Raw genomic sequence first — 87,648 nt, forward strand, 5'->3', positions numbered from 1 at the left:
TCTAGCGAAAGCTGTCAAGTGCGGTCTTTCACTTGACTGGTTTCGCTGGATACAGGACACTCCATGAATGGATGTTGTTCTGAAACAGACTTAACTTTTTTGTGTCCAATATATTGACGTAGATCCAATTGTTGAATTTGGCTAATAGTTCACTTGAGGATCTCTTATTCAACCATCGGGTGATATCTTCCGAGAAATAAGCATGTTTTTAGAAGAGTGTATCGGATAAAAAGTATAAAAAGAAGTAAGCTTGTCTTTCTTTTACCTGGTCTTTTGGCAAAAGATGAATCAGTCATCGGAGAAATTTGGAGAGATTAGTTTTTGATTTAAGGCAATAACTTTTTAGTTTATGTAAGTTTCCTTAAATCCTTAATCCTTAACTCTTCTATGTAGCCCAGCAATAATCCCTTTTACTTTATAATAAACTCGAAACATCTTGTCCCAGCCGTTTAAAACAAAGTCCTGTACCCAAAATCCCTGAAACCCTTGTCACTACTCTCTTTCTTCAATCTCGAACGTAAAGAACTTCTTTTTAAACAGAGAAAAACGTGAACAAAAAGCGTGGGAAAAGGCGTGAAAAGTGATCAAAACGTGGCCAAAAATGTGTGAAAATGAGGGAAAGATGAAAGACTTTATTTTAAACGGCAACGAAGGAATGCGGGTTTGGATGGGGTGAAGGTGAAGGAGTATTTTTTAAATGGACAAAAATGTAGCTCAGCAATAAACCCTTGCACTTTACAATAAACTCGCAACATCTTGTCCCAGCCGTTTAAAACAAAGTTCTGTACCCAAAATCCTTGAAACCCTTGTCACTACTCTATTTCTTCTTTCTCGAACGTAAAAATCTTTATTTTAAATCGAGAAAAACGTGACCAAAAAGCGTGAGAAAAGCAGTGAAAAGTGGTCAAAACGTGACCAAAAAAGTGTGAAAATGAGGGAAAGATGAAAGACTTTATTTTAAACGGCAACGGTGGAATGCGGGTTTGGGTGGGGTGAAGGTGCAGGAGATTATTTTAAATGGACAATGATTTGTAACTTTGCAATAAACCTTTGAACCTCCCGCCACTTAAAATGTTCCGTTTTGAAGCGGGGGGGTTCTGCCACATGGACAAAAGCGTTCCCATAAGAAAAGTGGGATACACCAATATTTTGCAATTTGTTGCAAGAATCACTTTTGTCAAATTTGGTAGGCGAAAAATTGTCTTAATTGTGTGAATGACTGTCACCAATTATACATAAGAAGTATGTAGTGAAAAAGAAGAAAGATTGCTATAATTGCCCCTAGAGTAACCACTTGAGCGGTTACTCCTTCAAGCTTCGTAGCAGAAATCAGGCATTCAAGCCTTCATATAATTAGGCTGCGTAGTTAAACCAAAACATCACTTACTCAAAAAAGAAGTCTGTGTCTAGTGAGAATTGGAATTCATCTAAGAGGGGAATAAGATCATGAGCGACTATAACGCAGTATTAGCAAGAAATACGGAAAATGCACCAATAAGTTCTCTATATTCACAAACTGTAGCTTTCTCTCATTACAATAACCTTTCAGCTCAATTACCTATCGAACCCGAAACTGGTAAATTGGTAGCTGGTGGTATAAAAGAACAGGCTGAACAGTGCTTTAAAAATATCAAGGCAATTGTAGACAGTATTGATCATGTGATGAGCGATGTTGTTAGAATTACTGTATTCGTTAAGGATATCAAAGATATTGACGCTGTAGATGAAGTTTATAAAACATTCTTCACAACTTATGTTCCTACACGGACGGTAGTCGCAGTGGCAGATTTACCTATGGATGCTTTGGTGCAAGTCGAAGCACTTGTTTCACACGGTGAAGGTACAATTCCAAACGCCCCACAAGCAGGCGATCTCATAAAACTTACAAATAACACGGCAAATGCACCAATATGTGCGCTATCTACACAAACTGTGTCATTCTCTCATTACAATAACCTTTCAGCTCAATTACCGATCGATCCTAAAACGGGTAGATTAGTAGTTGGCGGTGTAAAAGAGCAGGCTGGACAGTGCTTAAAAAATATCAAGGCAATTTTAGAAAGTATCGACGTTCCTTTTGACGATATTGTGAAGATTAATATCTTCCTTAAAAACCTTTCAGATCTTGAAGCCGTAGACGAAATTTATACAACATTTTTCCCAGACTCGGCAATCGCAAGAGCCGTAGCCTATGTCCCTGCACGTACAGTAGTTGCAGCTTCAGCTTTACCGATGGATGCTTTGGTACAAATTGAGGCAGTGGTGTCACATGGAGATGGTACACCTCCACAAGCTATTGAAGACAGACATGGCATCGTTATCTGGGCAAACAACACTGAAAATGCACCAAAGAGTTCTCTATCTACACAAACTGTAGCGTTTTCTCATTACAATCACCTTTCAGCACAATTACCTTTGGATCCCCAAACTGGTGAATTGGTAGCTGGTGGTGTAAAAGAGCAAGCTGAACAGTGCTTGAAAAATATGAAGGCAATTGTAGAAAGTATCGACCACGATCTGGACGATGTAGTTAAAGTAAACATCTTCCTTGAAAATATCGAGGATATGGATGCGGTAGACGAAGTTTACACAACATTTTTCCCAGGCGGTGTTCCTGCACGAAGAACAGTTGGCGTATCAGCTTTGCCTCATGATGCTTTAATCCAAATCGATGCAGTTGTATCAAATGCTGAAGGAACACCTCCACAAGCATAATAGGCGCCATCCCTAAAATAAGAGCCTTTCACCCATAAAAGTGGTGAGAGGCTTTTGGATTTTGTCTAGGAAGTTGTGTAAGTGACTATCACCAATTAAATTCAAAAGAACAAATTCCTTGTTGAAGTTTGTTCTTTTTTATATGTTAAAATGCTAAGAGGTGATCATATTGAATGTAGTGATTATTGGATGTGGAAATATAGCAACTTATGTTGTCAATTCAATTGTAAATGGAGAGACTAAAGGGATAAAGTTACATACAATTGTCGGCACACCTCGTCGAACAGACTATCTACAGGAACTGTCAGCCCATGCTAACTGTCATTGGACAACGGATATTGACAGTTTGGAATGGGATGAAATTGATGTAATGATCGAGGCTGCGGGACAACAAGTGGTCAAAGATCATTTGCTGACCTTTGTTAAAAAAGGGAAACATGTTTTAGTGATTAGTATTGGCGCCTTAGTGGATCAAGACTTTTTTCAAACTGTCTATACAGAGGCTAAAAAGTCTGGAAGCCAAATTCTACTTCCTTCTGGAGCGATCGGGGGACTTGACGCCATCCGAAATGCTGCGATGGGCGAATTACGTTCAGTTGAACTCACAACGAAGAAACATCCCGACTCTTTAACAGGCGCGCCTTATATTATAGAAAATGGAATTGACATGGACCATCTAACAGAGGATCTTGTACTTTTTCGGGGAAGTGCGCTTGAGGCGGCAAGTGCTTTTCCGGAGAATTTAAACGTAGCGGCCGCCTTAAGTCTTGCGGGGCTCGGACCTGAACGAACGATGGTAAACATCATTGCAAGCCCTCATATTGAAATGAATACGCATGAAATTCAGGCAACGGGAAACTTCGGTAATCTTTATTTTAGATTCGAAAACAAACCATCGCCTGAGAATAGGAAATCTAGTTATCTTGTAAATTTAAGTGTCGTCAGAACGTTGGAGGATTTTTGTAGGAACGGCGGTTTGTTTTATAATTAAGTCAGTTGGAATGTGAAACAAGCAATTCCGGGAAATCCTTAATTATACAATTGGTTATAATAGCATGAATAGGGGAACTTTATTTTATCAAGTGTCCCATGAATGAAAGGATTCGAATTTGAAGATGAAAGATAATTTTTGGCATGAGTTACCACGGCCGTTTTTTGTACTGGCACCTATGGAAGATGTGACGGATGTTGTTTTTCGTCATGTTGTAAGTGAAGCAGCGAGACCGGATGTATTTTTTACGGAGTTTGCGAACACGGAAAGTTATTGTCATCCAGAAGGGAACGAAAGCGTGCGTGGCCGTTTGACTTTTACAGAAGACGAACAGCCAATTGTCGCTCATATATGGGGAGACAAGCCCGAATACTTTAGGCAAATGAGCATTGGGATGGCAGAACAAGGATTTCGGGGGATCGATATTAATATGGGGTGCCCCGTGCCGAATGTAGCAGTAAAAGGAAAGGGAAGCGGTTTGATCCTTCGTCCGGAAGTTGCAGCGGAGATCATCCAGGCAGCAAAAGCAGGAGGATTGCCCGTCAGTGTGAAAACGAGGCTTGGTTATAGTCATGTAGACGAATGGCGTGATTGGTTAACACACATATTGCAACAAGACATCGCCAATCTTTCCATTCATTTGCGTACACGAAAAGAAATGAGCCAAGTCGCTGCGCATTGGGAACTGATACCGGAAATTAAAAAACTTCGCGATGAAATCGCACCGGATACCCTTTTGACCATTAATGGAGACATTCCAGATCGCCAAACCGGTCTGGAACTCGTAGAGAAATATGGTGTGGACGGGGTTATGATCGGGCGCGGTATTTTTAAAAATCCATTTGCCTTTGAAAAAGAGCCAAGGGAACATAGCAGTGAGGAATTGCTCGATCTGTTAAGGTTGCAGCTCGACCTTCACGATCGCTATTCAAAAGAAAGCGAGCCCCGTCCATTCAAACCACTTCATCGCTTTTTTAAGATCTATGTGAAAGGTTTCCGTGGAGCGAGTGAATTAAGGCATCAATTGATGAGCACATCATCAACAGATGAAGTGCGTGCGATGCTTGATCAGTTTGGGGAAAAGTGAATAACATGAAATAATTTGAAAGGTGCCTGTGTTCGTTTATTATTGCGTAGGCACCTTTCATTTTTTTTGCATCTACGACTGCTAATTTAACAATTACAACTGCCAGCTACTTATTAACTAAAGTGCTGGCAGTTTTTTGTTTAACGTATATAGACTCTTGAAAAGGGGAAATTAAAACAAATAAAGATCCCTCATTCAAGAAGGATCAGCAAGCTCCATCTTCAAAGCGCTTAATAGGCATGAAGTTTGTTTTTAAGATTCAGAAAATTATTTTATCGTAAAATTTAAAACGTGTAAAGAGAATTTACAAAACCTTTACAAAAACCCTTATTTAAATTTACAATTCGACATTATTATTTACAAAGGTTAATAAATCATGTTGGAGGTACAACTATGAAATTTATTAGGAATATAACGAAAGGGCTATTGGTTATTTCCTTAGCAGTCATACTCACTGCATGCGGTAATAATAATAAAGAAGACACCGGATCGTCAAAAGAAGGTTTAGCTACAATCGCTATTTCTGGGTCTACTTCCGTAGGGCCTTTGGCTGAAAAATTAGCCTTTAAATATGAAGAAAACAACGATGTCAAAATAGAGATTAACCAGATTGGATCATCGGCTGGTATCACAAATGCAATCAATGGCGTATCTGAAATCGGTATGGCTTCCCGTGATTTAAAACAGGAAGAGATCGACAGTGGGTTAAAAGAAATAGTCATTGCTTATGATGGAATTGTCGTCGTAACTCATCCAACAAATAAGGTGAAAGATCTTACACTGGAACAAGTGAAGACAATATTCACTGGTGAGGTGACAAACTGGAAAGAGCTTGGCGGTGATGACATGGAGATTGTGGTTGTTTCTCGAGAGGACGGCTCAGGTTCCCGTGATGCATTCCAGGAAATTGTTGACTTCTCATCAGGGGAGCTTGTGAGAAGCGCTATTATTGCAAGTGGAAACGGAAATATTAAAACGACTGTTGCAACAAATAAGCATGCCGTAGGTTTCATCTCCTTCGAATATATCGATGAGTCCATTTCAACGATTGACATTAATGGAGTGGAGGCAACAGCTGATAATGTTCTACAGCAAAAATATAAACTAGCGCGTCCATTCTTATTCGTCAACAAAGAAGAGAATCTAACGGATGCAGGACAACAATTCATCGATTACATTTTAAGTCCGGATGGACAAGCCATTGTTTCTGAAACCGGTGCGATACCGATTAACTAAATGGTGAATCGAATTTACGTCTGTCTTGTAAAAGGAATCTTGGAGGAATGCAGCCATGACAAGCCCACCTATTGAAAAAACGAACATAGGTAACGGTAAATCAAATAAAAGAAAATATCTGTTGGAAAGTTTATCATCAAAACTTTTCTTAATCTGTGCACTTCTATCAGTGTTGAGTTTGTTGTTAATCGTCGGATTTGTATTTTACAGAGGTGCTCATCCGTTTATAGCAGGAGGTTATAGCTTTTTCGACTTCATTTTCGGGGTAGATTGGGTGCCAAGTGAAGATAAATTTGGGATATTCCCAATGATTGTCGCTTCTATTTATGCAACAATTGGCGCATTAATCATCGGGGTACCCATCGGATTATTTACAGCAATCTTCTTATCAGAAATCGCACCTAAACGAGTTGCAAAAATGATTTCACCGGCCGTCCAGTTGCTTGCCGGGATTCCATCTGTTCTATATGGTGTTTTTGGACTTGCTATTATCGTGCCATTTTTGCAAGACAATTTTGGCTTAGCGAAAGGGCAAAGCTTATTGGCTGTCATTTTGGTATTAGCGATCATGATGCTTCCAACAATTGTTACGGTGGCTGAAACGGCAATCCGTGCGGTTCCAAAAACGTATCGAGAGGGCTCTTTGGCACTTGGGGCTTCTGAAATCGGCACCATTTTTAAAGTGGTCGTACCGGCAGCCAAGTCCGGTATTATGGCAGCCATTGTTTTAGGTTTAGGTAGAGCGATTGGGGAAACGATGGCGGTTATTTTGGTAGCAGGAAACAGTTTAATCACGCCTACAAGCCTGACAGACAGTGTCCGCCCGTTGACAACTAATATTGCTTTGGAAATGGGGTATGCTGCTGGCGTACACCAAGAAATGTTATTTGCAACAGGTATTGTATTGTTCTCCTTTATTTTGATTTTAAATTTTGTTTTAGCAAAAATTAGCGCAAGGGGTGCCAAATAAGATGAGAAATTTTAAGGATAACTTATTGCGCGGGCTTTTATGGTTTTCAGCATTCATAACGGTCGCTATTCTTGTGCTTATTGTAGGATATATTTTTTATAAAGGGTTCCCTCTCATTAATTTCGAATTCATCTTCGGCGATTATTCACCAACAGGCGGCGGTGGCATTTGGCCAATGATTGTTACAACCGTGTATACAATTGTGATTTCACTGGTGATTGCAACGCCTATTGGAATTTTGGCAGCAGTGTATCTTCAAGAGTACGCAAAGCAAGGGCGGCTTGTCAGAACAATCCGTTTTGCGACAGAAAGTTTAACAGGGATCCCGTCAATCATCTATGGATTGTTCGGAGCGGTATTCTTTGTGACGACTTTAAAGCTCGGTATGTCAATCATCGCTGCATCATTAACGTTGACCATTATCGTATTGCCAGTGGTCATCCGAACAACAGAAGAAGCATTGAAAACAGTGCCCAAGGCGTATCGTGAAGGTTCTTTAGCTTTAGGAACAACGAAACTTCAAACACTGATCAAAGTCATCTTGCCAAGTTCGATGCCTGGAATACTATCAGGAATCATTCTTTCAATGGGAAGGATTATCGGTGAGTCGGCTGCGATATTTTTAACTGCTGGAACAGTAGCAGCGATGCCCGCAAGCATATTCTCCTCTGCAAGGACATTAACGGTTCACTCCTATTTAGTGACACAGGAGGCAGGAGATATTCAGCTTGCAGCTGCAATTGGAATTGTGTTAATCATTATTATCTTGATTTTGAACTTCTCGGCTACGTTTATATCTAAGAAATTAAATAAAGCAGATTATTAATTTTGCACGACTAGGGTAGAGAGTTACTTGAGCGCACTTAGAAGCGAAGGAGGAAAATGGATCACTTATGAAGCAGTCAGAAGGAACAACGAAGATTAGCGTGAAAGACTTGGATCTATTTTATGGAGATAAACAAGCATTATTTAATGTATCATTAGATATTCAAGAAAAGAAAGTGACGGCATTAATTGGACCATCCGGTTGTGGAAAATCGACTTTTCTACGAACGCTAAACCGGATGAATGACCTAATCGACGGGGTGAAAATCAACGGAGATATTGTCATCGAAAACGAAGATATTTATAAATCGAATGATGTCATTAAACTGCGTACAAAAGTCGGAATGGTATTCCAAAAGCCGAATTTATTCCCGATGAGTATCTATGACAATGTTGCGTATGGACCTCGGGCGCAAGGGATTAAAAGTAGGAAAGAATTGAACAAAATTGTTGAGGAAAGCTTGCGTGGTGCTGCGATTTGGGATGAGGTAAAAGACCGTCTTAAGTCATCGGCGCTCGGTCTATCAGGCGGTCAGCAACAAAGAGTATGTATTGCCCGTGCTATTGCGATGAAACCGGAAGTTATTCTTATGGATGAGCCCACTTCGGCACTAGACCCAATCTCAACCTTAAAGGTTGAAGAATTGATTGCACAATTGAAAAAAGACTATACAATTGTAATAGTGACACACAATATGCAGCAGGCTGCAAGGGTATCGGACAAAACAGCTTTCTTCCTAAGTGGCGAGATTATTGAATATGATGTCACAAATTCCGTCTTTTCAAATCCGAAAGACCAAAGAACGGAAGATTATGTAACGGGTCGTTTCGGTTAAGTAAATGAAAGGGTGACTTTAATGAACGTAAGGAGAAATTTTGACAAGAACTTGCAAGAATTGCAAAACAAAATGAATGAGATGAACGCACTGACTGTATCTGCATTTGAGAAAGCTTTCAATGCATTTAAAACACAAGATGTTGAATTAGCTTTACGAGTCATTGATGAAGACACAGCCATTGATAATCTAGACCAAGAAATCAACCAATTTGCGGTATGGCTTATTGCAAAAGAGCAACCATTTGCAACGGATCTACGAAGAATTATTGCGTCATTAAAAATCACTTCTGACATCGAACGGATCGCCGATTTTGCAGTAAACATCGCGAAATCTACAGCTAAAATCGGAATAACAGAATCACTCATTTCAATTACAAATCTTGAGCAAATGAATGAGATTTCCATGAATATGCTGAAAAAGGCGGTTTCTGCGTTTATCGACGGAAACATGACACTTGCAAAGGAAGTCGGGGCATTAGACGATCAAGTCGACAACCACTATATGGAAACATATAAAAAAATCACTGAATATTTACGTATACATCCAGAAGAAACAACACAGCTGGTCCAATTGTTATTTATCAATCGTTACCTTGAACGTACTGCTGATCACATTACAAACATCGCCGAAAGTGCAGCCTATTTGATCAAAGGCCAGATCTATGATTTGAATCAATAACCATTTAATTGAGGTGGAATCCATTCATATTCGAAGGATTTCACCTCAATTTTTTATATAGGTAAGGTGACAAAGATCACAAAATAAATCCCCATGACAAATTATACTTAGTAGATAGGAAAGTTTAAAAGCAGATTTCTGATGAGGTGAAAAAATGTGGAATGTACAATTTGATATAAAAAGAATTCACATGTTGAAGGAACTATTCATTCGTTTGCGGCAGGGAGAATCGCCGGATTTGATCCAAGCGGATTTTGATCACTATTTTAAAAATGTGCGTGTTATTGACGTTTTGCTCATACAACTCGAATTACTAAATGGTGACTATGGGATTATGATGGAAGACGTTGAGAAGTTTTCTAGTCTCTATCCTCATTTACATCGTAATGAAAAGGAAATTTATCATCCAGGTCATCCAGTTCAAATTTTTAAAGAAGAGAATACTGCATTTCAAGTCGTTTTGAATCAAATTCAGTATCTTTTGAAATTGCTTGAAGAGGGGCAGCTAGATAAGATCAATGAATTAAAGCACCATATTTTTCGATTAGGTGAATTTCATAACCACTATAATCGTAAAGAAAAGCTCTTTTTCCCGCTGATGGAACGTTATGGTCACTATACGCCCATACGGACGATGTGGCTGGTGGATGATCAAGTTCGTGTCCTATATCAAGCTGTAAAAAAACAATTCGATTCACTTTCAGAGATGGATTTTACACGTTTTCGGAAAAGATATGATACATTTGAAAAAAAGTTTAAAGCAATGATATTCCAAGAAGAAGCAATACTTTTGCCAATTGTTCAGTCGATTTTTAGTGAAGAGGATTGGTTGGCGATCGCAAATGAAAGTGCTGCATTTGGCTATGCGATCATCGAAACTCCTAAGGAAAAATGGATAGCTGCATCTAATAAGACAGTTAGTGAAACACCAGCAACTCAAAACCTCGTTTTGGGCGGCGGTGGTTACTTAACAACAGAAGAAGCTAGGCTCGTTTTAAACCATTTGCCACTGGAAATCACATTTGTAGATAAAAATGATCTTTTTAAATACTTCAATGATATAACAGAAGCATCGGAAATGATGCTCGTGCGAACCCCGATTTCGATTGGGCGCAATGTGGCGAATTGTCATCCTCCTAAAAGCTTGAAGAAGGTGATGACATTAATCCGTGATTTTAAAACAGGCAAACGAACTGCTGAAAGTATGTGGTTCAAAAAGAAAGATCAATACATCCACATAACTTATAAAGCGATTTTTAATGAGGAAGGTGAATTTTTAGGCGTATTAGAATATGTCCAAGATATTCAGCCTTTCTTTGATTTGCCTCGTGTAGTCAAAACGGGACTTACTAAAATTGATGAATAAATAAAATTTGTAATGAAACTTAAATTGGCTTCGTATCTTATTGGTATGGAGTCATTTTTTTGTTGTGGCAGTTGAAGGAATAGTTAGCGTAATAGGAGGGGGAATATTTGAAAACTAGATGGTATGCAGGCTGGAAAAATGGAGTAAAAGATGGCCTACTATAAGGAGCAATTTGTATTCGATGATGGTAAACCGATTCCAATTATAATTCGCAACTATATGGCTTCCGATCTCGAAGGGATGATCGAATTACAGGCAAAATGTTTTCCACCGCCTTTTCCTACCGATCTTTGGTGGAATGAAAAGCAGCTTCAAAACCATGTTTCTCTTTTTCCAGAAGGGGCAATCTGTGTAGAAGTTGAAGGGGAAATAGTTGGTTCGATGACAGGGCTTCAGGTACAGTTCGACCCGAAAAACCCGATGCATACATGGGAAGAGATAACGGACAATGGGTATATCTGGAACCATGATCCGAACGGCAATACGTTGTACGTTGTTGACATTTGTACTAGCCCCCTGTATCGAAAATTAAAGCTTGGCCAACAGATGATGCAAGCGATGTATCAAACGGTCGTAGCGCTAAAGCTTGAACGATTAGTGGGCGGGGGACGTATGCCGGGGTATCATCGGTTTGCAGATGAGATGACTGTAGAACAATATGTGCAGGCAGTTGTAAAAGGCGACATTCACGATCCGGTTGTTACATTTTTACTGCGTTGTGGGAGGATGCCGCTTGCGCTTATTGAAAATTATCTTGAAGACGAAGAATCACACAACTATGCATTATTAATGGAGTGGAAAAATCCGTTTCATAGATAAGGAGGGAAAATGGACTATATTCATATTGATCATTAGGGCTGGCTAGAAAGTCTGTAAAACGGACCTTCTATGACAGTCTTTTTTTATTTTTAAATTACTCTTTACCACATATAAACAGGAATTTGTGCGGATATCGACAAATTGATATTCGATTAATATGATAAAATATTCTTATAGTAAGCTTTCAAAATGATAACAGACAAGGAGCAGTGGACTCATTGAGGAAGAAGGGTTTATTCGCAGTACTAGGCTTATCGCTACTATTACTGTTAGCGGCTTGTAACAACAGTGCATCTAATGAACAAGATGCACAAGACGAGCAAGATACACAAGATATAAAAGAAATGGTTCATGAATACAGTACGGGCAGTTTTGACGATGTAACCGCGTCTATTACATCACACGAACTGATCGTGACGGATAATGGTAAAGAAACGTCAATTCAACTGCCAGAGGAAGAATTTTTTATTTCAATCGCACCATTTGTCGAGACGACACATCCTTGCGCAATTCACAGTTTAACAGGCTGCCAAGGAGAATTAGTTGGACAAGAATTCAATGTTTTTATTCAAGATGAAGAAGGCAATGTCGTTGTCGATGAAATCATGACGACCCCGGCAAATGGATTTATCGATCTTTGGTTGCCGCGCGATCAAACATTTCAAGTGAAAATCGAGCATGATGGAAAAACAACAGAATCCGAAATTTCCACATATGAAGGCGATGACACTTGTGTCACAACGATGCAGCTAACGTAATATTTTTTAAATATACACGTGTACCTTCCCAAGTCTACTTTTTAAAGATCCTAGTAGATTTGGGGAGTTTTTGTTTTTCACTTAAATCCCCCAGTAACAATCGTTCGACTAACTGTCACTCTGCGATATGAAAATTCATCTTGACAATCTAAATTCAGTAGAATACACTTTTGGAGTAATAGGTTACACTATTACTTTAGAAAATCATTATTAGTGTAACTCTTTGAAATTTAGAAACCGGTAAGCCATATTTTTTTATCATATGTAGGTAACCGGTTACACATTGAGGGAGGACTTTGACACGCGAAAAAGGGCTTAAATATAAAGAAAATGTACAAGTAAACAATGCGATTGCAATATTTTTTGTCGATAATGTGTAACCGGTTACCTATTTTCTGAAAAATGAGGAGGATTTATTGTGAGTATACTTTGGGGAATATTCGGATGTGCAGTGATTATATTTTTAGCATATCTTATGTCTGAAAACAAAAAGCTGATAAATGTTCAAACAGCGTTAATTGGGTTCTTTGCGCAGGTCCTTTTAGGATTTATCGTCCTTAAATGGGGAGTTGGAATGGCAGTTGTTGAGTTTGTTTCTGATGGCGTAACGAAAATTATGGCGTATGGGGGAGAAGGTCTATCCTTCGTATTTGGATCTTTAGCAGATAAAAACGGTCCGGTTGGATCTGTATTTGCGATTAATGTATTAACGATTATGATTTTCTTATCAGCTCTTATCTCACTTTTATATTATTTTGGCATCATGCAATTATTTGTCAAAGTGCTAGGTGGACTAATTTCCAAGTTTATGAAGACGGGCTATGTAGAATCGACGAATGCAGCGATGAATATCTTTTTAGGGATGACACAATCCGCGATTTCCGTTAAACCGTATATTAGTCGAATGTCAAGATCACAAATCTTTGCCATTATGGTTGGTGGATTAGCTTCCGTTTCAGGAGCCGTATTAATCGGTTTAGCTGCGATGGGTATTCCAATCAAATATTTGCTGTCCGCGGCGATTATGTCCGCGCCTGCAGGTTTAATGATGGCAAAGCTAGTCATTCCCGAAACAGATCCACTCAATCCAAACGAATGGAAAGAGATGGACGGTTACATGGGTGAATCTAAAAAAGACACGAACATTATGGATGTCATTATTACTGGTTCCCGAGAAGGGTTGAGCCTTGCTATCAATGCAGGTATCATCTTAATTTCCATTATTGGACTTGTTGCATTGTTAAATGGAATTTTAGGCGGAGTAGGATCGTTAGTTGGATTCCCTGACCTTTCTTTTGAGACGATTATGGGATACATCTTTGCACCAATTGCTCTCATCATCGGTATTCCTTGGAGTGAAGCGCTAGCCGCTGGAAACTTACTTGGACAAAAAATGATTTTAAATGAATTTGTTGCTTTTACATCACTTTCGACAATGATTGATCAATTCTCCGAAAAATCAATTGCAATTTTAACATTCGCACTATCTGGTTTTGCGAATATTGGATCAATCGGAATCATTTTAGGGATTATGATCGGCGTAGCACCGAACCGTAAAAAAGATATTCAAGATATGGCTTTTAAATCACTGATTGCCGCAACTTTAGCCAACTTGCTAAATGGAGCGATTGTGGGATTGTTCTTCGTCTAAACAACTGAACAGTGGATCATCTTGACTTACGACCTTTTGTCATGCAAACTATGTGTAACCGGTTACTGAAAAGATGGAGTGAATTGAAATGGTTTCGATTAGAGATGTTGCGAAACATGCAAGTGTATCCGTTGCAACCGTGTCCCGAGTGTTGAATGACAAAGGGTATGTGAGTGTAGAAACACGGAAAAAAGTAGAGGCCGCCATCGCGGAACTAAACTATAGACCAAATGAAGTGGCAAGAAGCCTTTTTAAAAAACAATCGAAAACGCTTGGGTTAATTTTGCCGGATATTATGAATCCATTTTTCCCGGAATTAGCCCGAGCGATTGAAGATACAGCAGCCAAACTAGGGTATACTGTCATTTTATGCAATTCTGATGAAGATGAGGAAAAAGCACAGCGGTACTTGGACATTTTGCTTCAGAAATATGTTGACGGTATCATTCTTGCCTCCAACACTATACGGGAAAAAACGATTCGAGAGTTGAATATACCTGTCGTTTGTATAGATAGGGAGATTAGTAAAGATATCCCAACGATCGTCGTTGATAATAAAAAAGGTGCGCGAACGGCCACTCAATTTTTAAAAGACAAAGGGCGTAAAAGAATTGCGCATATTCGAGGACCTTTCGATGTATCAAATGCCAATGAGCGTTGCGAAGGTTACTTAGGCATAGTGTCAAGTGAAGATTGGTTTACAGAAAGTTATATTATCAATGGAAACTACCATATGGAAACAGCAACAAAGGTAGCGCTTGCGCTTTTACAATCACACCCCGAAGTTGATGGAATCTTTGCTGCGAACGATACGATGGCGATTGGTGCGATGAAAGCGGCCTATCAGCACGGATTAAAGGTGCCCGAAGATATTTCGATCATTGGATTTGACGGCATTGCATTAGCGAAAGCATCGATCCCAGAATTGACAACGATCGAACAGCCTTTATATGCGTTAGGTCAGAAGGCCGCAAAGGTGCTCATTCAGTTAATTGAAGGGCAAGAAATAGAAAAATCATTTCATCAGTTTGATGTTCAATTAGTAGAAAGAGAATCAACGTAAGGAAGGTGGAATCATCATGGGACAAGCCCCTAAAATAACGGTCGTAGGCAGCATTAATATGGATCTCGTTACGATTACCGATCAATTGCCCAAAATGGGTGAGACGATTCTTGGACAACAGTTTCAAATGAATCCCGGCGGAAAAGGTGCCAACCAAGCGGTCGCATCCGCAAGACTTGGCGCGGCAGTTCAAATGGTTGGTTGCGTTGGAGAGGATCTCTTTGGAGAAGAGTTGCTCCAACATCTTCAAAACGAAGGTATTGATGTAAGCAATGTGGAACGGGTTCCAGATCAGACGGGAACTGCTTCCATTGTTGTTTCAAATAAAGATAACAATATTATTGTTGTACCGGGTGCGAATAACTATGTGACGGCTTCCTTTGTGGAAGCGAAGAGAGAGACAATCGCAAATAGCGATATTCTCATCCTTCAGCTTGAAATTCCATTGGAAGGTGTACAAAAAGCAGTTGAAATTGCAAAGGAAAATGACGTAACTGTCATTTTAAATCCGGCGCCTATTTGTGAGCTTTCGGCTGATTTACTTGAAAAAGTTGATTATTTAACACCGAACGAACATGAATTTCAGCATTTAAACATTGAGGGAAATCGTGCAGCACTCATTGGAAAAGTGATCCTCACAAAGGGAAGTGAAGGTGTTTCCTATTTTCAGGAAGGCAAGGAAATAAATATTCCGGCTTATCAAATTGATGTTGTAGATACGACTGGTGCTGGTGATTCGTTTAATGCTGGATTTGCCGTTGCACTAGGTAAAGGTTTAACTGTAGAAGCTGCTTGTCAATATGGAAATGCAGTAGCAGCCCTTTCGACAACAAAGCTTGGCGCGCAAACTGGAATGCCTACTAAAGGTGAAGTTTCAGCATTTATTAACCATACGAACGTAAAGTAAGAGGAGTGAGTGATTTGAAAAAGGTCATTATAGACGTTGACACGGGTGTGGATGACGCACTCGCCATTCTATATGCAGTTAATAGTAAGCAGCTAGACATTCTAGGGATTACGGCTGTTTCTGGGAACGTTCCGCTAGAACAAGTGAATATTAATACAAACAAAGTTTTAAAGTTATTAGCAGTAGAAGACCAGATTAAAGTGTATAAAGGCGCAGACCGTCCACTTCTAAAAGAGCCTTATCATGAGTTCAGAGTACATGGAAATGACGGTATCGGCGGGGCACTTGACCATATTGACATAGATATACCTGAAAATGAAGTGTTTGCTCCGGACTTTATCATTGAGCAAGCAAAAAAATATAAAGGTGAACTTACACTTATTGCGGTTGGCCCGCTAACAAACGTTGCGCTAGCAGTTCGTAAAGAGCCAAGATTAGCGGAGTGGCTAAAAGAAGTTATCGTTATGGGCGGCCTAGTCCAATCAGCGGGAAGAGGAAATACAATCCCAACATCTGAATTTAATATTTTTGCGGATGCAGAAGCGGCAAAAATTGTTTTCCATTCAGGGATGAATATTACGTTAGTGAGTTTAGACGTAACGAGACAAGTGTTATTGACAGAAGAGCATATTGAGGAATTACAGGGTTCCAAGTATTATGATTTTGTTAAGAACAGTACTGTCGACTACAGAAATTTTTCTATTAACCTCTACGGCATAAATGGTTGTGCGTTGCACGATCCATTATCAGTTGGTGTTGCTTTAGATCCGGACATCGTTCAAAGAGAAAAATATTATGTTGATGTAGAGACACAAAGCGAATTAAGCTATGGCCAAACGATCTGTGATTTTAGAAATCTCCTGAAAAAAGAACCGAATGTCAATATTTGCGTCGGTGTGGATCATGAAAAGTTCCTTCAAACATTCCTAGATCATTTAAAAGGATAATATGAAAAAAGCTGGATTCCAATCGAATCCAGCTTTTTTCATATTAGTTATTTTCTTTTCCGCATCATATCAAAAGGCTTAACAGGCGCATCTACTTTCATTTTAACAGTCATCATCGCATTTGGTGCACGGTCAATTGGGTTTCCATCTTCATCCCAAAGAGCTTCAACCGTTTGATGCAGATGGGTGAAACCGGGACCGTAAAATTCGATTTCGTCTCCGATGCTAAACAGATTGCGTTGTTGGATCGTTGCGATCCCTGTTTCTTCATCATATGCTAACACTTGGCCAATGAAGGCATAAGCAGGGATTTTTCGGCGTTTGCCGAATAATTGCTCGTCTTCAGTCGGTGTGCCGTAATAAAACCCTACAGAGAGTTCACGCTGTGCCACTTTCCAGAGCTCGTCTTCCCACTCTTGCTTGAACTCGTAGTTATCCGGGTCATTGCAATAAGCATCGATCGCTTGCCGATAAACATTGGAAACTGTTGATACATAATGGATCGATTTCATACGTCCTTCAATTTTCAAGCTATCGATGCCATTTTCCACCAAGTCTGGAATGTGGCGAATCATCGACATGTCGACCGCACTCATGGAAAAGTCTTCTTCAGGATCGCCGCCTAAGACCGAATTTCGTTCATCTGGAAAAGGCATTTCGAATAATCCATATTTCCAGCGGCAAGATTGTGAGCAGCCCCCGCGGTTCGCATCACGATCGGCCATATGGTTCGATAATGTACAGCGTCCTGAATAGGAAATACACATGGCCCCGTGAATAAATGCCTCGATTTCCACATCCGTTTTTTGGCGTATTTCTTTAATTTCTTCCATGCTTACTTCTCTTGCTAATACAACACGCTCTAATCCCTCGGTATGCCAAAAGTTAAGCGTTTCGTAGTTCGTCGCAGAAGCTTGTGTGGATAAGTGAATTGGCAATCCTGGGGCTTCTGTTGCACAAATCTCAATTAATGCTGGGTCAGATACGATGACTGCGGAAATGCCGATATCACGCAATGTTTGGAAGAATTCGCCTGCACCCTCCGTATCTCCTTCATGCGTCACCATATTCGCCGCCACATATACTTTTGCATTGTACTTTTTGGCAAATTCTACGCCTTCGCGCATTTCATCATAAGTAAAATTTCCTGCACGGCTTCTAAGTCCATACTGATTCCCGCCAATAAAAACAGCATCCGCGCCGTAGATGATGGCAGTTTTCAACTTTTCAAGTGTTCCCGCTGGTGCCAACACTTCTGGTTTTTGTGTTATTTTTCTCATCTCGTTACCCCTAACTATTTAACATTGTTTGGATCTTTTAAGAAAAATCCTGTATCCAATGTTCTTTCTTTCGGATGAAGAGCAATCACTCGCTCATTTAAGCTTTCTTGTAATGCCGTTGTCCAGCCGTCTCCTGCTAATGCCCGTTTTGCTTCGATGAAAAGACGCACAATTTCAACAAAGTTATTGCCGCGTGTAAAGATGCCGTCTAATTTCCATTGTGTGATTCCCGCTTCCACTAATGATGCTAAATGAGGGAGAAGATTGAGATCATTCGTTGCGAAAACATGCGTTCCATGACTGTCTTCGAAAATCGAATAATGCGTATCAGGCTTTTTAGGTTCGGAAATGTAAAGGTCTTCCGAAGGCACTGTTTCTTTTGTGAAGTTAAAGTAATTTTCAAGGAGCGGACGCTTGGAATGGTGTATGCATGTTGCCCCATAGACCAATACCTCAACTGGAACCGTTACTTGGGACCCGATTGCTTTTAACTCTTCAAATGGTATTTCCCTTGCAAGAACGGCACCCACTGCACCACGTTTTGCCCAAAAATTAACTTGTCTAGCACTTGTGACCAATGTCTGGGCATCGTAAACATAAGGGATTGTTATGTCATGTTTTTTCATTAAATGAATCACACCAGGATCACCAACCGTAATGGAGTCAACGCCGACAGTTTGTAAAAACGCCAAATACGGAACAACCTTTTCAATCATGTCATTATGCATTAACGCATTTACCGCTACACAAACGCGTTTCTGATGCGCATGTGCAAATGCTGTGATCTCTTGGAGTTCATCTTGAGAAAATGCTATAGGTAAGCGCAATCCGAATTGCTCTTCTCCTATATACAAAGTATCAACCCCGGCACTAACCAACAATTTCGCTTGGTCAACTGACTCCGCAGTTGTAATTAGTTCAATCATTCACAAACCTCTTTTCATAAATCTAAAACTCAATAGGAGTAATTTTATCATAAAGAAAGAAGTTGAAGCTGTGAGGATTATCACAGTTTTATGGCTAAATGAGAGGAAAAAGCAAAAGGAGTTGATTCGTTCTATACAGGACGAATGACTCCTTTTATCTTTTGGGGATGTGACTGTCTGCCTAATTTGAAATTCCACTATAACGGTCGACTTTAAAAATATGAGAGGAATCCCTCATGGAATAGGATCGGTTTTTCTCCTATAATTGAAATCGTTGGAAAAAGAGTAGCTAGATTAATAGAAGACTTTTTTGCTATCTATTCTTTTCCAAGATTACGAGTAAGGGAGAAACATCATGGCAAGGACAACAAGAATAACATCATGGCTGATCATTGTTTTATTGTTATTTACATTAAAAACACCACTGATCACAAGCGCGAGTTCGGATAATTTTTTGCCTTTTGAAGATCAGGAGTTAGGCCGAAACAGTAATGCCTATTTATCAATATACAAGTCATTTCCGATTGAATCAAAAACAGATTTTATTCAAGAAATTGCGGTTTATGCCAATGCGGCAAATGAAAAATGGGGTATTCCTGCCAGTGCGATCATTGGAATGGCAGCAATTGAGAGCGGGTACGGAACGACCAGAATAGCGGTAAACGCAAACAATATTTTTGGAATAAAAGTATGGGGGAATCATCCGGTCAATGCGTGGCAATTGAAAGGACAACCTGATGAAGATTATGAGAAAATTCCTGTTCTAGCGAATTACGGGGTAGACAGAATCGTATATGATGAAACCAAAAGAAGAGATAATTGGTATCGTATGTTCTCTTCTTATGAAGAGGCGGTCAATTATTTAGCCGGGACTTTGCTTGTAAATCAAAGATACAATTTCGCGAAAAAAAATTATGAGAGCAATCTCAAAAATGGATGGAGTTATGAACAGGCGTCCAAACAATATGTATATGAAATTGCACATGCAGGTTATAACCATTTGGGCGGGGAATACTACCGAAACTTGGTTGGGAAATTGATGACGGAATGGGATTTATATCAATATGATCAAAACAGCTTTAAAGACATACGGGGAACTTGGGCTCAAAAAGAAATCGAGTTTTTAGTAGAAAAGGGTTGGATCAGTGGGTATTCGGACGGGACATTTAAGCCGAACGACGAGGTAACGAGAGCACAAGCAGCCAAAATGATCAGTAGTTTTTTAGGGTTGACGTCAACAACCGAAGACATTCATTTTAACGATGTACCCAATGATTTTTGGGGAGTGAATTCAATTGTTTTAGTGGCGCAACATCAACTAATGAATGGTATGAGTCATTTAGAGTTTTCACCTAATACGAATTTAACTAGGTCGCAAATGGCACAGATATTTTATAATGCGGGTTTTTATCATCGTGAGATGAATCCTCACATGAATTCATTTAAAGATGTACATAAGAATCACTGGGCTTATACGGCCATTGAAACAATGAAGCAAGAGGGCGTGATGGCGGGGTATACCGACGGACGCTTTGGGGTAAATGAACCGATTACAAGAGCACAAATGGCCGCGGTTATCTATCGGTTATATGAGCAAGGATGGAATCAATGATTAATTTGATTTGGGCTGTTCCAAAACGAGAAGTCGAATTCTTCGTTTTGGAGTAGTCCATTTCTTTCATTTAATTTAATATAAAAAATGCCTGGCTCTTCTGCAGTTCGGAACTGTTTGAGAGCCAGGCTTATTTTATATCTAAAAAATTAATACTTCTTCAGCGCGTCAATCATTAATTTCCAAAAGCCTTCAACATCAAGCCCCACGCCAAATTTTGCATTCACCTCACGGCCAGTAACTCCGTGCAGGTCAACCGATGTCGTACCGGCAGTAAATTCGCCTTTCGTTTCTACTACGATATTCACATCTTTCATCTTAAACAACTCTGGTGCGACTAGGTAAGCGACAGTTAATACATCATGTACCGGTGCGCCGTCAAAATCGAACATTTCTTTATACGTTGATGCGAAGAATACTAGTAATTCACCGACAATATTAGAAACACGATTATCAATTTGATTCACCTGATCGATGACCTCTGTTGTCGCTAGTGCCTGATGTGTAATATCCAGTCCCATTACAACAGTCGGAATGCCGCTTTCGAATACTTTACGAGCTGCTTCTGGATCCGCCCAAATATTAAATTCAGCGGTTGGCGTCCAGTTACCAAATGTTCCGCCGCCCATCAGGACAATCTCTTCAATATTGTCTTTAATATCCGGTGCTTTTGTTAACGCTAACCCAATATTCGTTAATGGCCCAGTTGGAAGAATCGTTACAGGTTCTTTTGACTCTTTAACTAATCGAATGATCGTATCGACACCGTGCTCGTCACTCCAACTGCGGGAAGGAGTGGGCAATTCTGGACCATCTAGCCCCGAATCACCGTGAATTCCCGGTGCAGTTTCTCGTAACCTCACGATTGGTTCGCTTGCTCCTTTGGAAACAATTACATCATGTAAGGAAACCAAATCGCAAATCTTTAACGCATTATCTGTTGTTTTTTCGATTTCAGCATTTCCAGAAACAGTTGTAATCCCTAAAATTTCCAGCTTTGGTTGTACAGCCGCTAAAATAATCGCAATTGCATCATCATGTCCTGGATCACAATCCATAATAATTTTTCTCGTTGTCATAACTTTTCCCCCTCGTTGTATTCACTTACATTACAATACCAATCATTGTACCTGAAATAACAGAGGCAAGTGTTGCACCTAATAACAGTTTTAAAGCAAATTTTGACACATGGTTCCCTTGTTTCTCACTAATGGATTTAATAGAGCCTGAAACAATTCCTACAGTACCAAAATTCGCGAAGCTTACTAAGTAAACAGAAACAATTGCAATCGTTTTATCAGACAGATTTTCTGTAATGCCCCCGAAATTCAACATTGCTACAAATTCATTCGTAATGAGTTTTGTCGCCATAATGCCCCCAGCTTGTACAGCTTCTGCCCACGGAACACCCATTAAGAAAGCGATCGGAGCGAAGATATAACCGATAACCGTTTGGAAGGAAATATGGAAAATACTTTGGAATATCACATTTATCAATTCCATTAAGGCGATAAAACCTAATAACATAGCGGCAACGACGATAACAATTTTAAATCCATCCATTACGCTGTCGCCAATCATTTGGAAGAAAGGGACGCGTTTAGACTCCTCATCTTGTGGTAAATCCTCATCTTCGTCTAAATCATATGGATTAATAATATTCGCAACAATTAACGCGCTAAATATATTGAGCACAACGGCCGTGACAACATACTTCGGCTCAATCATTGTCATATAGGCACCAGCCATGGCTAAACTAATAGCACTCATTGCTGAAGTACAAATCGTATAAAGTCTTTTCCGAGACAAATGTGGAATTTGCTTTGTGATCGTTAAGAACACTTCAGGTTGTCCGAGAACAGACGTTGAAACAGCAAAGTAACTTTCAAGCCGACCCATTCCGGTTATTTTACTTAATAGTAAACCTAAATACTTAATAACGATCGGCAACACTTTTATGTAATTCAGAATACCGATTAAAACGGCCATAAACACAAGCGGTAATAACGCTACAAAGAAAAATGTCGTTGCACCTTCATTGACCATACCGCCGAAAACAAATTGGATTCCGGTATCCGCAATGGCTAGTAAGTTTTCAAAAAACACACCTACTTTAGTAATTGCGACGATCCCCGCATTCGTGTGCATCAATATGTATACGAATACAATTTGCAGCGTTAACATAATGAGAATACGTTTGTATTTTATGTTTTTTCTATCATTGCTCACTAAAAAAGCAATAGCAAAAACAAGCAATAGGCCTGTTAGTAAGAAAATAAAGTTCAAGGGAATCCTTCCTTTTCATGAGAGATTACATGTAATTATTAGAAATTTCATTACAACTGTTTGTAATTTAAACACTAGTTTAGTATACGCTTTCATGCTCTGATGTCAATGAATATGAAATGAACTTTTTAAATAAGAAAATAGGATTATTTACGCAAATGATACTGATATTATTCAATCAAAAGGGCAATCCTAAACAGGAAATAACAAATCCATTTTTTATACAAATAAGGAAAAAGAATAAAAGTCTAATTTATTCTGGAATTAAGTGAACCTCGTCTGTATACTGGGCTTTATGTGAATTTAGAAAGAGGGAAAAAATGGTGAGTCAGAAGAATAAAGCTAAATCGTTGGGGATATTAAATTTTATTGAAGAAAAAGGGAATAGGCTGCCGCATCCTATTACGATATTTAGCATTTTTACACTTGCAGTTATTGTCTTATCTCATGTTTTTTATGTAATGGGGACGAGCGTTACATATGAAGGGGTCAACCGTGAAACGATGGCAACTGAAACGTTAACAGTAAAGATCGTTAGTTTACTCGTTCCGGAAGGCATTGCCTTTATGTTTTCCAATGTTGTGGCGAACTTTACCTCTTTTGTCGCGCTAGGTCCAGTGTTGGTTGCCATGTTAGGGGTCGGTGTAGCTGAAAAAACTGGTTACATTCGTGCTGTGATGACGCATACGGTCACAAAAGCGCCGAAAAGGTTTGTGACGCCGATTGTTGTTCTAATGGGGGTCTTGTCCAATGTGGCTGCATCCGTCGGTTATGTTGTACTCGTGCCGCTTGGCGCCATTATATTCTTGGGATTCAAACGCCATCCTTTAGCCGGTTTATCGGCAGCATTCGCCGGTGTTGCCGGCGGGTATTCGGCGAATCTTTTCTTAGGGACAAACGATCCGATTTTGAGCGGAATGACAACCGAAGCAGCCCGTATTTTAGATGCAGGTTATATTGTGAACCCTACTGATAACTGGTTCTTTATGTTTGCTTCCACTTTTCTTATTGTTTTAATTGGTACGATCGTGACGGATAAGCTAATCGAACCGCGCCTTGGAAAATATGTACCAAGTGAGCCGTTGGATCAGAATCATACCATCACGGGTTTAGAAAAAAAGGGGATTTTGTGGGCAAATCTTTCCCTACTCGTCACAGTCATTGGGATTGCCTTACTTGTTTTGCCTGAAAATGCCGTATTGCGCGGTGAAGGCGGGGGATTGATCCAATCGCCTTTTATGAGCAGTATTATATTTATAATGATGGTGATCTTTCTAGTTCCGGGCGTTGTCTTTGGGATCGTAACGAAGACACTTAAAAACGACAAAGATATTGCAGAGTCAATGACAGCCTCAATAGAGACAATGGCTGGATTTATTGTGCTGATCTTTTTTGCCGCGCAATTTATTGCTTTATTTAACTACACGAATTTAGGGACGTTAATAGCGGTAAAGGGTGCTGGGTTTTTACAAATGATTCACCTAGACGGAATTCCGTTACTCGTCGTATTCATATTCATTACAGCGACTATTAATTTGTTTATTGCAGCAGACTCGGCCAAATGGGCCATTATGGCGCCTGTATTTGTGCCGATGTTCATGCAAATGGGGATTGCCCCGGAGATCACGCAAGTGGCTTATCGAATTGGTGATTCCTCAACGAATATCATTTCCCCATTAATGCCATTCTTTCCATTGGTCGTAGCTTTTGCGCAACGTTATGGAAAGCAAAACGGGATCGGAACGGTTATTTCACTTATGTTGCCCTATTCAATTGCGATTCTCATTTGCTGGACGCTTTTCTTTGCGATATGGTATTTTATAGGCATTCCAGTAGGACCTGGTACAAGTTTGACTTACTAATATGAGGAACTTTGAAAGGACTGTAAATATGCGCGTATCAACAACATGGACAGGCGGAAGGGCATTTACCGCGGTAGGAGATTCCGGTTATTCGATCAATATGGATGCAACGCCTGCATATGGCGGTTTAGAGCAAGGGGCGACCCCGACGGAAATGCTTTTAGGGTCACTTGCCGGTTGTATTGGGATTGATGTGACGATGATTTTAAGACCCCATCTCGATCAAATCACTAAAATAGACATTATTACGGACGGTACCCGAAAGGAAGAAGCACCGAAAGGCTTTACGGACATCGATGTCACATTTATTGTCGATGGGGAAATTGATGCGAAAAAAGTATGGCGGGCGATCCACTTGGGAGAAGAAAAATATTGCTCCGTTTCCGATTCATTAAAAGCGAATATCAATTATAAATTAGTATTGAATGGTGAAGAGCAATCAGCGGATTGAATTGTTTAATACCGTTGATGCTATCGTGAATTACTAAAAAAATAAGACTTCATTCGACAGTGAATGAAGTCTTATTTTTTTGTTTTAGGAATGTTTCACACTGAGTAAAGATATGAAAGTAATGTATGTGTCTTATCTAAAAGAGATTCATAGTATATAACATCCTTTCTACAGGAATCGAAAAGGAGTTGGATTTTTGGAAAAGACAAAGCTGACAGGAAGAATCGTAACATGCCGTGACCCCGATTATGTGCAGTCAAGAACTAATAATAACTTGACCCCTCTAAAATGCCCTAAGAAAATAGTGTTTTGTCAGGAAGACACGGATGTAATAAATGCGCTAAAGTGGGCGAGGGAAAATCATATCCCGTTTCGGGTGAGAAGCGGCCGGCATAGTTATGAGAATTTTTCGCTGGTCAATGATGGTCTGATCATTGATGTTAGTGAAATGTGCAGCATTCAAGTGAATCTAGAAACAATGACGGCAACGATAGAAGCGGGTGCGAATCTAGGGCAAGTATATAACAAGTTATGGGAATACGGCACGACGATCCCAGGAGGCACGGAAAGTAGTGTAGGTCTTGCAGGCCTTACGCTTGGCGGGGGGATTGGTATGCTAACCCGGATTTTTGGACTGACTTGTGACAATCTACTTGAAATTGAAATGGTAAGAGCGTGCGGTCATAAAGGTGCCGAACTCATCAAAGCCAACGACAATCTCAATCGCGATTTATTTTGGGCTTGCCGCGGAGGAGGTGGCGGAAACTTTGGTGTCGTCACATCTTTTACATTCAAAGTGCATCCGGTCTCGAGAGTATCAATATTCTCGGTTTCGTGGGAATGGGAAGATTTTGAAGCTGCTTTTGATGCATGGCAAAAATGGGCACCTGTAACAGATGAACGCCTTACTTCAGAAATTGAGTGTAAGTCAAAGGCTGCAAATGAAATTATTGCACAAGGTGAATTTGTTGGTTCGGCATCCAGGTTAAAGCAGCTGCTACAGCCATTGTTGGAAGCAGGTTCCCCCATAAATGTAATGGTTAAAGAAGTTCCTTACATTAAAGCGGTTCGTTTTTTTGACGAACCAAGTGGAAACATACCAGCCTATCGGAAACGATCGGGTTCATTTGTTAAAAAGCTCTTTCCGAAGAAAGCGATAAAAATCATGAAACAATTTCTAGCAGACGCACCAAATAAAAACGCCAGCATTTGGCATCAGTCCCTAGGAGGAGAAGCAGGTCGCATCGCTCCAAGTGAAACTGCGTTCTTTTACCGGGATGCTTTGATCGCCCAAGAATATCTTACCAACTGGAAAAGTCCTTCAGAAGAGCAGCAAAACCTCCGCTGGATCAAAGCCTTAAGGAATGCTCTATTGCCATATACAGTTGGGGATTATGTAAATTGGCCAGATCGTTTCATTAGAAACTGGCCAACAGCGTACTACGGTGAAAACTTTGAAAGGCTTCGAAAAGTGAAAACTGAATATGATCCTTTCAATGTGTTTACCTTCCTACAAAGCATCCCGCCTTATAGAAGATGGTTTCTTTAACTAGGGCTGTTTCCTGAACGCTTTTTTGCAGTATTGTCGGGGGTGAACTTTAGCCAAAAGAAATAGAGACTTCCACTGGCGCAAGCGAGCGGGAGTCTCTATTGGAATTACAGTGACTACGGGATTGTTCTAAGGTTACCTGATGCTTTATTTTTGGACAAGCCTGCTTTTTATCATTCTTGCTCTATTAGAACTTCAGATGTATTTGTTTGCGGCGCTTGTCTCATTTCGTTTTCAGCTTTAATGATTTGGTCTACCAAAAGGCCAACCATGACGATAGCCGCAACAAATAAGAATCCGAAAAACCAATTCATTTTGTTTTTCATGCAATTACCCCTCCAATCGATTCATCATAACGTAAAGGCTACTCTCTAATCTACCCATTATAGGAAAGTTTTATGGTTTGAGACGATGTTTTGAAGAAATGGTGACAATTGAGAAAAGCGATTTTAGTTGTTGAAAGTGAACTGCGATGAATTGCATTTTTATATAGTTCGTCTATGATTTAATTTGTCGCAAAGAAAACGTTGACTTCATAAAAGGGAGTCTTTAGACTACAGGTATGTTGGGTCTTTCACTATGACGAGGAGGCTATTCATGAATTTAAAAGAATATATCGCACGATTAGGAATAGGCTCTGCACATATCGATCTCATCCTTGAAAAGGAAACATATAGGGCCGGGGAGCAGGTAGATGGCTATTTTCTGATTAAAGGGGGAGCAAAGTTACAGCAACTGAAACGAATCGATTGCGACTTTGTTTTGAAGAATCGTGAGGAGAAACGTGAAGAAGTTGTCGATTTTGTTACCATTTTAACGACTGAATACATTCACGCAAAAGAGTGCAATAAAATTCCTTTTGCATTTCAATTGCCGGAAGGAGTAAAGCCATCGTCTGACATCGTGTCATATAGATTTAAAACAAGGCTTGCGTTTAAAAAAGGGGAAGTCATTCAGCATGAAGACGCGATTCGTATTGTCGGAGAATAAGGTATCCCATTCTGTGCTACTTTTGTAGTGGTATGGCATTGATGTAATGTAATTTCATTTTTAAAAGCTATTGTCAATATAACTTTGGTTTGACAGATAGAAAATAGTATTGTAGAGTAATCATATCAATTGAATACAACCTCACTTTTCAGGTGAGGTAGAGGCGCGATGTTTAACAGTCCTAAGGGGAGTTTGAGAAGCTATGATTCTTAGGAGAAGGAAATGTCGCCGAAGTGAGTAATATTTCTCGGTATTACTTGCTGGGTCTGCAGCTAATAACTGCAGGACTGTCTCAATAAACGTCCCGGTTTATTGAGGTGTACTATCTCAAATGGGGAAAAGATGAGGATTTAGGGCAACTTTACAGATGCGACCTGAGTTCACCTCAGGTCTTTTTTTGTACAGCTTGTCCTTTTTTGTATCTTCAGACTTAAATAAATAGTAAGGAGAGAGTCAATGATGAGAAAAAGACGTACATTAGTCCTCGTAATGTCATTATTAGCCATGTTGCTGTTAGCAGCTTGTGGTTCGAAGGATTCAAGTGATAAAGATTCATCAGAAACAGAAAAAGAAAAAGACGTATTCAGAGTCGGCATGGAAGCTGGGTACCCACCGTTTAACTGGACGCAATTGGATGATTCCAACGGCGGTGTAAAACTCGAAGGCAATGCAGAATATGCAGGTGGATATGACGTAGAAATTGCCAAAAGGATTGCCGAAGGATTAGGAAAAGAATTAGTCATTGTGAAAACAGAATGGGATGGTCTTGTTCCATCATTGGAATCAGGCAAAATTGATGCGATTACTGCGGGCATGTCACCGACAGAAGAGCGCAAAAAGTCCATTGACTTTTCGGAAAACTATTACACGTCGAACTTTGTCATGATTGTTAAAAAAGGCGGTCCTTATGAAGGGGCTACTTCTATCCAAGATTTTAGCGGGGCGAAAATAACGGGTCAGTTAAACACATCCCACTATGGCGTAATCGATCAAATTAATGGTGTCAAGAAACAACCAGCGTCGGATAATTTCTCCGCAATGCGTGTTGCATTGGAATCGGGTGTAATTGATGGGTATGTATCAGAACGTCCGGAAGGCATCAGTGCCACTTCAGCCAACGATCACTTTGCGATGGTTGAATTTACAGATGGATTTGTTGCGGATGAAGAAGAAACCGCGGTTGCAGTCGGCTTGAAAAAAGGCAGCGGATTAGCGGATCAAATTAATGAAATCTTATCGGGTATATCAGAAGAAGAACGACAAGAAATTATGGATGCTGCGATTAAAAATCAACCAGCAGCACAATAAGGATGAAGTGATCCCGGCTGCATCTTTTGGCAGCCGGTTTTTAACGTCAATTATTTGAGAGGATGGAATGTATGAGCCTTGAGTGGACGATGCAAATGATCATGAATAACTGGCCGATGTTCCTTCGCGGAGCAGGTATGACGCTCTTAATCTCTATCATTGGAACGATATTTGGAGGGATTATTGGGTTAATCGCGGGGGTCATCCGTACGATCCCCGTCCCAGAACGCCGGGCAAAGCGAATGTTATTAAAAACAGTGAATATGATCCTTACTGCCTATATAGAGTTTTTCCGTGGAACACCGATGATTGTACAAGCGATGGTCATATTTTACGGGTCCGCCTTGGCTTTTGGCGTAGACATGGACCGAACAGCTGCAGCCATCTTTATTGTTTCTATTAACACAGGTGCTTATATGGCGGAATTTGTTCGTGGCGGTGTCATATCGATTGAAAAAGGACAGTTTGAAGCAGCGCAAGCGATTGGTATGAACCATGTTCAAACAATGCTTAACGTTGTCTTACCACAAGTCATTCGTAATATTTTACCGGCGACAGGAAACCAATTTATTATTAATATTAAAGATACGTCCGTACTGAACGTAATCGGTGTAACGGAATTATATTTCCAGACTAAAACAGTTGCGGGAATCAGCTTTAAATATTTTGAACCATTCTTCGTCGCATGTATTTTGTATTTCGTCATGACGTTTACCGTCACGCTCATTTTGCGTTATTTTGAACGAAAATTAGAGGGTCCTGAAAACTACAGTATGATCGGTCAACCGGCGCAAGTGACGGCAACAAATACAAAAGAGAGCTAAAAGCGAAGGAGGCGTTCACATGGAAAAAGTCATTGATATTCAACACCTTAGAAAATCCTTTGGCACGCATGAAGTATTAAAAGACATTGATTTTTCAGTATCCAAAGGAGAAGTTGTCTGTATCATCGGTTCTTCTGGATCCGGTAAATCTACCCTTCTTCGTTGTATTAACCTTTTAGAAAAACCAAGCGGCGGCCAAATCATTTACCAAGGTGAAAATATTTTAGACGCTAAGCATGATATCCACGCATACCGAACGAAGTTAGGCATGGTATTTCAGCAATTTAACTTATTTAATAATCACGATGTATTAAGCAATTGTGTTGTCGGACAAGTAAAAGTGCTAAAACGTTCAAAAGAAGAAGCCGAAAAAATAGCGATGAAATACTTGAAAGTTGTTGGCATGGACCAATATGTTAATGCAAGATCAAGACAGCTATCAGGTGGCCAAAAACAGCGCGTAGCAATTGCTCGGGCGCTTTCCATGGAGCCGGATGTAATGTTGTTTGATGAACCAACTTCTGCCTTGGATCCAGAGATGGTTGGAGAGGTTCTAAAAGTAATGAAGGAACTGGCTGAAACAGGTTTGACGATGTTAATCGTTACGCATGAAATGGAATTTGCTAAGGAAGTTTCGGATCGTGTCGTTTTTATGGACAAAGGCGTTATTGCAGAAGAAGGAAGTCCAGAGCAAATTTTCAATAACCCGACTCAAGAGCGTACAAGAGAATTTTTAAGACGTACATTGAAATAATCCCATTCGAAAAATAAAGATATTGTTTAATTGAAAAGTCAATGCAACAGTTCAATTAGTAGAAAAACCACTGAGAAACGGTGTATGATGAAGCTGTTCAATTAATAATACAAGAGGTGAATGGATTTGTACCGTAAAGTTGAGGATTTTTTAGAAGAATGGACAATTTCTTCCGGAGGTACAGCAAATGTGATAAATGCAATAACAGATGATAAGCTTGGCCAAGCAATTGTGGAAGGCCATAGCTCACTTGGTTGGCTTGCTTGGCATTTAGTCGGCGCAGCTGGTGCGTTTGGGCAATTTGCAGGTTTCCAAGTTCAAGGACCAGATGTCAATGAGCCGCAGCCAAGCAATGTCCAAGACATTTCAAAAGCATATGAGACAATCGCTCAGGCGATCAAGGAAGAAGCGGCAAAGCTAACAGATGAAGATCTTTTGGAAGAAGTAACAAGTTTCACAGGACCTACTACGCGTGGAAAGCTTCTCCGCGGACTCATCGATCACCAAACACATCACCGCGGCCAAATGACAGTTCTACTTCGACAAGCAGGTTTAACAGTACCAGGTGTTATGGGTCCTACAAAAGAAATGCAATCATAAAAACTTGAAATGAAAGTAAACACCCCCTGAGTCGATCCAAACGTTGATCTGTCAGGGGGTGTTTTTTATTGTTCATCGAATTGCAGCGAAGATTCCTTCTTCATCATCGAGATGCAGTTCAATACCTGCAGCGAAAGGATCCCGGTTTAAAAACTCGTCGATCCATAGGCGCAATGCTTGTATTAAGTTTAAATGTGACAATACTTGTTTTTGCCCGTTTATAAAAGCTTCGGCGGAAAATCCTTCTTCATCATCATAGATAAGTTCCACTTCTACTTCACTTGGTTCTACATGTTTTTCACGTGCAATATATACGCAAACTGCATTACAAATATCTTGCTCTGGAATCATTAGCTTCTCCATGGGTTAGCATCCTCTTTATCCTTTTTAGCTTTCAATAAGGCGAAAACTTTGCGAATGATTACGATTAACAGAACGATCGCCATCACATTGATGAGTAAGCCAAGAATAGACCCTAACATCCCCATGTTAGCAAACAAGCCGCCAAACAGTAAACCAGCCAGCCCGCCTAACATTAAGCCTTTCATCAGACCGCCAGACATGAAGCCGCCTTTTTTAGCTGGTGTTGCTGTATTCGCTTTATTGGTCGTTGTGTCTTCTTTTTTCTTTTGAATGTTTGAATTGTTATTCGTGTTATTCGTGCTATGACTTGGTGGGTTGTACGTTTTCTTTCCTGACTTATACCGTTTTGCCTCGGCCGTTGGATGATCATTAAATACATAGTTGCCGATTGGCGATACTAGTAGGGTTAAGACAAGAAATGCCGCAAGTAATTTTTTCATTTAGGTACCTCCGATTAGTAGTGTGACTTTTTTAGTATATCCTATTTTGTCACAGAATTAAATCAGAACGATCTTTCAAGTTCTTGTCGTCTCATTAAACGTAATCACAGCATCAATCGAACTGGCAGCTTTGCATTTTTTTTTTTTGTGAAAATAAACATCGATTCTCAGATTAAAATTGAATGTTTTGGAAAAGGTAAATTTGACAGACTATTAGTAATATGCTAAATTGAGGCATCACTTACAACCGAATAGCAATGGAAATAGGTAATCTGATGTTCATCAGATCTTAAATGGGAAGCCGGTGATGACTCAAAAGTCCGGCGCGGTCCCGCCACTGTGACAGCTCCATGCTGAAGCCAGACACCAGCCTATTTCAACAACGCTGCAAACCTACGGTGAATAGGGAGGTGTTAGATGGATGCGCACATGATTCGCATGCTAGGTTTGGCATGCTAATTCCTTTCATAGGGCATATACGTACATTTCTAACATTTTCGTTAGAAATGTTTTTTTATTTTTAGCAAAAAAATTAGGGGAATGAAAAAAGGAGACAAGATAAAATGACGATCAGTAGCAGCACGATTGGTTATCCGTATATTGGTGAAAACAGGGAATGGAAAAGAGCGCTAGAAGCATTTTGGGCAGAAAAGATTACAGAAGTGGAATTGACGAATACATTGAAGGAAATTCGGCTATCACGGCTTAAAAAGCAGCAAGAAGCAGGGATTGAGCAGGTTCCTGTAGGAGATTTCACACTCTATGACCGTATGCTGGATACAGCCGTTATGTTCGGCATGATCCCGGATCGTTTTAATTGGCAAGGAGGGGAAGTTCCATTAGCTACATACTTCTCAATGGCCCGCGGCAATCAAAACGCAGTTGCATGCGAAATGACGAAATGGTTTGATACAAACTACCATTATATCGTTCCAGAGTATGGAACTAAAAAACTAGTGTTAACAGAGAACAAACCGCTGATTGCTTACCGCGAAGCAAAAGATGAGCTCGGCATCGAAGGGAAGCCAGTATTGATCGGTCCTTATACGTTTATGAAACTATCTAAAGGCTATGCGCATAAAGACATCCCTGCTTTTCTTTTACAACTAGTCCCGCTTTATGAAAAGATTCTAACGGAATTACAAGAGGAAGGTATCGAGTGGGTACAAATTGAGGAGCCGATTTTAGCAACTTCCATTGAGTTTGAAGAAATGAAAGCAATTGAAAACATTTACGCCCAACTAACAGCCGCAGTACCGGGAATAAAAATATTCCTTCAAACATACTTTGACGCTGTCGAATGGTATGAAGAGACAATCAAGCTGCCAGTGCATGGAATTGGTCTAGATTTTGTTCACGGAAAAGAAAAGAATTTACAAGCGCTCCAGACAACAGGGTTCCCAGCGGATAAAATACTTGGGGCTGGACTCGTCGATGGGCGGAATATTTGGCGAGCGAATTTGGAAGAAAAAGTAGAGCTTGTTACCGATATTCTGAAAGTCGTATCTTCGGAAAGCTTATGGGTTCAACCGTCATGCAGTTTACAACACGTGCCGGTTTCATTGGCGCCAGAACAAAAACTTGAACCAACGTTAAAATCAGCACTTGCATTTGCGGATGAAAAACTTGCAGAAGTCGTGTCAATTGTGAAGGCGGTTCGATTTGGTGCAGATCATGTTCATGAGGAAATTACAGAAAGCGTCAATGCTTGTCGACAACTTGCTGGGTTGCCTGAAAGGAACAGAAAAGATGTATTAGAAGCGGTCCAAGCAATTGGTGAGAAAAAGAGTCAGCGACCTACGCCGTTTGCTGAACGATATGAGAAGCAGAACGCAGCATTCCAACTGCCAATCTTGCCAACGACAACAATCGGCAGTTTCCCTCAGACGCCAGAAGTACGCGCAACGAGAACAAAGTGGCGGAAAGGGGAACTAACCGACGAGCAATATACGAATTTTATCAATAATGAAATTCAAAAGTGGGTTCAATTACAAGAAGAGATTGGTTTGGATGTATTTGTGCACGGAGAATTTGAAAGAACAGATATGGTGGAATACTTTGGAGAGAAGTTGGATGGCTTTGTGTTTACTGAAAAAGCGTGGGTCGTATCCTATGGCTCCCGCTGTGTAAAGCCGCCAATTATTTATGGGGATGTTGCTTTCATTCAACCGATGACAGTGAAAGAATCTGTTTATGCCCAATCATTAACAGACAAGCCGATGAAAGGAATGCTCACTGGACCAGTAACCATGTTAAATTGGTCATTCGTTCGTGATGATCTTTCACGAAAAGAAGTCACTTACCAAATTGCACTTGCGCTACGGAAAGAGATTGAGGCTTTAGAAGCTGCAGGTATTCTTGTGATTCAAGTGGATGAGCCTGCACTTCGCGAAGGACTTCCGTTAAAAGAGGAGGAGTGGGCTGAGTATTTGGATTGGGCTGTCAATGCATTTCGTATTTCAACTGCTACAGTGAAAGATACAACGCAAATTCATACGCATATGTGTTACTGCGACTTTAATGATTTTATCAATACTATTAGCGATCTTGACGCAGATGTCATTTCAATTGAAACGTCTAGAAGCCATGGAGAACTAATTTCAGTGTTCAAAGACTTCCATTATGATAAAGAAATTGGACTAGGCGTTTATGATATTCATAGTCCGCGCGTTCCAACTGTAGATGAAATGACAGGGATCATTCAAAAAGCGCTGGAAGTGTTAGATAAAAAACAATTTTGGATTAACCCTGACTGCGGTCTGAAAACGAGAAAGCAGGAAGAAACGGTTGCTTCCTTAGAAAATATGGTTGCAGCAACGAAAAAGGTTCGCTCTCAATTAGGCGTTCTTCAACATTGATAAAAGATCTCTGTTACAGTAAACAACATGTTTTACACTAGAATATAAATAGGGATGTTCGGAAAATCAGTTTTTACTGATTTTCTGGACATCCCTTTTCGATGATATTATGAGCAATTACCTATTAACTGAAAAACGATTCTTTACAATCCCTATGATTGCAGGCAATATAGAAAGAAAAATAATGGCGAGTAAAACAGTTGAAAAGTTATTTTTAACAATCGGGATATTCCCGAAAAAATAACCAGCCACTGTACAAATCGAAACCCAAAGAACTGCACCAAAAATATTGTAAAAAATAAAATGGCGATAGTTCATACGGCTTGCTCCCGCAACAAACGGGGCGAACGTCCGTATAAACGGCATGAATCGGGCAATGACGATTGTTTTTCCACCGTGCTTATTAAAATAGTCTTCTGCTTTTTTCATTTTATCCTTGTTAATCAATTTCCCGATAAACCGATTGGGTGAAATTGCCGTTCCAACTTTTTGACCAATATGGTAATTCACCGTGTCACCAATGATCGCAGCCGTTAAAAAGACAAGAAAGAGAAGGACTATGTCAAAAGCTCCCATCGCGGCAAGCGCTCCGCTAGCAAACAATAAAGAATCACCAGGCAAAAAAGGAAATATGACAATACCTGTTTCAACAAATACAATGAAAAATAAAATGGCGTACGACCAAACATCAAATCTTTGAATAATGTCTACCAGATGTTGATCAATATGCAAAATAAAGTCAATTAAGTCTAAAAGCAATGACATCGTTTTTCCCGCTTTCATAAAATAATTACTCTGTAATCATAAGGCTGTTGGGTGATAAAGTCACGTAACTTTAAGTAATTTTTTGTAGTAATTTAGAAATACAGGCATTTGAAAGTGGAAGAAACAAACTTTGCCGAAATATAGATATCTGTCCAAACAAACTTTCTACAAACGCCATACCTTAGTACAGAGAGAGAGAAAGGTTGTGGAAAAATGGGGAAATCAAATATGGACAAATCGTCTAATGTAGATCCGGCCATCAAATTACGAACACAGTTTACTTTTATTGTTAATGACAAGATGCTCAGTTGTATTTTAAGCAGAATCGCAGAAAACTCGGTGAATATTGCCGCCTTTTTCACAACAAGAGACATCCACGACAAAAACTTTGTAAGGCTTGTTGTAGGATCATCCGCAGCAGAAAACATGAGAGAACTCCGAGTCGTACTGAACACGCTTAAATGTTTCAATGTTAAATTTAAAGAAGAGAAAGTAATTGCCCTTTCATCGATCCCAGCAGGTATTCCCGGTGGCTACAATAGAGTCATAGGCAGTTTATGGTGTAAGACAGAGCTAAAAGCATTTTACGTGGGTGAAGACAATATCATTTATATCAATGTTTCAAATATCAAAAAAGCAATCGCCATTTTATCGCAGGAAAATTTGCCGCAATGTCCGAAAGAATGTGACTGAAAGAGACAAAATTTTTAAGAAGTAGTTAAGGGAACTGCTTCTTTTTTATTTTTCAAAAGTTAGTCCGTCAACACGCAATATTCCTTTGGCAGAATCATAAAGTAAAAAATCTATTAGTCTAAAACAGTTATATAACACGAACCCATTGATTAAAACTGTACTATATGATTAAATGATAGATGTTAGGTTTAATATTCTGTATTATCAATCACTTCTTTGGTTGGATCATTTAATTTGGAGGGATGTCGTTTATGCAAAAGTACGTGAAGATTGGTGATTTGAAAGTTGCACAAATCCTATATGATTTTGTGAATGAGGAAGCACTCCCTGGCACTGGTATTGAGCAGGAACAATTTTGGTCTCGTTTTGATGCACTGATTCATGACCTATCGCCTGTTAATCGCCAACTGCTGGAAGAACGAAAAACTTTGCAACAGCAAATTAATCAATGGCATCAAGAGCATAAAAAGAACTTCGACTTTGATACTTATAAAGCTTTTCTACAGAAGATTGGCTATTTAGAACCAAAGGGTGAAGATTTTTCTGTCACCACACAAAATGTCGATGGTGAGGTCGCTAGGCAAGCGGGGCCACAATTGGTTGTGCCGGTCGATAATGCACGCTATGCATTAAATGCAGCAAACGCACGGTGGGGAAGCTTATACGATGCACTTTACGGTACGGATGTTATTCCAAATGACCGCGGGGCGGAAGCGGGTAAAGGATATAACCCAAAACGCGGTGCAAAAGTAATTGCTTTTGCCAAGAATTTTTTAGATGAGGCGTTACCGCTGACAAATGGATCCCATCGTGATGCGACATCTTATCAAATAAATGATCAAACATTATACGCAACACTTGGTGACGGTTCGACTGTCCAATTACAATCACCGGAAAAGTTAGTCGGCTATCATGGCAGACCAGCTGAGCCAACAGCTATTTTGCTAGTGAACAATGGACTTCATATTGAACTTCAAATTGATCGTAATCATCCGATTGGTAAAGAGGATCGTGCGGGTGTGAAAGACGTTGTGTTAGAAGCAGCACTCTCTACACTAATGGACTGTGAGGATTCGATTGCGGCTGTCGATGCAGAGGACAAAGTCGGCGTTTACCGAAATTGGTTAGGGCTGATGAAGGGGGATTTAACGGCAACATTTGAAAGAGGCAGTAAAGCGGTTACCCGATCATTAAATCCAGATCGTACCTATACAACACCTAACGGGGGAACGGTGACACTTTCGGGTCGCTCGCTTATGTTTGTCCGGAATGTCGGACATTTAATGACGAATAGTGCCGTACTTGATCGAGATGGGCAAGAAGTTCCCGAAGGCATTTTAGATGGCGTTATTACCAGTTTAATTGCCACACATAACTTCGGGGAAAATGTGAAATTCAAAAACTCCGCACATGATTCGATTTATATTGTGAAGCCAAAAATGCATGGCTCTAAAGAAGTGGCATTTGCGAATACACTATTTAACAGCATAGAAGATCTACTTGGGCTTGAACGATATACGTTGAAAATTGGTGTGATGGATGAAGAACGACGGACATCTCTCAACTTGAAAGCCTGTATTCGTGAGGTGAAAGAAAGAATAGCGTTTATTAATACAGGATTTTTAGACCGTACTGGAGATGAAATGCACACATCCATGGAAGCAGGAACAATGATTCGAAAAAATGACATGAAAACAGCTGGCTGGTTACAAGCTTATGAAACTTCCAATGTGGCGGTCGGCCTTAACTGTGGTTTGCCGGGTCATGCGCAAATTGGAAAAGGAATGTGGGCAATGCCAGATATGATGACAGCAATGCTTGAGCAGAAAATTGCACATCCACAAGCGGGAGCGAATACAGCATGGGTTCCTTCCCCAACAGCGGCGACTTTGCATGCACTGCATTATCACCAAGTAGATGTTCAAGCGGTTCAGAAAGGAATTACATCATCACAAGATCTGCAGGATGACATCTTGCAAATTCCATTGGCAGAAAAACCAAACTGGTCACCGGAGGAAATTCAACAAGAACTTGATAACAATGCACAAGGCATACTTGGCTATGTCGTTCGTTGGATTGACCAAGGGGTTGGCTGTTCGAAGGTTCCAGACATTCATAATGTTGGACTGATGGAAGATCGGGCAACATTGCGTATTTCCAGTCAGCATATTGCGAACTGGCTCCACCACGGAATTTGTTCAGAAAAGCAAGTGATGGAAACGATGAAGCGAATGGCGGAAGTAGTAGATGCGCAAAATGCAGGAGATATAAATTATCGTCCAATGGCAGTAGATTTTGATGCTTCAATTGCATTTGCAGCGGCTTGCGAGCTAGTTTTTGAAGGCCGGGAGCAGCCGAATGGCTATACAGAGCCTATTTTACACAGACGCCGAATCGAAGCGAAACAGAAATTCCAAGCAGAAATTCCAACGCGCTGATCGATCACAAAAGACGGGGCTGTCCTAAATCGAAGAGCCAGGCACCATTGAACACTAAATATAGTATCAAAATTGAAAGATGATACTACATTTTGAAAGTGTATCGTGGTGCCAGGCACTTCTAGGACAGCTCCGTTTTTTTAGATGATTCTTAACAATTTTAATTGCAATCGTCAGGAAAAGTATTCGGAACTATGGCACAATGGAGAAAAGAATAGGGGGAGATTTCACCAATGAAACATAAAATTTATGCAACATACCCATTAACAGAGGAAGTAAAGCATTTTTTAGAAGAGCATTGTAAAATAAAACAATGGGGTGGGGAAGGGCGTATTCCAAGGGAAGTCCTTCTTCGTGAACTAAACGATGTAGAAGGAATGTATACAGCTGGCGGTACGATGGCCGGTATGATTGATCAAGAACTGCTTGACCATGCACCTAATCTCAAAGTCGTAAGCAATGTCTCTGTTGGCTTTAATAACTTTGATTTGGAGGCGTTGAAAAAACGAAATGTGATCGGAACCCATACACCGCATGTATTGGATGAAACGGTTGCAGATTTAGCCTTTGGATTACTTCTTGCAACTGCGAGGCGGATTCCAGAATTAGATCGGTTTGTAAAGACAGGCAGTTGGAAAACAACGACGAAATATAGCGATACGTATGGAAAAGATGTACACGGTTCTACACTCGGTATTATAGGAATGGGGCGTATTGGGGAAGCCATTGCGAAAAGAGCACGTTTTGGCTTTGATATGGATCTACTTTACTATAATCGCAGTCGGAAGCCGGAAGCAGAAGAGCGATACGGCGCTGAATATTGCGACTTGGCATCGCTTTTACAACGATCCGACTTTGTCCTTATGATGACGCCTTTAACACCTGATACATATAAGCTGATTGGAAAAGAAGAATTCTTACTAATGAAAAAGTCGGCCATGTTTATCAATGTATCACGCGGACAAACGATCGATGAACAAGCACTTGTCGAAGCTTTACAAAATGGCGAAATTGCGGCGGCGGGACTCGATGTGTTTGAACAAGAACCAATCGAGCCTGATCATCCTCTGTTGAAAATGCCGAACGTTGTGACAGTGCCGCATATCGGATCGGCAACGGCACAAACAGAATTGGCCATGGCGATGCGTGCGGCTGAAAATTTAGTAGCTGTTTTACAAGGAAAAAAACCGCTGAATCCGGTTCAATAAAAGTGAGAAATAGATGTAGTAATGACAAAGGCGTTATCCCGGAAGTGCTTGGCTCTTCGTTTTGGGACAACGCTTTTTTAAACGCTTATCTATTAAAATCGATTCAATTTACAAGTGATAAGCGTTTGCAACTTCATGTAGCGATAAAGAAAACGAGTGTGTCGTCCTTCCTGCGTACACGGATCGATTTTATCGCATAAGCGGCGAAGACGGCAGAGGAATTCTTGATCACACTCACAAGCGCATCTTCCTCTTTGATAACATTTATCATGCGCCTTGCACGCCGCATCAAGTTCATTGATCGGAGGACCGGGTCCATTACATCCGGGGCCGCACCAATTATAGCCGGGAAAAATACAAAACCGAGGTTTTCGATGAAATCTTCTCGACAACCGTACCCCTCTTTCCATTTGGTCATTCATCTCTCTAATTTATTCTGCTATTCGACAATAAGTGCCAAATAACAATAAGAAAGAAGGGGTGGATTGTTCGCTATCTACGACATTCCTGCATGAATTTCAGCCATTTTTTTTGCCGAACCGTACACCTTGAGTAGCCAAACACAGACACAGCAAATAGGATAATGGAAAGCTCCCAAAGAATGGGGAGTGGGATCGACAACCCGAGGATTATCCCAATCACACTGATTAGCAGCAGTTGATAATATCGCTTTTTTTGATTTTCATATATTGTAAATTCAAAATGTCTTCTTTGTTCAACTTTCTTCAGCCTTTCTAGCCTTTTAGGGGTTTCAAGAAATTCCGTAATTGAGTGGACCATTTTATACATGGGCTGTGATTGAATCCAATGCCAGAGGAAAGACCATTTATTTTCCGATTGTTTACTCAGCCACCTGATAAAAACGGGTTTACCTAGTGTCATCAGTTCCTCATCGGGTACTAGCTCATGTAGAATTCCTTCTATTGTAATGACTGAACGTCCCAAAAAGATGAAGCGAATGGGAATTTGAAAGGGGAAATTCTGAATGTGCTCGTTCATTTCTTTTTTCAATGACAGCATGTCCGTCTGTTGTAGTTGATCGGGCTGAAATGCGCGTAATTCAGCTAGTAAATTTTCCAATGCCCTTGAATCATTTATAGCGAATAAAATGCCAAGATCCATTAAATACTCGACTACTTTCGGATAATTTTTCGCCAAAAAGCTTTCGATCAGTCCTTGAAAAAGAGTAGCATCTTTTTTGGAGAGATGACCCATCATTCCAAAATCTATTAAAATAATTTTTCCATCTTTAGAAACAAGTACATTTCCAGGGTGCGGGTCGGCATGAAATAGTCCAGCTTCTAGCCATTGGGACAAAAATATAGATAGGAGCCGCTGTGCCAGCTCGCGACGAACAATCGGTAATTGTGCCAATGCTTTTTCGTCTGTAATCCGAATGCCTTCGACCCAATCCATCACTAAAACCTTTTTTGTACACAGTTCCGGATAAACTTCTGGAATCATTACAAAATCATCGTCTTTATAACGATCCTTGAATGTCAGTAAATTTTGCTGTTCATTGATAAAATCAAGCTCTCGTCCAATTACTTGCATCACTTCTTTAGCGACAACTCGCAAATCAATGAAACTTTTCGGAACGAGGGCCAAATGTTTAACGATCCAAACGACAATGCGTAAAATATGAAAATCCGTTCGAACAATGGAGCCGATATGGGGGCGTTGAACCTTAATGGCCACTTTAGATCCATTTTTCAATATCCCTTTGTAAACTTCGCCTATCGAAGCCGATGCGATCGTCTTTGGCTCGATTGAATGAACGAATTGGTCGATGGAACCTCCCCATTCTTGTTCTAAAACTTCCTTAATGTCATTCCAATCAGAGGCAGGTACTTGGTCCGTTAAATCTTGTATTTGCCGAATGAACGCTGGAGGCAGTAAATCTGCTCGTGTACTGAGCATTTGACCTACTTTAATAAGTATCCCTTGCAGATCAAAAAGCGTTTTACGAAATTTTTTCCCAGTGTGTTCCCAAAAAAGTTCCCAGTCTTCTTCTCGGCGTCTAAAAGTCTTATACCAATGGAATTTGAAAATAATTCCCAGTGTTAAAGAGAGCACTTTTATAAGTCGGAATATTTTACTTTTCTGTTTTATAGGAATCCACTCGTTTCTCCATTTGTCTCTATTCCTTTGTTATTCTCTAAATTCTTTTTAATATCCTTTATTCATTCATTACCTAAAATGAAAAAATGTTGCAAATAAATTGAAATCACCTTGACAATCTACCCAAAGATCATTTACGATTAATCCCAATAAAACATATAGGAATTGAATAGAATGGGAGAAGTAATAAATTGTTTTTATGTGGAGGAGATTTTGTGAAGGACCTATTTATCAAAACTGAATTGCAAAAGAAATGGTTGAAGAAATTGAAAGAAGTAGAAAAGCCATTTAAAAAAACGTCTGCACAAGTCGATGAATTAGCGATTTTCCCGCAAGAAAATATAGAGAAGTTGACGGAGATCGGTTATACGAGTTTGGCCGTTCCAAAAAAGTTCGGAGGAGAGGAAATCTCTGTTTATGACATGGTGCTTTTTCAGGAGACGCTCGCCAGTTACGACAGCAATACGGCATTGACAATTGGTTGGAACTTAGGCGTAGCGGGTGAAATATTTGAGAAGAAGGAATGGAAGAGAAGCCAGTTACAGTTTTTGGCGGTGGAACTATTAAAAGGTGCAACAATTAATCGATCAGCTAGTGAAGTATTGACGGGCAGCCCTTCAAGAGGCGGTCGTCCAGGAACGAAGGCAGCTAAAAGAGACGGCAATTGGGTGTTAAATGGCCGTAAAGCTTATACAACGGGTGCACCAATGTTAACGTACTTTTTAACATCGGCCTGGGTTGAGGAAAAAGAGCAAGTTGGATTTTTTCTTCTACACAAAGATTTAGAAGGATTGTCGATTGATGAGACATGGGACGTTATTTCAATGCGGGGGACGGGAAGCCATGACTTAGTATTGGAAAATGTCAAAGTAGATGAATCGATGCTAGTGGAACTCCCCGAAACGCCTCAAGGCGGCAAGAAACTTAGAGGATGGATTTTGCATATTCCGGCTTGTTATTTAGGGATTGCGCAAGCCGCCCGGGATTATGCCGTACATTTTGCTAATCAACATAAACCGAACAGTCTCAACGGTCCGATTAGTCAGTTGCCGAACGTGCAACAGCTAATTGGAGAAATCGATTTGGCACTTATTCAATCGAGACATTTAATTTACAGTGTGGCGGAAGCGTACGATGATCCAAAGCGAAGAGCGTTGCTGACGAATGAGCTTGCAGCTGTGAAGCATACCGTCACGAATACGGCAGTTGCAGTTGTCGATAAAGCGATGCGGATCGTTGGTGCAAAGAGCTTACAACGTACGAATCCGTTGCAGCGCTATTATCGGGATGTGAGAGCTGGACTTCATAATCCACCGATCGATGATATGACAATTAAGCAATTGGCCGTAGCTGCCATTGAGAAAGAAAGCAATAAATCGATATAAAAAATTAAAGGGGGAATGCCAAGATGAAAATAAAAAACACGTTAAAACTGTCGGTAATTGGATTACTAATTGGAGGGATTTTAGCGGGATGCGGTTCTGGAGAAACAACTGAAAATGAAGAGGGTGTGAGAAAAGTAAAAGTCGCTTACGTACAATCCTCAAAACCTGTCACGTATACGGACGAAAAGGGCTATGCAACAGGCTATGACGTGGAAGTATTGCGGGCAGTAGATGAACTTTTGCCGGAATATGAATTTGAATTTGTTGGCACTTCCGACGATGACTTGTTGCTTGGCGTCGAGCAAGGTAAATACCAAGTAGGCGTGAAAAATGCTTTTTACACGGAAGAAAGAACGAAAAAATTTATTTATCCAAAACAATTTAGCGGACTTAGCAGCACAGGACTTGTGCTGAAAAAAGAAAACGATCAAATTCAAGATCTCGAAGATTTTGCGTCAGCCGGTTTCACGTTAGCGCCTATTGCCGCGAATAATGCCCAATACACAGTCATTGATGAATACAATAAGGAAAACCCGGATAACCAGGTAAAGTTACAAGCTGGCGATGCGTTTACAGTTGATGTTGTCCAATGGGTAAACGAAGGTCGAGTGGACGGTGGCGTCATCATTGAGGCGAGTTTTGACCGCCAGGTGATTGCTGAAGATGGTCCCTATCATAATTTAAAAGATGATGTCATCTATCAGGAATTTGCGGTTATTAAAACATGGCCTTTGTTCAATAAAAAAGAGCAAGATTTTGCGGATGCATTTGACGTCGCGATGAAAAAAGTGATGGAAGAAAAGAAAACGAATGAACTCAGTCAAAAGTTCTACGGCAAAGACTTATTCGAATTATTAGAAACTGTTGATCGGTAAAAGGTGCGAAAGGGGATGTCCAAGGCACTTCGTTTTGGGCGTCTCCTTTTTAAAACGAATAGTGTATTAATTTGGAGTGGTGAGTGTGGAAAAATATTTTGACGCGTCGTATATATGGGGGGCTTTTCCTCAACTGCTGCCGTTTTTAAAGGTGACATTTCTTGTGGCCGGTGCGGCTGTTCTGTTCGGAACAATTTTCGGGCTGTTATTGGCAGTTGCAAAGATTGGAAAAAGTCTTATTGCAAAGAAACTCGCCAATGGATATACAACTGTTTTAAGATGTACGCCCTCCATTGTTCTGTTGTTTTTAGTGTATTACGGTATTCCGTATGTTGGAAATAAAGTGGGCATCAATTTGAACGATATTAATCGAGCCATTTTTGTCATTATCGCTTTTTCGCTTCAATTCGCTGCCATTATGTCGGAAGTCATTCGCTCCGCCTACCAATCGATTGATAAAGGTCAATTTGAAGCGGGGGTTAGTGTCGGTTTAAGTCCATTCCAAACTTTAAGACGTATTGTTTTCCCACAAATGTTCGTCGTCGCTTTACCGAATTTTGGCAATGGACTCATCGCCCTTCTGCAAGAAGGCGCACTCGCTTATACAATTGGTTTAATCGACGTCGTTGGAAAAGCAGAGCTGATCATTGCCTCCAACTATAATTCCCATGCATTGGAAATCTTTTTGGCATTAGCGGTGATCTATTGGGTGCTTTCAATACTCATTGAACGATTTTTCTTGATGTTGGAGAAGCGATTTAGTAGGGGGAAAAGAACATTAGAGACAGCATAGGGGGATCGGGAACATGTCGGAAAGTTTGAATTATAAATTTTTGTGGGACACATTTTTTGTTGCATTATCAGGTGTTCCCGTCACCTTGTTCGTGACAGTCGTCGCTTTGTTGATCGCGCTGCCGGCAGGCTTTCTTCTTGCATTAACGAGGATAAACAAAATACCAATTCTCAACCGTCTTGCACAAGTGTATGTTTCTTTTGTCAGAGGAACACCGGTGATTATTCAAATATTTATCGTTTATAGCAGTGTGCCGCTGTTGCTGGACTCTTTTTTTAAAGCGAACAGCATTAATATGAAAATTTACGAAGTGAATCCGATTTGGTATGCGTTTATCGTTTTTTCATTTAATACGACAGCTATTTTAATTGAAGTTTTCCGTTCTGCTTTAGGTACGGTGCCTAAGGGTCAATTGGAGGCAGCTCATTCGGTAGGGTTAACTAATTTTCAAGCGTATCGGCGAATTATCATCCCGCAAGCACTCGTCGTTGCAATGCCCAATATTTGTACGGCGACCGTAAACTTGATAAAGGCGACATCTTTAGGGTATGCAATGTCCTTGCAAGAAATCACCTTAAAAGCAAAAGTAGCTGCAAATGCTGGTTACAATTATGTAGAAGCATATATTGATATTTTCATTGTGTATTTGATTTTATGCAGTCTTGTTGAATTTGCCTTTAAACGATACGAGCAACGTCTCGCCCGGTATAAACCTGCAAGTGCTTGAAGGGAGAAATGACCATGTTAGAAATTAAAGATATTCATAAATCATTTGGCGACAATGAAGTATTAAAAGGTGTCGATATTCGAATCGACAAAGGGGATGTTGTCGTTATTTTAGGTCCGAGCGGTTCAGGAAAAACAACATTATTACGATGCATCAATTTTTTAGATCGAGCAAATAAAGGATCAGCAAGCTTTGATGATGTTCATATTGATTTTAATACAGTTTCCAAAAAACAAATCCATGACATCCGACAAAAAATTGCATTCGTATTCCAAAATTATAATTTATTTGCTAATAAAACCGCATTGGAAAATGTAACGGAAGGATTGGTTATTGGACGAAAAGTGCGGAAAAAAGAAGCCGAAGAGATTGCCAAACAGGCGTTAGATAAAGTAGGGCTATCTCATAAATACAATGCATACCCTAGTGAGCTTTCAGGTGGACAACAGCAAAGAGTCGGCATTGCGCGGGCTGTTGCACTCAACCCAGATATTATTTTATTTGACGAACCGACTTCTGCTTTAGACCCAGAATTGGTTGGGGAAGTCCTTGCTGTTATGAAAGATATCGCCAATGAAGGAACAACGATGCTTGTCGTGACGCATGAAATGTCCTTTGCCAAAGATGTCGCCAATCGGGTAATTTTTATGGATGATGGTGTTATCGTGGAAGAAGGATCACCAACCGATATTTTTATTCGTCCAAAAGAAGAACGCACGCAAAAGTTTTTAAAAAGAGTATTGCCTGAAGATTACACGTTTTATATCTAAGTAGTAAGCGACAAAATTTTACCATTCAAGTTCTACTTTATCCCCTGCTCACTTACAGTATATCAAGACTAAGAAAAGGGAGAGATCCGTAAATGTTAGTCGATGGGGTATTTTCTGGAGGTGGTATGAAGGGGTTGGCGCTCGTTGGGGCCTATCAGGTGTTGGAAGAGAAAGGTATCCGTTTCGAGCGGGTAGCCGGAACGAGTGCGGGTGCGATCGTCGCCAGTTTAATCGCGGCGGGATATACAGGAAAAGAAATGGAGGACATTTTGTTTCACCAAGATTTCCAATCATTTCTCGATCGAAGAAAAACGATCATTCCTTTTTCCTTTATGAAGTGGCTGCAATTGTACTGGGGGCTCGGACTCTATCAAGGGAATGCATTAGAAGAATGGTTCCATGAAATTTTGGGTAATAAAGGTTTGTATACATTTGCAGACCTTACACCAGGATCATTAAAATTCGTTGCTTCAGATATTACAAACGGCAAAATGATTGTCCTGCCAGATGATTTGGAGAACTACGGGATTCCAGCTGAGCACTTTCCGATCGCTCGGGCTTTACGTATGAGTTGCAGCATTCCTTTCTTCTTTGAACCCGTCAGACTTCGCACTTTTAATGGAGAAACAATCGCTGTCGATGGCGGTGTCCTTAGCAATTTCCCCATGTGGTTATTCGATAAGCCAAATCAAAAAAAAGAAAGACCTGTCATTGGCATGAAACTAAGTCAAAGTATAGAAGAACAACAAGCGCATGTTATAAAAAATGGATTGAATCTATTTGAAGCGTTGTTTGATACGATGAAAGATGCGCATGACACGAAACATATATCAAGTAAATTTGAAAAAGATATCATTTTTATTCCTGTCGATAAACATTTAACGACGAAATTTAGTATGGAAGATCAACAAAAAGAACAGTTGCTTGAAATGGGAAGATTTCGCGCAAGACAATTTTTGTTAACTTGGAATTCTCGTCCAATCAATGACTACCCGATTCCTCATTAGGAGTCGGGTTTTATGCTTATAAGCTGACGACAGGTTCCATAACAGTCAATGTCCGATTGATGGTATTCATATTAACGATTCCGCCAATTGGAATCGTTGCCTTATACGTTCCGTGGGCCGATGCTAAATTTATCATAAGTGGTTTGCCTAATGGGACAAGAAAGTCTTGTATTAATTGACGATACGACTTGCCATACGCATCTAAACATTTTGTACAATCGCCCATAATGATTCCAATACATTCATCAAATTTCTTTGCCATGTACAGATGATTTAAGTACCGAAATATCGTATTCACCGGTTCGTGTGTTTCTTCCAGAAAAATAATTTTTCCGCGAGTATCAATTTCGTAAGATGTTCCTACTGTCCCAAGGAAGGATGTTAAATTTCCCCCAACGATCGGTCCCGTGACGTTGCCGGCAACTAACCCTTCAAGAGGGATTCCGGGCGGGTTTTGGATTTCCCAAGGGGAAGAAGTATTCGTCACAGCATTGAAAAATTGGTTAAAGTTGTATTGTGGAGTGCGTGAATTGAAGTCGAGTAGAAGTAAGCTATGAAAGGTAATGATATTTGCATACTCAAGGATGGCATTTTGTAGGACTGTAATATCGCTATAGCCAGATAAGATTTTGGGATTCTGTGCAATCGTAGTGAAATTTAAATAGGGGAGAATGCTGGCAACACCTACGCCGCCCCGAGTTGGCAAAATCCATTTCACGGATGTGTTTTCAAACATCTTCATTAAATCGGCCGCCATTTGCTGCGGAGTAGCTGCCAAAAAACCATTTGATGAATAGACATGTTCGCCGACAACTACATTAAATCCCATATTTTTTAACGTTTGAATGCCTTCATCGATACGGCCAGCTTCCAACGGACTACCTAATGTGACGATTCCGACTGTATCGCCCGATTGTAAATGCGGCGGTTTGATGGCCATAGTTAGTAGCCCCCTTTCTCTCTATAAAGTATTCAGTTCGTGAAGTTGGGTGACAAATGCCGCCCCATATGAAAAAAATGAGGCTATCCCAAAGCGAAGAGCCAGGCACCGTTGAACACTAGATAGAGTATCGTAATTGAAAAGTGATACTACATTTTGACAGTGTTTAGTGGTGCCAGGCACTTCTAGGACAGCCCCATTGCATGAAATTGTATTATTGCATTTGGCTTAATTTACTATCGACTGCTTCTATGACGCCGTCGATGGTCATTCCTTTCATCACGACAACTGGAAAATCAAATTCATCATTGTTTCCTTCATTAAGTGCCCGAACAATACCTAAATCAAACCCCGAGACATTTTCATCCGATTCAAACATTTGAACTAGATGTCCTTTTTGTTCCAGTGCTGTTTTAACATCTTCAAATGGTTGCTCAACTGCAATTTTAGCCATTACTAAAACACTCCAATCTTTATAATATCAATTCTCATCTATACACTTCCCGAGTTTGTATGAATTATGTGTGAAGAATTGTCCGACAACGGAAAGAAGTGATTTGTATCACAGAAATTATCTTTGCCCCATTTTATAATAAATCCATAATGAATTAAGAAAATAGGAGGAGTTAATATGACTGAATACGCTGCAATTGTAAAAGTGCCAGAGTATCCACCGCACCTTAAACATCAAACAATTTTTCAAACATTTGATGGGCTGAATCCATCAGAATCGATGTTGATCATTAATGACCATGACCCAGTACCGCTTCGCTTTCAATTGGAATCGATGCACAAGGGAAATTATGGATGGGAGTATATCGAACAAGGTCCTTCCACGTTTCAAGTGAAAGTTACAAAATTATCATAAGGTGGGGAGAAGATGGCTAAAGTTCATATTATCGATGAGAAGACGTTAAAGATCGAGTTGTCAATATCGGACGCAATTTCAATGGTGCAAGAGGCCGCAAAGGACATTCGCAAATACGCGAAAGAAATAATGGCCATTTATGATGCGATGCCAATTTTTCAATATACGCATTTTTGTTTTTATGCCTTTAACAATTGCGCAGGGTTATTCGAAAAAATGCTAAGTGTCGATCCAAAACGTTACAAATCCTTTTCATTGGATGCGCCGGATTCCTTTTTTTATTCGTTATACGGTGGTTTGGCGGGGCTATATGAACAAGCCGAAAAATATATAACGATGGAGGGGCAGCAAGATGGATCTGAAAACGTCACGTGTTGTTGAATTAGATGTTCGGCCCCATTTGAAGAAAAAAATAGAGCCTTTTCAACTCATTATGGATGCGGTAAAAGCATTAGAGGAAGAAGATATTTTCATCCTGCATGCCACATTTAAGCCAACTCCGTTATTAGGCGTACTGAAAATGAAGGGTTTTGTCAATAAAGTTGAGAAAAAAGCAAATGATCATTGGATCGTGACTTTTGTAAATAAAAAGCACAAACATTTATTAAATGGTGAGCATGCAGAAAATGATGAAAAGCCTTCTAAAGAAAGTGGAGCGCTGGTTCATCGCGAAAGCCAAACGATCACATTAGACAATCGTGGACTAGAACCACCACAGCCGATGATGCGAACGTTAGCCGCATTGGACCGCAGCCGGCCTGGCGATGAAGTGCATATTCATAATGACCGCGTTCCTGTTTTTCTCATTGAAGAATTAAATCAAATGGGCTGCTCCTTTACGGTTGAAGAACAGCAAGATGGTTCGGCCAAGGTAAAGATTCAAAAAACATAAGGGGGAAGAAAAATGTTTCGACTCCCATTTTTATTTATCGCAACGGGTATGATCGGATTTGTGCTATTTCATCTTGTTTCAATGATTTCAACATTTCACTGGCTTTTCCAAGATATCCGGGGGCCCGAAGGATGGTTCTACACGCATTTATTCGTTCTTGGATGGGCAACGATGCTCGCAATGGGTGCATTTTATCAGCTGATTAACGTGATTTTACAAAAAGATATTTATAGCAGAAAGCTGGGCTACGTTCACTATGCCTTTTTTACAGTTGGCCTGATCGGGTTGCTATACGGATTTCTAACCTTCAAAACGGTTTGGATTGGCCTTTTTGCAACACTTGCGTTTGTCGGAGTCATTCTTTTTGCCATAAACATTTTCGTAACGTTGTTTTCTGCGAAAAAATGGGATCCAATTACGATTAGTGTGGCATGTGCGGTATTGTACCTAGTGCTTACAGGGCTTTTTGGCATGTGGATGGGCATTCATTTTTGGACGGGAGATCGAGGCACTTTCCACGAACAGCTATTTGGCGCTCATATATGGCTTGGAACGATTGGCTGGTTTGGTCTCCTTATCGTCGGATTTAGTTTTAAGATGCTTCCGATGTTTTATTTGGCGCATCATTACCCATTACGTCTCCAATGGGCAACTTTAATAACTTGGAATGCAGCAGCTATTTGGGGCGCAGTTTCATTTTTACTTGGCGGTTCATATTGGACCGTTTGGGCGTCGCTTGTTTTGTTAACGATTGCCATTAGTTTGTATACATTCCATTTGTATGAAATACAAAAACACCGTGTAAAACCGAATCCTGGCTATGGAATATTATGGTCGGTTACGATTACACGTGCTTTGTTAGTAAGCTCTATAGGAATCGTACTCTATACAGTAATCTTTCCGAATACTTTTATGCATTCAAAGCTTGTGCTTATTGCCGGATGGATTTATCTTGGTGGATGGGTAACATTAACAATTCTTGGATATGCTTCAAAAATCATTCCATTTCTTTGGTGGACACAGAAGTATGGAAAACAGGCAGGCAGACCAGGTACCCCCTTAATGGCGGACCTATTAAATGATCGAAAAGTGAATAATGGCATGAGAGTAGTTGTGGGAAGTGTACTTCTACTGACAGTCGCCCTGATCATTTCATCAAATGTCCTAATCGCTGTCGCGGGATTTGCATTTTCTTTATCTGCTATATCTTACATGATCCTCATTGGACGTGTATTTACAAGATAAAAAAAGGAAGGATCTAAATGGATAAAATTGAACAAATACGTGAACTGTTGAAGCTTGTATATGATCCTGAACTTGGCATTAGTATTATTGACTTGGGACTTGTCTATGACGTTCAATGGGAAGGTAAGACGGTCTATGTCAAAATGACCTTAACAACGCCTGGATGTCCGATGCATGACATGATTACAGGCGGGGTAGATTTCATCTTAAAGGATCGATTAGATGTGGATGAAGTAGAAATTGATGTCGTTTGGGAGCCGAGGTGGACTCCTGCTATGATCTCAGACGAGGGAAGAGCGACATTAAATACCTACTAAATAGAAACCGAACGATGAAGAAGCAAAGTCATCGTTCGGTTTTTTTTAGTTTCCCCTTTCTTGACTTCAAAAAACAACAGCTCTACACTTATATAGAGAAAAAAAGTTGGAGGACATTATGACAAATCATCCATTCATACCGATCCTAATCGGTACAGATATGAACGCTTATAATATGGCCATTTCGTTTCACGAACAATATGGAATCCGGCCTATATTAGTAGGAAAAGAACCTTTATCATTTACAAGATTAAGTTCAATTACAACAACGATAGAATTAAACAAAAATTTACCGGATCGCAAGGTTTTTGTCTCATTTTTAAAAGAAATTGCAGCAAAGTATCGAGAGGATGGCAAGAAATTCATACTCATTGGGACAAACGATCTGTATGTTCGAATGATTATCGAAAATAAAGATGCATTAAAAGAAGACTTTGTCTTTAATTACATAGACGAGCCTCTGATGAACGACTTGTTAGTGAAATCGAATTTTTATCAACTTTGTGCAGAGCATGGCATTGATACCCCGGCAACTTACTACTATTCATGTAAAAGCGATGAGTTGTTTGAGGATGAAGTGATGTTTCCGGTCATTATTAAACCGAGCAACGGTGTACAATATTATAAAAATCCGTTTGAAGGCATGCAGAAGGTTTATAAAGTCCATTCATACGAAGAAATACATAGCGTCATCGAAACGATTAAAGCTAGTGGCTATCGGGAAGATTTAATCATTCAGGATTTCATCCCCGGCGATGATACATATATGTGGGACTCGGTATTTTACATCAATAGTAAAGGGAAAACAGAGCTCATTACGTTTGCACAAGTCGTCTTGCAGGAGCATACGATGACAGCTATTGGCAACTACACAGCCTTAATTACGCGCTTCAATGAGGAAGTGATGATGAAACTAAAAGGTTTTTTGGAAGCCGTCAATTATGTAGGCTATGCGAATTTCGACTTGAAATACGACGAACGTGACGGGAAGTTTAAGGTATTTGAAGTGAATATTCGACAAGGCCGTTCGAGCTATTATATTACGTCTTGTGGTCACAATATGGCGAAGTATTTCGTAGATGACTTAGTTTACGATCAGGAAAAGCCGCTGACCCTTCTGAAAGAAAAGTTCTTATTTACAGTTGTGCCGAAAATCGTATTGAAAAAATTTGTCAAAAACCGTGAAATTCGTAATGAAGTAAAATCATTACTTCGTCAGAAAAAGTTTGCGAATCCATTATTTTATAAAAACGACCGTCATTTGAAGCGAAAACTTTATTTATTCGCCAGACAAATTAACTATTATCGTAAGTATAAAAATAGTCAATGGTAACAATTCCCTCTATACGTAAAGTATAGGGGGTTTTATAGCTTATTTTGGATAAAAAGAGGTAAACTGTAGAGAATGGGAATTTCTTTTCAGGGAGGCGCTTGCCCGATGGATGACGTTTTACAACAACTGAACAGCGAATGGCTGGACAGCGCATCGATTGTTACATTACAAGAAAAAATGGAAAAAGGCGAGCTGACAGCGGAGAGACTAACGCTTTTTTACTTACATGAAATATCAGAAAAAAATCCGAACATTCACGCCATATTGGAGATCAATCCGCAAGCTGTACAAATTGCTCAAGCACTTGACACGGAGCGCGAGACGCAAGGAATCCGATCATTGCTCCACGGCATTCCGGTGCTATTAAAAGATAATATGGCAACAAACGATATGATGCATACGAGTTGTGGATCCCTTGCATTGAAAGATTTTTATGCAGCGGAAGATGCGTTTCTCGTTCAAAAGCTACGGGCTGCCGGAGCCGTTATTTTAGGAAAAACAAATATGACGGAATGGGCAAATTTTATGTCGGATAAAATGACGAATGGATGGAGTTCACGCGGCGGACAAGTGAAAAATCCCTATGGCTTTTTTGATGTAGGGGGGTCAAGTTCAGGAGCTGCCGCTGCGATTGCGGCGAGTTTAGCTACGATCGCGATCGGTACTGAAACGACCGGTTCGATTATCAATCCTTCTGCACAAAATTCAGTCGTTGGGATTAAGCCAACTGTCGGTGCGATCAGTCGGACAGGCATCATTCCATTAGCAATTACGCAAGATACACCGGGGCCGATTGCCCGATCCGTTGAAGATGCGGCCATCGCATTCAGTTTATTGACGGGATATGATGCAAAAGATCCGGTAACAGAAAAAGCAGTGGAATTTGATGGGGTCGACTGGCCTTCTATCTTCAATCGTGATGCGTTAGAAGGTGTGCGTCTTGGCATTGCTAGAAATATTTTCGTCAATGAAGTGTCAAAGGAAAGGGCAGACCTTTTTGAGAAAGCAATTCAACAGCTTGAAGCTTGCGGTGCGGTTATACTAGACCCGATCGACCTTGGTGTGATGGAAAATGATCTTGACTACAATGTCCTAATGTATGAATTCAAATCGTCTCTGAATGCTTATTTGGGAAATACCCCGGCGACGAATCCAATTCGTACATTGGCAGATATTATTGCGTTTAACAATGCGCATGTAGACGAAACTTTGCGCTACGGACAAATTTTACTAGAAAAATGTGAAAGAACGAGCGGAACGCTAACAGAGCCCGCGTATTTAAAAGCTCTTCTGAGAAACCATCATTTAGCGGGATCGATCGCACTTGGAAAAGCTTTGGAGGACCATCGGTTACATGCGCTTGTTTTCCCGCAAGATCACGGATGTAGTTTTGGCGCAGCGGCTGGCTATCCGTCAGTCACTGTTCCGGCAGCGTATTCAAAAGAAGGCGAACCATTCGGGATTACTTTTGCTGGAAAGGCATTTGCAGAACCAGAGCTTATTGGATATGCCTATGCATTTGAGCAACTTGTACGGGCAAGAAAGAGACCTTGAAATCATATTGTGATAAACTAAATCGACTAGAGACGAAGGTGGGGATGACATGTCTTTCTTAGAAAATATAGATGACGTGTTTCAAGCAAAATGGAAATTTGAACAACCAATGCCAATACAAACGAAAATCATACCACAATTTCTTGCAGGAAAAGACATTGTAGCGGAATCACCGACTGGCTCTGGTAAAACGTTAGCTTACGTTTTACCCATTTTACAGCTTGTTAAAGGAGACCTAAAACAAACGCAGGCACTCATTATGACGCCTTCACAAGAATTGTCCATGCAAATTGTGAATGTAATTCGCGAGTGGGTGGAAGGGACAAATATTACAGTTACACAACTCATCGGCGGCGCGAATATTCAACGCCAAATTGAGCGATTAAAAAAGAAGCCGACAATTGTTGTCGGGACGCCAGGAAGGGTAACTGAACTTGTGAAAGCAAGACGTTTAAAAATGTTTGATATTCGTCATATCGTTTTAGACGAGGCGGATCAGCTATTGTCGCGTGATCATCGCGTGGCGGTGAAGAATTTAATTGAGGCGGCGAATCCAGATCGCCAAGTGATTGCCGTTTCAGCGACACTGACAGAGGAAATTGAAATTGTTGCGAAAAGATTTATGAATGATCCGCTTCGAATTCGTGTAACGTTGGGTGAAATACCTAAAATGGGTGATGTCATCCATTCATTTGTAAAGACAGACGCTCGTGATAAGACGGATGTATTAAGAGGGATGGCCCATTTAAAAGGGATTCATGCATTGGCTTTTATGAATAATGTCGATCAGCTTCGAATGAAAGAAATGAAATTATCATACAGAGATGCGCCCATTGCTGTGTTACATTCGGATATGAAGAAATTTGAGCGGCAAGAAACGCTGGATCGTTTCCGTAAAGGAGAAATCAGTATTTTAATTGCAACGGATTTGGCGGCGCGTGGCCTTGATATCGAAGGGCTCACACATGTCATTCATGTCGATGTACCTCATACGATTGAGCAGTATTTGCATCGTTCAGGTCGTACTGGCCGCGCGGGCAATAATGGTGAAGTTCTTACTTTACTTTCTTACCCAGAAGAACGTGATTATCGCAAACTGTCGAAAGGACTGAAGCCGGTCCAAAAAGTTTGGTTTAATGGTCAGTTGATCGAAGGGAACTCAAAAACAGTTGCTAAGGGAAAAAGAAAATAAAAAGTGGTTCGAGACGCATGACGCAGTCTCGAACCACTTTTTTAGATTTCCGTTAAGATGATCGGCTCACCTTTTGTGACAATAATTGTATGTTCAATTTGAGCGACAAGAGAACGATCCGGTGTCACGAATGTCCAGCCATCACCTGATTCAACGATATTCTCCGCTTTTTGGGAGATAAATGGCTCTACGGCTAATACCATGCCTTCTGTCAATAGTGTTTTATCCCAAGCATCATAGTAGTTCAAGATATGTTGGGGTTCCTCGTGCAATGCTTTTCCGATGCCGTGGCCGGTTAAGTTTCTAATCACTGCTAAACCATTGCTTTTTGCTTCACGCTCCACAGCTTTCCCGATTTGGTTAAGACTTGAACCTGCTTTTACCTTTGTCATTGCACGATCAAATGCACTTTTTGCGACGTCGATCAGCAGTTGTTTTTTCTCATCCGGCGTTCCTACTACGAATGAAATGCCAGTATCCGCAAAATAGCCGCCGTAAGAACCGGATACGTCGATATTGACGAGATCACCATCTTGAATGACACGTGATCCTGGAATGCCGTGTGCAACCTCGTGATTGACGCTGATGCACGTATAGCCTGGAAAGTCATATTGATCGATTGGCGCTGAAATCGCACCTTTTTCTTTAAATAATCGTCCTCCGATTTCATCAAGTTCTTTCGTCGTCATGCCAGGCTTCGTTGCGGCTTTCATCTCTTCACGAATTTCAGCAACAATTTTACCTATTTTCTTTAATGCTTCAATATCTTGTGTCGTTTTTGCAATCATGTGTAGATGTCCTTTCTTCCGTTCGTTTTACTCTTCCTTACTATAGCATAATGCAAAAACAAAAAATCCTGCAAACGAAAAGTTTGCAGGTTTTCAATTATTTTCGCGAGACTGTCGCATGTGATGCCTTTTTACCATCTCTCATCTTTTTTACAATTGGATAGATAACAGGTGCCCATTTGATCATTGTTTTTATGATTTTTCCTAATCTCATTCGTCGTCACTCCTTACGAAATATGTTCCCCCAGATGCAATATTATAAACGCACCAATTATTTCATGATTTTTACGCCTTGAAAGACATTCCAGGCAATGATCGCCAGAAATAGCAAGCTGTAAAGCATCATGAACAGAAAAGGGCCATAGTTCCATAACGACATTGGATTCATCCCAATCCCTAGCATGTGCGTATCCCATGACATCATTGAATACGAAAATATGAAAAAACCTGCAATTAAAATAACGACCGGGATGATATGGGAAATAAAAGCCCGCTTTGCATGCGTCTTCACAAGCGTGTCGTCCGAAACGATGTAAACAATAAAAGGTAATAATAATGGTGAGATAAAAACGCTGAAATAACAAAGTGAAGATAATAATCTATGGTTCGCCAAAAAAATCCCTCCAATTTGTATCTATATAAGATCATCTTGCTTAAAAGAGAGGGATCATATACAATAAGAGAGAAAATTGAATAATTAACACCACAAGGGGGGCCTTTTGGCTGAGAGTGGACTGCTGTGTCCTAACCCTTCGAACCTGTAAGTTTATACTTGCGTAGGGATGTGGATGGAAAAGTATCGCTAATATTCCGTCTGCCGGAATATTTTTTTATTTCCGGAAATCCCTGGAAGAATAGAAGTAGGGGAGAATAAAAATGAATAGAAAAAAACTACAGTTTTTATTGGAAGTATCAATTTTAGGAGCTATTTCATTCGTTTTGGATAAGATTGGCTTTTCGATGCCGCAAGGTGGATCGGTTACATTATCGATGCTCCCGATCATTATCATGGCTTTTCGTTGGGGAATAGCGGGCGGAATGCTGACAGGTTTTGTTTCAGGCATTTTACAGCTTGTCATGGGTGGTTACGTATTTAATATGATCCAGGCAGCGCTAGACTATTTTGTTGCATACGCACTAGTTGGCATTGCGGCAGTGACGTTGAATTGGCTATTAACGAGCAAAGCGCAAGGCCATAAAGGGTCAATGATTCTGGCGATTGTCGTCGGAACGATTATCGGCGGCCTTTTCCGCTATGCGATTCACTTTATCGGTGGAATTGTATTCTTCGCTTCCTATGCACCGAAAGATCAGCCAGTCTGGTTGTATTCCTTAATTTACAACGGAAGCTATATGATTCCAGCAATCATTTTGTCGGCATTTGTGGCAGCATTTTTATTCACTACAGCACCGAAGCTACTTGAAAGAACATAAAGTGAAACTTTCATCAGTAGGAGCTTCATCCCTACTGATGGTTAGTCACGCATAGCCTGATTGATTTTTCTAAGGGCTAAAGCCCAAAGAAAAACCTTATCTCACCAATCGGACCTTTACGGGCAGTTGATCCTCCACTTATCTTCATCTGTTAATTTAGAATTTTGAGGTGGGGGGTCTTACTGCCCGTTAAGCGTGGGACAAAAAAATCGCCATTCTCTTGTGTTAAGGAGGAATGGCGATTTTATGTTTTTCTAAATAAAAAAATACAGGCACTGATAACGGTGGCTAGGAAAAGTGCGGCAACAGAGACGAATAACTCCTCAGTACCATTTTTCACAGCAATGCCTACAAATGTCCATATAAATACGATGTTTAATGGCACATCATGGTGATGATACATAAAATGGAGCGCAAACGCAGTAGCAATCGTTAAATAGATCACCGTCCAAAGTGGATTGCTTAATCCAAAACCTGACCATTCATGTAAAGTAAGCACATAATTAATGTTGGCAAGCAGTAAAAGAAATGACCAGCCTAGAAATACAGAAATTGGCAATCTGCCATAAAGAGCACTTGATTTTTTAGGATAGGTAAAATGGAGCGCAAGTAAAGTTAGAATAAGGATAACTGTTGCGACGATTGTCCATCCGAATAATCCATAATGCCAAAAAAGTATCCACAATATACTCAGAAGACATGCGCTGATAAATAAAAATGACCGATATGCCTTCATTCCATGCTCTATCTGCATATTTTCCCTCTTAAAACGGTAGACCCATATAAAAAGCAATGCATAGATCATCCCCCAGATTAAAAAAACATAACCCGCTGGCATGAATAGTGCAGGAAGTCTGCTAGCAATTTCCCATGTTGTTTTTCCGTTAAATGGTATAAGATTAGCCGCAGCGTTCACAGTGATGACTGCCACAAGTGAAAAGACCATAAACAAAAATCTAAGCATATAAAAGCCCTCCTAATGAACAGTATACATAGGAAAAGTAGTGACTGCGCAGGGAAATGTGAACTTTACGTCACAATTGAAAAAATTCGCGAACCAAATATTCATGTTATAATGAAGTTACGTTTTTTAGAAAATTTAGACGGTGTGAGGGGGAAGTGTACAATGGGTGAAAAACGCTACTCAGAAGTTTGGGATCTTGATGTATTTTTCCAAGGTGGAAGCGAGTCACAAACGCTCCGTTTACATATGGATGAAGTAAAAAAAATGATTTCGGTGTTAGAGAAAAACATTCACAATTTTGCCGTTCCTTCATCTATTGATGATGCGGATAAAATTGCTCAACTAATTGAAACAATTGCTTCAACAGCTGTTTACATTGAGCAAGCGGGTGCAGTTATAGGTTGTTTACTTGCAGAGGATACGACCGATCGACATGCCGTTATTTTAGAAAGTGAAATCGGATCTCTTAGTGCACGTTTTTCAACAGTGCTTTTAAAAGTTCAGCAAATGCTTGCGAAAATAGAAGGTGAAACGTGGAATGCGTTGATCGCATCGAAGCTGTTACAACAGTTTTCATTTAAGCTAAATGAGTGGCGGGAGGAAGCCGCGTTACGATTGTCAGCGGAAGAGGAGAGCATGATAACCGCCCTAAGTGTTGACGGTTATCACGGGTGGAGTCAGCTGTATGATTTGCTTGTTGGAGATCTATCGGTTCGGCTTGATATAGAAGGTGAAGAAAAAACGTTATCAGTCGGCCAAGCAAATAACTTAAGCTCTCACGAAAATGCCGCAGTACGTAAGCAATCATTTGAGGAATTGGAAAAAGTGTGGGAAGAAAAGGAAGATTTCTTCGCCTCGACATTGAACCATATCGCTGGTTTTCGATTAGCTGTCTATGAAAAGCGCGGATGGGATTCTGTTTTACAAGAACCCCTATTCATGAATAAAATGAGTGAGCAAACATTGCAGGCGATGTGGTCGGCTATTCGGGAAAGCCAAGCCCCATTCGTTCGTTATTTAAACAAAAAGGCGAATATCCTTGGAACGGAAAAAATACATTGGTATGACATAGGCGCACCAGTTACTGCTTCTACGCAAAAGATTTCTTATCAAGAAGGAGCGGAATTCATCTTAAATCACTTTGGTGAATTTGGATCGAAATTCGAGGCATTTTCACGAAAGGCATTTGAAGATCGTTGGATTGAGGCGGAGGATCGTTCAAACAAACGTCCAGGCGGTTTTTGTACGGACATGCCGTTGTCTGAACAATCTAGAATTTTTATGACCTATAGCGGATCGATGTCCAATGTTGCGACATTGGCACATGAACTGGGTCATGCCTTTCACTCCCACGTACTTCGTCCCGTTCATTGGATGAATCGACAATATGCGATGGGGGTTGCAGAAACCGCTTCAACATTTGCCGAAATGATCGTCGCGGATGCGGCAGTAAAGGCAGCAAAAACAAAAGAGGAAAAGCTCGCTTTACTGGAAGATAAAATTCAAAGAAGTGTCGCCTTTTTCATGGATATCTATGCTCGATTTTTGTTTGAAACAAGGTTTTATGAAGAAAGGAAAAACGGGATTGTTCCTGCAACAAGACTCAACCAATTGATGACGGAAGCCCAGCAAGAGGCGTTTGGCCATGCACTCGATACAACTCATCCACATTTTTGGGCATCAAAATTACATTTTTACTTAACAGATGTCCCATTTTATAACTTCCCGTACACATTCGGTTATTTATTCTCATTAAGCATTTATGCAAAAGCTTTAGAAGAAGGGGGAAGTTTTGAAGAAAAGTATATTGCACTCCTGCAGGATACAGCAGTTATGAGTGTGGAAGAACTTGCTATGAAGCATTTAGGAGAAGACGTAACAAAACAAGAGTTTTGGCAACAAGGCGTCGCATTATGTATAAAAGATGTTGAGGAGTTTCTAGAACTAACTTCTGGCTAAAGGGTGAATTGGAATGTTTTTACTTGAAGGACGATCATGTTATTTGCGTATTTTGACAGAGGATGATGCGGGGATTTTTACTGACTTGCTCATTGCAAATAAAGACTATTGGTCTGTATTCGAACCAAGGCATGAAGCAAGTTATTTCTCAGTTGCAGTCCAACGTGAAAAAATTAGAGAGGCACTGTATCAAATGAGGGATCGTCGTGAATATAATTTCGGTGTTTTCGATTCGGAAACAAGCAGAATCATCGGGCATATATCCTTGTACAGTATAAAAAGATTACCCTTTTCCAGTGGCTTTATTGGCTATTCTATTGATGAAAAAGAAGCTGGAAAAGGATATAGCACAGAAGCTGTTAGGCTTGTAACCCAATTTGCATTAAAGAAAGTTGGGCTTCATCGAATTGAGGCCTTTGTCTCGCCGCGGAATCATGGTTCAGTCAAAGTATTAGAGAAATCGGGTTTCCAGCAAGAAGGGTTGTTGAGGAAGCTGCTCTATATTAACGGCGTGTGGGAGGACCATTACTTATATGCCATACTCGAAGATGATTTTTGAAAGGGTAAGACCGGCCTCGGGAAAATGATAGCGAAAATGAAAAGCCGATTTCTGTAAAAGAAATCGGCTTTTGTCTATTTCCCAGGAAATTTGTCTTTATGCGGCTCGTTATTTACTTCTTTAAACAATCATAGCCATTCACGATCGTGTCAAGTTTTCCTGTCTGTGGATCAATAACGAGTCCATGAATAGGTACTCTACGATCAATTAATGGATGATTTTTAACTGCATTTACACTCGATTTCACGCTTTCGGTAACGTCGTTGAAGCCGCGCAGCCATTCTTCCATGTCGATCCCCGAGTATTTCAGTGTATGGAAGTGGTTTTTGTCAATTCCACGTTCAACCATTTTGTCCATAAGTTGCGTTGTGTCAATTGAGCTCATGCCGCAATCGTGATGGCCAATAATATAGACCTCCTCCGCTTGCAGCTCATAAAGGGAGATGACAATGCTTCGCGTAATGCCCCCGAACGGATGATTGACGATTGCGCCAGCACTTTTAATAATTTTGGCATCGCCATTTTTTAAATTCATTGCTTTTGGTAATAGCTCCGTAAGCCGGGCATCCATACAAGTTAAGATGACGATTTTTTTGTCTGGGAATTTTGTTGTCTCATACTTTTCATATTGTTTTTCCTCTACGAATGTCTCATTGAAGTTTAGAATGTCAGATAGCATTGACATGGGCATACCCTCCAGGTTTAAGGTTACAACTTAATCATAAGAAAATTGATGCCTGAGTAAGTTCATTCCATTCTAACGAATTGCAGACAAAAAGAAAAGAGTTGCATCTTAGCAACTCTTAAAATTTGTTTTCTGGTTTTGGATCAATTGTCTCTGCATCAGAGGCATGTAGAGCGACTTTAGAAAGATAGTACATAATGAACCCTGCCGTTAATCCGAGAACAACCATGTAACCAATTACTGTTGAGTACATCAAGCCCATGTTAAGACCCCTTTCTATCACTAAATGATCTTTTCTTTTTTATTATACATTAAAAAGCTAGTGTTTTTAAGGGGTTCGCAAAATGTTTTAAGAAATTGTGAAGTTTATTCGACAGCCCAGTTACCATTTCGGAAGATTGGTTCGCTTGTGCCATCTGTATGGATGCCGTCAATGTCCATTTCAGCAGATCCTATCATAAAGTCAACATGCGTAATACTCTGATTTAAACCGTGTGCAATCAGTTCTTCCCGGGTCATCGATTTTCCTTTTTCAAGGCAGAATGCATAAGCACTCCCAATGGCCAGATGGTTCGATGCATTTTCATCGAATAATGTATTATAAAATAATAAACCGGATTGGGAAATTGGCGACTTGTGTGGGACTAGGGCGACTTCTCCAAGATATTTTGCACCTTCATCCGTTTCGATTAAATGTTTGAGTACATCTTCGCCTGATTCAGCGGTGACATGTGTAATTTCACCGTTTTCAAAAGTGATTTTAAAGTCATCGATAATATTACCGCCATAGCTTAATGGTTTTGTGCTAGACACATATCCATTAACACCTGTTTTCAAAGGTACCGTGAACACTTCCTCTGTCGGCATATTGGCCATAAAAGTATGTCCTTTTTCATTCACACTACCTGCTCCACACCATAGATGTCCTTCCGGCAATTCAATCGTTAAGTCAGTGCCAGGTGCCTTGTAATGTAATTTTTTGTACTTTTTTTCATTTAAATAGTCAACTTTTTGATGTAGGTTATTGTCGTGATTGATCCAAGCCTGAACTGGGTTTGGTTGATCCGCTCGGACAGCTTTGAAAATCGCATTCCAAAGTGCAGGGACTTGCTCTTCCTGTGGCAGTTCAGGGAATACTTTCTTTGCCCAATCCGCAGATGGAGCTGCGATTACCGTCCAGCTTACTTTGTCAGACATAATGTATTGGCGGTAGACATCTAATGCTTGTCCAGCGGCTTTTTGGAAATCACTAATTCGTGTTGGTTCGATGCCTTTCAATAGATCAGGACTTTGTGACACGATGCTCATAAAAGCTGCGCCTTGTTCTGCTAATTTTTCACGTTCCATAGAAAGCCATTCTGGGTATTCGGAAAATGAGTCTTGCGGGGCTTTTTCATAGCGAAGACGAGAGACGACATCGTCTGCCCAATTGACAATCACTTCGCGCGCACCAGCATCGTAAGCTTTTTCAGTAATTAAGCGAACGAAAGGGATGGCATCAGTTGAGGCGTTCACATAAAGAATTTGATTCCGCTGAATATTGACACCGACTTTAACTGCAAGTTCTGCATAGCGGGATAGCTGTACTTCAAAAGTGGACATAAAACCTAACTCCTTTCATTGTTACTTCTTAATACTACCAATTCATTACCAAACCGTGCAATGGATTACAAAGCTTAACCGAATTTCTGTAAATCCAATTAAATCCTATGATAACTTCTAAAGTTTTGCGCGAAATTGCCGAAGTAAGAAGAAGAATGAAATACATGGAGGTAAAACCGATGGATGTATCGACAGTGTTTGGATTGATCATAGGAATTGTAGCTCTTTTTGCTGGGATGGCGATGAAAGGCGTTATGCCGGACACGTTATTGAATACAGCGGCTATACTCATCATCGTCGTAGGGACGGCGGCCTCCGTCATTATTGCATTTCCAATGTCGGAACTAAAGCGTGTTCCGAAGCTCTTTGGGATTGTATTTAAAAATCAAAAGCTTGCATCTGATGCGGAAATCGTTCAGATGTTTTCCAATTGGGCCGATATCGCTCGCCGTGAAGGACTTCTTGCTTTGGAAGCCCGGACAAGCGATGTCAAAGATCCATTTTTGAAAAATGGTCTTGGACTCGCCATCGACGGACAAAATGCAGATTATATTCGAGATGTCTTAACAGAGGAGATCGACGCATTAGAGGAGCGGCATGCTACTGGGGCCTTAATATTTTCGCAAGCGGGTACATATGCCCCTACACTAGGCGTATTAGGTGCGGTAATTGGGCTCGTTGCTGCTTTGAAAGATATGAATGATATTAGCGCGCTTGGTCAAGCTATTTCCGCCGCATTTATCGCTACATTACTAGGGATATTTACCGGTTATGTATTATGGCATCCCTTTGCCAATAAATTAAGAAGTAAATCGAATGAGGAAGTACGACAAAAATTGATGATGATCGAAGGTGTTTTATCCGTCTTGGAAGGAGAAGCCCCACGAGTGATCGAACAAAAGCTTGCGGCATATTTATCTGCTGAAGAAAGACGGAAATTAGTAGCGAAAAATCAACTGAACAGGGAGGCAGGACAGATTGTCGAGGAGACGTAAGCGGAAAAGAAAAGATCATACAGTTAATGAATCTTGGCTTTTACCATATGCTGATTTAATGACGATGCTGCTCGCCCTGTTCATCGTTCTTTTTTCATCTAGTTCAATTGATTCTGATAAGTTTAGTAAAATGTCAACTGTTTTTAGTGAAGTTTTTGACGGGGGAACGGGTATAATGGACAATTCTGCTCGGGGCATGCAGCCGATTACGAATCCCAATATTGTCATTGAACATGAAGAATTCACATTTCTTGAAGACCAAAAATCACTTGCAGAAATCCAAAATCGTGTAAATGACTACATCTCTTCACATCAGCTGGAAGATCAATTCGAGACTTTACTGACAGATGAGGGGCTGCTCGTGACAATTAGGGATAATATATTATTTTCAACGGGGGAAGCCAAGGTGTCAGCTGAACACGCAGATCTTGCCGATGATATTGCCGAGTTGCTCGTATTCGATCCACCGCGTCATATTGTTGTAACTGGCCATACGGACAATGTACCGATTCAAACGAGCGAGTTTGATTCCAATTGGGAGTTAAGCGCAATGAGAGCAGTCAACTTTTTAAAGATCATTGTAGAAAATGAAAGTATCGATCCGATTTATTATAGCGCAAAAGGTTTTGGAGAATATCAACCGATTGCATCCAACGACACTGAAGCAGGACGCAGTAAAAATCGCCGTGTAGAAGTTCTGATTGAACCACTTGTATTGAAAGATGGGACTATTAACCAATAAAAAAGATTCGCCGATACATCATTGTAAAAGGCGAATCTTTTTCGTTTTTTATTATTTTCTGAGTGACCCGAGTTCTGCCGCAATGGCTTGCATTTCATTCGGTGAGATATGTGCTCGTTTCATAACCATCTCATACATATAATGCAAGTCTTCGTACTTTGAAGGATTGAAGTTTTCTGATTTCAATGCATCAACATTAACCATACGAAGTTTTTCTTTTATTTCTTCAATCATGAACACAATGTTTTCTGGTGATGGTTTTGTTAGATCCATGAGTCCCGACCGCCTTTCGTTAGATACGGTCATATCATTTCATTAATCACCAGGAGTGTCAACTGGAATTCCAGATTTAGCAGCTTTTTCCGCGGCTCGTTCTTCCTTAATTTTCGCTTGGAATCGCTTCGTTTCAAGGACAATAATACCTGACAATCCAAGTAGACCAATTAGGTTTGGAATGGCCATCAATCCATTTAAGACGTCTGCAAGAGCCCAAACAACATCGAGTGATGCCGTTGCACCAACGAAAATAAAGAGAACAAATACGATTCTGTAGCCAATGACAGCGCTTCCATTAGGAACTAAATATTGGAAGCATTTTTCACCATAATAGCTCCAGCCTAATATTGTAGAAGTCGCAAAGAATATAAGTCCGATTGCGACAACATATGGTCCCGCTGCGCCTAGGAAGTGTCCAAATGCAGCAGCTGTTAAGTTGCCTCCGGAAATGGCAGTGTCTTTCCATTGACCAGACATAACTATTGTAACACCTGTAATCGAGCAAATGATAAGTGTATCAAAAAATACTTGTGTCATTGAAATAAGTGCTTGTCTGCCAGGCATATCTGTACGTGCCGCCGCTGCCGCAATTGGCGCGGATCCAAGACCAGCCTCGTTAGAAAACAGTCCACGTGCAACACCGAAACGGATAACTGTACCGATAGCTCCACCTGCTAATGCTTGTCCGCTAAATGCATCTGTAAAAATGAGACCGAATGCAGCGGGAACAAGATTAATATTCGTAACAACGACAATACCACCTGCAATGACATAGAAAAGTGCCATAATTGGAACGAAGAAAGCTGTAACGCGTCCAATGGACTTAATTCCACCTAAGATAACAAGTGCTCCGAAAATAACGAGTCCAATTCCTGTAGCCCAGTGAGGCGTGTTGAACGTTAAATTCATCACATCAGCAACGGCTTTCGACTGTGTACCATTTCCGATTCCAAAAGCAGCCAATGCGCCAAAAAGTGCAAAAGCAACACCGAGCCATTTTTGTTTCAATCCATGTTCAAGATAATACATGGGTCCGCCGGCCATTTGTCCTTTGTTGTCTTTGACACGGTATTTAACCGCTAGGATAGCTTCTCCATACTTTGTTGCCATTCCGAAAAATCCTGCTAACCACATCCAGAAAATTGCACCTGGTCCCCCCATAACAACAGCAGTTGCAACCCCAACAATATTACCAACCCCAACTGTTGCAGCCATCGCTGTCATTAATGCCTGGAATTGTGAAATATCCCCATCTGCTTGTTTATCATGTTTTCTTGAGAAAACTTGCTTTAAAGAATATGGCAATAAGCGTACTTGAATAAAAGCGAGCCTTGCTGTAAGAAAAATACCTGTACCGACAAGCAGGATAAGAAGTGGTGGTCCCCAAATAACACCGCCAATCTTATCTAAAATCGCTTGAATAGCTTCCATTTCTTTACCCCCTTTTGTTTTTTTACAGATGCAACATTCTCTTTTTCTATTTTCATCATCACATCCTTTCGAGGGCTCTTTTTTAAGAGTTAGTTTAATATTCCGAAATTTAACTGATTTCGTCAAGCTTTTTTTTTAGACAAAAAAATCTTTGTTTGTTTTTTTTTGTAATGGGTATAATTAATTATGCAGATTAGTCAAAATTGGAGGACATCAAATGGGGAATAATAAGTTTGGAAAATTTATCGTTTTGGGCTCAGTAATCGGCGCTGTTGTCAGCTTGTTTGACAGTCATACAAGATATCAGGTGACAAGAAAATCCAAAGAAATGATTTGGGATATTCGTTATTACTCTAAAAATCCAGAAATTTTAATGAACAAAATTCAAGTGAAAAAAGAAAAATATAAAATAGTTTATGAGCAGATTGCCGAGGATCTCACATACATTAAAGAACAGGTTAACCATATGAAAGCTTTAACACCCCAGGTAAAATCGCTTGTTATGGATACGAAGGATGCTTTTATTGAATCAAAAGATGAATACAAAGCAATTATTGAAGAAAAGGCTTAATATCCTTCGAAAGGAGCGCCAAAAACTTTGTGAAAGAAAAATCAAATGATAAAAAGCATGTAGAAAAAGTATGGACTAAAATAGATCGTATCGCAGGTGATACAGCCGTGATGAAATTTTGGGAAGATGTCACTAAGGAAAAACAAGAGAAATTTGATGTTTTAACGACAGAAGGGTTTTTAAAGGAATTGGTTATTCGGATTAAGAAGGCTGATCTCACAGGGCTGGGCTCCCAGCTCGCTTTCTTTTTCCTTTTGTCACTTTTTCCTCTATTAATCTTTTTAATAACGCTATTACCGTTCTTAAATCTTGACGAAGCGCAGATCTTTCTATTCATTCGAGATTATGCACCGGCAAATGTAGCGGCACTTATTGAAAAAACGCTTGGCGAAGTACTCGGCAACCGAAATGGCGGATTATTGTCTATTGGGGCGATTGCAACGATCTGGTCTGCTTCAAAAGGGATGAATGCCTTAACAAAGGCGTTAAATCGATCCTATGGAACTGAAGAGAATCGTTCTTTCTTCATAACACGAGGCTTGTCAATCGTATTTACGATTATGTTAATTGCTGTTTTGATCGTGGCACTTATACTACCAGTTTTTGGCCATCAGGTTGGCGTGATTGCTTTTTCAATCTTGGGCATGGAGGAAAGTTTTGCAGCAATTTGGAAAGTATTACGTTGGGGGATCCCACCAATTTTAATCTTTAGTGTCTTTTCGGTCATTTATTGGATCGTTCCAAATATTAAAATACATTTAATGAGTGTGATTCCAGGCGCAATCTTTGCAACGATCGGATGGATTTTAACGTCTCTTGCGTTCTCGTTTTATGTCGGTAGTTTTGGAAGTTATTCAAACACATATGGAAGCATAGGTGGAGTGATTGTGCTGATGATGTGGCTTTACTTTTCAGCAATCATCCTTATGATCGGTGGTCAAGTTAATGCTGTAATGACGGAGAGATACGAAAAGAGAAAAAAAGTGGAGAAGGTAAAAAGCAATGCGGTGTAATCATCTACCCGCATTGCTTCTTTAGGTTAATCAATTGGATTGAGCATGCGAAGGCCATTCAATATAACGAGAATTGTGCTTCCTTCATGACCAATCACACCAAAAGGCAAATCGATGACTTGTAAAAAATTTGAAATGATGAGCAAGATAATGACTGCAATAGAGAAAAATATATTTTGCTTCACAATACGCTGCATTTTTCTGGATAAGCGCACCGCATACGCAATACGTGTTAAATCATTTTTCATGAGGACAACATCAGCTGTTTCAAGTGCGATATCTGTCCCTTCCCCCATTGCAATACCAGTTGTTGCGTTTGCCAGTGCGGGTGCATCATTGATCCCATCTCCCACCATTCCAACCTGTCCATAGATGCCTTGTAGTTTTTTGAGTTGACCAACTTTAGTCTCAGGCAAGCATTCTGCAACAAAATTATCAATGTTTACTTCTTTTGCGATAGCGGCAGCAGTTCTTTCATTATCTCCTGTTAGCATTACCGTGTGAAGTCCTGTACGTTGTAAAATTTGAATTGCCTTAGCAGCTTCGAAGCGTACAGTATCTTTTAAGGCAACAACTGCTAAAATCCCTTGATTGTCTTTCATGAAAATGACTGTTTTCCCTTGCGCTGCTAGTGTTTCCGCAACGTGATTTTGAAAATCCACTACTTTTTCAGTACCTACGAAACGAGGGTTCCCCACAAGGATTGTTCCGCTTTCCGTTAATGCCCGAATGCCATGCCCTGGGACATCTTCAATATGTTTCGGAAGAGTCAGTTCCACATTTTTTACAGAAGCGTATTTTGTAATGGCGATCGCGAGTGGATGATTCGAGCGAGATTCGATTCCCGCAAGGACCGCTAATACCTCATCCTTATTTGTACCATCTCGAACAATGAAGTCTGTAACAACTGGAGTGCCATTTGTTAATGTCCCAGTTTTATCAAAAGCAATTGCTTGAAGACTTCCTAGTTGCTCTAAGTGAACCCCGCCTTTAAATAGTACTCCGCGTTTGGCACCATTCGAAACAGCCGCAAGCGTTGCGGGCATAATGGAAGCGACGAGCGCACAAGGCGAAGCGACAACTAAAAGAACAATCGCCCGGTAAATCGTCGTCGTCCAATCCCACCCAAATATGAAATGCGGAAGGAACATCATGACGAGTACGGTTCCAATAACTGCTTTTACGTAAGTACCTTCAAATTTCTCAATGAATTGTTGGGAAGGCGATTTCTCACTTTGTGCATTTTGAACAAGCGTAATAATTTTTTGAAACAAAGTTTCAGAACTAGGCTTCGTCATCTGCATTTGAATTGCGCCGTTTAAATTGACAGTACCGGCAAACAATTCATCTCCAACAGTTTTGGTCGCCGGAATGGATTCTCCGTTAATTGCCGACAAATCGACTGAAGTCGTGCCGACCGTAATCCGACCGTCAACCGGAATACGTTCTCCGGGCTTAACTAAAAGAATGGCACCAGTTTCAAGGGAAGCTGTGGGCACTTTTGTTGCTACTTCATTTTCGAGTAGCCAGGCTTCTTCTGGTTGTAATTCCATTAGTGAAGAAATTTCTTTATGACTTTTATTTAGCGTATAAGTTTCCAATGCCCCGCTTATTGCAAATATGAAAATAAGAATAGCACCTTCTGCCCAATAGCCAATGAATGCTGAGCCGATCGCAGCAAATACCATTAGCATTTCAACGTTGAGAGATTTGTTTTTGATCGTTTCCTCAATGCCTTCCTTTGCTTTTGCGTAACCGCCAATGAGAAAAGCCAAAATATAGATGGCAACAGAAAAAGATTCAGCACCATTTTTTTGTATCATCCAAGCCGTTCCAATGAGCAGCCCCGAGCTAATGGCAGCAATTAGTTCCAATTGTTCCATCCAGTTGACTGTTTTCTTTTGTTGGTACGTATTGATAATAGTCATCATTTCCGCCTCCTTAATTGAGAATGAATTTCAGTTTCAAAACGTCGTGGAAAATACGAAAGTCGATTCCTAGTGGGGAATCGACAAATTCAAGGGGTTAAGGGATATGAAAAATAAATTATAATTATTATTAAATGTAGTATACCATTAGAAGGTTCAATTGGTGACTAATATGCTTGTGGAATTGAAGCGATTATGTGACAGTTGGAGATACCATTATGGATCTTGGAGAATTATCTTCGAACGTTTAACAGCGGTAATGGAACGCTCATGGAGAGTTCTAAAATTTTGATGGGCTACATTCTTTAACTAAAAAAATGCCCTGCCAAATCGGCAGGGCATTCCACTTACTTAGCTAAACACTGGTTCTTTGAATTGTGCAAGCTTTTCTAACGAAGATTTGTCAACGTCAGCATGCAGGCTATTTCCATGTGAATCCATGGTGACGACAGCAGTGAAGCCTTCAACGCGTAAATGCCACATTGCCTCAGGAATACCGAATTCAAGCAAATCCACGCCTTCGACTGCTTGAATGCAATCTGCATAATATTGTGCAGCGCCGCCGATCGCATTTAGGTAAACGCCGCCGTGTTCTTGAAGTGCAGAAAGGGTTTTTGGACCCATACCGCCTTTTCCAATAACAGCACGAACACCAAACTTTTTCATAATATCGCCTTGATAAGGTTCTTCTCGTGCAGACGTAGTGGGTCCAGCAGCGACAATTTCATAATTGCCCTCTTTGTCTTTTAAGACAACTGGGCCGCAGTGGTAAATAATTTGACCATCCAAATCCACTGGTGCATCATGATCCATTAGGTGTTTATGAATTTCATCGCGGCCTGTGTAGATCAAGCCATTAATTTTTACGACATCTCCTACTTTTAAATCCCGGATTTGCTCTTCTGAAACGGGAGCAGTAAGCTCTACCGTACGAGCAGTTGACTGCTGTTCAGCTGCTTGCTGTTCATCTTGTTCGAATCTAATTTTCTCACCATCGGCATAATGCCATTTGATGACGTCACCTGTTTCTGGATTGATATCGACAGCCGTTCTCCGGTATGCCCAACAGTTATAGGCTACTGAAACATAAAAACTTGCAGGGAGCCGGTCCATGACGCCGATTTTACAGCCTAGGAGCGTTGCTTCGCCGCCGAAGCCCATTGTTCCAATGCCTAGTTTGTTTGCAGATTCCATTATATACTTTTCAAGATCTGCCAACTTTGGGTTTGGATTGATATCGTCAACTTCGCGGAAAAGCTGGTCTTTTGCGAGTTCATAGCCCGACGCTCGGTCGCCGCCAATACCAACACCGATGAATCCTGCCGAGCAGCCGTATCCTTGTGCTTGGTAAACAGAATGCAAAATACATTTACGGATCCCATCAAGGTCACGTCCGGCACGTCCGAGTCCTTCAAGTTCCATAGGCAGACTATACTGGATGTTTTTATTTTCACATCCGCCGCCTTTTAAAATAAGCTTTACTTCAATATAATCTTTTTCCCATTGTTCAAACTTGATAACCGGGATGCCAGTGCCAATGTTGTTACCACTATTATCTCCTGTTAGCGAATCAACGGCGTTTGGACGCAACTTCCCATCTTGTGTAGCTTGAATGAGCGCTCGGTGGATAGCTTCTTTAATCTCTAGCTGATTTACGCTAATTGGTGTTTTAATTTTAAAAGTAGGAAGTCCGGTATCTTGACAGATTGGCGACAGCTTATCGTCCGCCATGTTGATGTTTTTTGCGATTGTATCTAGGCTCATTGCAGCACGAGTGCCGGCGTTCTCTTGTTCTTTTGCAGCACGAATTGCACGCCTTACATCTTTTGGAAGATTTGTCGACGTTTCGCAAATGAGGTCATACATACTTTTTTCAATTTGTTCTATGTACATTCTCAAATTTCCCCCTAAGGATTATTGATCAGTTTTCTTTATTTTTTCCATTTGCTCTTCAAGCTCATCAATCATGTCAATCAGGCGATCAATTTCTTGCAGATCAGCTGTTTCGGGTTCAATTGCATCAAGCGATTCGAGGAATTGGTGAAGCCTAATTTTCAATCCTTCGACATGAGAACCATTTGACTTATCGTTCATCAGAACACCTCTTTCTATACTACTAGCGTATACGAAAAAATGGAATTTTTCAACGAAGGAGAACAGCGCGATAAGTAGAAGGCTTAGTCATCGTTTGAAATCTGTTAAAGTTAATATTTTTCCTCACCGTATTAATCCTATGGTAAAATCGTCTAACAGCAAAGACGAAAGGGGATGAAGCAATGCAAAGTGAGAAAAAGCGTTTTTGGATTCTTGTCATTATCGTATCCATCTCGGGGTTTTCTCAAGGAATGCTGCTTCCGCTCATTTCCGCAATCTTTGAAAGAGACGGCATTTCTAGTGCGCTAAATGGATTAAATGCAACAGGATTATACATAGGAACTCTTTTAATATCTCCTTTCATGGAAGCTCCGTTAAGAAGATACGGTTATAAGCCAATTATTGTGTGGGGTGGATTCATTGTCATTCTCTCCCTTTTCTTGTTTCCGTTATGGAAAAACATTGTATTTTGGTTTGTCCTTAGGTTGTTAATTGGGATTGGAGACCATGCCCTTCATTTTTCAACACAAACATGGATTACAAGCTTTTCTTCCCAGCAAAGATTAGGGCGTAACATTGCAATTTATGGATTGTCATTTGGAGTAGGATTTGCAGCGGGGCCACTATTTGTCCCACTCGTCAATATATTTGAAGGATTGCCTTTCATCGTTTCTGGATTTCTTTGTCTATTGGCATGGTCACTAGTATTCGGATTAAAGAATGATTTTCCTGATGTTATGAAAGGGAATACTAATAATGAGCAGTTTTTCACTCGGTTCAAAACGCTAATGGGGATTGCGTGGATTGCTTTTCTCGGTCCATTTGGCTACGGCTTTTTAGAATCATCGCTCAATGCTATGTTCCCTGTCTATGCACTTAGGATCGGTATTGAACTAACACTTGTATCTTTCATTTTATCAGCGTTTTCGATCGGTGGAATTGTGTCTCAATTGCCGCTTGGTGTGTTATCGGATCGTATTGGCAGAAGACCTGTTTTTTTACTGGCACTTGGCGGAGGATCCTTGTCGTTTTTCATTGCTAGTTTTTTAGAGGCTTCTAGCATCGCTATCTTAGCAATGTTTTTTGTTGCGGGTTTATGTATCGGTTCCTCATTTTCTCTTGGCATTTCGTATATGACAGACCTGACACCTAAAAACCTTCTACCGGCAGGAAACCTATTATGTGGTATCTTTTTTAGTATCGGGAGCTTAACGGGTCCATTTTTAGGTGGTCTTTTTCTGGAATTGGCGACAAGTTTTAGTTATTTGATCATTATTTCAATTTTTCTTGGGATCTTGTTTCTTGCCTGCCTTTTTGGAAAAACACGTCAATATCAAACTATATAGGAAAAAGCGTCCATTTTTAGACGCTTTTTTCTTATCGCAAGATGGAGTTAATGTTTTCATATTCCAAAACGAGATCATCGAGAGAGCGGAAAGAATAACCCGCTTTCTTAGCATCTTTTATGAATAAAGGAAGTGCTTCTGCGTTATCGGGTGAGACAGTATGCATTAAAATAACAGCGCCGGGGTGCAATTGCTTCATCAGCTCATTGTAGGCATAGTCACGTCCTTTTGGTTTATCTTTATGCCAATCAATATAAGCGATTGACCAAAAAATGTGACGATACCCAAGTTCATTTCCTTTCGCCAAAACTTTTTCATTGAAAACTCCTTCTGGAGGTCGTGTGTAGACGGTGCGTTTGACACCTGTCAACTCACGAAGAAGATCATCAAATTTAGTCCATTCTGCTGTTAATTTTTGATCGGATAAATTTGTTAAGTTTGGATGATCATAAGAATGATTTCCAATTCCATGACCGTCTTTAATCATTCGTTTAACGAGCGGCGTGGCACTTTTTAAATAATGTCCGGTCAGAAAAAAAGTTGCAGGTGCTTTTTCTTTTTGTAGTGTATCTAAAATGCTTTCCGTGTATCCCGCTTCATAACCGTTATCAAATGTTAAATAAACAATTTTTTCATCAGGTTTCCCTTTATAGATGGCACCGTGTTTGTCTAATAATTGATCGAGTGCAGCACCTGCGCTTGGTGGAACCCCATTCGTCGCCCGTTTAAATCCCCAATGGAATTCCTCTGCATCTGCGACAAATGGATTAAAGATCAACCCGGCAAGCATAATGAAAGCAGCAAGAGCAACACCGATACTATGCTGTTTCAGCATAAAACACACCCTCCTTTTCGGATAGGATGTGCAAGATCGCAAATGTTATACTTTACTATATGAATTCGGAAACTGAACAAAACTTGTAGAACATGTATACTGGTAGGGCAAGGGGGAATGGATGATTGCCTGTAATCACGAAAATTACACAGCAGAAGCGGGATGCGGAACGTTATAATATATATATTGATGAAAAATATGCAATGAGTGTCCATGAATCAGTTTTAGTGAAATTTGGACTTACAAAAGGAATGTCTCTCGATGATTGGGCTATTGAAGACATGGTTTATGATGATGAAATACAAAAAGCTTTTAATCGGGCTCTCCATTATCTTGCCTTTCGAATGCGCAGTGAATACGAAGTGAAGAGCAAACTGCTAGAATCGGGTTACGGGGAAGCCGTTGTTTTAGAGGCGATTGTAAAATTAAAACGCCTAGGCTTTTTAAATGATGATGCTTTTTCAAATGCGCTTTTACAAACACAGAAAAATGCATTTCGAAAAGGGCCACGTGCGATTCGGCAAGAAATGCAGAAAAAAGGTATTGAAAAAGAGCTGCAAGAACAAGTATTGGAAGCCTATTCCGAGGAAGAACAATTGGAAATTGCCCAGGAACTTGCAGCAAAAACAGCAAAATCTAATCGCGGGTTGTCTCCCGCCCAAGTGAAACAAAGAATTCAAAATGCGCTTCATCGAAAAGGATATTCATTTGACATCGTCAAACAGGCACTGGAATCTGTTGAAATTGAAAGGGACGAGGACGAATGGACAGCCATTACGCAATCGATCGGCGAGAAGGCTTGGCGTCGTTATAGTAGTAAATTTAGTGGGTTTAATAGAAACAGTCGAGTGAAGCAAGCGATGTATCAAAAGGGCATTCCGATGGATCGGATTGATCAATTTATCGAACAAAAAGAAGGTGAAGAGTATGACGAATGAAAAAATGTACAGTGAAATGAATGAATATGAATTACGTTCTGAAATAGGTCGACTCATGGAGAAAGCTCGAAAGGCGGAGCAACTTGGTTATCTAAACGAGTATGCGGTTTATCAACGCAAAGCTGTCATGGCACAGTCGTATTTGATAGATCCGGAATCCATTGAACCAGGTGAAATTTACCGAATCGATGGCGATGAAGGCGTCTATTTCCATGTGGATTATTTGAAAGGGCGCTTTGCGTGGGGCTATCGTTTAGGTGGTGAACGTGCAGAGGAAGCACTTCCTTTGGCAATGTTAAAAAATGTGAAGTCTGGGATGTAGGTGAAAAGAAAAAGAAGCTGCTTCGCGGGTGCGATGCAGCTTCTCTTTAGGAATTGGGGATGAAATTTAATTTTTTTCTTAGTTTATCCTCAGAGAAAATCCACCCTGTATAAGAATTGATAACGGTTAAGTTCTTATCAATATGTGCAACTGCCACAAAAGGATAATATCCTTTACTGCGATAGCGTAAATCGATGAGACGCACCTCGTAAAGGTCTCCGACCGATGAAACAGACCATCGATAAATGGTGGAGAAGGAGACAAATGCAGCAATGTTCGGATCTGTCATGGCCGCCTCTATTTCCGGAGAGACAGGCATCGGTTCCCGCTCGAAGCGATCGTAAATATTGACGGATCTTCCATATGCTCGTCCAACGTAATGGCATGTTTCGGAGGAAGCAGCTACACGCCATTGGAAAAAACGAATCGTTGGCGCAATAAAAATTTCAACTGCATCGGGCACTGTATTGTAAACGGCTCGTTTGACAGCGGCTTTGACTGCAAAGCGAAGTAAATAATAAAAGAAAATCACCACATATAATACCATGATCGTAGGGACTGGGTCCGTACCAATCCACCAAGCGAGCAGGGCAATAATATGTAAAACGAATATGACAGGATCGAATGTGTTAATAACGCCTATGGCAACCCATTTTTTCGAAAATGGACGCAATGCCTGTGTTCCGTACGAATTAAAAATATCAACAAACACATGTAAGAAAACAGCTAGAAACGTCCAAGCCCACAAATGGAGAAAATTCACACTAGGTTCAAATAATGACAACACAATTGAAATGACAAGAGGCCATAATAAAACAGCAGGAATCGAGTGGGTAATACCACGATGATTTCGAATATATACCGCATTGTTTCGTAATTTTAATACAGTATCAATGTCGGGTATTAATGATCCGACAATGACACCGACAGCCACGGTACTTGTAATCACTGGATCAGCCGAAACGACTGGATCTGCAAGTGCGAGCCCGCTAAGTGCTACGCCCATCACAATATGTGTACCTGTGTCCATGGTCAATCACTCCTTTTGGCTGAAAGGTGGGGCGGTCGTCTGTCATTTAACTATACCCATTTCTATTAACAATAAGCATATGCGAAAAGGAGTCAGTGATGCAAATAATCGAGAAAAAAGTCGAATTTCGCGAGGCGCTCCTATCTTGGTATAACCGTGAAAAAAGAGATTTACCATGGCGAAGAACGAATAATCCCTATTATATTTGGGTATCTGAAGTGATGCTCCAGCAAACAAGAGTTGACACAGTGATTCCGTATTATGAGCGTTTTATCAAAGCTTTTCCAACGATGGAAGCACTAGCCGAAGCCGACGAGCATGATCTGTTGAAATTATGGGAAGGACTTGGCTACTACTCGAGGGCACGAAATTTACAAACAGGTGTTAAAGAAGTAATCGAGAGCTACGGTGGTAAAATCCCTGCGAATCGAAAAGACATATCGACGTTAAAAGGAGTTGGACCTTATACAGCCGGGGCTGTTTTAAGTATTGCATTCGGCATACCCGAACATGCAGTTGACGGCAATGTCATGCGCGTCATTTCTAGGCTTCTACTCATTGAAGAAGATATCGCCATTCCGCGCAATAAAAAAATATTTGAACAAGTGGTTATGGACTTAATTGACCCGGAAGATCCATCTTCTTTCAACCAAGGACTTATGGAGCTTGGTGCAACGATTTGTACGCCAAACCCCAAATGTTTACTTTGTCCAGTTATGGACTTTTGTTCGGCTTTTCACGAAGGAAGACAAGATGAATTGCCGATCAAAACAAAAAAAACAGCGAATAAAACGATTCCAATCGCAGCTTATGCTCTTCAAAATGAGGAAGGTAAATGGTTGTTAAGAAAACGTCCATCTAAAGGATTACTCGCAAATTTATGGGAATTTCCGACGGTAGAATTAACGAGCGGGTCATCACCGAAAAAACAGATTGAAAAAGAAATGGAAATTGTTCCGAAAAACATGGAAGAACTGTTGTCATTTAAACATATTTTCACCCATTTAACATGGGATCTGAAAAGTTTCACAGCTCGAATAAACGACCCGATTAAATTGCTATCGAATTATCAATTGTTCACGGCGGAAGAAGTAAATGCGCTCCCAATGCCTGTACCGATGTTGAAAATTTGGGAAGAAATTAAAAAACAAAGATGCATGGATGAATAGGTAAATGAATCCTTTGAATAAAAAAATAATAAGTGCACACGATAATTGCACGGAGGTGAAAAGTCCATGACAAAAAACCCGAAAAATTTTGGTAAGCAAAACCAAAATGCGATGAATCCGAATGCACAAGCTGAGTTTGGATCTGAAACTGATGTAAATCAGGTCAGAAAACAAGTTCAGCAAGCAGAAAGAGGGAAAGCGCAAGCTTCCGGTCCGTTCGCGAACCGATTCGGAAACAGCAACACAAAGTAATGGATTGACATCACCGGCCGGCAAAAGCATTGCTTTTGCCGGTTATTTTTTAGTTAGGGGGACGCAGGCTAAGGTCGCCATATCCTCAAAGTACGCAGAAATTAAGGCCAATCGAACCCTTCGCTGTTCGATTGGCAACAGTTGCATACTCGTATCCTACGGGTAAAATTACGCCAAGGCGTCATTGATTATTCTTTCGAATAAAAAAGAAATAGGTGCACACGATAATTGCACGGAGGTGAAAGATCCATGACAGAAAAGCTAAGAAGGACAAAAAACGCGAGAATTTACGGCGAACAAAACCCGGGTGCAAATCCGATGGCACAAGTTGAATTTGGTACGGAAATTGATGTGAATCAAGTGAAGCGACAAAACCAACAAGCAGAAGCTGGTAAAATAAAAGCTTCCGGTCCGTACGCGAACCGATTCGGAAACAGCACGAAGTAATGGATTGACATCACCGGCCGGCAAAGGCATTGCCTTTGCCGGTTCTTTTTTATTTTATTTAGCGGATGTTCAGAAGCCCACTAAATAGGGGAACGCAGGTTAAGGTCGCCACGTCCTGTTGGCCCAAGCCTTCGGTGTAATTGATTATTCTTTTCGGTTGAAAAGTTTCAATTTTCACCACTCGGTTGGTATAATGGGGGAATACTGATATTTTTGTTTTTGGGCAACTAAAAGGTGGTTTTATTAATGGCAATCGCAAAAGAAGGAAACACGATTCAAGTACATAGTTATAAGCATGACGGCAGCATTCACCGTGTTTGGCAAGAGACGGTCGTTTTAAAAGGAACAAGAAATATTATTATTGGGGCAAATGAACGTACGCTTGTAACGGAAGCGGATGGACGCACTTGGTTAACGCGGGAGCCTTCGATCTGTTATTTTCATGCCGAGCATTGGTTTAATATTATTTGTATGTTGCGTGAAGATGGCGTTTATTATTACGTAAATATGAGTTCACCATTCGTTTATGACAATAAATCATTAAAATACATTGACTACGATCTGGATGTAAAAGTTTTTCCAGATATGAGCTATATGATATTGGATGAAGACGAATATGTGGAGCATAAAAAACAAATGGGTTATCCAGAAGTGATCGATCAAATATTAAAGCGTAATTTAGATAAGCTCTTAGGTTGGATAAAAAAGCGAAAAGGACCTTTTGCGCCGGATTTTATCGAAGTATGGACATCCCGATATGAATTTTATAAACAAGTTAACACAAGCAATGATTGAGCCTGCCCAAGGCAAAGGTGGCAGGCTTTTCGTATGAGGAGAGTAGATATGGGGGACAGCATTAAAAGGTACTTACAATTTGTAAAACCGTATAACTGGCAAATCATTTTCACGATCATTATAGGTGTTATAAAGTTTGCGATTCCACTATTTATCCCATTACTAATGAAAATTGTTATCGATGATATTATCGGTGAAGAAACATTAACTGCCGATGAAAAAACAAAATACTTATTTTACTGGCTCGGTGGAACAATACTTGTTTTCTTCCTTATTCGTCCGCCGGTTGAATATTATAGACAGTATTTTGCCCAATATGTCAGCAACAAAATTTTATATGATATTCGGCAAAATCTATATGCACATTTACAAAAGTTAAGCTTGCGCTATTATTCGAATACGCGGGCTGGTGAAATCATTTCTCGCATCATCAATGATGTAGAGCAAACAAAAAACTTTGTCGTGATTGGCCTTATGAATGTTTGGTTAGATTTGGCTACGATTTTGATCGCCATTGTTATTATGTTAACGATGGATATATCGCTTACGATCGTGACGCTATTGGCATTTCCTTTTTACGCCTATAGTGTAAAGCATTTCTTCGGTAAACTGCGGCAGTTAACTCGTCAAAGATCACAAGCGCTTGCGGATGTGCAAAGTTATTTGCATGAACGGATTGCAGGGGTTAGCGTTATTAAAAGTTTTGCCTTAGAAAAAACGGAACGTGAGCGATTTAATAAAACAAACGATAGTTTTTTGGAACGGGCATTGGATCATACGAGGTGGAATGCAAAAGCGTTTGCTGTCGTCAATACGATTACAGATATTGCGCCTTTACTTGTGATTGGTTACGCAGGCTACCAAGTGATTAATGAGCATTTGTCAGTCGGAACGATGGTTGCATTTATCGCCTATATTGAACGTTTGTATAGCCCGCTTCGAAGATTGGTCAATTCATCTACCTCCTTGACACAATCATTTGCTTCCATGGATCGGGTTTTTGATTTAATGGAAGAGAAATATGATATTACGGATAAAAAAGACGCACGAAAGTTACCACCGATTCAAGGGGAAATTCAATTTGACGATGTAAGTTTTTCCTATGAAGCGGGCGGGGAGGCTGTGTTGCGCAATATTAGCTTTACAGTGAACCCAGGAGAAACTGTTGCGTTTGTCGGAATGAGCGGCGGAGGGAAATCCACAGTAGTGAGTCTAATACCTCGTTTTTTTGATGTCACGAGCGGTGCAATTTCAATTGACGGACATAATGTAAGGGATGTTACGATCCATTCATTACGCGATCAAATTGGCATGGTTTTACAGGATACAATTCTTTTTAGTGATTCAGTCAAAAGCAATATTTTAATGGGGAAACCAGATGCGACGGATGAGGAAGTGTTCGCAGCGGCGAAAGCGGCGAATGCGCATGAATTTATCGAAGCTTTGCCGGACGGTTATGATACGCAGGTAGGAGAGCGCGGCGTCAAATTATCAGGAGGACAGAAACAGAGAATTGCCATCGCGCGCGTATTTTTAAAAAACCCTCCACTTTTAATTCTGGACGAAGCGACATCCGCGCTTGATCTGGAAAGCGAGGCACTGATCCAAGAATCGCTGGAAAGATTGGTCAGTGATCGAACAACACTTGTTGTGGCACATCGATTATCCACCATTACACATGCAGACAAAATTTTCGTGATCGACACGGGTGAAGTAAAAGAATACGGCACACATGAACAGCTTATGGAGAAACAAGGCATCTATTATGGATTGTTTCAAGTGCAATCACTAGGGAAGTAATGAGTAGCTAATGGAATCCAAAAAAGAGCGATCCGTATTGAAAATTGGATCGCTCTTTCATTATTCTTGGGTTAATTCCTCATAGTGATGCTTTTGGAAGGAAACAATTAGCTTATCTAAATGCTCCAATTGCTCCTCGTAATTTAAGATGGATGAGAGGATATGAAGAAGGTGGTACGCAGAAAACTCTTCTTCTTCCTTTGCAAGTGCAATCTCCTTCGCGAAAATCTCAAGCACCTCATGTCGTTGGACGTATTCTGCTTGGAGACTGCTATTTGCTACTTCCGATTTTAACTTGCCGGTAAACTTTAAATGTAATTGTTCATGATAAGTGAGCAATGTATCGAGCCGTTCTTGTACCATCATTCGAAAATGCTCTGGTAAATTAATTAATTCATTTTCAAATCGATGAAGTCTTTTCAAAACGTCATAACTGCTTCTTGACGCTGCTAACATTTGTCTATAAATGACGAGCTTTCTTGCCTTTGCAAGATGTTTTTTTTGAAAATAACTTCGTTCTTCTTTAAATAGTAAATACAAATGTTCTACATGTGTTAGCTGTTCTTTTAATTGATTTAATGATTTCTTTGTTGCGATGTGCTCAGATGCCTGTCTTCCCGCAAGACGAGTCCAGCGTATGATTTCATCCTGCGTTTTTTGGACGGATTGAAATAGCTTTGTCTCGTATTTAGGTGGCATAAATAGTAAGTTTACGGTAAAGGACGCAAGTACACCAATCACGATCGTTATGAAACGTGTTAAAGCAAAAGCTGAAAACTCTTCACCTTGAATTTCCATTATCGCGATCATCATCACAAGTGCCAAAGAAATAGATTTTTCAAGGCCTAGCTTCAGCATGATTAAAATGATAATCATAGCGGCGAGGCCAACGATGACAAGCTGATGACCGAAAAGCAGAACGAAAGTAACTGCCACGACTGCGCCTATAATATTACCTTGAATTTGTTCAATGATTGTTAAGTACGATCGATAAATTGAAGGTTGAATCGCAAAAATCGCGGCGATTCCCGCAAATACAGGATGTGGCAATTGTAAAATTGTAGCAAGGAACAATGCGAATACAATCGCAATGCCCGTTTTAAAAATGCGGGCACCAAGTTTCATGTAAGAATTCCTTTCTAAGTGATCACTATTTTTCTTATTGTACCTTATCCTACTTGACCCTAACGGTCAACTATTCAAAACTGAGGCCAATTCTTCAAATGAACGATTCACAGCATCGATTGTATCCTCGATGTCTTGTTCGGTATGTGCAATTGTTAAGAACCAGGCCTCGTATTTTGATGGCGCCAAGTTCACTCCATTTTTCAACATTAGTTTAAAGAACTTCGCAAAAGCATCCCCGTCTGTTGCCTCAGCTTGCTCGTAATTTTCAACCTTTTGATCGGTGAAAAAGAGCGTTAATGCACCGCCAAGCCGGTTCGTTGTTAAAGTGACTCCGTGTTTCTTAGCCGCTTCTAAAATGCCGGACTCTAAACGAGCAGCAAGACGATCCATTTTTTCGTAAATGCCGGGTTCTTGCAGAACTTCAAGGCATGCGATTCCGGCAAGCATAGAAGCCGGGTTTCCGGCCATTGTACCTGCCTGGTAAGCCGGTCCTAATGGTGCCACTTTATCCATAATTTCTTTTTTACCGCCGTATGCACCGATTGGTAACCCACCACCAATAATCTTTCCGAGTGCTGTAAGATCCGGTGTTAAGCCAAGTAAATCTTGCGCCCCGCCGTAATGGAAGCGGAAAGCAGTAATGACCTCGTCGTAAACGATTAAGGCGCCATGCTTCGCTGCCAGGTCATGAACAAGCGGTAAAAATCCTTCATTTGGCTCTACAATTCCAAAGTTGCCGACAATCGGTTCGACAAGAACGCAAGCAATTTCATCTCCCCATTTTTCCATTGCTTCCTTATAGGCGTCTGGATTGTTGAAAGGAATCGTAATAACTTCCTTTGCAATGGATGCAGGAACCCCTGCTGAATCGGGTGTGCCTAGTGTTGCGGGCCCTGATCCGGCAGCGACAAGGACAAGGTCAGAATGTCCATGGTAACAGCCGGCAAATTTCATGATTTTCGTTCGGTTTGTATAGGCGCGGGCAACACGGATCGTCGTCATGACCGCTTCTGTTCCGGAATTGACAAACCTTACTTTATCCATACCTGGCATTGCTTCTTTTAACATTTTTGCGAATTTCACTTCGTGGGGGGTCGGTGTACCATAGAGTACGCCGGTTTCTGCCGCATGGGCAATTGCTTTGGAAATATGTGGATTTGCATGTCCGGCGATAATGGGTCCGTATGCCCCTAAATAATCTATATATTTATTGCCATCGACATCCCAAAAATATGCGCCTTCTGCACGTTTCATGACAACGGGTGCACCACCGCCGACAGCTCGGTATCCGCGGGAGGGGCTATTGACGCCGCCAACAATATGTTCACAAGCCTCTTTATAAATTTGTTCTGATTTCATTCTATTCATCTCAATTCCTCCGATTTCATCAGTCATTTCCTATTGTAAACAAAACAACTCTATTACGCCAAACAATTGAAAAGGCACTTCCCGTTCGGTACGATGAGGAAAAGGAAGAACTGGAGGAATTATAAATGACACAACTTGAAGGATTGCAGGCACCTGGTTTTACAATACCGAATGAAAAAGGAGAAATGGTTTCCCTAAAAGATTACTCGGGAGAAAAATATGTTGTACTTTATTTTTATCCGAAAGATTCTACACCGGGCTGCACAACGCAAGCGTGCGATTTCCGTGATGCATATGAGGACTTTAGCGGATTAAATGCCATAATCTTAGGCGTGAGTCCTGATAGTGAAGCATCACATGAAAAGTTTATTGGCAAACATAATTTGCCATTTAATTTACTAGTAGATGCAGATCATAGTGTTGCCGAAAAATATGGTGTTTGGAAATTGAAAAAGATGTTCGGAAGGGAATACATGGGCATTGAGCGTTCGACGTTTTTAATTGATCCATCAGGTAAAGTCGTAAAGGAATGGCGAAAAGTGAAAGTAAAAGGACATATTCAAGAAGCGCTTGAGACTTTAGAGCAACTTGTCAATTCCTAAACGATCTAAACGGTATTGAGGTTGACAAGTAGTACGATAGTTGACATTTGCATGGACCTTTAAGTAAACTAATTATAATGATTACAATGAAGTAATCAATATTTAAGGACTGGGGTGCAAAGCGATGTCTGAAGTACAATTGAAAGACGCGCTGGACGCATTAAAAACAAATGGAGTGCGAATTACTCCGCAAAGGCATGCAATTTTAGAATACTTAATTTCTTCTCATTTACACCCGACTGCCGATGAAATATACAAATCACTTGAAAGTGATTTTCCGAGCATGAGTGTAGCAACTGTTTACAACAATCTCCGTGTGTTCCGAAATGTTGGGCTTATTAAAGAATTGACATATGGTGATGCATCAAGTCGATTCGATTTTGTTACCCACGATCACTATCATATTATTTGTGATGAGTGTGGTACAATTGTTGATTTTCATCATCCGGGACTTGAAGAGGTAGAGCGGCTTGCTTCTTACATGACAGGTTTTCAAGTAAACTCGCATCGCCTTGAAGTTTATGGAACATGTCCAGCTTGTTCCAATGTGAACGTGCAATAATAAAAAATCCGCTACCTTTTTTAGGAGGAAGCGGATTTTTTTATTGGCAAGGGAGTGTATTATGGGGTGGTTCGTTTTATTTTGTACCGCGGGCTGCCTTGCGTTTGCTTTTTCGATTATAGGATTCGTTAAATTCCTTCCCTTCTAATGAAGGATCTAATGTAAGCGGTTCGCGGCAATGCATACACATATCGACACGTCCAAGCATTTTCGTTGGCTTTCCACAACTTGGACATACAATTTGTACGGCCCGCGTGGATAAAGATCCAATCCAGACATATACAACTGTACTCGCAAGTATGGATAACATACCCAGAACAATAAATAGGAGCATGATGATTTCATTTTTTCTAAAGAAAATACCTAAGTACATAATAGCAATCCCAAGAAAAATTAGCCAAAGTGCAAAAGAACGTACACGGTTAATCTTATTTTTATATGGTTTCATCTACGATCCTCCTCGTCTATCCTCAATTACTATAGCATATTTTTTGATCTTCTCGTTATTTTTCCTACACGCATTGAAGGAATACCTTTTATCTCTGTCGAAAGGATTACGCTAGGGAGGTGTAGTGATGGAACAAGTGCTTAGGCCAATTTATCAGGAACGGGCGAGTTCTCCTGAAACACTCGGCGTTATTCTAGTTGAAAAAAGACGAAAAGGTGATCCAATTACGGATACCTTCGATTCGATTTTACTGATCATAACATCTGATGAAGAAAATCCAATATATACAAAGCATTACACGAATGGGGCAGAAAAGTCCGCCATGCACGTCATTAGTGAAAAGCAACTGCGAAAATGGCTGCTATTAGGCTCTAGGCGTAAGGTAGTGGACTGGTTGTTTTATGGAAAAATTTATTTTGATCGAAATGAATTTGTAGAACAACTTAAAAAGGAGTTAGAGCAATATCCCTTCTATGGACGTAAAATGAAAATGGGGCTAGAGTTTTCAAAACTCGTGAGGGATTATACAGAAGGTAAAACATTTTTTGAACAAGGGAATTATATGGATGCTTATCATCATGTTGTTAAATCACTTCATCATTTAGCAAGGCTTGCCGTAATTGAAAATGGACTATTCCCCGAAGTGACGGTTTGGTCGCAAGTGAGAAAAATAGATCCAGCAATTTGTAAGTTATATGAAGAATTGACTATGAGCGAAGAACCTTTAGAGAAACGACTGGAACTTCTATTTCTAGCAAGCGAGTTCTTCATCTATAATCGAACAGCCGATGGGGCAAGTCATATTATAGAAGTAATGGCTAGGAAAGGTCTTTGGACCATTCAGGAACTTCACGAGCATAAGGAGCTCCGGATGTATTCGATAGAACTTGAAATGTTTGTTGAATTTCTTGTCGAAAAAGGTTTTATCCAAGTTATACAAAGCGAATCGAAAAATGAAAAGATCTTTCACAGGGACTATAAAGTTAAATAACGAAGTGCTTAATAGGACGGAATCATTCGTCCTATTATTTTTGTGGATTGTGTTGACATTACAAAATAGGCATGATAGTATAATAAACGTCGCTTGAGGGGAGACGAAACATCAAACGGTTTCGATTGAAAAAGTTCCTCAAAAAAGTTCTTGACTCTCATGTCGAAAGATGGTAAATTATAGAAGTCGCTTTTCTGAAGTGGTAAGTAACATCGGAAAAAAGATAACTAAAAAGTTGTTGACAAGAGAAAGTGAAAAATGTTATATTGTAAAAGTTGTCGCTAAGAAACGACAACAACATGAACCTTGAAAACTGAACAGCAAAACGTTAACAAATACATTTGCGGATCCGACCCCGTCGGTGAAGTGAACAAAACAAGAATCTTCGGATTCAAAGTCAGCAAGAATTGAGCAAATCAATTTCTTCTATTATGGAGAGTTTGATCCTGGCTCAGGACGAACGCTGGCGGCGTGCCTAATACATGCAAGTCGAGCG

The 87,648-nt window shown here is 40.4% G+C and carries 88 protein-coding genes, 1 rRNA gene and 3 riboswitches; of the genes, 61 read left to right on the plus strand and 28 right to left on the minus strand.

Features of this window, described 5'->3' with window-relative positions:
• The first annotated feature begins 1,446 nt into the window (after window positions 1–1,446).
• The 15 genes from AU377_RS14085 (at window position 1,447) to AU377_RS14155 (ending at window position 16,852) form a co-directional block, all read left to right on the plus strand.
• Complete coding sequence (locus AU377_RS14085) at window positions 1,447–2,715, plus strand: RidA family protein (protein ID WP_067408406.1); 1,269 nt, start codon at window positions 1,447–1,449, stop codon at window positions 2,713–2,715.
• A 178-nt stretch (window positions 2,716–2,893) separates the two neighbouring features.
• Window positions 2,894–3,706 (plus strand): aspartate dehydrogenase, encoded by an 813-nt coding sequence (locus AU377_RS14090; protein ID WP_253724505.1) that lies wholly within the window; start codon window positions 2,894–2,896, stop codon window positions 3,704–3,706.
• 124 nt (window positions 3,707–3,830) lie between these two features.
• Window positions 3,831–4,793, plus strand: coding sequence for a tRNA-dihydrouridine synthase (locus AU377_RS14095; RefSeq protein ID WP_067408408.1), 963 nt, complete (start codon window positions 3,831–3,833; stop codon window positions 4,791–4,793).
• Between the two features lie 393 nt (window positions 4,794–5,186).
• Window positions 5,187–6,029 carry a phosphate ABC transporter substrate-binding protein gene (locus tag AU377_RS14100; RefSeq protein WP_067408409.1) on the plus strand — a complete coding sequence of 281 codons (843 nt, stop codon included), beginning with the start codon at window positions 5,187–5,189 and terminating at the stop codon, window positions 6,027–6,029.
• Between the two features lie 55 nt (window positions 6,030–6,084).
• Window positions 6,085–6,999: a phosphate ABC transporter permease subunit PstC gene (gene pstC, locus AU377_RS14105; protein WP_067408410.1), complete on the plus strand. Its 915-nt coding sequence runs from the start codon at window positions 6,085–6,087 to the stop codon at window positions 6,997–6,999.
• Window position 7,000: 1 nt separating this feature from the next.
• Window positions 7,001–7,825, plus strand: coding sequence for a phosphate ABC transporter permease PstA (gene pstA, locus AU377_RS14110; protein ID WP_067408411.1), 825 nt, complete (start codon window positions 7,001–7,003; stop codon window positions 7,823–7,825).
• 67 nt (window positions 7,826–7,892) lie between these two features.
• On the plus strand, window positions 7,893–8,660 hold the full coding sequence (pstB, locus tag AU377_RS14115) for a phosphate ABC transporter ATP-binding protein PstB (RefSeq protein ID WP_067408412.1): 768 nt from the start codon (window positions 7,893–7,895) through the stop codon (window positions 8,658–8,660).
• Window positions 8,661–8,681: 21 nt separating this feature from the next.
• Window positions 8,682–9,341 carry a phosphate signaling complex protein PhoU gene (phoU, locus tag AU377_RS14120; RefSeq protein WP_067408413.1) on the plus strand — a complete coding sequence of 220 codons (660 nt, stop codon included), beginning with the start codon at window positions 8,682–8,684 and terminating at the stop codon, window positions 9,339–9,341.
• Window positions 9,342–9,495: 154 nt separating this feature from the next.
• Complete coding sequence (locus AU377_RS14125; RefSeq protein WP_067408414.1) at window positions 9,496–10,707, plus strand: PAS domain-containing protein; 1,212 nt, start codon at window positions 9,496–9,498, stop codon at window positions 10,705–10,707.
• Window positions 10,708–10,857: 150 nt separating this feature from the next.
• Window positions 10,858–11,526, plus strand: a complete 669-nt coding sequence (locus tag AU377_RS14130; protein ID WP_067408415.1) for a GNAT family N-acetyltransferase — start codon at window positions 10,858–10,860, stop codon at window positions 11,524–11,526.
• Between the two features lie 218 nt (window positions 11,527–11,744).
• Window positions 11,745–12,284 carry a CueP family metal-binding protein gene (locus AU377_RS14135; RefSeq protein ID WP_067408416.1) on the plus strand — a complete coding sequence of 180 codons (540 nt, stop codon included), beginning with the start codon at window positions 11,745–11,747 and terminating at the stop codon, window positions 12,282–12,284.
• A 418-nt stretch (window positions 12,285–12,702) separates the two neighbouring features.
• Window positions 12,703–13,935: a NupC/NupG family nucleoside CNT transporter gene (locus AU377_RS14140; RefSeq protein ID WP_067408417.1), complete on the plus strand. Its 1,233-nt coding sequence runs from the start codon at window positions 12,703–12,705 to the stop codon at window positions 13,933–13,935.
• Between the two features lie 88 nt (window positions 13,936–14,023).
• A complete protein-coding gene (locus AU377_RS14145) occupies window positions 14,024–14,998 on the plus strand; it encodes a LacI family DNA-binding transcriptional regulator (protein WP_067408418.1) in 975 nt (324 codons plus the stop codon).
• Window positions 14,999–15,014: 16 nt separating this feature from the next.
• The gene (rbsK, locus tag AU377_RS14150; protein WP_067408419.1) at window positions 15,015–15,905 is read left to right on the plus strand and encodes a ribokinase; all 891 of its coding nucleotides are present in this window, start codon (window positions 15,015–15,017) and stop codon (window positions 15,903–15,905) included.
• 14 nt (window positions 15,906–15,919) lie between these two features.
• Window positions 15,920–16,852, plus strand: a complete 933-nt coding sequence (locus AU377_RS14155) for a nucleoside hydrolase (RefSeq protein WP_067408420.1) — start codon at window positions 15,920–15,922, stop codon at window positions 16,850–16,852.
• Between the two features lie 47 nt (window positions 16,853–16,899).
• Here the strand turns inward: AU377_RS14155 and AU377_RS14160 are convergent, their stop codons facing one another.
• Both AU377_RS14160 and AU377_RS14165 read right to left on the minus strand, forming a co-directional pair.
• Entirely contained in the window at window positions 16,900–18,132 is a 1,233-nt protein-coding gene (locus tag AU377_RS14160) for a U32 family peptidase (protein WP_067408421.1), read from the minus strand.
• A 14-nt stretch (window positions 18,133–18,146) separates the two neighbouring features.
• Complete coding sequence (locus AU377_RS14165) at window positions 18,147–19,058, minus strand: peptidase U32 family protein (RefSeq protein ID WP_067408422.1); 912 nt, start codon at window positions 19,056–19,058, stop codon at window positions 18,147–18,149.
• A 355-nt stretch (window positions 19,059–19,413) separates the two neighbouring features.
• On the opposite strand from AU377_RS14165, the gene AU377_RS14170 reads away from it, so the two are divergent.
• Complete coding sequence (locus tag AU377_RS14170; RefSeq protein ID WP_067408423.1) at window positions 19,414–20,670, plus strand: S-layer homology domain-containing protein; 1,257 nt, start codon at window positions 19,414–19,416, stop codon at window positions 20,668–20,670.
• 149 nt (window positions 20,671–20,819) lie between these two features.
• Here AU377_RS14170 and AU377_RS14175 read toward each other — a convergent pair whose 3' ends face one another.
• On the minus strand, window positions 20,820–21,749 hold the full coding sequence (locus AU377_RS14175) for a nucleoside hydrolase (protein ID WP_067408424.1): 930 nt from the start codon (window positions 21,747–21,749) through the stop codon (window positions 20,820–20,822).
• 25 nt (window positions 21,750–21,774) lie between these two features.
• Window positions 21,775–22,956: a NupC/NupG family nucleoside CNT transporter gene (locus AU377_RS14180; protein ID WP_067408425.1), complete on the minus strand. Its 1,182-nt coding sequence runs from the start codon at window positions 22,954–22,956 to the stop codon at window positions 21,775–21,777.
• A 320-nt stretch (window positions 22,957–23,276) separates the two neighbouring features.
• Between AU377_RS14180 and AU377_RS14185 the strand changes: the two genes are divergently transcribed.
• The 3 genes from AU377_RS14185 to AU377_RS14195 all read left to right on the plus strand — a co-directional run bounded on the left by AU377_RS14185 (window position 23,277) and on the right by AU377_RS14195 (window position 26,818).
• The gene (locus AU377_RS14185; protein WP_067408426.1) at window positions 23,277–24,818 is read left to right on the plus strand and encodes an AbgT family transporter; all 1,542 of its coding nucleotides are present in this window, start codon (window positions 23,277–23,279) and stop codon (window positions 24,816–24,818) included.
• A gap of 28 nt (window positions 24,819–24,846) precedes the next feature.
• Window positions 24,847–25,269, plus strand: coding sequence for an OsmC family protein (locus AU377_RS14190; protein WP_067408427.1), 423 nt, complete (start codon window positions 24,847–24,849; stop codon window positions 25,267–25,269).
• A gap of 196 nt (window positions 25,270–25,465) precedes the next feature.
• Complete coding sequence (locus tag AU377_RS14195) at window positions 25,466–26,818, plus strand: FAD-binding oxidoreductase (RefSeq protein WP_067408428.1); 1,353 nt, start codon at window positions 25,466–25,468, stop codon at window positions 26,816–26,818.
• Window positions 26,819–26,991: 173 nt separating this feature from the next.
• On the opposite strand, the gene AU377_RS15580 is transcribed toward AU377_RS14195, so the two are convergent.
• Window positions 26,992–27,144 (minus strand): hypothetical protein, encoded by a 153-nt coding sequence (locus tag AU377_RS15580; RefSeq protein WP_156450459.1) that lies wholly within the window; start codon window positions 27,142–27,144, stop codon window positions 26,992–26,994.
• 271 nt (window positions 27,145–27,415) lie between these two features.
• Here AU377_RS15580 and AU377_RS14200 point away from each other — a divergent pair, with 271 nt between their 5' ends.
• The 5 genes from AU377_RS14200 to AU377_RS14220 all read left to right on the plus strand — a co-directional run bounded on the left by AU377_RS14200 (window position 27,416) and on the right by AU377_RS14220 (window position 31,294).
• Window positions 27,416–27,808 carry a sporulation protein gene (locus AU377_RS14200; protein ID WP_067408429.1) on the plus strand — a complete coding sequence of 131 codons (393 nt, stop codon included), beginning with the start codon at window positions 27,416–27,418 and terminating at the stop codon, window positions 27,806–27,808.
• Window positions 27,809–27,958: 150 nt separating this feature from the next.
• A riboswitch (Lysine riboswitch) is annotated at window positions 27,959–28,141 on the plus strand.
• Between the two features lie 126 nt (window positions 28,142–28,267).
• Window positions 28,268–29,116, plus strand: a complete 849-nt coding sequence (locus AU377_RS14205) for a transporter substrate-binding domain-containing protein (protein ID WP_067408500.1) — start codon at window positions 28,268–28,270, stop codon at window positions 29,114–29,116.
• Window positions 29,117–29,187: 71 nt separating this feature from the next.
• Window positions 29,188–29,940 carry an amino acid ABC transporter permease gene (locus AU377_RS14210; protein WP_067408430.1) on the plus strand — a complete coding sequence of 251 codons (753 nt, stop codon included), beginning with the start codon at window positions 29,188–29,190 and terminating at the stop codon, window positions 29,938–29,940.
• A gap of 19 nt (window positions 29,941–29,959) precedes the next feature.
• A complete protein-coding gene (locus AU377_RS14215) occupies window positions 29,960–30,694 on the plus strand; it encodes an amino acid ABC transporter ATP-binding protein (RefSeq protein ID WP_067408431.1) in 735 nt (244 codons plus the stop codon).
• Window positions 30,695–30,820: 126 nt separating this feature from the next.
• A complete protein-coding gene (locus AU377_RS14220; protein WP_067408502.1) occupies window positions 30,821–31,294 on the plus strand; it encodes a DinB family protein in 474 nt (157 codons plus the stop codon).
• A gap of 72 nt (window positions 31,295–31,366) precedes the next feature.
• On the opposite strand, the gene AU377_RS14225 is transcribed toward AU377_RS14220, so the two are convergent.
• Window positions 31,367–31,657, minus strand: coding sequence for a YxcD family protein (locus AU377_RS14225; RefSeq protein WP_067408432.1), 291 nt, complete (start codon window positions 31,655–31,657; stop codon window positions 31,367–31,369).
• Window positions 31,645–32,097, minus strand: coding sequence for a hypothetical protein (locus AU377_RS14230; RefSeq protein WP_067408433.1), 453 nt, complete (start codon window positions 32,095–32,097; stop codon window positions 31,645–31,647). The genes AU377_RS14225 and AU377_RS14230 overlap by 13 nt, the downstream gene beginning before the upstream one ends.
• Before the next feature lie 248 nt (window positions 32,098–32,345).
• Window positions 32,346–32,487, plus strand: a riboswitch (cobalamin riboswitch).
• A 173-nt stretch (window positions 32,488–32,660) separates the two neighbouring features.
• Between AU377_RS14230 and metE the strand changes: the two genes are divergently transcribed.
• Complete coding sequence (gene metE / locus AU377_RS14235; protein WP_156450460.1) at window positions 32,661–34,955, plus strand: 5-methyltetrahydropteroyltriglutamate--homocysteine S-methyltransferase; 2,295 nt, start codon at window positions 32,661–32,663, stop codon at window positions 34,953–34,955.
• 117 nt (window positions 34,956–35,072) lie between these two features.
• Here the strand turns inward: metE and AU377_RS14240 are convergent, their stop codons facing one another.
• Window positions 35,073–35,720: a DedA family protein gene (locus AU377_RS14240; protein WP_067408506.1), complete on the minus strand. Its 648-nt coding sequence runs from the start codon at window positions 35,718–35,720 to the stop codon at window positions 35,073–35,075.
• A gap of 213 nt (window positions 35,721–35,933) precedes the next feature.
• On the opposite strand from AU377_RS14240, the gene AU377_RS14245 reads away from it, so the two are divergent.
• The 3 genes from AU377_RS14245 (at window position 35,934) to AU377_RS14255 (ending at window position 40,059) form a co-directional block, all read left to right on the plus strand.
• Window positions 35,934–36,413 carry a hypothetical protein gene (locus AU377_RS14245; RefSeq protein ID WP_156450461.1) on the plus strand — a complete coding sequence of 160 codons (480 nt, stop codon included), beginning with the start codon at window positions 35,934–35,936 and terminating at the stop codon, window positions 36,411–36,413.
• 251 nt (window positions 36,414–36,664) lie between these two features.
• A complete protein-coding gene (locus tag AU377_RS14250) occupies window positions 36,665–38,851 on the plus strand; it encodes a malate synthase G (protein ID WP_067408435.1) in 2,187 nt (728 codons plus the stop codon).
• 233 nt (window positions 38,852–39,084) lie between these two features.
• Window positions 39,085–40,059, plus strand: a complete 975-nt coding sequence (locus tag AU377_RS14255; RefSeq protein WP_067408436.1) for a D-glycerate dehydrogenase — start codon at window positions 39,085–39,087, stop codon at window positions 40,057–40,059.
• A gap of 92 nt (window positions 40,060–40,151) precedes the next feature.
• Here AU377_RS14255 and AU377_RS14260 read toward each other — a convergent pair whose 3' ends face one another.
• Window positions 40,152–40,481: a phospholipase gene (locus AU377_RS14260; RefSeq protein ID WP_368664433.1), complete on the minus strand. Its 330-nt coding sequence runs from the start codon at window positions 40,479–40,481 to the stop codon at window positions 40,152–40,154.
• Between the two features lie 70 nt (window positions 40,482–40,551).
• The gene (locus AU377_RS14265; RefSeq protein ID WP_253724502.1) at window positions 40,552–41,979 is read right to left on the minus strand and encodes an AarF/ABC1/UbiB kinase family protein; all 1,428 of its coding nucleotides are present in this window, start codon (window positions 41,977–41,979) and stop codon (window positions 40,552–40,554) included.
• Window positions 41,980–42,395: 416 nt separating this feature from the next.
• Here AU377_RS14265 and AU377_RS14270 point away from each other — a divergent pair, with 416 nt between their 5' ends.
• The 6 genes from AU377_RS14270 (at window position 42,396) to AU377_RS14295 (ending at window position 47,737) form a co-directional block, all read left to right on the plus strand.
• Window positions 42,396–43,565: an acyl-CoA dehydrogenase family protein gene (locus AU377_RS14270; protein ID WP_067408439.1), complete on the plus strand. Its 1,170-nt coding sequence runs from the start codon at window positions 42,396–42,398 to the stop codon at window positions 43,563–43,565.
• Between the two features lie 23 nt (window positions 43,566–43,588).
• Window positions 43,589–44,440 (plus strand): transporter substrate-binding domain-containing protein, encoded by an 852-nt coding sequence (locus AU377_RS14275; protein WP_067408440.1) that lies wholly within the window; start codon window positions 43,589–43,591, stop codon window positions 44,438–44,440.
• Window positions 44,441–44,525: 85 nt separating this feature from the next.
• Window positions 44,526–45,233 carry an amino acid ABC transporter permease gene (locus AU377_RS14280; protein ID WP_067408441.1) on the plus strand — a complete coding sequence of 236 codons (708 nt, stop codon included), beginning with the start codon at window positions 44,526–44,528 and terminating at the stop codon, window positions 45,231–45,233.
• A gap of 13 nt (window positions 45,234–45,246) precedes the next feature.
• A complete protein-coding gene (locus AU377_RS14285) occupies window positions 45,247–45,960 on the plus strand; it encodes an amino acid ABC transporter permease (RefSeq protein ID WP_253724503.1) in 714 nt (237 codons plus the stop codon).
• Between the two features lie 14 nt (window positions 45,961–45,974).
• Entirely contained in the window at window positions 45,975–46,730 is a 756-nt protein-coding gene (locus tag AU377_RS14290; RefSeq protein WP_067408442.1) for an amino acid ABC transporter ATP-binding protein, read from the plus strand.
• Between the two features lie 92 nt (window positions 46,731–46,822).
• A complete protein-coding gene (locus AU377_RS14295) occupies window positions 46,823–47,737 on the plus strand; it encodes a patatin-like phospholipase family protein (protein WP_067408443.1) in 915 nt (304 codons plus the stop codon).
• A 16-nt stretch (window positions 47,738–47,753) separates the two neighbouring features.
• On the opposite strand, the gene AU377_RS14300 is transcribed toward AU377_RS14295, so the two are convergent.
• Window positions 47,754–48,677 carry an LD-carboxypeptidase gene (locus AU377_RS14300; protein WP_067408444.1) on the minus strand — a complete coding sequence of 308 codons (924 nt, stop codon included), beginning with the start codon at window positions 48,675–48,677 and terminating at the stop codon, window positions 47,754–47,756.
• A 214-nt stretch (window positions 48,678–48,891) separates the two neighbouring features.
• Entirely contained in the window at window positions 48,892–49,131 is a 240-nt protein-coding gene (locus AU377_RS14305) for a YkuS family protein (RefSeq protein WP_067408445.1), read from the minus strand.
• Window positions 49,132–49,308: 177 nt separating this feature from the next.
• Here AU377_RS14305 and AU377_RS14310 point away from each other — a divergent pair, with 177 nt between their 5' ends.
• From AU377_RS14310 to AU377_RS14345, 8 genes are all read left to right on the plus strand, one after another.
• Window positions 49,309–49,545 carry a DUF2249 domain-containing protein gene (locus AU377_RS14310; protein WP_067408446.1) on the plus strand — a complete coding sequence of 79 codons (237 nt, stop codon included), beginning with the start codon at window positions 49,309–49,311 and terminating at the stop codon, window positions 49,543–49,545.
• 12 nt (window positions 49,546–49,557) lie between these two features.
• The gene (locus AU377_RS14315; RefSeq protein WP_067408447.1) at window positions 49,558–49,926 is read left to right on the plus strand and encodes a hypothetical protein; all 369 of its coding nucleotides are present in this window, start codon (window positions 49,558–49,560) and stop codon (window positions 49,924–49,926) included.
• Complete coding sequence (locus AU377_RS14320) at window positions 49,898–50,437, plus strand: DUF2249 domain-containing protein (RefSeq protein WP_067408448.1); 540 nt, start codon at window positions 49,898–49,900, stop codon at window positions 50,435–50,437. The genes AU377_RS14315 and AU377_RS14320 overlap by 29 nt, the downstream gene beginning before the upstream one ends.
• Before the next feature lie 12 nt (window positions 50,438–50,449).
• Window positions 50,450–51,682, plus strand: coding sequence for a hypothetical protein (locus AU377_RS14325; protein ID WP_067408449.1), 1,233 nt, complete (start codon window positions 50,450–50,452; stop codon window positions 51,680–51,682).
• Window positions 51,683–51,699: 17 nt separating this feature from the next.
• The gene (locus AU377_RS14330) at window positions 51,700–51,999 is read left to right on the plus strand and encodes a metal-sulfur cluster assembly factor (protein WP_067408450.1); all 300 of its coding nucleotides are present in this window, start codon (window positions 51,700–51,702) and stop codon (window positions 51,997–51,999) included.
• Window positions 52,000–52,117: 118 nt separating this feature from the next.
• Window positions 52,118–53,332, plus strand: coding sequence for a carboxylate--amine ligase (locus tag AU377_RS14335; RefSeq protein WP_067408451.1), 1,215 nt, complete (start codon window positions 52,118–52,120; stop codon window positions 53,330–53,332).
• A gap of 105 nt (window positions 53,333–53,437) precedes the next feature.
• Window positions 53,438–54,886 carry an amidase family protein gene (locus AU377_RS14340; RefSeq protein WP_067408452.1) on the plus strand — a complete coding sequence of 483 codons (1,449 nt, stop codon included), beginning with the start codon at window positions 53,438–53,440 and terminating at the stop codon, window positions 54,884–54,886.
• A 49-nt stretch (window positions 54,887–54,935) separates the two neighbouring features.
• Window positions 54,936–56,078, plus strand: coding sequence for a DEAD/DEAH box helicase (locus AU377_RS14345; protein WP_067408453.1), 1,143 nt, complete (start codon window positions 54,936–54,938; stop codon window positions 56,076–56,078).
• A gap of 41 nt (window positions 56,079–56,119) precedes the next feature.
• Here the strand turns inward: AU377_RS14345 and map are convergent, their stop codons facing one another.
• Together map and AU377_RS14355 are read right to left on the minus strand one after the other, a co-directional pair.
• On the minus strand, window positions 56,120–56,866 hold the full coding sequence (gene map / locus AU377_RS14350; RefSeq protein ID WP_067408454.1) for a type I methionyl aminopeptidase: 747 nt from the start codon (window positions 56,864–56,866) through the stop codon (window positions 56,120–56,122).
• Window positions 56,867–57,137: 271 nt separating this feature from the next.
• Window positions 57,138–57,479 carry a hypothetical protein gene (locus tag AU377_RS14355; protein WP_067408455.1) on the minus strand — a complete coding sequence of 114 codons (342 nt, stop codon included), beginning with the start codon at window positions 57,477–57,479 and terminating at the stop codon, window positions 57,138–57,140.
• Window positions 57,480–57,564: 85 nt separating this feature from the next.
• Window positions 57,565–57,666, plus strand: a riboswitch (TPP riboswitch).
• A 76-nt stretch (window positions 57,667–57,742) separates the two neighbouring features.
• Between AU377_RS14355 and thiT the strand changes: the two genes are divergently transcribed.
• Window positions 57,743–58,300 (plus strand): energy-coupled thiamine transporter ThiT, encoded by a 558-nt coding sequence (gene thiT, locus AU377_RS14360; RefSeq protein ID WP_067408456.1) that lies wholly within the window; start codon window positions 57,743–57,745, stop codon window positions 58,298–58,300.
• 244 nt (window positions 58,301–58,544) lie between these two features.
• Here thiT and AU377_RS14365 read toward each other — a convergent pair whose 3' ends face one another.
• Window positions 58,545–59,264 (minus strand): tryptophan-rich sensory protein, encoded by a 720-nt coding sequence (locus tag AU377_RS14365; RefSeq protein WP_067408457.1) that lies wholly within the window; start codon window positions 59,262–59,264, stop codon window positions 58,545–58,547.
• Between the two features lie 162 nt (window positions 59,265–59,426).
• Between AU377_RS14365 and AU377_RS14370 the strand changes: the two genes are divergently transcribed.
• Both AU377_RS14370 and AU377_RS14375 read left to right on the plus strand, forming a co-directional pair.
• A complete protein-coding gene (locus AU377_RS14370; protein WP_067408458.1) occupies window positions 59,427–61,223 on the plus strand; it encodes a M3 family oligoendopeptidase in 1,797 nt (598 codons plus the stop codon).
• Window positions 61,224–61,236: 13 nt separating this feature from the next.
• The gene (locus AU377_RS14375; RefSeq protein ID WP_067408459.1) at window positions 61,237–61,782 is read left to right on the plus strand and encodes a GNAT family N-acetyltransferase; all 546 of its coding nucleotides are present in this window, start codon (window positions 61,237–61,239) and stop codon (window positions 61,780–61,782) included.
• Window positions 61,783–61,894: 112 nt separating this feature from the next.
• On the opposite strand, the gene AU377_RS14380 is transcribed toward AU377_RS14375, so the two are convergent.
• From AU377_RS14380 to AU377_RS14385, 3 genes are all read right to left on the minus strand, one after another.
• Window positions 61,895–62,467, minus strand: a complete 573-nt coding sequence (locus AU377_RS14380) for a carbonic anhydrase (protein WP_067408460.1) — start codon at window positions 62,465–62,467, stop codon at window positions 61,895–61,897.
• Window positions 62,468–62,585: 118 nt separating this feature from the next.
• Window positions 62,586–62,729 (minus strand): hypothetical protein, encoded by a 144-nt coding sequence (locus AU377_RS15660; protein WP_172794072.1) that lies wholly within the window; start codon window positions 62,727–62,729, stop codon window positions 62,586–62,588.
• Between the two features lie 104 nt (window positions 62,730–62,833).
• A complete protein-coding gene (locus AU377_RS14385) occupies window positions 62,834–64,069 on the minus strand; it encodes an aminopeptidase (protein ID WP_067408461.1) in 1,236 nt (411 codons plus the stop codon).
• A 179-nt stretch (window positions 64,070–64,248) separates the two neighbouring features.
• Here AU377_RS14385 and motA point away from each other — a divergent pair, with 179 nt between their 5' ends.
• Together motA and motB are read left to right on the plus strand one after the other, a co-directional pair.
• Complete coding sequence (gene motA, locus AU377_RS14390; RefSeq protein WP_067408462.1) at window positions 64,249–65,064, plus strand: flagellar motor stator protein MotA; 816 nt, start codon at window positions 64,249–64,251, stop codon at window positions 65,062–65,064.
• Complete coding sequence (gene motB / locus AU377_RS14395; protein ID WP_067408463.1) at window positions 65,048–65,806, plus strand: flagellar motor protein MotB; 759 nt, start codon at window positions 65,048–65,050, stop codon at window positions 65,804–65,806. The genes motA and motB overlap by 17 nt, the downstream gene beginning before the upstream one ends.
• Before the next feature lie 51 nt (window positions 65,807–65,857).
• On the opposite strand, the gene AU377_RS14400 is transcribed toward motB, so the two are convergent.
• Window positions 65,858–66,079, minus strand: a complete 222-nt coding sequence (locus AU377_RS14400) for a DUF1128 domain-containing protein (protein WP_067408464.1) — start codon at window positions 66,077–66,079, stop codon at window positions 65,858–65,860.
• A gap of 42 nt (window positions 66,080–66,121) precedes the next feature.
• Window positions 66,122–67,513 (minus strand): sodium:alanine symporter family protein, encoded by a 1,392-nt coding sequence (locus tag AU377_RS14405; RefSeq protein WP_067408465.1) that lies wholly within the window; start codon window positions 67,511–67,513, stop codon window positions 66,122–66,124.
• A 217-nt stretch (window positions 67,514–67,730) separates the two neighbouring features.
• Between AU377_RS14405 and AU377_RS14410 the strand changes: the two genes are divergently transcribed.
• Together AU377_RS14410 and AU377_RS14415 are read left to right on the plus strand one after the other, a co-directional pair.
• Entirely contained in the window at window positions 67,731–68,084 is a 354-nt protein-coding gene (locus tag AU377_RS14410; RefSeq protein WP_067408466.1) for a hypothetical protein, read from the plus strand.
• A 29-nt stretch (window positions 68,085–68,113) separates the two neighbouring features.
• A complete protein-coding gene (locus tag AU377_RS14415; protein WP_253724504.1) occupies window positions 68,114–69,097 on the plus strand; it encodes a YihY/virulence factor BrkB family protein in 984 nt (327 codons plus the stop codon).
• A 26-nt stretch (window positions 69,098–69,123) separates the two neighbouring features.
• Here AU377_RS14415 and AU377_RS14420 read toward each other — a convergent pair whose 3' ends face one another.
• The 3 genes from AU377_RS14420 to AU377_RS14430 form a co-directional block, all read right to left on the minus strand.
• Window positions 69,124–71,025: a heavy metal translocating P-type ATPase gene (locus AU377_RS14420; protein ID WP_067408467.1), complete on the minus strand. Its 1,902-nt coding sequence runs from the start codon at window positions 71,023–71,025 to the stop codon at window positions 69,124–69,126.
• Between the two features lie 351 nt (window positions 71,026–71,376).
• Complete coding sequence (locus AU377_RS14425) at window positions 71,377–72,918, minus strand: fumarate hydratase (RefSeq protein ID WP_067408468.1); 1,542 nt, start codon at window positions 72,916–72,918, stop codon at window positions 71,377–71,379.
• Between the two features lie 21 nt (window positions 72,919–72,939).
• Window positions 72,940–73,119: an SE1561 family protein gene (locus AU377_RS14430; protein WP_067408469.1), complete on the minus strand. Its 180-nt coding sequence runs from the start codon at window positions 73,117–73,119 to the stop codon at window positions 72,940–72,942.
• A gap of 182 nt (window positions 73,120–73,301) precedes the next feature.
• Here AU377_RS14430 and AU377_RS14435 point away from each other — a divergent pair, with 182 nt between their 5' ends.
• The gene (locus AU377_RS14435; RefSeq protein ID WP_067408471.1) at window positions 73,302–74,465 is read left to right on the plus strand and encodes an MFS transporter; all 1,164 of its coding nucleotides are present in this window, start codon (window positions 73,302–73,304) and stop codon (window positions 74,463–74,465) included.
• A gap of 31 nt (window positions 74,466–74,496) precedes the next feature.
• Here AU377_RS14435 and AU377_RS14440 read toward each other — a convergent pair whose 3' ends face one another.
• Window positions 74,497–75,300 (minus strand): polysaccharide deacetylase family protein, encoded by an 804-nt coding sequence (locus tag AU377_RS14440; RefSeq protein WP_082732066.1) that lies wholly within the window; start codon window positions 75,298–75,300, stop codon window positions 74,497–74,499.
• A 125-nt stretch (window positions 75,301–75,425) separates the two neighbouring features.
• Between AU377_RS14440 and recX the strand changes: the two genes are divergently transcribed.
• A complete protein-coding gene (gene recX, locus AU377_RS14445) occupies window positions 75,426–76,238 on the plus strand; it encodes a recombination regulator RecX (protein WP_067408473.1) in 813 nt (270 codons plus the stop codon).
• Entirely contained in the window at window positions 76,228–76,560 is a 333-nt protein-coding gene (locus AU377_RS14450) for a YfhH family protein (RefSeq protein ID WP_067408475.1), read from the plus strand. Before recX ends, AU377_RS14450 begins: the two co-directional genes overlap by 11 nt.
• 46 nt (window positions 76,561–76,606) lie before the next feature.
• Here the strand turns inward: AU377_RS14450 and AU377_RS14455 are convergent, their stop codons facing one another.
• Window positions 76,607–77,590 carry a metal-dependent hydrolase gene (locus AU377_RS14455; RefSeq protein ID WP_067408477.1) on the minus strand — a complete coding sequence of 328 codons (984 nt, stop codon included), beginning with the start codon at window positions 77,588–77,590 and terminating at the stop codon, window positions 76,607–76,609.
• A 98-nt stretch (window positions 77,591–77,688) separates the two neighbouring features.
• On the opposite strand from AU377_RS14455, the gene mutY reads away from it, so the two are divergent.
• From mutY to AU377_RS14480, 5 genes are all read left to right on the plus strand, one after another.
• On the plus strand, window positions 77,689–78,759 hold the full coding sequence (gene mutY / locus AU377_RS14460; RefSeq protein ID WP_067408479.1) for an A/G-specific adenine glycosylase: 1,071 nt from the start codon (window positions 77,689–77,691) through the stop codon (window positions 78,757–78,759).
• 66 nt (window positions 78,760–78,825) lie between these two features.
• Window positions 78,826–79,011, plus strand: coding sequence for a gamma-type small acid-soluble spore protein (locus tag AU377_RS14465; protein WP_067408481.1), 186 nt, complete (start codon window positions 78,826–78,828; stop codon window positions 79,009–79,011).
• Window positions 79,012–79,260: 249 nt separating this feature from the next.
• On the plus strand, window positions 79,261–79,458 hold the full coding sequence (locus AU377_RS15585; RefSeq protein ID WP_067408483.1) for a gamma-type small acid-soluble spore protein: 198 nt from the start codon (window positions 79,261–79,263) through the stop codon (window positions 79,456–79,458).
• Window positions 79,459–79,704: 246 nt separating this feature from the next.
• Window positions 79,705–80,253, plus strand: coding sequence for a DUF402 domain-containing protein (locus AU377_RS14475; protein ID WP_067408485.1), 549 nt, complete (start codon window positions 79,705–79,707; stop codon window positions 80,251–80,253).
• Window positions 80,254–80,301: 48 nt separating this feature from the next.
• Window positions 80,302–82,053: an ABC transporter ATP-binding protein gene (locus AU377_RS14480; RefSeq protein WP_067408487.1), complete on the plus strand. Its 1,752-nt coding sequence runs from the start codon at window positions 80,302–80,304 to the stop codon at window positions 82,051–82,053.
• Between the two features lie 60 nt (window positions 82,054–82,113).
• On the opposite strand, the gene AU377_RS14485 is transcribed toward AU377_RS14480, so the two are convergent.
• Window positions 82,114–83,178 (minus strand): aromatic acid exporter family protein, encoded by a 1,065-nt coding sequence (locus tag AU377_RS14485; protein WP_067408489.1) that lies wholly within the window; start codon window positions 83,176–83,178, stop codon window positions 82,114–82,116.
• 66 nt (window positions 83,179–83,244) lie between these two features.
• The gene (locus AU377_RS14490; protein ID WP_067408491.1) at window positions 83,245–84,549 is read right to left on the minus strand and encodes a glutamate-1-semialdehyde 2,1-aminomutase; all 1,305 of its coding nucleotides are present in this window, start codon (window positions 84,547–84,549) and stop codon (window positions 83,245–83,247) included.
• Between the two features lie 125 nt (window positions 84,550–84,674).
• Between AU377_RS14490 and bcp the strand changes: the two genes are divergently transcribed.
• Window positions 84,675–85,151: a thioredoxin-dependent thiol peroxidase gene (gene bcp / locus AU377_RS14495; RefSeq protein ID WP_067408493.1), complete on the plus strand. Its 477-nt coding sequence runs from the start codon at window positions 84,675–84,677 to the stop codon at window positions 85,149–85,151.
• Window positions 85,152–85,275: 124 nt separating this feature from the next.
• Window positions 85,276–85,713, plus strand: a complete 438-nt coding sequence (gene perR / locus AU377_RS14500; protein ID WP_067408495.1) for a peroxide-responsive transcriptional repressor PerR — start codon at window positions 85,276–85,278, stop codon at window positions 85,711–85,713.
• 76 nt (window positions 85,714–85,789) lie between these two features.
• Here perR and AU377_RS14505 read toward each other — a convergent pair whose 3' ends face one another.
• A complete protein-coding gene (locus AU377_RS14505; protein WP_067408496.1) occupies window positions 85,790–86,161 on the minus strand; it encodes a YgzB family protein in 372 nt (123 codons plus the stop codon).
• Window positions 86,162–86,288: 127 nt separating this feature from the next.
• Between AU377_RS14505 and AU377_RS14510 the strand changes: the two genes are divergently transcribed.
• Window positions 86,289–87,152 carry a nucleotidyltransferase-like protein gene (locus tag AU377_RS14510; protein WP_067408498.1) on the plus strand — a complete coding sequence of 288 codons (864 nt, stop codon included), beginning with the start codon at window positions 86,289–86,291 and terminating at the stop codon, window positions 87,150–87,152.
• Between the two features lie 428 nt (window positions 87,153–87,580).
• Window positions 87,581–87,648 (plus strand): 16S ribosomal RNA (locus AU377_RS14515); the annotation flags it as partial.

The sequence above is a fragment of the Sporosarcina sp. HYO08 genome (genome assembly GCF_001563475.1).
In the GTDB taxonomy this organism is placed as follows: Bacteria; Bacillota; Bacilli; order Bacillales_A; family Planococcaceae; genus Sporosarcina.

Bases quoted from the DNA above. Each gene is read 5' to 3' on its own strand.
- pstB (WP_067408412.1), top strand. From the start codon at position 7,893: ATGAAGCAGTCAGAAGGAACAACGAAGATTAGCGTGAAAGACTTGGAT.
- AU377_RS14465 (WP_067408481.1), top strand. From the start codon at position 78,826: ATGACAAAAAACCCGAAAAATTTTGGTAAGCAAAACCAAAATGCGATG.
- AU377_RS14085 (WP_067408406.1), top strand. From the start codon at position 1,447: ATGAGCGACTATAACGCAGTATTAGCAAGAAATACGGAAAATGCACCA.
- AU377_RS14450 (WP_067408475.1), top strand. From the start codon at position 76,228: ATGACGAATGAAAAAATGTACAGTGAAATGAATGAATATGAATTACGT.
- AU377_RS14245 (WP_156450461.1), top strand. From the start codon at position 35,934: ATGGGGAAATCAAATATGGACAAATCGTCTAATGTAGATCCGGCCATC.
- AU377_RS14410 (WP_067408466.1), top strand. From the start codon at position 67,731: ATGGGGAATAATAAGTTTGGAAAATTTATCGTTTTGGGCTCAGTAATC.
- AU377_RS14340 (WP_067408452.1), top strand. From the start codon at position 53,438: ATGGATGACGTTTTACAACAACTGAACAGCGAATGGCTGGACAGCGCA.
- AU377_RS14205 (WP_067408500.1), top strand. From the start codon at position 28,268: ATGAGAAAAAGACGTACATTAGTCCTCGTAATGTCATTATTAGCCATG.
- pstC (WP_067408410.1), top strand. From the start codon at position 6,085: ATGACAAGCCCACCTATTGAAAAAACGAACATAGGTAACGGTAAATCA.
- AU377_RS14095 (WP_067408408.1), top strand. From the start codon at position 3,831: ATGAAAGATAATTTTTGGCATGAGTTACCACGGCCGTTTTTTGTACTG.
- AU377_RS14425 (WP_067408468.1), bottom strand. From the start codon at position 72,918: ATGTACATAGAACAAATTGAAAAAAGTATGTATGACCTCATTTGCGAA.
- AU377_RS14240 (WP_067408506.1), bottom strand. From the start codon at position 35,720: ATGTCATTGCTTTTAGACTTAATTGACTTTATTTTGCATATTGATCAA.
- AU377_RS14375 (WP_067408459.1), top strand. From the start codon at position 61,237: ATGTTTTTACTTGAAGGACGATCATGTTATTTGCGTATTTTGACAGAG.
- AU377_RS14325 (WP_067408449.1), top strand. From the start codon at position 50,450: ATGTTTCGACTCCCATTTTTATTTATCGCAACGGGTATGATCGGATTT.
- AU377_RS14430 (WP_067408469.1), bottom strand. From the start codon at position 73,119: ATGAACGATAAGTCAAATGGTTCTCATGTCGAAGGATTGAAAATTAGG.
- AU377_RS14400 (WP_067408464.1), bottom strand. From the start codon at position 66,079: ATGGATCTAACAAAACCATCACCAGAAAACATTGTGTTCATGATTGAA.
- AU377_RS14485 (WP_067408489.1), bottom strand. From the start codon at position 83,178: ATGAAACTTGGTGCCCGCATTTTTAAAACGGGCATTGCGATTGTATTC.
- AU377_RS14200 (WP_067408429.1), top strand. From the start codon at position 27,416: ATGAATTTAAAAGAATATATCGCACGATTAGGAATAGGCTCTGCACAT.
- AU377_RS14455 (WP_067408477.1), bottom strand. From the start codon at position 77,590: ATGGACACAGGTACACATATTGTGATGGGCGTAGCACTTAGCGGGCTC.
- AU377_RS14505 (WP_067408496.1), bottom strand. From the start codon at position 86,161: ATGAAACCATATAAAAATAAGATTAACCGTGTACGTTCTTTTGCACTT.
- AU377_RS14225 (WP_067408432.1), bottom strand. From the start codon at position 31,657: ATGGAGAAGCTAATGATTCCAGAGCAAGATATTTGTAATGCAGTTTGC.
- AU377_RS14345 (WP_067408453.1), top strand. From the start codon at position 54,936: ATGTCTTTCTTAGAAAATATAGATGACGTGTTTCAAGCAAAATGGAAA.
- AU377_RS14275 (WP_067408440.1), top strand. From the start codon at position 43,589: ATGAAAATAAAAAACACGTTAAAACTGTCGGTAATTGGATTACTAATT.
- AU377_RS14145 (WP_067408418.1), top strand. From the start codon at position 14,024: ATGGTTTCGATTAGAGATGTTGCGAAACATGCAAGTGTATCCGTTGCA.
- AU377_RS14190 (WP_067408427.1), top strand. From the start codon at position 24,847: ATGCGCGTATCAACAACATGGACAGGCGGAAGGGCATTTACCGCGGTA.
- AU377_RS14170 (WP_067408423.1), top strand. From the start codon at position 19,414: ATGGCAAGGACAACAAGAATAACATCATGGCTGATCATTGTTTTATTG.
- motA (WP_067408462.1), top strand. From the start codon at position 64,249: ATGGATGTATCGACAGTGTTTGGATTGATCATAGGAATTGTAGCTCTT.
- bcp (WP_067408493.1), top strand. From the start codon at position 84,675: ATGACACAACTTGAAGGATTGCAGGCACCTGGTTTTACAATACCGAAT.
- AU377_RS14440 (WP_082732066.1), bottom strand. From the start codon at position 75,300: ATGCTGAAACAGCATAGTATCGGTGTTGCTCTTGCTGCTTTCATTATG.
- AU377_RS14330 (WP_067408450.1), top strand. From the start codon at position 51,700: ATGGATAAAATTGAACAAATACGTGAACTGTTGAAGCTTGTATATGAT.
- AU377_RS14100 (WP_067408409.1), top strand. From the start codon at position 5,187: ATGAAATTTATTAGGAATATAACGAAAGGGCTATTGGTTATTTCCTTA.
- AU377_RS14265 (WP_253724502.1), bottom strand. From the start codon at position 41,979: ATGCTCAGTACACGAGCAGATTTACTGCCTCCAGCGTTCATTCGGCAA.
- AU377_RS14230 (WP_067408433.1), bottom strand. From the start codon at position 32,097: ATGAAAAAATTACTTGCGGCATTTCTTGTCTTAACCCTACTAGTATCG.
- phoU (WP_067408413.1), top strand. From the start codon at position 8,682: ATGAACGTAAGGAGAAATTTTGACAAGAACTTGCAAGAATTGCAAAAC.
- AU377_RS14160 (WP_067408421.1), bottom strand. From the start codon at position 18,132: ATGAGAAAAATAACACAAAAACCAGAAGTGTTGGCACCAGCGGGAACA.
- thiT (WP_067408456.1), top strand. From the start codon at position 57,743: ATGAATAGAAAAAAACTACAGTTTTTATTGGAAGTATCAATTTTAGGA.
- AU377_RS14510 (WP_067408498.1), top strand. From the start codon at position 86,289: ATGGAACAAGTGCTTAGGCCAATTTATCAGGAACGGGCGAGTTCTCCT.
- AU377_RS15585 (WP_067408483.1), top strand. From the start codon at position 79,261: ATGACAGAAAAGCTAAGAAGGACAAAAAACGCGAGAATTTACGGCGAA.
- AU377_RS14385 (WP_067408461.1), bottom strand. From the start codon at position 64,069: ATGTCCACTTTTGAAGTACAGCTATCCCGCTATGCAGAACTTGCAGTT.
- AU377_RS14215 (WP_067408431.1), top strand. From the start codon at position 29,960: ATGGAAAAAGTCATTGATATTCAACACCTTAGAAAATCCTTTGGCACG.
- perR (WP_067408495.1), top strand. From the start codon at position 85,276: ATGTCTGAAGTACAATTGAAAGACGCGCTGGACGCATTAAAAACAAAT.
- AU377_RS14480 (WP_067408487.1), top strand. From the start codon at position 80,302: ATGGGGGACAGCATTAAAAGGTACTTACAATTTGTAAAACCGTATAAC.
- AU377_RS14210 (WP_067408430.1), top strand. From the start codon at position 29,188: ATGAGCCTTGAGTGGACGATGCAAATGATCATGAATAACTGGCCGATG.
- AU377_RS14125 (WP_067408414.1), top strand. From the start codon at position 9,496: ATGTGGAATGTACAATTTGATATAAAAAGAATTCACATGTTGAAGGAA.
- AU377_RS14435 (WP_067408471.1), top strand. From the start codon at position 73,302: ATGCAAAGTGAGAAAAAGCGTTTTTGGATTCTTGTCATTATCGTATCC.
- AU377_RS14320 (WP_067408448.1), top strand. From the start codon at position 49,898: ATGGATCTGAAAACGTCACGTGTTGTTGAATTAGATGTTCGGCCCCAT.
- AU377_RS14335 (WP_067408451.1), top strand. From the start codon at position 52,118: ATGACAAATCATCCATTCATACCGATCCTAATCGGTACAGATATGAAC.
- metE (WP_156450460.1), top strand. From the start codon at position 32,661: ATGACGATCAGTAGCAGCACGATTGGTTATCCGTATATTGGTGAAAAC.
- AU377_RS14490 (WP_067408491.1), bottom strand. From the start codon at position 84,549: ATGAATAGAATGAAATCAGAACAAATTTATAAAGAGGCTTGTGAACAT.
- AU377_RS14175 (WP_067408424.1), bottom strand. From the start codon at position 21,749: ATGACAACGAGAAAAATTATTATGGATTGTGATCCAGGACATGATGAT.
- AU377_RS14305 (WP_067408445.1), bottom strand. From the start codon at position 49,131: ATGGCTAAAATTGCAGTTGAGCAACCATTTGAAGATGTTAAAACAGCA.
- map (WP_067408454.1), bottom strand. From the start codon at position 56,866: ATGATTGCAAAAACGACACAAGATATTGAAGCATTAAAGAAAATAGGT.
- AU377_RS15660 (WP_172794072.1), bottom strand. From the start codon at position 62,729: ATGGGCTTGATGTACTCAACAGTAATTGGTTACATGGTTGTTCTCGGA.
- AU377_RS14315 (WP_067408447.1), top strand. From the start codon at position 49,558: ATGGCTAAAGTTCATATTATCGATGAGAAGACGTTAAAGATCGAGTTG.
- pstA (WP_067408411.1), top strand. From the start codon at position 7,001: ATGAGAAATTTTAAGGATAACTTATTGCGCGGGCTTTTATGGTTTTCA.
- AU377_RS14250 (WP_067408435.1), top strand. From the start codon at position 36,665: ATGCAAAAGTACGTGAAGATTGGTGATTTGAAAGTTGCACAAATCCTA.
- AU377_RS14260 (WP_368664433.1), bottom strand. From the start codon at position 40,481: ATGAATGACCAAATGGAAAGAGGGGTACGGTTGTCGAGAAGATTTCAT.
- AU377_RS14475 (WP_067408485.1), top strand. From the start codon at position 79,705: ATGGCAATCGCAAAAGAAGGAAACACGATTCAAGTACATAGTTATAAG.
- AU377_RS15580 (WP_156450459.1), bottom strand. From the start codon at position 27,144: ATGAAAAACAAAATGAATTGGTTTTTCGGATTCTTATTTGTTGCGGCT.
- AU377_RS14290 (WP_067408442.1), top strand. From the start codon at position 45,975: ATGTTAGAAATTAAAGATATTCATAAATCATTTGGCGACAATGAAGTA.
- AU377_RS14380 (WP_067408460.1), bottom strand. From the start codon at position 62,467: ATGTCAATGCTATCTGACATTCTAAACTTCAATGAGACATTCGTAGAG.
- AU377_RS14130 (WP_067408415.1), top strand. From the start codon at position 10,858: ATGGCCTACTATAAGGAGCAATTTGTATTCGATGATGGTAAACCGATT.
- AU377_RS14295 (WP_067408443.1), top strand. From the start codon at position 46,823: ATGTTAGTCGATGGGGTATTTTCTGGAGGTGGTATGAAGGGGTTGGCG.
- mutY (WP_067408479.1), top strand. From the start codon at position 77,689: ATGCAAATAATCGAGAAAAAAGTCGAATTTCGCGAGGCGCTCCTATCT.
- AU377_RS14255 (WP_067408436.1), top strand. From the start codon at position 39,085: ATGAAACATAAAATTTATGCAACATACCCATTAACAGAGGAAGTAAAG.
- AU377_RS14420 (WP_067408467.1), bottom strand. From the start codon at position 71,025: ATGACTATTATCAATACGTACCAACAAAAGAAAACAGTCAACTGGATG.
- AU377_RS14310 (WP_067408446.1), top strand. From the start codon at position 49,309: ATGACTGAATACGCTGCAATTGTAAAAGTGCCAGAGTATCCACCGCAC.
- AU377_RS14165 (WP_067408422.1), bottom strand. From the start codon at position 19,058: ATGATTGAACTAATTACAACTGCGGAGTCAGTTGACCAAGCGAAATTG.
- AU377_RS14370 (WP_067408458.1), top strand. From the start codon at position 59,427: ATGGGTGAAAAACGCTACTCAGAAGTTTGGGATCTTGATGTATTTTTC.
- rbsK (WP_067408419.1), top strand. From the start codon at position 15,015: ATGGGACAAGCCCCTAAAATAACGGTCGTAGGCAGCATTAATATGGAT.
- AU377_RS14405 (WP_067408465.1), bottom strand. From the start codon at position 67,513: ATGGAAGCTATTCAAGCGATTTTAGATAAGATTGGCGGTGTTATTTGG.
- AU377_RS14185 (WP_067408426.1), top strand. From the start codon at position 23,277: ATGGTGAGTCAGAAGAATAAAGCTAAATCGTTGGGGATATTAAATTTT.
- AU377_RS14365 (WP_067408457.1), bottom strand. From the start codon at position 59,264: ATGCTTAGATTTTTGTTTATGGTCTTTTCACTTGTGGCAGTCATCACT.
- AU377_RS14300 (WP_067408444.1), bottom strand. From the start codon at position 48,677: ATGGCCATCAAACCGCCGCATTTACAATCGGGCGATACAGTCGGAATC.
- AU377_RS14285 (WP_253724503.1), top strand. From the start codon at position 45,247: ATGTCGGAAAGTTTGAATTATAAATTTTTGTGGGACACATTTTTTGTT.